Genomic DNA, 113340 nt, shown 5'->3' on the forward strand with positions numbered 1-113340 from the left:
CTCGGCCGCGGTGGGGGCGGCCTCGGTGACCGGCTCCGCGGCCTTGCGGGTGCGGCGGCGCGGCTTGGCCTCCGTGGCCTCGGCCGTGTCCACCGTCGTCTCGGCGGCGGCTGCGGTCTTCCGCGTGCGGCGGGGCTTCGTCACGGCCTCGGTCTCCGCCGCGGTGACTTCCGCCGCGGTGGCGGCCGTCTTGCGGGTGCGGCGCGACTTGGTCGCCGGGGCGGCTTCCTCGGTGGCCTCGGCCGCGGTGGGGGCGGCCTCGGTGACCGGCTCCGCGGCCTTGCGGGTGCGGCGGCGCGGCTTGGCCTCCGTGGCCTCGGCCGTGTCCACCGCGGTCTCCGCCTCGACGGCCGGCTCGGCCGTCTTGCGGGTGCGGCGGCGCGGCTTGGCCTCCACGACCGGAGCGGCCTCGGGCGCCGGCTCCGCCACCGGGGCGTCCACCGCGACGGGCTCGGCCACGGGCGCAGCCGGGGGCGCGTCGGTCACGGCGTCCTCGGACACCGGCTCCGCCGCCGGGCGCTCCGCGGACCTGCGGGTGCGGCGGCGACGCGGCTTCTCCGGGGCGTCCACCACTGCCGGGCCGTCCACCGTGTCCACCGTCTCGACGGCGGCCTCGGTGGCCTCGGCGGTCTCGGGCGCCACAGCGGCCGTCACCTGCTCCGACGGCGCTCCGCCGCGCGTACGGCGACGGCGGCGCAGAGTACGGGACGTCGCCTGCTCCTCCGTGGCCGAGGTCTCGGCGGCCGGAGCCGTCGTGGCGGCGGCGTCCATAGGAGCGCCACCGCGGGTGCGCCGGCGACGGCGCGGCGTACGGGAGGGACGCTCGCGCTCGGCCGACGCGCCGACGCCGGACTCGGCACGGTCACCACGGCCACCACGGTCGCCCCGGCCCCCGCGCCCGCGGGCGCCACGCCCGCCGGTCTCGCCCAGGTCCTCCAGCACCTCCGCCTCCAGACCCGCGCGGGTCCGCTCCGAGCGCGGCAGTATGCCCTTCGTGCCGGCGGGGATGCCGAGGTCGGAGAACAGGTGCGGGGAGCTGGAGTACGTCTCCACCGGGTCGTTGAAGTCCAGCTCCAGCGCCTTGTTGATCAGCTGCCAGCGCGGGATGTCGTCCCAGTCGACGAACGTGATCGCCGTACCCTTGGCGCCCGCGCGGCCCGTACGGCCGACGCGGTGCAGGTACGTCTTCTCGTCCTCGGGGGACTGGTAGTTGATGACGTGGGTCACGCCCTCGACGTCGATACCGCGTGCGGCGACGTCGGTGCAGACGAGGACGTCGACCTTGCCGTTGCGGAAGGCCCGCAGGGCCTGCTCGCGGGCGCCCTGGCCGAGGTCGCCGTGGACCGCGCCGGACGCGAAGCCGCGCCGCTCCAGCTGCTCGGCGATGTCGGCCGCCGTGCGCTTGGTCCGGCAGAAGATCATCGCCAGACCGCGGCCCTCGGCCTGCAGGATGCGGGCGACCATCTCCGGCTTGTCCATGTTGTGCGCGCGGTAGACGAACTGCTTGATGTTCGCGACCGTCACGCCCTCGTCGTCCGGCGCGGTGGCGCGGATGTGCGTGGGCCGGGACATGTAGCGGCGGGCGAGGCCGATGACCGCGCCCGGCATGGTCGCCGAGAACAGCATGGTCTGGCGCTTGGCCGGCAGCATGTTGATGATCTTCTCGACGTCGGGCAGGAAGCCCAGGTCGAGCATCTCGTCGGCCTCGTCGAGGACCAGGCACTTGACGTGCTTGAGGTCGAGCTTCTTCTGGCCCGCGAGGTCCAGCAGCCGGCCCGGGGTGCCGACGACCACGTCGACGCCCTTCTTCAGGGCCTCGACCTGGGGCTCGTAGGCCCGGCCGCCGTAGATCGCCAGCACGCGCACGTTACGGACCTTGCCGGCCGTCAGCAGGTCGTTGGTGACCTGGGTGCACAGCTCGCGCGTGGGGACGACGACGAGCGCCTGCGGGGCGTCGGTGAGGGCCTCGGGGGCGACGCGTCCGGCCTCGACGTCGGCGGGGACGGTGACGCGCTCCAGGAGCGGGAGGCCGAAGCCCAGCGTCTTGCCGGTGCCGGTCTTGGCCTGGCCGATGACGTCCGTGCCGGAGAGGGCGACGGGGAGCGTCATCTCCTGGATGGGGAAGGGGGTGATGATGCCGACGGCCTCCAGGGCCTCGGCGGTCTCGGGAAGGATTCCGAGTTCTCGAAACGTCGTAGTCAGGGTGCTGCCTCTTCTGTGTGCGCGGTGCGAGGCGAGCGCGGGGGTCATGTCTGACCGTGCCGGGGACGTCGGCTGCCGTACGGACGAACCACTCGGGCAAGCCGTATGACACGGGACCTCTGCCGACGCTCTAGCGCTCGTACCGCTGAGGGTGTCCCTCCGGTCGTCGTACGCACTGTGGCGTACGGCCGGGGAGGGCTGTCGGGTCGGAGCCGATCGGGCCACCGACCGGGCATCCTCATGCGTGCGGCCTGTCGGGACACGTCGAGCATCGTCGACGCACTCAGCAAGGCGCATTACCACCATACCCCGGATCCGCGCACATGCGATGGCCGATTTGGTCACGTAGTCGTCGTCACAGTGGTCGGCCGGGGCCTTCGGAGCCCGGTGAGCGGGCTATTGTGCGGCCCATGACTAGCTCTGACAAGGCTGAGAACGCGGCCGCCGAATCCGCCGAGCCGACCGGTGTCGCCGCCCAGGACTGGGCACAGGCCTCCGCCGACCCGCAGTACCGTGCCGCGGTCGTGGACCTGCTCGGCGCGCTCGCGTACGGAGAGCTGGCGGCGTTCGAGAGGCTCGCGGAGGACGCCAAGCTGGCGCCGACCCTCGGGGACAAGGCGGAGCTGGCGAAGATGGCCTCGGCCGAGTTCCACCACTTCGAGCGGCTGCGGAACCGGCTGACGGAGATCGGTGAGGAGCCGACGGCCGCCATGGACCCGTTCGTCGCGGCCCTGGACGGCTTCCACAAGCAGACCGCTCCCTCGGACTGGCTGGAGGGACTGGTGAAGGCCTACGTCGGCGACTCGATCGCGAGCGACTTCTACCGGGAGGTGGCGGCCCGTCTCGACTCCGACACGCGCGAGTTGGTCCTCGCCGTGCTCGACGACACCGGGCACGCCGGGTTCGCGGTGGAGAAGGTGCGCGCGGCCATCGACGCCGACCCGCGCGTGGGCGGCCGGCTGGCGCTGTGGGCGCGCCGGCTGATGGGCGAGGCGCTGTCGCAGTCGCAGCGGGTGGTCGCCGACCGGGACGCGCTGTCCACGATGCTCGTGGGCGGGGTGGCCGACGGGTTCGATCTGGCCGAGGTCGGCAGGATGTTCTCGCGGATCACCGAGGCGCACACGAAGCGGATGGCCGCGCTGGGCCTCGCGGCCTGAGAGCGGGTGCGCTCCGTGGAGGGCGGCAGTGCAGCGTCGCGCGACTGCGGGCGGCGTCGCTACGCCGTCAATGATCGTCGGCGGAGGCGGGCCGACGGGCGGAGCAGGAGGGACAGGGACGCCGCCGAGATGACGGCGGCTCCCAGGAGGCTCAGGAGGGTGCTGCCGGGGTCGAGTGCGCTGTGGGTGACGAAGTCGCCGAACAGGGCCCCCGCGACGCCGGTCGAGTAGACCAGGGGGCGGGCCGGCAGACGGTGGGACAGGCGACGGGCCGCCGCCCACGCGAGAATCAGACCGAGCACGGCGGATCCGAGCACTTCCAGGAGCATGTCGGGGGTCCCTCCCACAGCCGGTCTGGCCCAGCCGGTCTGGCCTTGACGGTCGTAGCCCGTCATACCCGTGACCTGCGGAGCGCAATCCTCCGCTGTGGAGGAGTTGTGCTCCGTCTGTGTGCGGCACAGCAAGCGGAAAGGGCCCGGCGGCCAGTGCCGCCGGGCCCTTTCCATGAGCTCCGTCTACAGGGTGCCGAAGCCCACCTTGCGCACGGTCGGCTCGCCGATCTCCACGTACGCCAGACGGTCGGTCGGCACCAGAACCTTGCGGCCCTTCTCGTCCTGGAGGCTCAGCAGCTGCGACTTGCCGGACAGTGCGTCCGACACCAGGCGCTCGACCTCCTCGACGCTCTGACCGCTCTCCAGAACGATCTCGCGGGGCGCGTACTGCACGCCGATCTTGACCTCCACGGCTATGTCCCTCCGACGGTCAGTGATGTGCGCGATCTTTCCGCGCCGTACCCAGCACACATTAGCCCGGTGAGGGGACGTACACGCTGCGGGCCGGAACGCCGTCAGCGAACAGCCGACGGGAACGAACGACCGCGTCAGTGGTGCTCGGTCCCGTGCAGCGGGAAACCGGCGATGCCACGCCACGCCAGCGAGGTCAGCAGCTGCACCGCCTGATCGCGCGGGACGCTGCGGTCACTGTGCAGCCAGGAACGGGCCACCACCTGGGCAAGCCCGCCGAGGCCGGAGGCCAGCAGCATCGACTCCGCGCGCGAGAGGCCGGTGTCCTCGGCGATGACGTCGCAGATCGCCTCGGCGCACTCGTTGGTGACCTTGTCGACGCGTTCGCGCACCGCCGGCTCGTTCGTCAGGTCCGACTCGAAGACCAGCCGGAACGCACCGCCGTCGTCCTCGACGTACGCGAAGTAGGCGTCCATCGTCGCCCGCACGCGCTGCTTGTTGTCGGACGTCGAGGCCAGCGCGCCGCGCACGGACTGGATCAGCGCGTCGCAGTGCTGGTCCAGCAGGGCGAGGTAGAGGTCGAGCTTGCCGGGGAAGTGCTGGTAGAGCACCGGTTTGCTCACACCGGCCCGCTCGGCGATGTCGTCCATCGCGGCTGCGTGATAGCCCTGCGCGACGAAAACTTCCTGGGCGGCGCCCAGCAGCTGGTTCCGTCGGGCTCGGCGCGGCAGACGGGTGCCACGCGGGCGGGCCGCCTCAGTTTGCTCGATGGCTGTCACGCCGCCTCCCAAAGTCGTCCACATGCGGTGTCGGCCGCGCGGCCATCGTACTTTTCGGTAACCGTGGTGTGCGCGGTGCGAGCGCAGAATTTCACGTACCGGACGGCGACGAAAGCCGCGGAGCGGTCCCGGCGCGGCCGGGGGCGGGCTTCGTGCGACCTGCGGAGGGGCACGTGGGTCAGCGGTAGTCGTCCTCGTCGAGCGTGACCACGCGTGCCTGTTCGACGAGATCGGCCTCGTTCCCGCGGTCCGGATCCACGCCCGTCAAGGGGTCGTCACGGTCCTGTGCGAGGTCCTTGTGCTGCTCGGCAGCGTCCACCTCGGGCGCCTCGACGTCGATCTCCGGGCTCGCGTCGACCTCCAGGTCCTCGATCGCGTCGGGTTCGGTGGGGTCATAGGTCATGGTGGGCTCCCTTCCTACGAACGTCCCTGGAAGCAGCAGGGGCCACACACGGGTGCCCTCTGTAGAGCCTAGGAGACACCTGATCGGGACGCCATGCCATCACCCGTGCTCTTCCAGAGCCGGGTTCACCACCGGCGCACGGTTCACGCACGGTCGCCGCTGTGACGGCGAACACATGAACCTCGACGTGATCACCTCGTAACATTGCCGCATGTCTTCGACCGAGTCGCCGTCCGTGCCGGCCGCCAGCAGTGCGCTTCCCAGGGTGGCGCCCGTCAGGGTCGGTGAGGGCGAGCGGCTGAGGTCCGTGGGCCTGCCCGGAGTCACCCTGTCGATCCGTTCACGCCGCCCCGCGCGCGAGGGTCTGCCGGCCGCGCTGTACGTCCACGGGCTCGGCGGTTCCTCGCAGAACTGGTCGTCGCTGATGGCCGAGCTGGACGGCGTCGTCGACAGCGAGGCGGTCGATCTGCCGGGCTTCGGGGACTCCCCGCCCCCCGACGACGGGAACTACTCCGTCACCGGGCACGCGCGCGCGGTGATCCGCCATCTCGACGCGTCCGGCCGGGGCCCGGTCCACCTGTTCGGCAACTCGCTCGGCGGCGCGGTCGCCACGCGCGTGGCCGCCGTACGGCCCGACCTCGTCCGCACCCTCACGCTGGTCTCGCCGGCCCTGCCCGAGCTGCGCATCCAGCGCAGCGCGGCGCCGACGGCCCTGCTCGGCGTGCCCGGCATCGCCGCCCTGTTCACCCGGTTCACCAAGGAGTGGACGGCCGAGCAGCGCGTACGCGGGGTCATGGGGCTCTGTTACGGCGATCCCGGGCGCGTGTCGCCCGAGGCGTTCCGGCATGCCGTCGAGGAGCTGGAAAGACGACTGCAGCTGCCGTACTTCTGGGATGCGATGGCCCGCTCCGCGCGCGGGATCGTCAACGCCTACACGCTGGGTGGACAGCACGGGCTGTGGCGCCAGGCCGAGCGGGTGCTCGCCCCGACCCTGCTGATCTACGGCGGCCGGGACCAGCTGGTCGGCTTCCGCATGGCCCGCAGGGCCGCCCACGCCTTCCGCGACTCGCGTCTGCTGGCCCTGCCCGAGGCCGGGCACGTGGCGATGATGGAGTACCCGGACGTGGTCGCCGGGGCCTTCCGCGAGCTGATGGCCGAGGCGGAGACCGGGACGAAGACCGGGGGGCCGGTCGTGGGCGCCTGCGGGGAGACCGGTGAGGTCGACCGCGTGACTGCCACGGGCGCGGGGAGCTGAGGCCGGGGTGGGACGCCACAGCCGGCGCGGACCGGCCCCCAAGGACGACCCCGCGGACATAGCCGCCCGGCGGGGAGAACAGCGAGGAGCCCGCTCCCGCGAGCGAAGCCCGGACACGGGGGGCGGACCTGCACCCGAGGGCGCGCCCGCGCGCGGGGTGCCCCGTTCGCCCGACGGCACGCCCGTTCATGGCGCGCCCCGTTTCCCCGAGGGTGCCTCCAGTCGTGGTGGGCATCCCGAGCAGCGGGAAGCGGGGGGCGGCTGGGGGACGTTCCCGGGGGCCGGTGGGAGTGGGGTCGTGCTGCCCCGGCAGCGGCAGGCGGGACGCGGTCCGCAGGCCGGTCCAGGGCCCCGGCAGGAGTACCTCGACGCTTTCGACGCAGGGCGAGAAGGACGAGAGGGGCAACAGGGGCAAGAGGGACGAGAAGGCCGCGAGCGTCGTGAAGGGCATGACGGGGCCGAGGGCATCCGTGTCGTCGCGCCCCGCGCGGGCCGTCGGATCCGGCCGGTCGGCGAACAGTCGGACCTCACGTCCCCGGCACCCGCTCCCGGGGCGTCCCCGGCACCCGCTCCCGCGGCGGTCGGCGGCGACACGCCCCCCGTCGGCCTGCCGGCGCAGCGCGGCGGCGGCAAGGGACGCGCGTTCGCCGGGATCGCTGCGGCGGCCGTCACCACCGTGCTCGCGGTGGTCGTCGCCGGGCAGGTGACCGAGGGGCACGACGGCGGTGCCGCACAGTCCGGGTCCGCCACCGGCCAGGCGAGGGACACGCACGACGGCGGGCCGGCCCCGTCCGCCTCACCGAGCGTGGCGACGCTGACGTACGAGCAGAAGATGGACCGGACGTACCCGCTCGGCGCCACGCTGAAGGGCCCCGGGAAGTTCGACGCCGTCCCCGGCTTCGACAAGGCGCCCGGCAAGGGGCAGAAGTACCGGTACCGCGTCGACATCGAGCAGGGGCTGGGCCTGGACGGCGCGCTGTTCGCCGAGGCCGTGCAGAAGACCCTGAACGACGACCGCAGTTGGTCCCACGGCGGCACCCGTACCTTCGAGCGCATCTCCTCCGGCAAGCCCGATTTCGTCATCACGCTGGCCAGCCCCGGCACGACGGCCACGTGGTGCGCCAAGTCCGGTCTGGACACCACGGAGGACAACGTCTCCTGCGACTCGGCCGCCACCCAGCGCGTGATGATCAATGCGTACCGGTGGGCTCAAGGAAGCAAGACGTACGGTGACAAGATCCATGCGTACCGGCAGATGTTGATCAACCACGAAGTCGGCCACCGGCTCGGGCACGGGCACGTGACCTGCCAGAAGGACGGCGAGCTGGCGCCGGTCATGCAGCAGCAGACCAAGTTCCTGGACCACGACGGGATCCACTGTCTGCCCAACCCCTGGCCATACCCCAGGAGTTGACGGGCGCCACTTGTGTCACATTGACATGAGCCGCAAGTTCGTTCATATTGCTGCGCATGTGGTCTAGTCATGCCGTCTGCAGCAGCGCCGCCATCGAGCTGGCGCTCATCGGCGTGACCGCACTCTGCGTGGCCGACATCCACTGTCGCTGACGCCGCCCCCTGGCGTTCGCGTCGCGACCTTCTTCTCCTCTCCGTCCGTGGCTCCGTCACGGATTTTTCGACGACCCGGCGCCGGGGCAGACGTCTGCTCGCAGACGTCTCACTCCTCGTCCACTTGTCTCACCAGTCGAGACGCCTTCGAGAAACCCTCGAATCCCTCGACAGTCCCCCCGAGAGGTCGTCATTCCGATGCGTCAACCGTCCCTCATAGCGCGCCGCGTGGCAGCGGCATCCGTAGGCCTGGTCGTGGCAGCGGGCGCCGCCGCATGCGGCCCGAAGGACAACGATGCCAAGGGCTCCGGCGGCGACTCCGCGCCCCACAAGGGCGGCACCCTCACCGTGCTGAACTCCCAGCCGCAGACCGACTTCGACCCCGCCCGCCTCTACACCTCCGGCGGCGGCAACGTCCCCTCCCTGGTGTTCCGCACCCTCACCACGCGCAACCGCGAGAACGGCGCGGCCGGCGCCAAGGTCGTCCCCGACCTCGCCACCGACACCGGACGCCCCAACAAGGACGCGACCGTGTGGACGTACACCCTGAAGAAGGGCCTGAAGTACGAGGACGGCACCGCGATCACCTCGGCCGACGTCAAGTACGGCATCGAGCGCTCCTTCGCCCCCGAACTCTCCGGCGGTGCCCCCTACCTGCGGGACTGGCTGGCCGGTGCCGCCGACTACCAGGGGCCGTACAAGGACAAGAAGGGCCTGTCGGCGATTCGGACGCCGGACGCGCGGACCATCGTCTTCCACCTGAACAAGCCCGAGGGCGAGTTCCCGTACCTGGCCACGCAGACGCAGTTCACGCCGGTGCCGAAGAGCAAGGACACCGGCACCAAGTACGAGGAGCACCCGGTCTCGTCCGGTCCCTACAAGGTCGTCAGGAACGAGAACGACGGCGAGCACGTCGTCCTCGAGCGCAACCCGCACTGGTCCGCGGCCACCGACGCCGAGCGCAAGGCCTACCCGGACTCGATCGACGTCCGCTCGGGGCTCGACTCCTCCGTGATCAACCAGCGGCTGTCCGCGTCCCAGGGAGCGGACGCCGCGGCCGTCACCACGGACACCAACCTCGGTCCGGCCGAGCTCGCCAAGGTGAGCGGTGACAAGGACCTGGCCGCCCGCGTGGGCACCGGCCACTTCGGCTACACGAACTACATCGCGTTCAACCCGACCGTGAAGCCGTTCGACAACCCCGGGGTGCGCCAGGCCATCGCCTACGCCGTCGACCGGTCGTCGGTGGTCAACGCGGCCGGTGGCAGCGCGCTCGCGGAGCCCGCCACCACCTTCCTGCCGAACCAGAAGTCCTTCGGTTACACGCCGTACGACTCGTTCCCGGCGGGCGCCTCCGGCGACGCGGCCAAGGCCAAGGAACTCCTCGCCCGGGCCGGCTACAAGAACGGGCTCACCGTCACGCTGACCCACTCCAACGCCAAGGACTTCGAGACCAGCCCGGAGATCGCGACCGCCGTCCAGGACGCGCTCAAGAAGGCAGGCATCACGGTCAAGCTGCAGGGCCTGGAGGACAACGACTACCGGGACAAGATCCACGGCGTGAAGACCGAGCCCGGCTTCTTCCTCGCCCACTGGGGTGCCGACTGGCCCTCCGGCGGTCCCTTCCTCGCCCCGATCTTCGACGGCCGGCAGATCGTCAAGGACGGCGCGAACTTCAACACGGGCCTGCTCGACGACAAGTCGGTCAATGACGAGATTGACGCGATCAACAAGTTGACCGACCTTGACGCCGCCGCCCGGCGCTGGGGTGCACTGGACAAGAAGATCGGCGACAAGGCCCTGGTCGTGCCGCTGTTCCACCCGGTCTACAAGCGCCTGTACGGCTCGGACGTCAGGAACGTCGTCATCAGCGACTGGACCGGCGTGCTGGACATCTCCCAGGTCGCGGTGAAGTGACGCCGTGAGCGAGGCACTCGTCGCCGTCGAGACCGCCGGGGCGGACACCTCCGTCCCGGCGGTCTCGGGGGCCCGTCAGTTCTGGCGGCGGCTGCGGGGGCAGCGCGCCGCCCTGGTCGCCGCGGCCGTCGTCGCGCTGCTCGTCCTGGTCGCGCTCGCCGCGCCGCTCCTCACCGCCCTGGAGGGCCAGGACCCCACCACGTACCACCCGTCGCTGATCGACTCCGCGCGCGGAGGCGTGCCCATCGGCTCCTTCGGCGGCATCAGCGCCGACCACTGGCTCGGCGTCGAACCGCAGACCGGTCGCGACATGTTCGCCCGGCTCGTCCACGGCGCCCAGGTGTCGCTCGGCGTCGCACTCGCGGCCACGCTCGTCCAGGTGATCGTCGGCATCGTCATGGGCGTCGCGGCCGGCCTCGGCAACCGCTGGGTCGACCTGGTCCTGAGCCGGATCACCGACATCTTCGTCTCGATGCCGCTGATGATCATGGCGCTCGCGCTGCTCGCCGTCGTCCCGAACAGCTTCCCCCGCCCCGTGCTCGTCGCGCTCGTCCTCGCCCTGGTCTCCGGCTGGAGCACGACCGCGAAGATGGTGCGCGCCCAGACCCTCACCCTCAAGAACCTCGACTACGTCGCCGCGGCCCGGCTCAGCGGCTGGAACACCTGGCGGATCGCCGTACGCGAACTCCTGCCGGGGCTCGCCGCACCGGTCATCACGTACGCGGCGCTGCTCGTCCCGACGAACATCAGCGCCGAGGCGGCGCTGTCCTTCCTCGGCGTCGGCGTGAAGCCGCCGACGCCCTCCTGGGGACAGATGCTGACCAGTGCCGACGTCTGGTACCAGGCGGCCCCGCAGTACCTGCTGCTGCCCGCCGGCGCCCTGTTCGTGACCGTCTTCGCGATGACCGTCCTCGGCGACGGCGTCCGTGTCGCCCTCGACCCGCGCGCCGCTTCCCGGCTGCGCATCGGCACCGGCCGCAAGCGCGAGGCCCGCGCGGAGCGCCAGGCGGGAACCGAGGGCCGGGCGGGAACGGAGCGCCGGGCCGGGACCGACGCACGGAAGGAGGGCCGGGCGTGAACGGCCTCACCGGCTTCGTCCTGCGCCGCCTCGTCGGCGCCGTGATCACCCTCTTCGCCCTCTCGGTGATCATCTACGTCGTCTTCTACGTCACCCCCGGCAACGTCGCCCAGATCACCTGCGGTCCGCGCTGCTCGCCGGCCCAGGTCCACCAGGTGGCCCAGCAACTGCACCTCGGCGACCCGCTGTACGTGCGCTACTGGCACTTCCTGCAGGGCCTCTTCATGGGCCAGGACTTCTCCACCGGAACGTCCGTCGAGCACTGCGCGGCGCCCTGCCTCGGCCAGTCGTACCAGAGCGACCAGCAGGTCACCGACATCATCCTGGCCAAGCTGCCGGTGAGCCTCTCGCTGGTGCTCGGCGCGATGGTGATCTGGCTGCTGCTCGGCGTCGGCACCGGGGTGCTGTCCGCGTGGCGGCGCGGCCGGTTCAGCGAGCGCGTCCTGACCGCGGTCACCCTGGCGGGCGTCGCCACGCCCGTCTTCGTCATCGGCCTGGTGCTGATGATCGTCGTCTGCGGCGAACTGCAGCTGCTGCCCTTCCCGGAGTACGTGAAGTTCACCGACGACCCCGAACAGTGGGCCTGGAACCTGCTCCTGCCCTGGCTGTCCCTCGCCCTCATCGAGTCGGCGAACTTCGCCCGGCTGACCCGGGCGTCGATGCTGGAGACGCTGGCCGAGGACCACATCCGCACGTTCCGCGCGTACGGCGTCGGCGAGCGCGCGGTGATCGCCCGGCACGCCCTGCGCGGCGCGACGGCATCCGTCATCGCGCTGAACGCCGTCACCTTCGGCTCGGCCGTCGGCGGCGCCGTCCTCACCGAGACCCTCTTCGGGCTGCCCGGCATCGGCCAGGAGCTGGTGCACGCGGTGAAGGTCGTCGATCTGCCGGTGGTCGTCGGCATGGTCCTGGTCACCGGCTTCTTCGTGGTCCTCGCCAACACCGTCGCGGACGTGCTGTACGCGGTGGCCGACCGACGGGTGGTGCTCGTATGAGCCTGGTGGAAGTGACGGACCTGACCGTCGAGTTCGGCGCGCTGCGGGCCGTGGACGGCCTCTCCTTCACCCTCGCGAAGGGCGCCGCCCTGGCCCTCGTCGGCGAGTCCGGATCCGGCAAGTCCACGGTCGCGGGCGCCCTGCTGGGCCTGCACCGGGGCACCGGGGCGCGGGTCGGCGGCGCGGTCCGCGTGGCCGGCACCGATGTCCAGGACGCCTCCGACGAGGAGCTGCGGCGGCTGCGCGGCGCGAAGGCCGCCATGGTCTTCCAGGACCCGCTGTCCTCCCTCGACCCGTACTACGCGATCGGCGACCAGATCGCCGAGGTCCACCGCGTGCACACGCGCGTGTCGCGCCGTGCCGCACGCGCGCGTGCCGTCGAAGTGCTGGAGCGGGTGGGCATCGCGGACGCGGCACGGCGATCACGGTCCCGCCCGCACGAGTTCAGCGGCGGCATGCGCCAGCGCGCGCTCATCGCCATGGCCCTCGCCTGCGAGCCGGACCTGCTCATCGCCGACGAGCCGACCACCGCCCTCGACGTCACCGTCCAGGCCCAGATCCTCGACCTGCTGCACACGCTGCGCGAGGAGACCGGCATGGGCCTGCTGCTCGTCACCCACGACGTGGGCGTGGCCGCGGAGAGCGTGGACGACATCCTCGTCATGCGGCACGGCAGGGCCGTCGAGCGGGGCCCGGTCGGCGCCGTCCTCGCCGCGCCCGCCGAGCCGTACACCCGTCAACTCCTCGACGCCGTCCCGCGCGTGGACGCCCGCCGTACCGGCTCGCGGGCCTCCGACGAGGTCGTGCTGGAGGCCGGCGGAGTGCGCCGCGAGTTCGGGCGCGGCAGGCGGACGTTCGCGGCCGTGGACGACGTCTCGCTGACCGTCCGCCGCGGGGAGACCCTCGGCGTGGTCGGGGAGAGCGGCAGCGGCAAGACCACGCTCGGCCGCATGCTCGTCGGGTTGCTGCAGCCGACCGCGGGCGAGATCCGCTACGAGGGACGCCCCCGCACCGGCGTGAACCCGGCCGTCCAGATGGTCTTCCAGGATCCCGTCTCCTCCCTCAACCCCCGCCGCAGCGTGGGTGAGTCCATCGCCGACCCGCTCCGCGCGCAGGGCGAACGCGACGAGGAGCGCATCCGGGGGCGCGTGACGGAACTGCTGGAGCGCGTGGGGCTCGAAAGGGCGCACTACGACCGCTATCCGCACGAGTTCAGCGGCGGCCAGCGCCAGCGCATCGGCATCGCCCGGGCCCTCGCCGCCGAGCCGCGCGTCATCGTCTGCGACGAGCCCGTCTCCGCGCTGGACGTCACCACACAGGCCCAGGTGGTCGCCCTGCTCGGTGAACTGCAGCGGGAACTCGGCCTCGCGCTGGTCTTCATCGCGCACGACCTCGCCGTCGTCCGCCAGGTCAGCGACCGGGTCGCGGTGATGCGCAAGGGCCGGTTCGTCGAGTACGGGCCGGCCGACGAGGTGTACGACAGCCCGCGCGAGCCGTACACCCGGCAGCTCCTGGCCGCCGTACCGGCGCTCGACCCGGAACTGGCGGCCCGGCGGCGCGCCGCCCGGCGGGAACCGGCCGTGGCGTGACGTTTCGTGCACACACGATGACTGTCTGAACCCATAGCGTGGCGGAACGCGACCCGCACGCGAAAGTTACGACCGTTCACCCCTTTTGGTGGCGCGATGGACAACCGTCCGTCGCGCCACCGCCTTGTGCGCTTACGTTCGTCCCGCTGCGAGCCGTCGGGACCACGGCGGCTCCCCAGACGGGAGATCGGGGGTGCACACGTGCGCATCGGACTGCTGACGGAGGGTGGCTACCCGTACGTGGGCGGTGACGCCGGACTCTGGTGCGACCGGCTCGTGCGCGGGCTCGAGCAGCACGAGTTCGACGTCTACGCGCTCAGCCGCAGTCGGCGCCAGGAGGACGAGGGTTGGGTCCCGCTTCCGCCGCAGGTGGGCCGGGTGCGTACGGCACCGCTGTGGACGGCCGACGACGACGGGGTCGCGTACGGGCGGCGCGCGCGCCGGCGCTTCACCGAGCACTACGGGGAACTGGCCGCCGTGCTCTGCGCCGGGGCCGGACCCGACACCGGGACCGACGCAGAGCCCACGGACGTGGCGGACCGTTTCGGCAACGCGCTGTACGGACTCGCCGAACTCGCCCGCGACGAGGGCGGCCTGGTCGGCGCCCTGCGCTCCGACACCGCCTTACGCACCCTGGAACGCGCCTGCCGCGCCTCCGGCGCGCTGCGCACGGCGCGCGAGGCACGCGTGCCCGATCTGCTCACCGTCACCGCACACCTGGAACGGGCCCTGCGCCCCCTCTCCCTGGACTGGTACGGGGACGACGGCCTCGGCGCCGCCGACCTCTGCCACGCCACCGCCGGCGGCCCCGCCGCCCTTCCCGGACTGCTCGCCCGGCACTTCTGTGACGTACCGCTGCTGGTCACCGAGTACGGCGTGCAGCTCCGCTCGCACTACCTGACGCTGGGCCCCGACGCCGCCGCCCCCGCCGTACGCGCGCTGCTGGCCGCCTTCCACGGCCGGCTCGCCGCCGAGGTGTACCGCTCGGCCGTGATCCTCACCCCCGGCAACGCCCACGCCCGCCGCTGGCAGGAACGGTGCGGCGCCGACCGGGCTCGGATCCGCACGGTGTACCCGGGCATGGCCGCCGGCCGCTTCACCGAGGTCGGCGAGTCGCCCGACCGCTGCGACCCGGACACGCTGGTCTGGGTCGGCCGCGTCGAACCCGCCAAGGACCTCGTCTCCCTGCTCCACGCCTTCGCCGAGGTGCGCAAGGAGGAACCCAAGGCACGGCTGCGGATCGTCGGCGCCCCCGCCGGTCCCGAGGGCGCGGCCTACCTCGGGCACTGCCGGGTGCTCGCCGCGCAGCTCTTCCCGGACGAGGCGGAGGGCGTGCACGCCGTCGGCGACAACCCGGTCTCCTTCGAGGAGATCGGCGACCCGGAGGCCCCGACGCTGCCCGACGTCTACGCCGCCGGGGCGGTCGTCGTCCTCTCCAGCGTGGTGGAGGGCTTTCCCATCAGCCTCATCGAGGCCATGTTCTGCGGCCGGGCCACGGTCTCCACGGACACCGGGGCGGTCGTGGAGGTCATCGGCGGCACGGGCCTCGTCGTACCGCCGCGCAACCCCCGGGCGCTCGCGGAGGCGTGCGTGGCGCTGCTGCACGATCCCGAGCGCCGTGAACGCCTCGGGGCCGCCGCGCGCGCCCGGGCGCTCGAGCTCTTCACCGTGGAACAGAACATCGCGGCATTTCACGCTATTTACCTGGAAATCGTGTCGCACTGCCCGGTGCGGCGCGTGGTCCTCGACGAGACCGGCGAGCCGCTGCCCTTCGCGACCCCCGCCGAATCCCACGTCCCCGGCCGCTGGACGGGCCCCACGGCCCGCGTCATGACCCGCGGCGTCCCCGGCTGGGCCACGACCACACCGGTCCGTGCGACTCCGCTGGCGGCCCTGGAGGGGGCGTGATGGGGGAGTCGAGGCGAGGTGCGGACGCAGATGCCGCCCTGGCCGCGGGGGAGCGGGCCGGTGGCACGGGCGCCTCGGAAGCCGGTGTGAGCCGGCTGGACGGCCCGGTGTCCGACGGCGGCCGGTCCGGGAGCGGGACGAGCGAGCTCGACCGGCCCGGGATGCCCAGCAGTGCCGAGCCGTGGGACACGAGGCCGGCGCAGTGGCCGGCCGGGGAGCAGGACGGGGAGGCCACCTCGCCTGCTGCGGTCCCCGTGGACGGTCCTTGGTTCTCGGTCACGTCGGACCTTGCCGACGACCCGCTCGATGTGCCTACCGGACGGCACGACCCCGAGACGGCGTCCGGGCCCGCACTCCCCGGCGCCCGCCGGGACCCTGGACCGGCCGCTGCAGGCGTCGTGACGGACCCCGCACCGGACCGGAGACGTGCCGCACCCCGGCGGGGAACCGTCGACCCGGTGAAAGCCCTGCTGCACCGGCACCGAGAGCTGTGCGAGCGGGCCGTGGACCCACTGGAGATCGCCGCCGGGCTGGAGGCGCACGGGGTCACCGACCGGACAGCCGCCCGCTTCCGGCACCGTGACGTCTTCTCGCTCGCCGAGGAGCTGTACGCGCGCGTGCCGCACGGCGGTGAACCGTGCCCCGAGCCGGTGGCCCCGCCGGTGCCCGGGATCCGCGCCGACTGGGTGCTGCTCACTCTGCTGCCCGGCGTCCTCGCCGCCGCCACCGCGGCCGGACTCCGCCTGACCCACGGCCAGCCCCGCCTGCTGACGGCCCTCGGTGGCCTCCTCGCCGTAGCCCTCGCCACGCGCGCGGCACTGCGGCGCGGCCCCCTCGCGCGCCCGACCGGCACGCACGCGTGGCACGCGGCGAGCGGCACGCGCGCGTGGACGCTCTGGCTGCTCGGGTACGCCCTCTTCGGCGACGGCCTGCTCCGGGCCGTGCTGGATGCCGGTCCCGACGCCCTGCCGACCGGCACTCCGGACGGCTCCTGGCCCACGGCCACCGCACCCGCCCTTGCCCTCGTCCTGGCCTGCGCCCCCGCGGCCTGGTGCGCCCACCTGCTCACCGCCGGCGCCCGCCGCAGACTCGCCGGCAGCCGGGGCCTCAAGGACTTCACGGCCGCCGCCGGACCGCTGCTGTTCGGCACGTTCACCCTGTTCCTGGGCGCGCTCACCGCACTGCTCCTGCTGTGCGGCACCGTCCTGCACGAACCGGCGGCCTGCCCCCAGGCACTCACCCTGGGCGCCCTGCTCCTGCTCGCGCGGCTGCACGTCGTGCACCACCACCGGCGCGCCCCCGCCCTCACCCTCGGCGCCGCGGCGGCCACGGAGGCGGCGGCCGTCGCCCTGCCCCTGGCCGGCCGGCTGCCCGGCTGCGCCGTCCTCGGCACTCCCGTCGAGACGCTCGTCGATGCCTGGGGCGAGGCGGCCGTCCCCACCCTGGCCTGCGGTGCCGCGGCCCTGGCCCTGCTGCTGCACGCCGGCCGCACGCTCACCCGGGCGTCGGCCCACGCGCCCACGGGAACACCCGAGTGACCCTTCGGGCACCGACCCGACCCACCGCCGTAGGCAACCGCATCACCCCTGTTGAAGGAGAACGCCAGATGACCACCTCCCGACCCGGAGCGCCCGGAGCCGCCGGAGCCGCCGGAGCGGCCGCCGGAGCCTTCGCCCAGGCCGGTTCCACCGGCGCGCACATCCCGGGAGCCGCGCGATGAGGGTCCTGCTGATCGGAGCCAACGGCTACCTCGGCCGCTTCGTCGCCGACCGCCTGCTCGCCGACCCGGCCGTCCAGCTCACCGCGCTCGGCCGCGGCGACGACGCCGACGTCCGCTTCGACCTCGCCAGCGGCAGCCCGGGCGCGCTCACCCGCTTCCTCGACGCGGTCCACCCCGGAGTCGTCATCAACTGCGCGGGCGCCACCCGCGGTGGCGCCCGCGAACTCACCCGGCACAACACCGTCGCCGTCGCCACCGTCTGCGAGGCCCTGCGCCGCAGCGGCTGCGGAGCCCGGCTGGTGCAGATCGGGTGCAGCGCCGAGTACGGCCCGAGCCAGCCCGGCTCCTCCACCGCCGAGGACGCCGTACCGCGCCCCGGCGGCCCGTACGGCGTCAGCAAGCTCGCCGCGACCGAACTGGTCCTCGGCTCCGGCCTGGACGCCGTCGTGCTGCGCGTCTTCTCGCCCGCCGGACCGGGCACGCCGGCCGGCTCCCCGCTCGGCCGGCTCGCCGAGGCCATGCGCCGTGCCATGCAGTCCGGCGACGGCGAGCTCAAGCTCGGCGGACTCGGCGTCCAGCGCGACTTCGTGGACGTACGCGACGTCGCGCGCGCCGTGCACGCCGCCTCGCTCTCCGCCGCGCAGGGCGTCATCAACATCGGCTCCGGCCGCGCCGTCCGCCTCCGCGACGCCGCCGCCGTCCTCGCGCGCGTGGCCGGCTACGGCGGTGCCCTGCACGAACTCGACGCCCCGCCCGGACCGCTGCGCGGCACCATCGGCCACCCCCGCGGCGACTCCGACCACGCGGCACCGGTGGCGTACCCGTACCCGGACGGCTGCGGCAGTTGGCAGCAGGCGGACGTGCGCACCGCGCGCGACCGGCTCGGCTGGCGGCCCCGCATCAATCTCGAGGAGTCCCTCGCCGACATCTGGATGGAGGCGGCATGCCGCATCTGACCAGCGCCACCGCGGGCACCACGAGCACCGGCGTCCGTACCGCGCTCGGGATCCCCGGCTTCGCGCACCCGCTCGTCGCCCCCGCCCAGTGGGCCGAACTCGCCCGCCCCGGCACCCCCCTGGACTGGGTGGTCCTCGACGTGGCCGCGGGACCCGGCACCCGCCCCGACCCGCACTGTCTGGAGGCCGCGGGCCGGCTGCGGGCCGCTGGCGTCCGCGTACTCGGCCACCTCGACCTCACCCACGGCACCCGCGGCTCGGCGGACCTCCTCGTCGACGCGCACCGCCACCTCGACTGGTACCGCGCCGACGGTTTCCTGCTGGACCGCTGCCCCAGCGAACGCACCGCGCTCCCCGAGGTCCGCCGCGCGATCACGGCGCTCCGGACGATCGGTGACACGGCCCACATCGTCCTCGGGCACGGCACCCACCCGCACCCGGGCTACGCCGAGAACGCCGACCAGCTGGTGACCTTCCGCGGCCCCTGGTCCGACTACCGCTTCTCGCAGGCCGCCGAGTGGACCGCCGACTATCCGCCCGACCGCTTCTGCCACTTCGTGCACGGAGTGCCCCAGGGCCATCTGGACGAGGCGCTGCGCATCGCGCGCTGGCAGGGCGCGGCGACGATCTACTTCACGGACCACACCGACGGCGGCGGCCGCCTGGACCCCTGGGAGACGATGCCCGGCTACTGGGACGACATCGTCTCGCGTATCGGACCAGGTGTCTCGGAATGAAGAAGGCCGTGGCAGTGTTACGAGGAGAACAACTGTAGTGATCGACCGACCAACGGAGTCCCCGTGTCGCTGCCACCCCTGGTCGAGCCAGCATCTGAGCTCACCGTAGACGAGGTCCGCCGGTACTCCCGCCACCTGATCATCCCCGACGTGGGCATGGACGGGCAGAAGCGGCTGAAGAACGCCAAGGTGCTCTGTGTGGGCGCCGGCGGCCTGGGCTCGCCGGCGCTGATGTACCTGGCCGCCGCGGGCGTGGGCACCCTCGGCATCGTGGAGTTCGACGAGGTCGACGAGTCGAACCTGCAGCGCCAGATCATCCACAGCCAGTCCGACATCGGCCGCTCGAAGGCCGAGTCCGCCCGTGACACCGTCAAGGGCATCAACCCGTACGTGAACGTGATCCTTCACGAGGAGCGGCTCGAGGCCGACAACGTGATGGACATCTTCAGCCAGTACGACCTGATCATCGACGGTACGGACAACTTCGCGACCCGCTACCTGGTCAACGACGCGTGCGTGCTGCTGAACAAGCCGTACGTGTGGGGCTCGATCTACCGCTTCGACGGCCAGGCGTCCGTCTTCTGGTCCGAGCACGGCCCCTGCTACCGCTGCCTCTACCCGGAGCCGCCGCCCCCCGGCATGGTTCCCTCCTGCGCCGAGGGCGGTGTCCTGGGCGTGCTGTGCGCGTCCATCGGCTCCATCCAGGTCAACGAGGCGATCAAGCTTCTCGCGGGCATCGGCGAGCCGCTGGTCGGCCGCCTGATGATCTACGACGCCCTGGAGATGACGTACCGCCAGGTCAAGGTCCGCAAGGACCCCGACTGCGCGGTCTGCGGCGAGAACCCGACCGTCACCGAGCTCATCGACTACGAGGCCTTCTGCGGCGTCGTCTCCGAGGAGGCCCAGGAGGCCGCCGCCGGTTCGACGATCACTCCGAAGCAGCTCAAGGAGTGGATCGACGACGGTGAGAACATCGAGATCATCGACGTCCGCGAGCCGAACGAGTACGAGATCGTCTCCATCCCGGGCGCCAAGCTGATCCCGAAGAACGAGTTCCTCATGGGCACCGCTCTGGAGTCCCTGCCGCAGGACAAGAAGATCGTCCTGCATTGCAAGACGGGTGTCCGCAGTGCGGAAGTCCTGGCCGTCCTGAAGTCCGCCGGCTTCGCCGACGCGGTCCATGTGGGCGGCGGCGTGATCGGCTGGGTCAACCAGATCGAACCGCAGAAGCCGGTCTACTGACCGCCCCTCGCGCCACCCGGCACGACTGACGAGGCCCACGGCTCTGACCAGCTCAGACGCCGTGGGCCTCGAGCGTTGCCGGAGGCGGGTCCTCAGTCATCCGCGGTCATGACGGCGCCCGTCACGAGCAGACCTTGCCGTCCTTCGGCACCGTGCCGTCGAGCAGGTAGGCGTCGACCGTCGAGTCGACGCAGTCGCTGCCGTTGCCGTACGCGCCGTGCCCCTCGCCCTTCCAGGTGAGTTCCACACCGACGCCCTTGCCCAGCTCGTCGGCCATCCTTCGGGCGCCCTCGTACGGGGTCGCGGGGTCACCGGTGTTGCCGACCAGCAGGATCGGGGCCGCGCCTGCTGCGCCGACCTGCGGGGTGTCGAACTGCCCCGGCACCGGCCAGTCGTGGCACCAGCCGGCCGTGTCCCAGCCCAGGTAGTCCCCGAACACCGGCGAGATCCGCTCGAACTCCGCCAGCCGCTTCTTCGTCTCGGCGAGCGTGGGCCGCGCCTTGTCGTCCAGACACGAGATGACCCGCTGGGAGTGGGACATCGTGCCGTAGTGGCCCGCGGAGTCCCGTTCGTTGTAGTCGTCGGCGAGTGCCAGCAGCTGAGAACCGTCGCCGCTCTCCGCGGAGTTGAGCGCAGAGGTGAGCCGGGGCCAGCTGGACTCGCTGTACAGCGGCAGGACGATCCCGGTGACCGCGAGTGTCTGGGTCAGCTTCCGCCCGGACGAGGTGGGCAGCGGTTTCGTGTCGATCCGCTTCAGCAGGGCCGCGATCCGCCGCGAGCCCCGTGCGGCGTCCTGGCCGGTGGACTTCAGGTAGTCGTCCAGCGCCCGTTGGAAACCGCGGGTCTGGTTCTCGGCGTGGCCCACCGTGTCCGCGGTCGGGTCGACCACCGCGTCGAGGATCACGCGGCCCACCCGCCGGGGGAACAGGTGGGCGTAGACGCCGCCGAGTTCGGTGCCGTAGGAGATGCCGAAGTAGTGCATCCGCGTGTCACCGAGGACCTGGCGCATCAGGTCCATGTCGCGGGCGGTGTCGGTGGTGGAGGCGTGGGCGAGCAGTGGCCCGGCGGCCTTCTGGCAGCCCCTGCCGAAGTCGGCGGCGTCCTGGAGGTACGCCTTCTCCTCGGCCGGCGTGTCCGGGGTGGCGTCCACGTCCTCGGCGGCCTCGATCTGCCGGTCGCTGCGGCAGCGGACGCCCTCGCTCGCACCGACTCCGCGCGGGTCCCAGCTCACCAGGTCGTACCGCTCGTGCAGCCGGGAGACGGTGGTCGCGTAGTACGGCATCATCGACACCCCCGAGCCGCCGGGGCCGCCGAAGTTGAACAGCAGCGAGCCGATGCGGTCGCCGCCGGTGGCGCGGGCGCGGATCAGCGCGAGGCCGATCGTCCTGCCGTCCGGCTCGGACCAGTCCAGCGGCACCTTCAGTGTCGCGCACCGCCAGTCGTCGCTCGGAGCCCCGGAGCCCCCGGTCGCCGTGCAGCGGTGCCAGTCGAGGCGCTGTGCGGTGAGGGAGGCGGGCAGCTCCGGCGTCGACGGCGCAGCCGACGAGGGAACCGTCCTCTTCCCCTTGCCCTCGTTTCCGTCTGTGCCCCGGCCGGACGAGCCGCCGCCGCAGCCGGCCACCAGCAGCGCCGCGGCCACGGCGGCCGTCCAGCGCAGGAACCGCATCATGCGTACCCCCCTCGCAGGCCCGCCGCGTCGGTGCCGCGCCGGGCGTTCCCGCCATGGTAGGCACAGCGCGCCGATCCCGTGGCGGCCTGTGGATAACCGCCTGACCTGCGGATCCGATGAGGGTTCGTCGGGTTCAGGAGCAGACCGTGCCGGCCTTGGGCTCCTTGCCGTCCAGCAGGTAGCCGTTCACCGCGCTCTGCACGCACCGGTTCTTGCTGTCGTACGCGCCGTGCCCCTGGCCCTTGTACGTCAGCTCGACGGCGACGCTCTTGCCGAGCGCGTCCACCATCTTCTTCGCCCCCTCGTACGGGGTGGCCGGGTCGCCGGTGTTGCCGACGACGAGGATGGGGGCCGAGCCCGGTGCGCTGACGTCGGGATGGTCGGCCGCGCCCGGCACGGGCCAGTCGGTGCAGCTGACCATGCCCCAGGCCAGGTAGTCACCGAACAGCGGGGAGGCGGCCCGGAACTCGGGCAGTTTCTGCTGGACGTAGTCCGCGCCGTACCGCGGCTTCTCGTCGGCGCAGTTGATGGCGATGTTGGCCGCGGTGAGGTTGCTGTACTCACCGTTCTCGCTGCGGCCGTTCATCGAGTCGGACAGCATCATGAGGATCTTGCCGTCGCCGTCGTACGCCTGCTCCAGGCCCTCGGTGAGGTACTCCCAGAAGTCCTTGGAGTACAGGGACTGCGCGATGCCGTTGGTCGCGGCGGTCTGGGTGAGCTGGCGCGGGAAGATGCCGGAGATCGGTTTCTTCTCCAGGTCGCTCAGCAGTTTCGCGATGCGGTTCTTGACGTCCTGCGGGGTGTCCCCGAGCGGGCACTGCGTCTTCTTCGACGTGCAGTCCTCGGCGAAGTTGTCCAGCGCGAGCTGGAAGCCCTTGGCCTGGCCGAGCGCGCTCTGCTCGGGGTTCTGCGTGGGGTCGACGACGGCGTCGAGCACGGCCCGGCCGACGTGCTTGGGGAACAGGTGGGCGTAGACGCCGCCGAGTTCGGTGCCGTAGGAGATGCCGAAGTAGTGCAGTTTGGCGTCGCCGAGGACCTGGCGCATCAGGTCCATGTCGCGGGCCGCGTCCGTGGTGCGCACCTGCGGCAGGATCTTCTTGGAGTTCTTCTCGCAGGCGGCGTTGAACTGCTTTGTCCGGTTGAGCAGTTGGGTGCGCTCGGCGCTGTCGTCGGGCGTCGCGTCCTGCTGGAAGTAGTCGTCCAGCTGGGCGTCGCTCTCGCACTCCACCGGCGCGCTGCGACCGACCCCGCGCGGGTCGAAGCTGACCAGGTCGTAGCGGGTGCGCAGCGCGGCGTAGTCCTCGCCGAACGCGGGCAGCGTGGTGACGCCGCTGCCGCCGGGGCCGCCGAAGTTGAACACGAGCGAGCCGATCCGCTTGCTCGCGGGGCCGCTGGCCTTGGCGCGGATCAGGGCGATGTCGATCGTGTCGCCCTTCGGCTTGCCCCAGTCCAGGGGTGCCCGCATGGTGGCGCACTGCCACGGTGTGCCGTTCGGCAGCGGGGACGGGGAGCTGCCGCCGCCCTCGGCCTCGGACGGCGCCGGGCAGTCCTTCCAGTCCAGCTTCTGCGCCGTGAGGTCCCCGTCCTTGGGGCCCTCGTCGCCGCATCCGGCCAGCAGGGCGGAGACCAGCACGGCGGCGGTGGTCAGGGCGGCAGTGCGCAGCCGGATCGGGTTCGCCATGCTCCCATCCTGGAGGCGCACTCGCCGCTGCGCGCGCCGGGCGCGGGCCGTACGAGGTACGACCGCGGGCGCCCACGCGCGCGTGGTCCTACAGGGCTCCCTTGCGGGTGAGGTGGTTGAAGGCCAGCCAGCCCGGCAGCACCGGCAGCCACAGGGTCAGCAGCCGGAACAGCAGCACGGCCGGGGCGGCGACCTCCTTGGGCAGGCCGAAGGCGATCAGGCCGAGCGTCAGGCTCGCCTCCACCGCGCCGACGCCGCCCGGGGTGGGCGCCGCGGAGCCGAGCGCGTTGCCGGCGAGGAAGACGACGGCGACGCTGGCGATGCTCAGCGAGGTCGAGCCGTCCCCGAACGCCCGCACCGAGGCGTCCAGGCACATCACGAAGCAGGCCGTCAGCAGCAGCATGCCGCCGATGCCGGTGACGAGCTTCTGCGGCCGCTGCAGCACGTCGAGCATGCGCGGGACGACACCGGCGAACAGCGACCGCACGCGCGTGACGACGAATTTCCGCATGAACGGCACCGAGGTCACCACGAGCACCAGCACCGCAACGGTCAGCAGGCCGGCGATGACCGTCCGGGACGGCGACAGCGAGGGGGTCTTCTCGGTGCCGGTCAGGTAGCCGAAGGACAGCAGCATCAGGATGTGGCAGCCGAGCCCGAACAGCTGCGACGCTCCGACGCTCGCCACCGCGAGCCCCGCGCGCACGCCGGCGCGCTGCAGGAAGCGCGTGTTGAGGGCGACACCGCCGACCGCGGCGGGCGCCACGATCTTCACGAAGGACCCGGCGACCTGGGCCGCCACCGTCCTCAGGAACGGCACCCGCTCCGGCACGAATCCCAGCAGCGCCATCGCCGCGGCGACATAGCTGAGCGCGGAGAACGCCACCGCGGCGAGCACCCAGCCCCACTGGGCCTGGGAGAACAGTGTGCCGAACTCGATGTGGGTGAGCTGCGTCAGCAGGTAGTACGCGCCGATCGCACCCGCGATGAAGCTGATGAGCGTGCGCGGCCGCACCCGTTCCAGCCGGGCCGGTTCCACGGGGGCCTGCGGTCTGATCAGCAGCACCTCGTGCCGGATCTGGCTGAGCAGATCCTCCTCGCGGGCCTCGTCGAGGGCTTCGTCGATGGCCCGCCGCTCCGCGCGCTGCTCGGCGCGGACCGTCTTCTTGTCAGGCTTCTCGAGGGCGGCCCCGCTGGCCTCCGACTCCTCCTCGAGGCGGGCCTGCTTGGCCTGCCGGGACGCCTCCAGGACCGCTTCGCGTTCGCGCTGGGCGCGCTCCCGGGCCAGCCGGCGCAGCGTCGCGCGCGTGGAGCGCGTCAGCGCGATCGGCTGCAGCATCGGCAGGCAGTCGGCCACCGCGTCGGGGCCGAGCACGCCGACCGCCGACACCACCGCACGCTCGGCGCCCACGCGGAGGGCGAGCGTGGTGACCAGCTGGGCCACGTCCATGCGCAGCAACAGGTCACCGGCCGCGATCTCGCCGCCGCGCAGCTCGGTGAGGATCACCCTGCCGGAACGATCCACCAGGATGGCGTCACCGGCGAGCCTGCGGTGGGCGATGCGGCGCGACTGCAGCGCCTGCACCTGCTGCCAGGTGTGGCGCAGCAGCTCGTCGGTGATCTCGTCGTCGGCCAGCGAGTCCAGGGTGCGCCCGCCGGTGTGCTCGTAGACGAGCATCACGGCGTCGGGGCCCAGCTCGGAGGTGGCGATCAGCTTGGGCGCGTTGGCGCCCGCCGCGATCGCCGCGTACGCCAGCAGCGCCTCCTGCTCCAGCGCCTGGCGCAGTGACTGGAGGCTGGAGCGGGTGGCGAAGCCGCGCAGGGTCAGATTGCGCCACGCACGGTAGAAGAAGCCCTGGGCCTGCTGTTCCCGGTCGACGACCGTGACGTCCAGCGGCGGGCCGTCCTCCAGGGTGACGAAGTAGCGCCGGCCGCGGTCGCCGTTCTCCGTCTCGACGACCTCCTCGCGGGCCGCGCTGACGGGGCGGAAGCCGACGTGCCTGAGGCCCGCCATCAGGGTCTGCCCGGTCGGGCGGACGTTCGGGGAGCCGACCGCGTACAGGGTGCCGTAGGCGATCGTCCAGCCGATCAGCACCGTCAGGATGATCGAGAAGGGCGTCGTGTAACCGGTCACCAGCATCGAGAACGCGTCGAGCAGCAGCACGATCCACAGCACCGCGCGCCATCGGGGTCTGCGCGACATGCCGACGGCTGTCATGTATGCGATCACAGGTGCCAGATAGCCGTGCACCGGGTCGGTCAGCGCGTGGATGTCGCCGGGCGACGGCTGGGTGAGCGCCTCCTGGATCGAGCCGGGGGCGGCCCGGGCGACCCACAGGTCCGTGGCGAGGGTCACTCCGTGGGCGAGGACGGCCGCGAGGACGCCGTCGGCGATCCGCAGCCCGTCCCGTTTGATCAGCCGCTCGATGGCGAAGGCGACCGGGACGAGGAGGATCGCGATGCTGGAGGCCAGGCCCGCGATCTTGATGAGCAGGTCGGGGGCCTGCCCGGTGCCCTTGTTGATGTCCTGTTCGAGGCCTGAGGTGGTGCCGTGGGCGAACGCGGCGATCGCCAGCAGGACGATGATCGCGAGGACGCCCACCAGGAGCCGCATGAGGTCGGAGGGGCGGTGCACGCGCGCGGGGAGCAGCGGTTCGTCGCCCTCCACCTCCTCGGCGTGGGGGTCGTCACCCGGGTGGTGGTCCGAGGGCGTGCTCTCAGGGATGTGCGCCCCCTCGGTGTCGTCGCTGCCGTGCTCACGCGCGCGTGAGCCGTCGTCTGCACGCGGACCGTTGCCTTTCGACTCGGCGCCGTCCTTGTGCGGACCGGTGTCTTCCCGGTGCGCGTCGCTGTCGCTCCGGCCCGCGGGGGCGGCGCCGGGGCGTGCGGTGGCGTCAGGGGTGCCCGCCGCGTCGTCGGGGTGCACGCCCTGCTGCTTCATGGTCTCTTCTTGGTCTCGTATCACCAGTCACCGCCTGCACGATGGTGGCATGCCCCACCGACACACGCGGCCATCAGGGTGCGGATGCGCGGGCGCACAGTCTGCCGGAAGCGCCGCCCGGGTGCGAGAGGAGCGCTCCTCGCAGCGCGCACGCCGCGTTGTCGGCGGGGTGCGGCAGGATGGGGTGAATGAGCGAGCAGAGCCGTGCCGAGAACACCCGTGAGGAGCGCGCGGACGCACTGCCGGAGTACGCCGAGCGGGTCCTCGAGGCCGCCGAGAACATCCCGCCGGGGCGGGTCATGACGTACGGCGATGTCGCCGAGTGGCTCGAGGAGGGCGGACCGCGCCAGGTCGGCCGGGTGATGGCCCTCTACGGAGGCGCGGTCCCGTGGTGGCGCGTCGTCCGCGCGGACGGGGCGCTGCTGCCCGGGCACGAGCTGCGCGCGCTCGACCACTACCGTGCGGAGGGCACGCCGCTGAAGGAGGCGGGCAGGAGCGCCGAGGGCCACCTGCCACGGCTCGACATGCGGCGGGCCCGCTGGGACGGCGGGGCGGACGTGAGGGGGCACACCTGACAGCTTCCGCCATCGGAGGCCACCGGGGGGCACCCGTGGCCCGTACGGGGGACAGGGGGGACTTCCGGGGCATGCCGTACGTTCGTGGGGTGTGGGGCTCGCGTGGCGCGAGCGCCGCGAGGGAAGAAGCGGAAGCCCTGCTTCCATCCGGAGCGGCGGCGTAGCGTCGCCTGCGCGTGTCCCCCTCACCCCGCGGTCACCGCCTCGCACGCGTGACCGCCCGCCCACCAGCACAACCACCAGGACCGGCCGACCACGTGAGCTCCCCTTCCTCCACCAGGCGCCTGCCGCACCCCGTGCGGCGGGGGAGCCGTGGCGCTTACCGACTGGTCCGTACCCCGCCGGCCACCGTGGATCCCCCTCGTCTGGACGCGGCGCAGCGCGTCGTGGTTGACCATGCGACCGGACCCCTGCTCGTCCTCGCCGGCCCCGGCACCGGCAAGACCACCACCCTGATCGAGTCGGTGGCCGCCCGGATCGCCCGGGGCGCCGACCCCGAGCGCATCCTGGTGCTGACGTTCAGCCGCAAGGCCGCCCTCGACCTGCGCGACCGCATGGCCCTGCGCATCGGCGCCGCCCGCGCGCCGCGCGCCACCACGTTCCACTCGTACGGCTACGCCCTGGTCCGCGCCCACCAGGACAGCAGCCTGTTCGCCGAGCCGCTGCGCCTGCTGTCCGGCCCCGAGCAGGACGTCACCGTCCGTGAGCTGCTGGCCGGCCAGCCGGAGCTGCAGCGGCTCGGCCTGGCGCATGTGCGCTGGCCGGACGATCTGCGCGCCTGCCTGACCACACGAGGCTTCGCCGACGAGGTCCGCGCCGTCCTCGCGCGCAGCCGCGAGCTGGGGCTCGGCCCGGACGCCCTGGACGCCTTCGCCCGCCGCATCGGCCGCCCGGACTGGCGGGCCGCCGCCGGGTTCCTCGCCGAATACCTCGACGTCCTCGACCTGCAGGGCGTGATCGACTACGCCGAACTGGTCCACCGCGCGGTCCTGCTCGCCCACCGTCCCGACGTGGCCGCACAGCTCGCCGCCCAGTACGACGCGGTGTACGTCGACGAGTACCAGGACACCGATCCCGCCCAGGTACGACTGCTGCACGCCCTGGCCGGCGGTGGCCGCACCCTGGTCGCGTTCGGTGACCCGGACCAGTCGATCTACACGTTCCGGGGTGCCGACGTGAACGGCATCCTCGACTTCCCGGTGGCCTTCCCGCGCGCGGACGGCCGTCCCGCACCCGTCGAGGTGCTGCGCACCTCCCGCCGCTCCGGCGCCGCCCTGCTGGCCGCGACCCGCCTGATCACCCAGCGCATGCCGCTGCCCCGGCTGCCCGCCGACAAGGTCCGCGCCCACCGCGAGCCGGCCGCGGTCCGGGACGGCGGCCGCGTGGAGGCGTACACCTACCCGACGTCCGGTACGGAACTGGACAACATCGCGGACATCCTGCGCCGCGCGCACCTGGAGGACGGGGTCCCCTGGAGCGACATGGCCGTCCTGGTCCGCGCCGGATCCCGCAGCCTCCCGTCCGTCCGCCGCGCCCTCACCTCGGCCGGTGTCCCGCTGGACATCGACGGCGACGACCTGCCCCTGCGTCACGAGCCGGCCGTCGCACCCCTCCTGACCGCCCTGCGCGCGGTGGCCACGGCCGAGGCACAGGGGCGTGCGGAGGCGCCCGGCGCGATCGACGTCGTCGAGGGAGAAGCGGCCCCGGACGAAACCGTCACCGAAGATGTTGCGGAAACCCCGGAGAAAGCGGGACCGGTCCCCGAGGAAGCGGAACCGGTCCCCGAGGAAGCGGAACCGGTCCCCGAGGAAGCGGAACCGGCCGCGCAGGACACCCCCGCCGAGGACGCCGTCGAGCGCGCCCCCGGCACCTCATGGCTCGACACCGAGACCGCCCTCACCCTTCTGGCCTCCCCCCTGGCCGGCATGGACACCGCAGACCTGCGCCGCCTCGGGCGCGCCCTGCGCGACGAGGAGCGGGCGGCGGGGAACCCGGTGCCGCCCCCGTCCGACGAACTGCTCGCGCGGGCTCTCGCCGAACCCGAGCGCCTCGCCGTGCACGACCCGGCGTACGCCCGCGGCGCACAGCGCCTCGGCGCGCTGCTCCGCACGGCCCGCGAGCGCCTCGCGAGCGGCGGTACTGCCGAGGAGGCGCTGTGGGACCTGTGGGAAGGCACCCCGTGGCCCACGCGCCTGGAGCGGGCCGCCCGGCGCGGCGGCGCGGCCGGCCGCAACGCCGACCGCGACCTGGACGCCGTCTGCGCGCTGTTCGCCACCGCCGCGCGCGCGGAGGAGCGCATCGGGGGCCGTGGCGCCCTGAACTTCCTGGAGGAGATCGAGGCCGAGGACATCGCCGCCGACACGCTCACGCGCCGCGCCGTACGCCCTGACGCCGTACGCCTGATGACCGCGCACCGCTCGAAGGGGATGGAGTGGCGGCTCGTCGTCGTCGCCGGCGTCCAGGAGGGGCTCTGGCCCGACCTGCGCCGCCGCGGCTCGCTGCTGGAGGCCGACCGCATCGGCCGCGACGGACTTGCCGAACCGCTCACCCCGGGCGCGCTGCTCGCCGAGGAGCGCCGGCTGTTCTACGTCGCCGCCACGCGCGCGCGGGAACGCCTCGTCGTCACCGCGGTGAAGGCCCCCGCCGACGACGGCGACCAGCCCTCCCGGTTCCTGACCGAGCTGGGTGTCGAGCCGAAGGACGTCACCGGCCGCCCCCGGCGCCCGCTGGCCGTGGCCGCGCTCGTCGCCGAGCTGCGCGCCACCACGGTCGACCCGCGCGCGTCCGCCGCGCTGCGCCAGGCCGCCGCCCGCCGGCTGGCCCGGCTCGCCGCGCTCGCCGACGAGGACGGCCGCCCGCTGGTGCCCTCCGCGCATCCCTACCGCTGGTGGGGCATGTTCGACCCCACCGAGAGCAAGGTGCCGCTGCGCCATCGGGACCAGCCCGTCGTGCTCTCCGGCAGCGCCCTCGACCAGCTCGCCAACACCTGTGCGCTGCAGTGGTTCCTGGGCCGCGAGGTGAAGGCCGACGCCCCCGCCACCGCGGCACAGGGCTTCGGCAACGTCGTCCACGTCCTCGCCGACGAGGTCGCCTCCGGCCGCACCCCGGCCGACCTGGACGTCCTCATGGAACGCCTGGACTCGGTGTGGAACGCGCTCGCCTTCGACGCGCCCTGGAAGTCGCAGCAGGAGAAGGACAACGCGCGCGTGGCGCTCGAACGCTTCCTGAACTGGCATGTGCTGGACCGCGCCGGGCGCACCCCGGTGGCCAGCGAGCAGGATTTCGACGTCACCCTGGGGGCGGGCGACTACCAGGTCCGCATCCGCGGCCAGATGGACCGCGTGGAGACGGACGGAGAGGGCCGCGCCTACGTCGTGGACTTCAAGACCGGCAAGCAGGCGCCCAGCGCCGCCGAGGTGGCCCGCCACCCGCAGCTCGCCGTCTACCAGCTCGCCGTCCGCGAAGGCGCCGTCGACACCGCCTTCGACGGCGTACGTCCCGAGCCCGGCGGCGCCGAACTGGTGCACCTCAGACAGGGCGCCGCCAAACGCGACGGAGGCGAGACCCTGCCCAAGGCGCAGGCCCAGGAGGCGCTGTCGGGGGAGTGGGTCGGCGAGCTGCTCGCCACCGCCGCCGGGAAGGTCCTCGACGAGCGGTTCACCCCGAGCGCCGGCCAGCACTGCACGCACTGCGCCTTCCGCGCCTCGTGCAGCGCGCGGCCCGAGGGGCGGCACGTGGTCGAGTGAGCCACCGCCGGGAGCGGAGTGACGTACGGCACCACAGGTGTTGACCTGCGCTTCTTCTTCTCCGAGCGGTCGAATCGTCCTCGACTGTCAGTGCCCGCCGCTAGCCTCTTTCGACATGTCCGCCCGTATCACCGACCCCGAGCAGCTCAGAGAGCTCCTCGGCATCCCTTTCACCCCGGAGCAGACGGCCTGCATCACGGCGCCGCCCGCCCCGCAGGTGATCGTGGCCGGAGCCGGATCGGGCAAGACCACCGTGATGGCGGCCCGCGTGGTCTGGCTCGTCGGCACCGGGCAGGTCGCCCCGGAACAGGTCCTCGGCCTGACCTTCACCAACAAGGCCGCGGGCGAGCTCTCCGAACGCGTCCGCAAGGCACTGGTCAAGGCCGGGGTGACCGACCCGGAGGTCATCGACCCCGACAACCCGCCCGGCGAGCCGGTGATCTCCACCTACCACGCCTTCGCCGGCCGCCTGCTCACCGACCACGGCCTTCGCCTCGGCCTGGAGCCCACCTCCCGCCTGCTCGCCGACGCCACCCGCTACCAGCTCGCCGCACGCGTGCTGCGCGAGGCCCCGGGCCCCTACCCGGCGCTGACCCGCTCCTTCGCCGACCTCGTCAGCGACCTGCTCGCCCTCGACTCCGAACTCGCCGAACACCTCGTCGACCCCGAGGAACTGCGCGCCTGGGACGCCGACCTGCTGCACACCCTGCGGGCCGCCAAGCTCACCAACGCCGACCTGCGCAAGGTCCCCGAGACTGCCACCGCCCGCCGCGAACTGGCCGGGCTCGTCCAGCGCTACCGGGCCGCCAAGCGCGAGCGCGACCTGCTCGACTTCGGCGACCAGATCGCCCTGTCCGCCCGCCTCGCCGGCATCCCCGAGGTGGGCCGCCTGCTGCGCGAGGAATTCCGCGTGGTGCTCCTCGACGAGTACCAGGACACCTCCGTGGCCCAGCGCGTCCTGCTCGCGGGCCTGTTCGGCGGCGGCACCGGCCACCCGGTGACCGCCGTGGGCGACCCCTGCCAGGCCATCTACGGCTGGCGCGGCGCCTCGGTCGCCAACCTGGACGACTTCCCCGCGCACTTCGCCCGCCCCGACGGCCGCCCCGCCACCCGGCAGGCCCTCAGCGAGAACCGCCGCAGCGGTGGCCGCCTCCTCGACCTCGCCAACGGCCTCGCCGAGCCGCTGCGCGCCATGCACGCGGGCGTGGAGGCCCTCCGCCCGGCCCCCGGAGCCGAGCGCGACGGCACCGTCCGCTGCGCCCTGCTGCGCACCCACGCCGAGGAGATCGACTGGATCGCCGACTCCGTCGCCCACCTCGTGCGCACCGGCACGGCTCCCGGCGAGATCGCCGTGCTGTGCCGCACCGCCACCGATTTCGCCGAGATCCAGGGCGCCCTCGTGGCCCGCGACCTCCCCGTCGAGGTCGTCGGCCTCTCCGGTCTGCTGCATCTGCCGGAGATCGCCGACCTGGTCGCCGTCTGCGAGGTGCTCCAGGACCCCGGCGCCAACGCCTCCCTGGTGCGCCTGCTGACCGGACCGCGCTGGCGCATCGGCCCCCGCGACCTCGCCCTGCTCGGCCGGCGCGCCCGCCTGCTCGTCGCCCACGCGGGCGGGGACGACACCGACGACCCGGACCGACGGCTCGCCGCGGCCGTCGAGGGGGTCGACCCGGCCGAGGTGATATCGCTGGCCGACGCCCTCGACACCTTCCTCGAAACACCCATGGAGGGCGGCTACGAGGACGGCGCCGACGACGGCCTGCCGTTCTCCCCGGACGCGCGCGTGCGCTTCGCCCGGCTCGCCGCGGAACTGCGCGACCTGCGCCGCTCGCTGGCCGACCCGCTGATGGACGTCCTGCACAGGGTCCTGACGGTCACCGGCCTGGAGGTGGAACTGTCCGCGTCCCCGCACGCCCTGGCCGCCCGCCGCCGCGAGACCCTGTCCAACTTCCTGGACGTCGCCGCCTCCTTCGCGGCGAGCGACGGCGAGGCCACCCTGCTCGCCTTCCTCGGATTCCTGCGCACCGCCGCCCAGTACGAGAAGGGCCTGGACAACGCCCTGCCCGGCGGCGAGAACACCGTCAAGGTGCTCACCGCGCACAAGTCCAAGGGCCTGGAGTGGGACGTCGTGGCCGTCCCCGGGCTGGTCGACGGCACCTTCCCCAGCGCCCAGGGCCGCGAGAAGTGGACCGCCCAGGCCAAGGTGGTGCCGCACGCCCTGCGCGGCGACACCGACACCCTGCCCGACGTCGCCAGCTGGGACGCGCGCGGTATGAAGGCCTTCCACGAGGCCATGAAGGACCACCAGCACACCGAGGAACTCCGCCTCGGCTACGTCACCTTCACCCGTCCCCGTTCCCTGCTGCTCGGCTCCGGCCACTGGTGGGGACCCAGCCAGAAGAAGAAGCGCGGCCCCTCCGACTTCCTCCAGGCCCTGTACGACCACTGCGCGGCCGGACACGGCGAGATCGATGCCTGGGCGGACGAGCCCGCGGAGGACGAGGAGAACCCGGCCCTGCACACGGCCGGCGCCGACCAGGTGTGGCCGCTCCCGCTGGACGCCGCCGCCCTGGCCCGCCGCCGCGCGGCCGCCGAGACCGTCCTGGCCCACCTGGACGCCCTGGCCGCCGGCGACACCGGCCGGCCGCCCGCCGTCCACGATCCCGGCACCCTCGACGACCCCGACTGGCCCGCACCGCCGCCGTACGAGGACGACGGGTACGAGGCGGAACCGTACGAAGCGGGGCCCTACGAAGAGGAGCCGTACGAGGGCGAGCTCGAGGGCACGGACCCGTACAGCGGGGAGCCGCCGTACCGGTCCCGCCCCGAGGACGCCGACGATCCCGACGCATGGGACTCCTGGAGCACCGAGCGGCCGACCGTCCCCCACCAAGCACCCGCGCCCGGCGCACGCGCCCCCCGCGCCCCCGCCGCCCCGGCGCCCGGGAATTCCCTCACCCCCGAGGAGGCCCGCACCATCGCCTCCTGGGACCGTGACCTGGACGCCCTCACCGGAGAGCTGCTGCGGGCGCGCCGGACCGTCACCGACGTCCCCCTGCCCGCCGCGCTCACCGCGACCCAGTTGCTGCTTCTCGCCCAGGACCCGGACGGGCTCGCGCAGGAGCTCGCGCGCCCCATGCCACGCCCGCCGCAACCGGCCGCGCGCCGAGGCACCCGGTTCCACGCCTGGGTCGAAGCCCGTTTCGAGGAACTGACGCTCCCCCTGCTGGAACCGGACGAGCTGCCCGGAAGCGACGCCGAGATCGCCGACGAACAGGACCTGGACGCTCTGAAGGAGGCCTTCGAACGCACCGAGTACGCCCGGCGCACTCCGTACCGCGTCGAGGCGCCCTTCCAGCTCACGCTGGCCGGCCGCGTCGTACGGGGCCGCATCGACGCCGTCTACAGAAACGGCGAGGGCGACGGGGCGACGTACGAGATCGTCGACTGGAAGACCAGCCGCACCCGCACCGCCGACCCCCTGCAGCTCGCCGTGTACCGGCTGGCCTGGGCCGAGCAGCAGGGGGTGCCGCCCGAGTCGGTCACGGCCGCGTTCCTGTACGTGCGCACCGGCGAGGTCGTACGACCGCGGGACCTGCCGGACCGGCCCGCGCTGGAGCGGATCCTCACGGACGACACGGAAGACTCCGAAACGGCACACCAGGCGCTCTGAGTGTGACGAACCGCCCGCCGAGGATGTCGGCACGGGCCGATAGGCTCGTGAGCATGAGCCAGACCCCGGACAGCGCCGTCCGCACGTACATCGAGCAGCACCGCGCCGCCTTCCTCGACGACCTCGCCGCATGGCTGCGCATCCCCTCCGTGTCGGCCCAGCCCGACCACGCGCCCGATGTACGGCGCAGCGCCGACTGGCTCGCCGCCGCCCTCAGGGAGACCGGCTTCCCGACCGCCGAGGTCTGGCAGACGCCGGGCGCCCCGGCCGTCTTCGCCGAGTGGCCCTCCGGCGACCCAGCGGCACCCACCGTCCTGGTCTACGGTCACCACGACGTACAGCCCGCCGCCCGCGAGGACGGCTGGGACAGCGACCCCTTCGAGCCGGTCGTCCGCGGAAACCGCCTCTACGCGCGCGGGGCCGCCGACGACAAGGGGCAGGTGTTCTTCCACACACTCGGCGTCCGCGCCCACCTCGCCGCCACCGGCCGCACCGCCCCCGCGGTCAACCTGAAGCTGCTCGTCGAGGGCGAGGAGGAGTCAGGCTCGCCGCACTTCCGGGCCCTCGTGGAGGACCGTGCGGGACGGCTCGCCGCCGACGCCGTGATCGTCTCCGACACCGGCATGTGGTCCGAGGACACCCCGACCGTGTGCACCGGCATGCGCGGCCTCGCCGAGTGCGAGATCCGGCTCCACGGCCCCGACCAGGACATCCACTCCGGCTCCTTCGGCGGCGCCGTACCGAACCCGGCCACCGCCGCCGCCCGCCTGGTCGCCGCCCTCCACGACGAGCACGCGCGCGTGGCGGTCCCCGGCTTCTACGACGGCATCGTCGAGCTCACCGACCGCGAGCGCGAGCTGTTCGCCGAGCTCCCCTTCGACGAGCAGCGCTGGCTGACCACCGCCAAGTCCTACGCCACCCACGGCGAGGCCGGGCACACCACCCTGGAGCGCATCTGGGCCCGCCCGACCGCCGAGGTCAACGGCATCGGCGGCGGCTACCAGGGCCCCGGCAGCAAGACGATCATCCCGTCGTCCGCCGTGGTGAAACTGTCCTTCCGGCTGGTCGCGGGCCAGGACCCCGACCACATCGAGAAGGCCGTCCGTGCCTGGGCCGACGAGCAGGTGCCCGCCGGGATCCGGCACGAGATCGTCTTCGGCGCCGCCACGCGGCCGTGCCTGACCCCGCTCGACCACCCCGCCCTGCAGTCCGTGGTCCGCGCCATGGGCCGTGCCTTCCAGTCACCGGTCCGCTTCACCCGCGAGGGCGGCTCCGGGCCCGCCGCCGACCTCCAGGAAGTACTCGGCGCTCCCGTGCTCTTCCTGGGGATCTCCGTCCCCTCCGACGGCTGGCACGCCCCCGACGAGAAGGTCGAGCTGGACCTCCTCCTCAAGGGCGTCGAGACCAGCGCCTACCTGTGGGGCGACCTGGCCGAACACTGGCGCCCAGCGCCCTGACCGGGCGGCGTCCTACGGACGGGCACCGCGCGCGGGGCACACTGGAAAGACCGCCCCGCGCGCCCCCTCCGAGACCGCTGCCCTCCCGCCCCACGTCCTGCCGAACCGCCCGTCGAACCGAACCGCTGCCCTGGGGGAGTTGGAAGCACCCGTGACCACTTGGACCGACGACACAGCCGATCGACCCATCTCGCTCACCGCCCCGAGCGGCATCGACCGCGCCGCCCACCACCGGCTCGACGAGGCCTGGCTCGCGGCGGCGTGGAGCCACCCCTCGACCCGCTGCTTCGTGGTCTCCGGCGGCCAGGTGCTCATCGACGAGACGCCCGACGGCCGCACCGAGCTCGTCATGACCCCCTCCTTCGAGGCCCCGCTCACCGAGGCGCACCGCTACTTCCTCGGCATCGACGACGACGGCGTCAGTTACTTCGCGCTCCAGAAGGACGCACTGCCCGGCCGTATCGACCAGTCCGCACGCCCGGCGGGGCTGCGGGAGGCCGGCCTGCTGCTGTCGCCGCGCGACGCCGGGCTCATGGTGCACGCGGTCGGCCTGGAGAACTGGCAGCGCACCCACCGCTTCTGCTCCCGCTGCGGCGAGCGCACGGTGATCGCCGCCGCCGGACACATCCGCCGCTGCCCCGCCTGCGGCGGAGAGCACTACCCGCGCACCGACCCCGCCGTGATCATGGCTGTCACCGACGCGGACGACCGCATCCTGCTCGGCCGCCAGGTCCACTGGCCCGAGGGCCGCTTCTCCACGCTCGCCGGCTTCGTCGAGCCCGGTGAGTCCATCGAGCAGGCGGTGCGCCGAGAGGTGTCCGAGGAGGTCGGCGTCGCCGTCGGCCCGGTGGAGTACGTGGCCAGCCAGCCCTGGCCCTTCCCGTCCAGTCTGATGCTCGGCTTCATGGCCCGTGCCACCTCGACCGACATCGACGTCGACGGGGACGAGATCCACGAGGCCCGCTGGTTCTCCCGCGAGGAGCTGCACGAGGCCTTCGACTCCGGCGAGGTCCTGCCGCCCTACGGCATCTCCATCGCCGCCCGCCTGATCGAGATGTGGTACGGCAAGCCCCTGCCGACGCGCAGCTTCGTCTGAGGCCTCACCCGTGGCCGGTGATCCGTACTGGAATCACAACGTCCACCACCGTGCCGTGCCGGCCGCCGTCCCCGACGGCTGCCGCACGGTTGTGGGTGCCGAGGGCGGCCTTGTCCTGCCGCTGCGGTCTCCCGGGGCACACAAAGCCCCCGACCAGCGTCAGGCCGGTCGGGGGCTGCGTCTCGGGAGGGTCAGACGCCGAGCGCCTGCTTCACCTGGGCAAGGCTCGGGTTCGTCATGACGACCTCGATGCCACCGTTGGAGGGAACTACCTGAACGGTCGGGACGGTCTGGTTTCCGCCGTTCGCCTTCTCCACGAACGCGGCGGAATCGGGGTCCTGCTCGATGTTGATCTCGGTGTAGGCGATGCCCTCCCGGTCCAGCTGGCTCTTCAGCCGCCGGCAGTAGCCGCACCACGTCGTGCTGTACATCGTCACAGTGCCCTGCATGTCTCTCGCGCTCCTCAGGCAGCTCGGAAAAGTTCGTCCGGGGGAAGAACGTAATGCGACCGGTGCGCCATTCCCGCCCGGGGTATCCACAGGCCGCTGTGATGCCTGCCGCATCAGTACGACTGCGGGTGCCCGCCTGTGGACAACCGGCACGGCAGTCCCGGGCGACCTGGCAGCATGGCGGTGTGACACCAGCAACGCACTCCACCCTCTTCCCGCAGAGCACCGACGGCTCCCCCCATGGGACTACGCCGAACGGGGCCGACGCGGTGCTCGAAGGGCTCGACCCCGAGCAGCGCGAGGTCGCCACCTCTCTGCACGGGCCGGTGTGCGTGCTGGCCGGAGCGGGCACCGGCAAGACCCGGGCGATCACCCACCGCATCGCCTACGGGGTGCGTGCCGGCATTCTGCAGCCCTCCAGCGTGCTCGCCGTCACCTTCACCAACCGCGCCGCCGGAGAGATGCGCGGCCGGCTCCGCCAGCTCGGAGCCCACGGCGTCCAGGCCCGCACCTTCCACTCCGCAGCCCTCCGTCAGCTCCAGTACTTCTGGCCGAAAGCGATCGGTGGGGGCATGCCCCGGCTCATCGACCGCAAGATCCAGCTCGTCGCCGACGCGGCCGCCGCCCTGGGCACCAGGCTCGACCGGGGCGAACTGCGTGACGTCACCGCAGAGATCGAATGGTCCAAGGTCACCCAGACCGTCCCCGCCGACTATCCGTACGCGGCCGCGAAGGCCGGCCGCGAGACCCCCCGCGACCCCGCGGAGATCGCCCACCTCTACGCGGCCTACGAAGACCTCAAGCGCGACCGCGCGGTGATCGACTTCGAGGATGTCCTGCTGCTGACCGTCGCCGTCCTCCAGGACCGGCACGACATCGCCGACCAGGTCCGCGCCCAGTACCAGCACTTCGTCGTGGACGAGTACCAGGACGTCAGCCCCCTGCAGCAGCGGCTGCTGGAGCTGTGGCTCGGCGACCGCGACAACCTGTGCGTCGTCGGCGACGCCAGCCAGACCATCTACTCGTTCACGGGCGCAACGCCCGACCACCTCCTCGACTTCCGTGCGCGGCACCCCGGCGCCACCGTCGTGAAACTGGTCCGCGACTACCGCTCCACCCCTCAGGTGGTTCGCCTGGCCAACGGCCTGCTCGCACAGGCCCGCGGTCGCGCCGCCGACCACCGGCTGGAACTGGTCTCCCAGCGCCCCGCCGGCCCCGAGCCCGTCCACACCGAATACACGGACGAACCCGCCGAGGCCGAGGGCGCCGCCCGCCGCATCCGCGAACTGATCGACGCGGGCGTCCCCGCCGCCGAGATCGCCGTCCTGTTCCGTACCAACGCCCAGTCCGAGACGTACGAACAAGCCCTCGCCGACGCGGGCGTCTCCTACCAGCTGCGCGGGGCCGAGCGCTTCTTCGACCGGCCAGAGGTCCGCAAGGCCGGCATCGCCCTGCGCGGCGCGGCCCGCTTCGGCGGCAACGACTCCCTGCTCGACGACGCCGTGGACCTGCCCTCCCAGGTGCGTGCCGTCCTGTCCGGGGAGGGCTGGACCAGCGAGCCCCCCGCCGGCTCCGGCGCCGTCAGAGAGCGCTGGGAATCCCTGGCCGCCCTGGTCAACCTCGCCCACGACCTCGCCGCGGCAAGGCCCGCAGCCACCCTCGCCGACTTCGTGGCGGAACTGGACGAGCGGGCCAACGCCCAGCACGCCCCCACCGTCCAGGGCGTCACCCTCGCCTCGCTGCACGCCGCCAAGGGTCTGGAATGGGACGTCGTCTTCGTCGTCGGCGTCGCCGAGGGCATGCTGCCCATCACCTACGCCCGGACCGACGAGCAGATCGAGGAGGAGCGCCGCCTGCTCTACGTCGGCGTCACCCGCGCGAGGGAACGGCTCCATCTCTCCTGGTCCCTGTCCCGCTCACCCGGCGGGCGTCCCAACCGCAGACCCAGCCGCTTCCTCGACGGACTGCGTCCCGGCACCACTGCCACCGTGGGCCGCAGCGGCGCCGGCGCCGCCGCGGGCATCGAGCGGGGCGCCGTCGGTGGCACCCCCGTTGTTCCCCGCCGCACCCAGCGCACCCCGGCCCGCTGTCGGGTCTGCGGCCGGACGCTCACCGACGCGGGCGAGATGAAGCTGATGCGCTGCGAGGACTGCCCCTCCGACATGGACGAGCGACTGTACGAGCGGCTGCGCGAGTGGCGGGCGGTCCAGGCCGAACGCAGCGGACAGCCGGACTTCTGCGTCTTCACCGACCGGACGTTGATGGCCATCGCCGAGGCGCGGCCCGAGAGCCCGGCCGAACTCTCCCGCATCCCCGGTGTCCTCAGCCGCAAGCTGCGCAGCTACGGCCCCGACGTACTGGCCATCTGCGCAGGCCAGGAACCCGGCGAGGACGGCGAGGACGACTGATGCGAACTCGTCGAAAAAATAGTTTGCGCATGCCCCGGCAATCCCCATAGGTTCTAGGCACGGAAGCAGCGGCCTTCTCCAAGGCCCAGGTTCCGTGATGTACTTGCACATCCGAACGGACTGGTTCACCCCAGTCCTCGAGACGCCGAGAGGAGGCGAGTCCAGTGATCAGCATCAACACCAGCACCATCAGCACGGCCAAACTGACCGATCGCGCGACCGTCTCCACGTGCATGCTCGGCGCCTCGAACCAGGGCACCGGTCTGTCCGGCATTCGTGCCGTCCGCCCGGCGTCCTCCCTGTCTCTCGCGGGTCTTCCCGTCCGAGAGCGCAATGAGCGACCGACCAAGGCACTGGAAGCAGTAGTGGCACAGGCACATGCCTATGCCTTTGCGGCGGCCGGTGCCGGATTCCGGAAGCAGACGACGCAGCACCACCTGATGTGGGCCTTCCGTGGGCCAGAACCCTGGAGTGATCCAGCCTGATCCGATCAGGCCGGCGCCTTCAGGGCCGCGGAACCCCATCCGGGATCCGCGGCCCTTCTGTTTTCCCCGAACGGGGAGACACAGAGCGAAGGGGCCTCGGGACAGGAAAGAACCCGGTACCAAGCCGACACCCGGTCAACCGGCCGGAACGACCAGACGAGGAAGACCAACCGTGCAACTCGAAGCGCACGCCCCGTCCGTACCGCCTTCGCAAACGATCCCCCCGCCCGGCCTCACGGAGGACTCCACCTTGACCCCCCTCACCGCGCTCACCGCGCTCGACGACGCCATCGAGAACCTCGGCGTACCCGTCCCCTGCCGCTCCTACGACCCGGAGGTCTTCTTCGCGGAGTCGCCGGCGGACGTCGAGTACGCCAAGTCCCTCTGCCGCACCTGCCCGCTGATCGAGGCCTGCCTCGCCGGCGCCAAGGAGCGGCGTGAGCCCTGGGGCGTCTGGGGCGGCGAGCTGTTCGTCCAGGGTGTCGTCGTCGCCCGGAAGCGGCCGCGTGGTCGCCCGCGGAAGAACCCGGTCACGGCATGAACACCGCAGGAACGATCGATCGCCCCCTCACGCACGACCCCAAGAAGCAGGCCCCGATGAAGCCGTCCACCAGCGAGCCCGCAGGTTCCGCGACCTCAGACTTCACCACCACCGGCGCGACCGAAGCGCGTCAGAACAGGACCCGAGAGATGCAACTCATGCAAGAAGCCCTGGCTCGTGCGCATATGCACGAACGGCTCGACGACGCCGTGCGTGAACGCCGGGCCGTCCGCCTCGCGGTCGCCCAGCGGATGCAGCGCCGGGCCGAGCGCGCCTCGCTGCGCGCCCGGCGGGCGCTCGCCATGGCCGTCATGCAGTAACGATCACACCGAGAAGCGGTGGCCTCCCGGCCGAGGGCCGAGGGAGGCGAAGCCTTCCCCGCGGGGGCCGGTCCGGACGAACGGACGGGCCCCCGCGGTGCGTTCTGCACGGCGATCCGCCGCCGGCGGAGTTATCGTCACCAGGTGACGAGTCTTCCCGAAGGAAGCGATCAGGGCGGCTCCACCACGGAGCCGCAGCCGCCCCTCGTGTGCGCCCGCTGCGGCATGCTCGCCGCCGGCCCCCAGCCGGTGACCTGGACCTGTTCCGTGGAGAACGGCACCCGCCAGTACTTCTGCGACGCCTGCGCCCGGGAGAACCTCCGGGCGATCGAGGGGCGCCTGGACTCGGCATGGTGGTGAGAAACCCTTCTCCCCTCCGCCACCGGTTCAGGCCTCCGCCGCCGGCTCCTCACCCGGAGCGTCCTCGAGCGGCTTCTCCTCCAGGGCGAAGCCCGGTAGCCACTCATTCAGTTCCTCCCGGAGCCGTACCGTGGCGCCCAGCTGGCACAGCACACCGATCGTGCTCAGCGTCACCCGGTGGATCAGCAAGTAGGCAGGTGGCAGGTTGAGCCGCTTGCCCAGCTGGTAGGCGGGTGAGCGCGGGTCGGCGATGCGGGCGGCCTGGCTGCGCATCCAGCCGCGGGTGAAGGTGAACTCCTCGACTTGGGCCGGCTCGATGATCGGCAGCAGGTAGTCGAGGACCGCCTCGGGGTCCAGCTCTATGGACTCCTTCACGAACCCTTCCGCGCACAGGAGTTCGTAGACCGTCTCGGCGTCGCCGTCCAGCGTCAACCGCAGCGAGATGCCGATCGGGGCCGGCAGACCACCGGGGAGCCGGTCGACCGTGCCGAAGTCCAGGACGCCGAGGCGCCAGTCGTCCTCGCCGTCCGGGCCGCCGGGCAGCAGCCGGAAGTTGCCCGGATGCGGGTCGGCGTGCAACAGGCCGGTGCGGGCCGGGCCCGAGAAGAGGAAGCGGGCCAGGAGCTGACCGGCCCGGTCGCGCTGTTCCTGGGTGCCGTCCGCGATGATCTCGGACAGCGGGATGCCGTCGATCCACTCGGTCACCAGGATCTGCTCGCACTGGTGCACCACCGCCGGGACCACCACGTCCGGGTCGTCCGCGAACTCGTCCGCGTGCGCAGCCTGGGCCTGGGCCTCCAGGCCGTAGTCCAGCTCCTCGGAGACCCGGTCCTTCAGCTCCGCGATCAGCGGCTTGATGTCCATGCCGGGGATCAGCGGTCCCAACAGCCGGGCGAAGCGGCTCAGTTGGCCGAGGTCGGAGATCAGTGCCTCTCCGGCGCCCGGGTACTGCACCTTGACCGCGACCTCACGGCCGTCGTGCCACACCGCCCGGTGCACCTGGCCGATCGAGGCCGCGGCCGCCGGCTTGTCCTCGAACTCCTCGAACAGGTCGTGCCAGTCCGGTCCCAGCCGCTCCTCGAGCACCGCGTGCACCGTGCGGGTCGGCATCGGCGGTGCCGCCTCCTGCAGCTTGGTCAGGGCCGTGCGATAGGGGCCGGCGATCTCCTCGGGCAGCGCGGACTCGAAGACGGACAGGGCCTGCCCGAACTTCATGGCCCCGCCTTTCAGCTCACCGAGCACCTTGAACAGTTGCTCCGCCGTCCGCTGTTGCAGCTCACGGCCGACGATCTCCGCGGACTCGCCCACGATCCGTTTGCCCAGCCCCCAGGTCGCCCGGCCGGCGATGCCGAGCGGGAGCGCAGCGAGCTTGGCGGTCCGGGTGACCGCCTTGCGGGGAAGATCAGACATGCGCCCTCCAAGTCCCAGTCGGCCGCGCCGCGCCCGCTCCGCGTCGTCGCTCCGTCGACGGCCGTTGCACCGCCATTGTCTCGCGTGGCTCCCCATCGGTTGAGGAGTGCTCCCCCTTACCTCTCTCCGCCGCACCGCAGCCGCATGCCGGGTGCGGCCAGACCGGGCGGGCGTGCCAGGTCAGGCCCGGTACGGACACCTCCCAGCGGGCTCCCGTGCTGGACGGCGACTCCCCGTCGAGGAAGGCCAGCGCGTGTGCCGCGGCCAGTCCGGCGACCGCCGTGGCCAGCGTCAGATCGCAGGCCCCGACCCGGCGGGCCCTGCCGGAGCGCCACTGGGTGATCAGCCGGGGCCAGGCCGGGTCCCGGTCCGTGCGGTCCTCGTGCAGACAGCCGGCGCAGCTCGACTCGCCGGGCAGGACGAGCGGGCCGACGACGCCCGTGCCCTCCACGACGCCGGCGTACAGATGCGGTGTGCCGGAGGCCATGAGCGGCTCGGCGGTGAACGGGTCCGGTGCGTGCACGGCCACGTCGTCCCGGGGCGCGAGGATCACCAGGGACAGGCCGGGCTCCGTGGCGCCGGACCCGGGGGAGTGGGCATGGCGTGGGGGCCGGTCCGGTGCCGCGCGGCGGACGGCGGCCCGCGCCGCCGTGTCCCGCCGCTCGCCGAGCGACTCGGCGGGCAGCCCGCCCGGGGCCACGTCCCACGGTTCGACGCGGCCCACGTCCCGTACGTCGACCTCGCCGACGCCCGCGCCGGAGAGCACCGACGCCACCAGGGCGCCGACCCGCCCCGCGCCACGCACCTGCACCCGAAGGGCACGGCGGGCGGCGAGCCGGGCGAGCGCGCCGCCCGGCTCGCGGGTGGTCAGGGACAGGGAGGCGAGGTCGGGGCGCAGCCGCTGCAGGACCTCCTTCTTCTCCCGCAGCGCGTCCGCGGCAGGCCCGCCGCCGCGGGCGTCGTCGACGAGGCCCGCGTGGGCCAGCCGGTCCACGAGTGCGTCGACATGGCCGTCCGGCAGGTTCATGCGGCGGGCCTCCTCGCGCAGCAGGGGCAGGCCCCGGGTGCCGTTGAGCAGCTCCAGGAAGCCGCCGGTGGCCGTGGACATGGGCCCCAGGGCGAGCGCGTGCGCCGGGGTCATCCCGAACTGCACGGTGTTGAGATCGCGCCAGCCGCGCCGCAGCGCGGGCTTCACCGTCGGATGCATGGCAGGCCCCCGTAGCCGAAGATCCCTGGACGCCCGGTCGAGTCCCTGGACGTCCCTGTCCGCCGGTGGAGCCGGTCGTGCTCCGCCGACGCCTGCCAGCATGCCCGGTCGGTGCGCCGGGGGCGGGGAGTTATCCACAGACGAGTGGTGTTTGTCGTACAAATCATGGCGACATAAGGAGCATATCGGACCGATTTGCCGGTCCTACAAATCAAACGCACGGTGGGGCGTCGGTATCGATCGGTCCCGGAGCCGGGACTTTGCCCCTGCGCAGCGGGTAACGTCGGGGCGTGCCCGCCGACCCACTGCACCGCGCCGGAAAGCCACAGCGCAGCACGACGAGCCAGCCGCCCGCAGCCTCGCGGGCGAGCGCGATCGAGGTCCGCAGGAGTTCCCGGCGCCGCCGGACGGTCTCCGCGTACCGCGAGGGTGATCGCACCGTCGTGCTGATCCCCGCCCGGATGTCGAAGGCGGAGGAGCAGCGCTGGGTCACCGTCATGCTCGACAAGCTCGCCGCCCAGGAGAGCCGGCGGAAGCTGGGCGATGCCGAGCTGACCGAGCGTGCGGAGCGGCTGTCGGCCCAGTACTTCGACGGCCGGGCCCGGCCCGCCTCGGTGCGCTGGGTCACCAACCAGAACACCCGCTGGGGTTCGTGCACCCCGGCCGAGGGCAGCATCCGGCTCTCGCACCGGCTCCAGGGCATGCCCGAGTACGTCGTCGACTACGTCCTCTGCCACGAGCTGGCTCATCTCCTGGTACCCGGTCACGGCCCGGACTTCTGGCGGCTGCTGGAGGCCTATCCGCGCACCGAGCGGGCCCGCGGCTACCTCGAGGGGGTCGTAGCCGCCGAACGGCTGCCCCAGGTGCCCGGCGTGCGCGACGAGTGAGTGCCCCGGCCGATGAGCCCGCGGGTGCGGCCGGGCGCGGTTGTGTACCGGGTCTGTACCGACCCGGCCCGACGGGAGGCGATGTCGGCCTTTGCCGTTAGCCTGGCGCGACGCACTTACATTCGGGATGGGGGACGGTCGTAACGCATGGCCAGGGAATTCCAACGCGGCCACAAGGCCAGGATCAGTGACCTCACGGCGGGCACGGATCTGTACGTAGGCGTGCAGATCGCGGCCCCCGGACTGACCTTCGACATCAGCTGCTTCGGTCTGGACGCCGACGAGCGCCTCTCGGACGACCGGTACTTCGTCTTCTTCAACCAGCCGAAGTCGCCGGAGGAGTCCATCCAGCTGCTGGGTGCGCAGGCGGGCGACACGGAGTCGTTCCGGATCACGCTGGACCGCATCCCGTCGCAGATCCGCAAGCTGTCCTTCACGGCGACCCTCGACGGCGCCGGGCAGATGTCGCAGATCGGTCCCGGACACCTGCGCATCGTGGCGGGCGGTGAGGAGGTCGCCCGGTACTCCTTCAGCGGTGCGGAGTTCTCCACCGAGCGCGCCGTGATGGTCGGCGACATCTACTTCAAGGACGGGTGGCGGTTCGCCGCGGTCGGCCAGGGCTTCGACGGCGGTCTCGAGGCGCTGCTGAAGAACTTCGGCGGCGAGGTGCTGGAGGAGGAGGCGCCCGCCGCCCCGCAGCCGCCGCAGACCGGGTCCGCGCCCGGCTTCGCCCCGCCCGCCCAGGCCACGGCCCCGCCCGCGTTCGGCGTCCCCGCCGCCCCCGAGCCCGCCCCGGCGCCGGCCCCCGCACCGCAGCCCGCCGCCCAGGGCTTCGCCCCGCCGTCCGGCGCCACGCCCCCGCAGGGCTTCACACCGCCCGGCCAGACCCCGCCTTCGGCACCGGCGCCGGCCCCGGCGCCGAACGTGCACGCGGCGCCGACGGTCATCGCGCCCCTGGCCCCGCCGGCCGGCGGCACCGTGCCGCCGCCGTCCCCGGCCCCCGCGCCGCCCTACGACCAGCCGCAGTACGGCGGTCGGCCACCCCAGCAGCCGTACGGCCAGCAGCCCCAGCAGCCGCCCTACGGCGGTCAGCCGAGCGCGCCGATGCCCCCGGGGTACGGCCAGCAGCCGCCCTCCTACGGCGGTCAGCCCACCCCGCCCATGCCGCCCGGCTACGGACAGGTGCCGGGCCAGCAGCCCGCCGGCTACGGGGTGCCCCAGGGCGCCCCGCAAGGCGGTGCCGGTGTGACGGCTGCGCTCCAGGCGTTCAAGGAGACGCCCACCGGGCAGCGCTGGACCCAGCAGAACAAGAAGCTCATCCGCGTCGATCTCGGCATCGGCGGCCAGCCCGTGCTCGCCAAGCAGGGCAGCATGGTGCTCTACCAGGGCAAGGTCGACTTCAGCTACAAGGGCGCCGGATTCGCCGGGCGGATCGTCGGCAGCGCCACCGGCCAGGAGATGCAGCTGATGCGCTGCACCGGCCAGGGCCAGGTGTTCCTCGCCGAGAACTCCACCCAGTTGCACCCCGTCGAGCTGCAGGGCGACGCGATCTGCGTGTCCGCGGAGAACGTCCTCGCCTTCGACGAGACCCTGCAGTACGAGGTCCGCCGGATCGAGGGCCACGGCATCCCCGGTGGCGCGCTGTTCACGATGCAGTTCCAGGGCACCGGCACGATCGTCGTCAAGACGCACGGCACGCCCGTGGTGCTGCCGGTCACGCCGACCACCTTCGCCGACTGCAACGCCGTCGTCGCCTGGTCGGCCGCCTCCCAGGTGATCGTCTCCAGCCAGGTCCGGATGCGCCGCAACGCCTACCCGGGCGACACCGGCGAGAGCGTCAACCTCCAGTTCCGGGGCGCTCCCGGCAACTTCATCGTCGTCCAGCCGTACGAGGTCTAGAGGGAGCCCGTCATGAACCAGCCAATCGCGGGCTACGCCCCCGCACCCGTCACCGCCCGCATGGAGAACCATGGCCACCACATGCTGAAGGTGGCCATGCAGACCGGGAACGACCTCCTCGCGCGCGTGGGGTCGATGGTCGCCTACGAAGGCTTCGTCCAGTACGAGCCCAACCCGCCGGCCGTCCGCCAGATCGCCCGCGACTGGATCACCGGTGAGGGCGCGCCCCTGATGAAGTGTTCCGGTGACGGCCTGCTCTACCTCGCCGACTACGGCGCGAACGTCGTCGTGATCAACCTCAACGGCGACGGCATCTCGGTCAACGCCACCAATCTGCTCGCCTTCGACGCCCATCTGACGTGGGGCGTCGAGCGGGTCAAGGGGCTCGCGAAGTTCGCCGGGCAGGGCCTGTGGAACACGAAGATCTCCGGGCAGGGCTGGGTGGCCCTGACCTCCCGGGGCGAGCCGATCGTCGTCGACTGCGGCGGCGGTGAGGACGAGACGTACGTCGACCCGGACGCGCTCGTGGCCTGGTCGCCGAACCTGAAGGTGAAGGGCAAGCGCAGCTTCAAGGCGCAGTCGCTGATCGGCCGGGGCAGCGGCGAGGCCTACCAGATGGCCTTCTCCGGTCAGGGCATCGTCGTCGTCCAGCCCAGTGAGGACAGCACCGACCGCATCCGGATCCGGGGCTGAGGGGGAGCCAGAAAGCCATGCAGAGCCCGCTTTTCGCATACAACGACGTCCAGACGCAGGAGCGCTGGGCGTTGCAGAACGCGCAGCTGCTCCGGGTCACCCTGGAGGGGCACGACGACATCCTCGCCCGCAAGGGCACCATGGTCGCCTACCAGGGCCTGGTCGAGTTCGACGCCGAGTACCGCAGCAACAACCAGGCACGCGCGCGTGCGTACACCGGCGAGGGCCTGGACCTGATGCGCTGTCACGGCCAGGGCACGGTCTACCTCGCCAACCTCGCCCAGCACGTGCACATCATGGACGTCGAGCAGGACGGGCTGACCGTCGACAGCTCCTACGTCCTCGCCATGGACTCCTCGCTGCACTACGAGGTCGTCGCCGTCGACAGCCTCTACGGCATCTCCGGCTCCGGGAAGTACCAGCTGAACATCACCGGACGCGGCAGGGTCGCCCTGATGACCTCGGGCGCCCCGCTGCTGATGCAGGTCACGCCGGACAAGTACGTCAACTGCGACGCGGACGCGATCGTGGCCTGGTCCACCGGGCTGCGGGTGCAGATGCAGGCGCAGACGCACTCCTCCGGGGTGTGGCGCCGGCGCGGCAACACCGGGGAGGGCTGGGAGCTGAGCTTCATGGGCTCCGGGTTCGCGCTGGTGCAGCCCAGCGAGCTGCTGCCGCCGCAGAACGCGGTGATCGGGCAGGGCCTCGCCGCCCAGTTCGGCATGGGGCAGCACGGGGCGCGCGGCCAGAACCAGGGCAACGTCTGGAGCTGAGGTCGAGATGAGGGGTGACCGTGAACGCGGTCACCCCTCACCCGCTCACAGCCGGGCGAGCGTCGCTTCCACCAGCCGTACGACCGATTTGTCGGCTACGTCCGCCACCTCGTCGTAGCCGAACCAGCGCAGGTCCAGCGACTCGTCGCTGATCGCCGCCACGGCCCCGCGCGGGGCGAGGGCGGCGTACTGCACGTCCAGGTGCCAGGCGCAGGGTGTGCGGTGCCGGTCGAGACGGACCGGGGCGCTCTGCAGCAGGCGCAGCGAGGAGATGCCGGACTCCTCCGCGGCCTCGCGGAGCGCGGCACCCGCGAGCGTGCTGTCGCTCGGCTCGCAGTGCCCGCCCATCTGAAGCCACATGCGCAGCTTCTTGTGGAGCGTGAGCAGGACCCGCCCGTGCTCCGGGTCGATCACCAGGGCGCTCGCCGTGATGTGCCCTTCCGCGCAGCTCTTCCACATCCCGCCGGGATGAGCGTCCAGGTGGTCCAGATAGACCTGACGAAGATCTTGCTGGTCCTGGTACTGCTCCAGCACCCGGACCGCGTCGCCGTGAAGAGTCACTCGGAGTCGTCGTCCTTCTCCGGCTTGCCGGCGGAGCCGCCCGCCGCCTCGCCGAGCATCTTGTCGAGTTCGGAGAAGTCCATCTGCTCGCGGTGCACGAAGCCGTCCGGGTCGTCCAGGTCGGTCGCGGTCGGCAGCATGTCCGGGTGGGCCCACAGGCCGTCCCGGCCGTCCACCCCGCGCGCGTCCGTGAGCGAGGCCCACAGCCGGGAGGCGTCCCGCAGCCGGCGCGGGCGCAGCTCCAGGCCGATCAGCGTGGCGAACGTCTGCTCCGCCGGGCCGCCGGTCGCGCGACGCCGGCGCAGCGTCTCGCGCAGGGCGTCGGCGGACGACAGGCGCGGCTTCGCGGCGGCGTGGACCACCGCGTCCACCCAGCCCTCCACGAGCGCCAGAGCGGTCTCCAGACGGGCCAGGGCGGCCTTCTGCTCGGGCGTGTCCTCCGGCTGGAACATGCCCTGCTGGAGCGCGTCCTGCAGCTGCTCGGGATTCTGCGGGTCGAACTGGCCGACCACGTCCTCCAGCTTGGCCGTGTCGACCTTGATGCCGCGCGCGTAGCCGTCGACCGCGCCGAACAGGTGCGAGCGCAGCCACGGCACGTGCGAGAACAGACGCTGGTGGGCCGCCTCGCGCAGCGCCAGGTACAGCCGCACCTCCTCCTGCGGCACGCCGAGGTCCTTGCCGAACACCTCCACGTTGACCGGGAGCAGGGCGGCCTTCCCGGCCGGGCCCAGCGGCAGGCCGATGTCGGTGGAGCCGACGACCTCGCCCGCGAGCACGCCGACGGCCTGCCCGATCTGCGTGCCGAACATGGCGCCGCCCATCGAACGCATCATGCCGATCAGCGGGCCCGCCATGGCCTGCATCTCCTCCGGCAGGACGTCGCCCATCGCCGCGCCGACACGCTCGGCGACCGGGTCGACCAGCTCCTGCCAGGCGGGCAGGGTCGCCTCGACCCACTCCGCGCGGGACCAGGCCACCGCCGAGGCGGAGCCCGACGGCAGGGACGTCGCGTCGTCCAGCCACAGGTCGGCCAGGCGGACGGCCTCCTCGACCGCCTTGCGCTCGGCCGGGCCGACGCTCGCGTCCTTCGTGCCGTCCTGGGTGCCCTGCGCGACCGTCTGGCGAGCGATCTGCTTGGCCATGTCCCAGTTCACCGGGCCGCCCTCGTAGGAGAGCATCTGGCCCAGCTGCTGGAACGCGGCGCCCAGGTCGGTGGGGTTCAGCGAGCCGAACATGGCTGCGAGCGGATTGTCGGCTCCGGGGCCGCCAAAGCCTCCGGCACCGGGCGCCCCGAAGCCGAACGGGTTGGCCGGTCCCTGCCCACCACCGCTCTGCTGGTCCTTCTTCTTGCCCTCGTCGCCGTCCTCCGGCTCCTCCGGCGGAAGGCCGAAACCGAATGGGGTGTCACTCACGGGATTCCTCGGCTGGTAGGGCCACCGGTCTCTCTCCGGCGGCGCGGCTGTGCCCGACAACACCACCCAGCGTAGACACCCGGACCCGATCGGGCCTCGGTGCTTCGCCTACGGAAGGCCTGCGGCAGGATGGATGCACCTGGTACGTACGCGTCACTCGCGCTCGTATGGATGACAACCGCTGGAGACGCCCGGTGAGTTCCCCAGATCCGCAGGTTCGCGCAGCGCGAAACCTCTCAACCCCTCCCGCCGTACGCGGCCCCGTCGTCGCCGTCACCGGTGCCGCCACCGGGGTGGGCGCCCTGCTCACCGAGCGGCTCGCCGCCTCCGAGGCGGTCAAGCAGGTCGTCGCCATCGACGAACGGCGTGGGGAGTGCGCCGACGCCCAGTGGCACATCCTCGACGTCCGCGACCCCGCGATCGCGGACAAGCTGCGGGGCGCCGACGTGGTCGTGCACCTCGCGCTCGATCTCGACCTGGAGACCGATCCCGCCGCGCGGACCGCTTACAACGTCCGGGGGACCCAGACCGTGCTGACCGCCGCCGCGGCGGCCGGCGTGCACCGCGTGGTGCTGTGCACCTCGGCGATGGTCTACGGCGCGCTGCCGGACAACGAACTGCCCCTGTCGGAGGACGCCGAGCTGCGGGCGACCGCCGAGGCGACCGGGGTCGGGGACCTGCTGGAGATCGAGCGGCTGGCCCGGCGGGCCCCGCGGGCGCATCCGGGGCTGAACGTCACCGTGGTACGTCCTGCGGTGCTGGTGGGCGGCACCGACACCGCGCTGACCAGGTATTTCGAGTCGCCTCGGCTGCTGGTCGTGGCCGGGTCGCGGCCCGCGTGGCAGTTCTGTCATGTCGAGGACCTGTGCAGCGCGCTCGAGTACGCCGTGCTGGAGAAGGTCGACGGGGAGCTGGCCGTCGGCTGTGACGGGTGGCTGGAGCAGGAGGAGGTCGAGGAGCTGAGCGGGATCCGGCGCATGGAGCTGCCGTCGGCGGTCGCGCTCGGCGCGGCGGCCCGGCTGCACCGGATCGGGCTCACACCGTCTCCGGCGGGCGACCTGGCCTACACGATGTATCCCTGGGTGGTCAGCGGCAGCCGGCTGCACGACGCCGGGTGGCGGCCGCTGTGGACCAACGAGGAGGTGCTCGCGGAGCTGCTGGAGGAGGTGTCCGGGCGGCACACGGTGGCCGGGCGGCGGCTGGGGCGCAAGGACGCGACGGCGGCGGGGGCCGCGGGTGCGACCGTGGCCCTGCTGGGCGCGGCGGCCGTCGTACGGCGGGCCCGGAAGGCCCGGCGGCGCCTGTAGCCACCTCCCGGGGGACATGGGCCGCACGGCGCCTGTAGAAGCCTCCAAAGCGCCCCGCGCGCGTGACTGGTGAAACTCGCATTCCGTGCCGTCACACGCGTGCGGCACGATAGAGGGCATGGCACACACGCACGAGCACCCCGGCGAGCAGGCGGCCCAGGATCCCATCAAGCTGATCGGTGTCCGGGAGACCGCGCTCTCCGTGGACGAGGTGTTCCGGGCCGTCGGGGACGACGCGGCCGGGGGCGTGGCGCTGTTCGTGGGGACCGTGCGGAACCACGACGGCGGCGCCGACGTGGACGCGCTCGGGTACTCCTGCCACCCCAGCGCCGAGGCGGAGATGCGACGGATCGCCGAGAAGGTGGTCGCCGACTACCCGGTCCGCGCGCTGGCCGCCGTGCACCGGGTCGGGGATCTCGCGGTCGGCGATCTCGCGGTGGTCGTCGGCGTGGCCTGCCCGCACCGGGCCGAGGCCTTCGAGGCCTGCCGCAAGCTCATCGACGACCTCAAGCACGAGGTGCCCATCTGGAAGCACCAGAGGTTCTCCGACGGCACCGAGGACTGGGTCGGCGCGTAACGCCGTCGTGCAGGGGTGGCGGTCGGGCGACGGGAGGGCGGGTGGGTGCCTGCTGACGCGGGCGCCTGATGTCCGTCACTTGGAGCACACCGGACCCCCGGGTTGCGTAACCGGGACCCTCGCGTGAGCGTTGTCAGTGCGGATGGTTAATCTGCTGATCAGTCAGTTGCGGACGCTCATGGCCTTGGGAGGTCGGCATGGGGGCGCTTGTCTGGCTGCTGATTCCGCTTGTGGCTGCGATCGGCGGCGGACTGTGGGGCAGTTGGGCCAATCGGACCCGGAAGATACGCTGTGACGGCCCCGAGCTGGACGGATACGCCCGATTCCGCGCCGCCATGGAGAAGCCGGACTCGGGCGCGCGCGGCGTCTGACGGGGGTGCCCTGACGGTGCGCTGACAGACGCGTCCCGTACTGTCGAGTCATGCCACGCCGCACCGCGACGATGCTCGCCTCCACCCTGATGCTGATCGCGCTCCTGTGCGCGGGAGTGCTCATCCCCGTGCCGTACGCGGAGATGTCTCCCGGCCCGACCGTGAACACGCTGGAGGAGCACGACGGCGAGCCGGTGCTGCAGATCTCCGGGCACAAGACCTACCCGACCGACGGCCACCTGAACATGACCACTGTCCGGGTGACCAGCGCGGACTTCCGGATGAACCTGGTGGAGGCGGTCTACGGCTGGCTGGCGCACGACAGCAAGATCGTCCCGCACGACACGCTGTACCCGGACGGCAAGACCGAGGAGCAGTCCACCCAGGAGAACGCCGAGGAGTTCAGCCAGTCCCAGGAGAGCGCGAAGGTCGCCGCGCTGAAGGAACTGGGCGTCCCGGTGAAGTCCTGGGTGATCGTCTCCACCGTCCTCAAGGACTCCCCGGCCGAGGGCCGGCTGCACGCCGGTGACGTGATCAAGGCCGTGGACGGCGCGGCGGTCAAGCAGCCCTCCGACGTCGCCAAGCTCGTGACCAAGCACAAGCCCGGGCAGAACGTCGTCTTCACCGTCGTCCCGGCCAAGGAGCAGGCCGCCGCGGAGAAGGAGCACCGGACGGCGACCACGACGCAGAACGTCACCCTCACGACGAGGACGTCCGACGACAGCGGGGCGAAGCGGGCCATCGTCGGGATCTCCGCCGGGACCGACCACACCTTCCCGTTCACCATCGACATCAAGCTCGCCGACGTCGGCGGGCCCAGCGCCGGTCTGATGTTCGCCCTCGGCATCTACGACAAGCTCACCCCGGGAAGCCTCACCGGTGGAAAGTTCGTCGCAGGCACCGGCACCATCGACGACAACGGCACGGTCGGGCCGATCGGCGGCATCGAGATGAAGACCGTCGGCGCGCGCGACAAGGGCGCCCAGTACTTCCTGACGCCGGCCGACAACTGCGCCGCCGCCGCCAAGGACACCCCGAGCGGGCTCACGCTGGTCAAGGTCAAGACGATCGCGGACGCGCTCGACGCGCTGAAGGACATCCGCACGGGGGACACCGGCGCGCTGCCCAAGTGCACCAGCAAGGGCTGAGCCGGCCGTGACACGGCCGGGGGCGCTCCTGGCGACCAGGGGCGCCCCCGGCGCCGTACCGCAGGACGTCGGTCCGCCGTGGGCGTGCCGTCAGTCCGCGAAGGTGGCCGACAGCGCCTCCGCCAGCCCGGGGACCAGGTCGGGGCCGGTCAGGACCTCCGTCGGGGAGTCCTTCTCGCGCAGGCGCAGTGCCGCCTCGCGGCTGCCGTCGCGCAGCACCGCGACGGTCATCCGCACCTCCTGGCGCTCGGGGTGCTCGGCCACCCACCGGGCCAGCTTCGCCTCGCTCAGGTTCTGCGGAACCTGTGTCTCGGCGGACGGGGGCAGCATGAGGCGCTCCACGGTGAGCGCGCAGCCGGCCACCGCGTCGGGCCAGGCGATGGTGCCGAGGAACTCGTCGAGCGGCTTGCCGGACGGGATCTCCTCCTGCTCGATCGGGGTGAGACCGACGGTCTCGGACTCGTCCTCGAGGCCCAGCTGGGCCGCGAGCGCGGGTTCCTGAGCCCGCAGCCGTGCGGTGTCGACGAGGGCGAAGAGGCGAGCGGGCTGGTCCCAGCCGAGGCCGGAGACGTACTCGTCGATCTCGAGTACGGCCCGGGTGAGCGGGCTCGCTGCCATGGGAGTGTTGGACATGGTCACAATCCTGCCTCGTTCCCGGCCCGAATCGGGAACCGAGCAAAGCGTGAGTAAGTTGCATAGGTGTTGGCCCGCGATCACGGGGGGCCACGGAGGGCTCACGAACACGAGGGCCTGACGGATCGACAGCGAACTTCGAGGTGCGCACCTTGGCTTTCCAGATGCCGGACCGCGGCGGAGGCCCGACGGGGCCACGGATGAGAGCGGGCCGCCCGTCCCGGCGAGTCCGGGTCCTGCTGATGACGCTGGGCGTCCTTGCCGTCCTCGGCATGGCGTTCACCATGTTCGCGGGCTTCTGGACGGACTGGCTGTGGTACCGGTCGGTGCACTACTCGTCCGTGTTCACGACCACCCTGTCGACCAAGATCGGGCTGTTCTTCGTCTTCGGCCTGCTGATGGCGGTGGCGGTCGGGGTCAACATCTGGCTCGCGCACCGGCTGCGGCCCCCGCTGAGCGCCATGTCCATGGAGCAGCAGAGCCTCGACCGGTACCGGATGGGCATCGCGCCGTACAAGAAGTGGCTGCTGCTCGCCGTCACCGCGCTGGTCGGGCTGATCGCCGGCGCCTCGGCGGCCGGACAGTGGCGGACCTGGCTGATGTGGGTCAACGGCGTCCCCTTCCACCAGAAGGACCCGCAGTTCCACCTCGACGTCTCCTTCTACGCCTTCGACCTGCCCTGGTACCGCTTCCTGCTGGGCTTCGGCTTCGCCGCCGCCATCCTGTGCCTGATCGCCGCCGCCCTCACCCACTACCTGTACGGCGGGCTGCGCGTCACCAGCCCGGGCGCGCGCGCCACCGCCGCCGCGACCGGACACCTGTCGGTGCTGCTCGGCATCTTCGTGGCCCTCAAGGCGGTCGCGTACTGGCTCGACCGGTACGGCCTGGCGGTGAAGTCCAGCGACTTCAAGGCGACCGGCCAGTGGACCGGCCTGCGCTACGTCGACGCCAACGCCTACCTGCCGGCGAAGACCATCCTGTTCTGCATCGCCGTCATCTGCGCGCTGCTGTTCTTCGCCACCCTGTGGCGGCGCACCTGGCAGCTGCCCGTCATCGGTTTCGGCCTGATGGTCCTGTCGGCGATCCTGATCGGCGGCCTGTACCCGGCGATCGTGCAGAAGTTCCAGGTCCAGCCCAACGAGCAGGCCAAGGAAGCCCCGTACGTCCAGAAGAACCTCAAGGCGACCCGCGAGGCGTACGGCATCGACGACACCAAGGTCACCGAGTACTCCGGTCAGTCCACGACGAAGGACAAGACCACGCTGCGCGACGACGCGAACGACGCGGCGAGCATCCGGATCATGGACCCGAACATCGTCTCGCCGACGTTCCAGCAGCTGCAGCAGATGCGGAAGTACTACGGGTTCCCCACCAACCTGGACGTCGACCGGTACCCCACCAAGGACGGCAAGGAGCAGGACACGGTCGTCGGCCTGCGCGAGCTGAACCTGGACGGCGTGCCGAACAACAACTGGATCAACGACCACTTCCGCTACACGCACGGTTACGGCGTGGTCGCCGCCAAGGGCACCGAGGCCGCCGACGGCCAGCCGGTCTTCACCGAGTACAACCTGCCGTCCAAGGGTGACCTCGGCACCTACGAGCAGCGGGTCTACTACGGCGAGAAGACCACCACCTACTCCATCGTCGGCGGTCCCCAGAAGGAGATCGACTACTCCGACGACCGCGGTGAGCAGTCCACCAGCTACCGCGGCAAGAGCGGGGTCAACCTGGACAACCCGCTCAACCGTGCCGCGTACGCGGTCGCGTTCAACGAACCGCAGATCCTGTACTCGGGCGCGATCGGCAAGGGCTCGCGGATCCTGTACAACCGCACGCCCAAGGCGCGCGTCGAGGCGGTCGCCCCCTGGCTGACCATCGACGGAGACGCCTACCCGGCCGTCGTCAAGGGCCGCATCCAGTGGATCGTCGACGCCTACACGACGTCGAACGGCTACCCGTACTCGTCCCGTACGACCCTCGGCGACACGACGGCCGACTCGCTGACCGCCACCAACAACTCGCGCTCGGTGGTGGCCCAGCAGAACCAGGTCAACTACATCCGCAACTCGGTGAAGGCGACCGTCGACGCGTACACCGGTGAGGTCAAGCTCTACCAGTGGGACACCGAGGACCCGGTGCTGAAGACCTGGATGAAGGCCTTCCCCGGCACGGTGCAGCCGAGGAACGCGATCTCCGACGACCTGATGGCCCATCTGCGGTATCCGCAGGACCTGTTCAAGGTCCAGCGCGAGCTGCTCACCCGCTACCACGTGACGGACGCACAGACGTTCCTCACCGGCAGCGAGGTGTGGCAGGTGCCGGACGACCCGACCAATCAGTCGGGCAATGCGGTACCGCCGTACTACCTGAGCATGAAGATGCCCGACCAGAGCAAGCAGGCGTTCTCGTTGTCGACGACGTTCACGCCCAACGGCCGGGACAACCTGAGCGCGTTCATGACGGTCGACGCCGAGGCGGGCACCGGTGACTACGGCAAGGTCAGAATCCTGAAACTGCCGACCAGCACGACGGTCGACGGACCCAAACAGGTGCAGAGCCAGTTCAACTCGGAGCAGGACATCGCCGCGGCGATCAAACTCCTCAAGGGCGGCGACTCCGAGGTCGAGTACGGCAATCTGCTGACCGTGCCGCTGGACGGCGGCCTGCTCTACGTGGAGCCGGTCTACGTACGCGGCGGCGGGCTGAAGTACCCGTTGCTGCGCAAGGTGTTGGTCACCTACGAGGGCAAGACCGCCTTCGAGAACACGCTCGGTGAGGCGCTCGACAAGGTCTTCGGCGCCACGGGTTCGACCACCACGCCCCCGGACACCGGCACCACCAATCCGCCCACGTCCAGTGATCCGACCGTCCAACAGGCCCTGGCCGACGCGCAGAAGGCCTTCGACGCCGGCCAGCAGGCCCTGCAGGGTCCGAACGGGCCGGACTGGACCGCGTACGACAAGGCGCAGAAGGACCTGAAGGCCGCGCTGAAGCGGGCCGCGGACGCGGAGGACAAGGCCGGCCGGTCAGGCCGGTCCGGTCAGCAGGGCGGCGGCAAGAACGGGAGCGGGAAGAAGAGCTGATCAAGTACACCCCGTGTCGTGGTACGGTTGCCGGGCAACGGCGCGGGGTGGAGCAGCTCGGTAGCTCGCTGGGCTCATAACCCAGAGGTCGCAGGTTCAAATCCTGTCCCCGCTACTGCGATCGAAGGCCCGGATCCGAAAGGATCCGGGCCTTCGTGGTGTGCGAACTCATGTACTGAGGGGAGGGACGGCCGCGCCGCCGTGGGGAGTTGGGTGGGGTGTGTTTGACTTGTCGTCCTGTGGGCATGTCGACAAAACGCTGAAGTGACCTCACGGGCTGCGGTATACCGGGTGTACCCAGGTTGCAGGTGGTGCGACGATGGACGTTATGGGGGACAAGGCAACTCTGTTCGGGACAGGGCGATTTGTGGGGTCCTCGGAGGATTCCGGGGAGGAGACGTCCCGTGACGAACGGGACGACATGGGGGATGCCGCCGAGGAACTGCGGCTGCGCCTCGCGTCGGAGACCGGCGACGCCGAGGCCATGAGCGTCCTCGGGGCCATGCTGCTGCGCCGCGGCGACCTCGACGGAGCCGAGCCCCATCTGCGGGCCGCCACCGCGGCCGGTGACCGGGCCGCCGCCAACAACCTGGGTGTCCTTCTGCATCAGCGCGGCTACGCCGAGGAGGCAGCCGGCTGGTGGCGCATCGCCGCCGTCGCCGGGTCCGCCCCCGCCGCGCACGCGCTGGGCCGCCACCACCGCGAGCGCGGGGACGAGCCCGCCGCGGAGTACTGGCTGCGCCAGTCCGCCGAGCAGGGGCACGCCCTCGGTGCCTACGCGCTCGCCGACCTGCTGGAGCACCGCGGGGACGTCGGCGCCGAGCACTGGATGCGGGCCGCCGCGGAGCGGGGCCATCGCGAGGCCGCCTACCGGCTGGCGCGCGCCATCGACCGCACGGCCGGGCACGGGGAGGAGAGCGGCGCCGACAACGCTGTCGCGGAGGCCGAACAGTGGTACCGGCAGGCCGCCGCACGCGGTCACCGGCGGGCCGCGCTGCACCTCGGCGCGATCCTGGAGAGGCGGGGGGAGCTGAAGGAGGCCGGGCGCTGGTACCTGACCTCCGCCAAGGACGGAGAGCCCCGGGCCGCCTGCGCGCTCGGCTTCCTGTTGCGGGACGCGGGCGACACCGAGAGCGCGGCCGTCTGGTGGCTGCGTGCAGCCCAGGACGGCGACGGCAACGCGGCCAACGCGCTCGGCGCGCTGCACGCCGAGCGCGGGGAGACCCAGACGGCCGAGCGCTGGTACAGGGCCGCGCTGGACGCCGGAGACGACAACGGCGCGTACAACCTCGGACTGCTCTGCGCCGAGCAGGGCCGGACCGCGCAGGCCGAGCAGTGGTACCGGCGGGCGGCCTACGCCGGGCACCGGGAGGCGGCGAACGCCCTCGCCATCCTGCTGCTCCAGGGCGGTGACACGACCGGGGCGGAGCCGTGGTTCTCCAAGGCCGCCGAGGCCGGCAGCGTCGACGCGGCGTTCAACCTCGGCATCCTGTACGCCGGGCGGGGCGCGGACGAGATGGCGCTGCGCTGGTACGAGCGGGCCGCTGCCGCCGGACACACCGAGGCCGCCCTGCAGGTCGGGATCGCCCGGCTGCGCGAGCGTGACGAGCCGGAGGCCGAGCGGCACCTGCGGTGTGCGGCGGGCGGCGGCAGCGCGGAGGCCGCCTACCGGCTGGCCACCCTCCTCGACGCGCGCCGCCCTCCGGAGCCCGCGCACGAGCTGGGCGAGGTCGTGCACGAGAAGACCGAGTGCGAGGAGTGGTACGAGCGGGCCGCCACCCAGGGGCACCGGCGGGCGCAGGTGCGGGTCGGCATGCTGGCCGCCGCGCGCGGTGACGTGGTCGAGGCGGCGCGGTGGTACCGGACGGCGGCGGAGGCCGGGTCGCGCAACGGCGCCTTCAACCTGGGGCTGCTGCTCGCCCGGGAGGGGAGCGAGCCGGAGGCGGCGGTGTGGTGGACCCGGGCCGCCGACGCCGGGCATGGGCGGGCGGCGCTCCGGCTGGCCCTCTTCTACGCGCGTCGCGGCGAGCTGGCGGAGGGGCAGAAGTGGGCCGGCCGGGCGGCGGAGCTGGGACCGGCGGAGGTGGCCGAGCGGGCGGGGCGGCTGCGGGACGCGCTGCGGGAGGAACTCACCGCGTGACACCGCGGAAGTGGCCCTGGTCACTCGGCCCCTAACCGATTTGCTTCCGTCGGCTCCTCTCACGTAATGTCGTGTTCACCGACGCGGGGTGGAGCAGCTCGGTAGCTCGCTGGGCTCATAACCCAGAGGTCGCAGGTTCAAATCCTGTCCCCGCTACTGAAGGCCGAGGGCCGGAATCCAGAAACGGATTCCGGCCCTCGGTTTTTGCATGCCCACGCGCGCGAGGCGTGCCCGCGCGAGCGTGCTCAGGCGGGCATGCCTACGCGAAGGGCCCCGGCGATGCCGGGGCCCTCGGAAGCATGCGTGTCAGACGCCGGCGCAGTTCGGGCACAGCCCGCGGTACGTCACCTCGACGTCCGACACCGTGAAGCCGAAGCGCTCGGTGTCGGGGAGGTCGGCGAGCGGATTGCCCGTCGGGTGGACGTCACGGATCGCGCCGCACCGGGCGCAGACCAGGTGATGGTGCGGCCGGTGTGCGTTCGGGTCGTAGCGCTTGGCGCGCTTGTCCGTCGAGACTTCCAGCACCTCGCCGAGCGTGACCAGTTCGCCCAGCGTGTTGTAGACGGTCGCCCGGGAGATCTCGGGCAGCTTCGCGACGGCCCGGGCGTGGACCTCGTCGGCCGTCAGATGGACGTGCTCGCCGTCGAGGACCTCGGCCACGACGCGCCGCTGCGCGGTCATCCGCCATCCGCGTCCACGCAGCCGTTCCAGAAGGTCGCTCATGGCCACCAGCCTAACAGGAAGACGTACCAGGACGGGAATAGGTGTGACTTTGGATCGGAAGTTGACTTGGACATTGTCCAATGTAGGATCGGGAACGGCTTTGGCCGCAGGACAGGACTGGGACAGGACTAGTCAGGAATGACGCAGGAGGCGCGCGTGACGCAGGGACCGCTCACCACGGAGGCCGGTGCTCCGGTCGCCGACAACCAGAACAGCGAGACGGCGGGCGTCGGTGGACCGGTCCTCGTCCAGGACCAGCTGCTGCTGGAGAAGCTGGCCCACTTCAACCGCGAGCGCATCCCGGAGCGCGTGGTGCACGCCCGCGGCGCCGGCGCCTACGGCACTTTCACGGTGACCGCCGACGTCACGCCGTACACGCGTGCCGCCTTCCTCTCCGAGGTCGGCAAGGAGACCGAGGTCTTCCTGCGCTTCTCGACCGTGGCCGGCAACCTCGGCGCGGCGGACGCCGTCCGTGACCCGCGGGGCTTCGCGCTGAAGTTCTACACCGAGGAGGGCAATTACGACCTCGTCGGCAACAACACCCCGGTCTTCTTCATCCGGGACGCGATCAAGTTCCCCGACTTCATCCACACCCAGAAGCGCGACCCGTACACCGGCTCCACCGAGGCCGACAACGTGTGGGACTTCTGGTCCCTGTCGCCGGAGTCCACGCACCAGGTGACCTGGCTGTTCGGCGACCGCGGCATCCCGGCCTCGTACCGGCACATGGACGGCTTCGGGTCGCACACCTTCCAGTGGAGCAATGAGGCCGGCGAGGTCTTCTGGGTCAAGTACCACTTCAAGACCGACCAGGGGATCAAGAACCTCACCGCCGAGGAGGCCGAGATCCTCGCGGGCAAGGACCCCGACTCCCACCAGCGCGACCTGCGCGAGGCGATCGAGCGCGGGGAGTTCCCGAGCTGGACCGTGGGTGTGCAGATCATGCCGGCGGCGGACGCGGCGGAGTACCGCTTCAACCCGTTCGACCTGACCAAGGTGTGGCCGCACGCGGACTACCCGGTCGTCGAGATCGGCAGGCTGGAGCTGAACCGCAACCCGCAGAACGTCTTCGCCGAGGTCGAGCAGTCGATCTTCAGCCCCGCGCACTTCGTGCCGGGCATCGGTCCCTCGCCCGACAAGATGCTCCAGGGGCGGCTGTTCGCGTACGGCGACGCGCACCGCTACCGCGTCGGCATCAACGCCGACCACCTGCCGGTGAACCGCCCGCACGCCACCGAGGCGCGGACCAACGCGCGGGACGGCCACCTGTACGACGGCCGGCACGGCGGTGCGAAGAACTACGAGCCGAACAGCTTCGGCGGTCCGCAGCAGACCGGCCGTCCGCTGTGGCAGCCGTTCGACGGCTTCGGCGGAGGCACCGGCAACCACCCGACGCCGGTGCACGCCGAGGACGACGACTTCGTGCAGGCGGGCAACCTCTACCGGCTGATGTCGGAGGAGGAGAAGGAGCGCCTGGTCGCCAACCTGGCGGGGGCGATCTCCGGGGTCTCCCGCGAGGACATCGTCGAGCGCGCGATCGGCAACTTCCGCAACGCCGACGCCGACTTCGGCAAGCGGCTGGAGGCGGCGGTGCAGACGCTGCGCGGCTGAGCCGGCCGCCGTCGCGGCTGGGCGGGCCGGACCCACGGTGCTCCGGGTCCGGCCCGTTCGTATGCTCAGGGCACGGGGGCGGGCTCGCGGGCCGGGGCCCAGCAGCGGATGACGTCACGGACCGAGACGATCCCGGCGACCTCGCCGCGGTCGAGGACGACCAGGTGCCGGAAGCCGCCGTGGGCCATCGCCCGGGCGGCCTCCTGGAGGGTCCAGGTGGGGGCGGCGAAGACGACGTCGGTGGTGGTGTGGGCGTGGGTGCGTTCGGTGTCGGGGTTCTGGCCGAGGCCGACGGAGTTGAGTACGTCGCGTTCGGTGAGGATGCCGATGCCGCCGGCGTCCGGGTCGAGGACCACGGCGGCGCCGACGCGGCGGGCGGACATCAGGGCGGCTGCCTGGCGGAGAGTGTGGGCGGGGCCGACGGTGAGGATCACCGTGCTCATGGCGTCTCGGACGAGCATGGGTGGGGCCACCTCCTAGGAACCACTGCGGTCGTGCAGGGATTCACAAGTTCACAAGTGGGGGTAGCCTCAGACTGCCAGGTAAAGGGCCGGTCAACAAGGGGGCGCGCGACGTCAGTTGAGGGCGTACCGGGAGTACTCCCGTTCCTCACTGGCGCTGGTTGAGATACCCCAGCAACTCCTCGTGCAGCAGGCCGTTGGACGCGGCGGCGTTGCCGCTGTGCGGGCCCGGGCGGCCGTCGAGTCCGGTGAAGGTGCCGCCCGCCTCGGTGACGATGATCGCGTTGGCCGCCATGTCCCAGAGCGACAGCTCCGGCTCGGCGCAGATGTCGACGGATCCCTCGGCGACCATCATGTAGGGCCAGAAATCGCCGTACGCGCGCGTGCGCCACACCTGGCGGGTGAGGTCCAGGAAACCGCCGAGGCGGTCCTGCTCCTCCCAGCCGCTGAGCGAGGAGTACGCGAAGGAGGCGTCCGCGAGCGTGCCGACGCGGGACACGCGGATACGGCCGGCGGAGGTGAGACTGCGGCCGCTGAAGGCGCCGTGTCCCTTCGCCGCCCACCAGCGGCGACCGAGGGCAGGGGCGGAGACGAGGCCGACGACGGGCTGGTGACCGCCCTCGCCCGCCTCCATGAGCGAGATGAGGGTGGCCCACACCGGGACGCCGCGTACGTAGTTCTTGGTGCCGTCGATCGGGTCGATCACCCAGCGCCGGGGGCCGCTGCCCTCGACGCCGTACTCCTCGCCGAGGACCGCGTCTCTCGGGCGGGCGCGCTGGAGCTGGCCGCGGATGAGCTCTTCCGCCGCCTTGTCCGCTTCGCTCACCGGGGTCATGTCCGGCTTCGTCTCGACCTTCAGGTCGAGCGCCTTGAAGCGCTCCATGGTGGCCGCGTCGGCCGCGTCGGCGAGGACGTGGGCGAGGCGCAGGTCGTCGAGGTAGTCCGGCATACAGGGAACCGTATCTGTCGGGGACGGCACGGGGCCACAGGGGGCGGTGCGTGTCAGCGCCCGGAAGAGGCGAGAGCGCACCCGCACCCTTGACAGTGCATACGACCCCGTCAAACCTGGGCGCAGGGTCGCTCCGCCCCAGGGAGGCGAGGATGCCTGCTGCCCGGGAATCGTTGCTGGACGCCGCGTACACGGCGCTCGCGCGCCGGCCGTGGTCCGCTGTGCGGATGGTCGATGTGGCCGCGGCGGCCGGGGTGTCCAGGCAGACGCTGTACAACGAGTTCGGCAGCAAGGAGGGGCTGGCCAGAGCGTTGGTGCGGCGGGAGGCCGACGGCTATCTCGCCGGCGTCGAGCGGGCGCTGGCCGGCTCCGGCGAGCCCGGGGCGCGGCTCACCGCCGTCGCCGAGTGGACGAGCTCCGCCGCGCGGGACAACGCGCTGGTACGGGCCCTGCTCACCGGCTGCTGGACCGAGCGGCTGCCCGCTCCGCCGCTCGCCGGCGTGGCGTCGTCCTCCGCGGTGCCCGCGCAGCGCCGTGCGGACGGGCCGCTGCCGGCACCCCGCGACTTCGTGCGGATCGTGCGGGACCGTGCGGTCAGCGCCCTTGCGGGGCCCGCCGCGGCAGCCGCCGACACCGCCGGGCTGAGCGGGCCCTGCGAGCTGGTCGTGCGCCTCGCGCTGTCCTGCGTGGCGGCACCGCCGGGTGAGGGCGGGGTGGCGGAGCTCGTCCGGGCGGTCGTCCCGCGCCAAACGGTCTGATGAGCCGTCAACTCTGCACGGAACGGGAACGGGAACGGGAACGGGAGCGCGAGCCGGCTCAGTACGCGCCACCTCGGTGGTACGAGGCCCTGTGCGGCTGCGGCCGGTCACCGCGCTCGTGCGCGGCGTCGGACCGGTCGGCCGGTGCCGAGCGCCCCGCCAGGTCGCGCAGCCGCTGCAGTCCGGCCAGCACCTCGCTCCGACGGCCGGACTCCTTCAGCCACTTGGGCAGGCGCGGCACCATCGCCTGCGTCGACCCGGTCCCGCCCTCGCGCAACGTCGCCCCCACGTAGTCGGTCAGCTCGGCGACGTGCTCCTCGTCGTAGGCCCACAGGACGTGGCCCGCACAACGCGTCTGAAGCCAGAGCGGCCGCCGGAAGAACGGGTCCTCGGTGCCGCCGAAGTCCACTCCGATCAGCGCGCCGCCCCGCAGCTCCGCCTGCCACTCGGCGGTCGCGCCACACCCGCCGCACGTGAGCCGGCGGGGCCGGAACATCAGCTCCCCGAAGTGCTTGAGCGGGGGCAGACCGGGCCGCTGCACCACCTCCGCCCGGCCGCCGCAGCGGGGACAGACCACGAGGATGCGGCCCGCGTACCGGGCCGGTCCCTGTCCACGGTCCCGGTGCCGGGCCGGGCCGGTGCTTGTTTCGTCCTCCACGCCCGGCGCCTTCAGTGCGTCGACCCCGACAGCTGCAGCCCGATCACCCCGACGATGACCAGACTGATCGACACGATCTTCAGGGTGGACACCAGGTCGCCGAGGAAGACCATGCCGTAGATCGCGGTGCCCGCCGCGCCGATGCCGGTCCACACCGCGTAGGCGGGGCCGACGTCCAGTTTCTTGAGGGAGAGGGTCAGCAGGCCGAAGCTGCCGAGCGCGAACGACGCGAAGGCGATCGTCGGCCACAGGCGGGTGAACCCGTGGGAGAGCTTCAGGCACACGGCGAAACCGGTCTCCAGCATCCCGGCCACTATGACCAGCAGCCACGCCATGTGCGTCCTCCCGTGGGTCCGGATCTCCGGCTCGGTGCGATTATGCACTTACCGGCCGGACACCCCGGCAAACAACGCGGCGGTCAGTCGCCCTCCCTGCGCTCCCGCGTGGCCAGCAGCCGCCGCAGCGAGTAGAGCCGCGCCGGGTCGGCGTGACCCTCCTCGACCCAGGCGTCCAGCGCGCAGTCCGGCTCGTCGTGGCTGCACGCGCGCGGGCAGCCCTCCGTGCCGGCCTCCAGGTCCGGGAAGGCGTGGATCACGCGGGACGGGTCGATGTGCGCGAGGCCGAAGGAGCGCACGCCAGGGGTGTCGACCACCCAGCCCTCCGCCTGCGTGAGCGGCAGCGCGAGAGCCGACGTGGTGGTGTGCCGGCCGCGGCCCGTCACCGCGTTCACATGGCCCGTCGTACGTCGTCGCTCCTCCGGCACCAGCGCGTTGACCAGGGTGGTCTTGCCGACGCCCGAGTGGCCGACGAACGCGGTGATCTTGCCGTCGAGGTGCTCGCGCACCCGGTCCGCCGCGTCCCCGTTCTCCAGCTCCTCACGGCTGGTGACGACGAACGGGATGTCGAGGTCGCCGTACAGCTCCCGCAGCTTGTCCGGCGGGGCCAGGTCCGACTTGGTCATGACCAGCAGGGGTTCCAGGCCGCCGTCGTAGGCCGCCACCAGGCAGCGGTCGATCAGGCGCGGGCGCGGCTCGGGGTCGGCCAGGGCCGTGACGATCGCCAGCTGGTCGGCGTTGGCGACGACCACCCGCTCGAAGGGATCGTCGTCGTCGGCCGTGCGGCGCAGCACCGACGACCGCTCCTCGATGCGGACGATCCGCGCGAGGGTGTCCTTCTTGCCGGTCAGGTCGCCGACCAGGGCCACCCGGTCGCCCACCACGGCGGCCTTGCGGCCCAGTTCGCGGGCCTTCATCGCGGTCACCGCGGTGCCGTCGACCAGACAGGTCAGCCGGCCCCGGTCGACGGTGAGGACCATGCCCTCGGCCGCGTCCTCGTGCTTGGGCCGGATGTTGGTCCGCGGCCGGTTGCCCTTGCGGTTGGGACGGCTGCGGATGTCGTCCTCGTCGGTGTGCTTGCCATAACGGCGCATGACGTACGTCCCTACTGCCCGAGCATCCCGGTCCACAGCTCGGGGAAGTCCGGCAGGGTCTTCGCCGTCGTCGCCACGTTCTCGATCCGTACGCCCTCGACCGCCAGGCCGATGATCGCACCGGCGGTCGCCATGCGGTGGTCCTCGTAGGTGTGGAAGACGCCACCGTGCAGGGGGCGCGGGCGGATGTGCAGACCGTCGGCGGTCTCGGTGACATCACCGCCGAGTTCGTTGATCTCCTTGGTGAGCGCGGCCAGCCGGTCCGTCTCGTGCAGCCGCAGATGGGCCACGCCCCGCAGCGTGGAGGGGGAGTCGGCGAGCGCGGCGACCGCGGCGATGCCCGGGGTCAGCTCACCGACGTCACCGAGGTCCACGTCGATGCCGTGGACGGCACCCGAACCGGTGAACACCAGGCCGTACTCGGTGAGTTCGCAGGAACCGCCCATCTCGGTGAAGATCTCCCGCAGTCGGTCACCCGGCTGAGTGGTGCGCTCGGGCCAGTCCGGGATCAGCACCTTGCCGCCGGTGACCAGGGCCGCCGCCAGGAACGGCTGGGCGTTGGACAGGTCCGGCTCGATCGTCAGGTCCCGGCCGAGCAGCGCGCCCGGCGTCACCCGCCACACGTTCGGCTCGCCGCCCGACTCCGGGGTGTCCACCTGGGCGCCGACCGCGCGCAGCATGTCCACCGTCATCCGGATGTGCGGCACGGAGGGCAGGGTCGCGCCGGTGTGCCGGACCTCGACGCCCTGGTTGAAGCGCGGGCCGGACAGCAGCAGCGCGCTCACGAACTGGGAGGACGAGGAGGCGTCGATCGACACCGGGCCGCCGTCCAGGGCCCCGCCGCCGTGCACGGTCAGGGGCAGCGCGCCGCGGCCGTCGTCGTCGATCCGGGCGCCCAGCAGCCGCAGCGCGTCGATCACACCGTGCAGGGGGCGCTCGTACGACCGCGGGTCCCCGTCGAACCGGATGGGACCGTCGGCCAGCGCGGCCACCGGCGGGAGGAACCGCATCACGGTGCCGGCGTTGCCGACGTCGACCGTGGCCGGGCCGTGCAGACCGGTCGGCAGCACCCGCCAGGCCTCGCCGGTCCCGTCGGGACCGACCCCTTCCTCGATCTCCACACCCATGGCCCTGAGGGCACCGGCCATCAGCAGGGTGTCGCGCGAGCGCAGCGGGCGGCGCAGCCAGCCGGGCTCGGAGGCGAGGGCGGCCAGCACCAACGCGCGGTTGGTGACCGACTTGGACCCGGGCACGTGGACCGTCGCGTCGACGGCTCCGCTCGCGTGCGGGGCGGGCCAGAGGGCGGTGTGTGCGGGGTTAACGGTCATGCGCCCACTTTAGTGGCTGGGGACGACCGGAGATCTTGATCAAAAGCGGCGAAACCCGAACGAAATCGCGAGGGTGGGCATGCCACGCCTCCATGCGCCCCGGACCCGCGGGGGACGCCCGTCCCGCCCCCTCACACCTCCAGCAGCCAGCGTCCCCCGCCGATCAGCGAGCACAGCGACACCGCGTGGAACAGGAACAGCCATAGGGCCGCCGGTACGTGCGTCAGCCGGGACAGCTGGTCCGCGTCCGAGTCGCCCGCTCCGCCCCGGCCCCGTTTGGCCTGCAGCTCGAACGGCGGCCGTACCCCGCCGAACAGCAGGAACCACACCACCGCGTACGCGAACGCCGCCTGCACCTGCGGGCCCGCCAGCCAGGACACCAGCAGGAAGGCGCCGCCCGCGAGGACGACGGTCAGCACGCCGTACGCGTTGCGGATCATCACGAGCATCACCACCAGCAGGGCCGTGGCCACCCACAGCAGGAGGGTGATGCGGCCGGCGGCCAGCAGGGCGGCACCGCCGAGACCCAGCAACGAGGGCGCCGTGTACCCCGCGGCGGCCGTCAGGATCATGCCCAGGCCGTACGGCTTGCCCCGGCTCACGGTCAGCCCGCTGGTGTCGGAGTGCAGGCGGATACCGGTGAGCTGCCGGCCGGTGAGCAGGGCGATCAGTCCGTGACCGCCCTCGTGCGCGATGGTGATCGCGTTGCGGGATATCCGCCACACCGTGTGCGGGACCACCACGGCGAGCGCCGCGGCCAGGGTGGCCAGCACCACCCACAGGTCGGGATCGGGCTGGGTGCCGGTGAGCCGGTCCCAGAGGTCGGGCAGCGCGAGGGCGGCGAGGCTGTCCATGTGTCCGAGTGGCTCCCTCTGGTGGTACGGAGTCTGGCAGTGTGGCACGTATGTGCGGACGGTATGCATCGAGTCGTAGGCCCGAGGATCTCGCAGGAATCTTTGAGATCGACAAGTGGGAGCCCGAGGAGACCCTGGAGCCGGACTACAACGTGGCGCCGACCAAGGAGGTCTACGCCGTCCTCGACCGTCCCCTGAAAGACGCGGACTCCCCGCGTCCGGTTCGCCAGCTGCGCAGGCTGAGGTGGGGCCTGGTCCCGTCCTGGTCCAAGACCCCCGAGGGCGGCGCCCGGATGATCAACGCGCGTGCCGAGACCGTGCACGAGAAGCCCGCCTACCGGCGTGCCTTCGCCGCCCGCCGGTGCATCGTCCCCGCCGACGGCTACTACGAGTGGGTCACCGGCACGCAGGAGCGGGAGCTGGAGGTCGAGGGCAGGAAGAAGCGTCCGCGCAAACAGCCGTACTTCGTACTGCCCGCCGACGGTTCGGTGTTCGCGATGGCCGGGCTGTACGAGTTCTGGCGCGACCGGACCCTGCCCGACGACCACCCGGGCGCCTGGTGGGTGACCTGCTCGGTGATCACCACGGAGGCCGAGACGACCCCGCTGGCCGTGGCCCCCGCAGACGGCCCGCACTCCCTCGTCGACATCCACCCCCGGATGCCCCTCATGCTCACCCCGGACCGCTGGGACGCCTGGCTCGACCCCGCGCGCACCGACCCGGACCAGCTGCGCGACCTGCTCGCCCCGCCCCCGACCGGCCTGATGCGCGCCTACCCGGTCTCCACGGCGGTCAGCAACGTCCGCAACAACGGCCCGGAGCTGCTGAAGGAACTGGAGGCGCCGGAAGAGGGCACACTCTTCTAGCGTGACGACCGTGACGACCGAGATCATCAGCACGTACGCGGGAGACGCCCGCATCACCTGGCACCCGGGGCGGAAGGCGCGGCTCGTCCTCGCCGCCGGCCATGGCGCGGGCGGCGGGATCGAGGCCCGGGACCTCCAGGCGCTCGCCCGGACGCTGCCCGCGCACGGCGTGACCGTCGCGCTGGTCGAGCAGCCCTGGCGGGTGGCCGGGAAGAAGGTCGCGCCCGCGCCGAGGACGCTGGACACGGGATGGCGCGGGGTCTGGCCCGCGCTGGCCGGGCCGGGCCTGCCGGTGATCTCCGCCGGCCGCAGCGCGGGCGCCCGGGTCGCCTGCCGTACCGCGGCCGAGCTGGGCGCGCACGCCGTGCTCGCGCTGAGCTTCCCGCTGCACCCGCCGGGCAGGCCGGAGAAGTCCCGCGCGGAGGAGCTGCTGGGCGCCGGGGTGCGCACGCTGGTCGTCCAGGGCGGCAACGACCCCTTCGGAAGGCCGGAGGAGTTCCCCGAGGGCTCCTACCGGCTCGTCGAGGTGCCGTACGGCGATCACGGCTTCGCCGTCCCCAAGCGCGCGGAGATCACCCAGGAGCGGGCGCTGGAGATCGTCACCGAGGGCGTCGTGGAGTGGGCCGCGTCACTCGCGTGAGGCGGGAATGCGGGGCGGCGGACCGCTGTTGAGGCGGACAGAAGTGCTGAGGCCTCGGCACCGACGTCGTGGGGAAGGAAGTCCGCCGCATGGGTCCGACCATCTGCCCGAGCCGCAGCAGCCGCCTCGACCTGGACTGGTCGGTGCTGCACGCGGCCAAGGCCGCTCCTATTCGAGGGGCGGCAGGCACGGGTCGTGTTCTATCCTCCGAAACGAGTGGGATCGGTCTCGGTCCTGCCCGCGATCTTGAGGAGGTGGGTCCGGTCACCGGTACCGACGCAGGGACCGACAACGGCCAGGCGGAGCTGCCCGAGGGCCAGGGCGTCAGCGCGGGCGCGAGCGACGAGTCCGGCGCGGAGCGCACCGCGCGCTTCGAGCGGGACGCACTCGAGTTCCTCGACCAGATGTACTCGGCCGCGCTGCGCATGACGCGCAACCCGGCCGACGCCGAGGACCTGGTGCAGGAGACGTATGCCAAGGCGTACGCGTCCTTCCACCAGTTCCGTGAGGGCACCAACCTGAAGGCGTGGCTGTACCGGATCCTCACCAACACCTTCATCAACTCCTACCGCAAGAAGCAGCGGGAGCCGCAGCGCTCCGCCGCGGAGGAGATCGAGGACTGGCAGCTCGCCCGCGCCGAGTCGCACATGTCGACGGGTCTGCGCTCCGCCGAGTCGCAGGCGCTCGACCACCTGCCCGACTCGGACGTGAAGGAAGCGCTGCAGGCGATCCCCGAGGAGTTCCGCATCGCCGTCTACCTGGCGGATGTCGAGGGCTTTGCCTACAAGGAGATCGCGGACATCATGGGGACACCCATCGGTACGGTGATGTCCCGGCTGCACCGGGGCCGCCGTCAACTGCGCGGCATGCTGGAGGACTACGCGCGTGAGCGCGGGCTGGTCCCGGCGGGCGCCGGAGAGTCGAACGAAGCGAAAGGTTCGGGCTCATGAGCTGCGGAGACCCGCACGAGACGGACTGCAGTGAGGTCCTCGACCATCTGTACGAGTTCCTCGACAGTGAGATGCCGGACGTCGATCGCGACAAGTTCCAGCACCACTTCGAGGAATGCTCGCCGTGCCTGGAGAAGTACGGCCTGGAGCAGGCCGTGAAGAAGCTGGTCAAGCGGTGCTGCGGCCATGACGACGTCCCCGCCGACCTGCGCGCCAAGGTCATGGGGCGGATCGACCTGATCCGCTCCGGCCAGACCGTGCCGGAGCACGACGTGACGGCGACCGCCCAGGAGGGCTGAGCACCGTCGGCCCCGGCCGTCACCCGAACGTGCTAATCCTCAGGTCATAACCCACGTAAGCCCCGTAGTCCGCCCTAGGCTCCGAGCCTGCAACCGGCACGGTCGGGGAGGGGCGCGCGATGGAGGCGTTACCGGCGAGGGCACGCGGCTGGGTGGCTGGTGCCGGCCTGCTCACCGTGAGCTGTCTGCTGCGGCTGCCGGCGATCCGCACCCCCTGGTGGGCGATCCTCCTGCTCGCCACGGTCTACGCCGGCTGCGAGCACGTGGTGCGCCGCCGCTTCGGCGGCACCTTCTACCCCGTCCTGCTCGCCGGTGCTTTCCTGCTCCCCCCGTCGGCCGCCGCTCTCGTCCCGCTGCCCGCCGCGCTGCTCACCCCCGTCGAGCGAAGGCCCGCGGCGCCACGGCGCGTGTGGCGGGCCGCGCGGCCCGCGCTCGCCGTGTGGGGCGCCGCCGAGGTGCACTGGACGCTCGGCGGCCGGGCCGCCGTCGTCGGCTCCGACTTCCCCTACGCCCTGCTGCCCGCCGGGGCGGCCGTGCTCGCCTTCTGCCTGGTGCTCACCGTCCTCGACGGTGGCATCCTCGCCCTCGCCGAGCACGTCCCCCTGCGCCGGGCCTGGCGCGGACTGCTGTCCCGCTCGCTCGCGCCGGTCGCGGTGCACGGACTCGCCGGGCTGATGATGGCCGTGCTGTGGCGCAGCCGGTACGGCCCCGTGGCCGCGCTGCTCGTCCTGCTGCCGATGTGCGTCTCGTGCTGGATCTTCGCCCAGTACCACCGGGAACGCGCCGCCCACCAGGCCACCATCCGCGCCCTCGTGCAGGCCGTCGACATCAAGGACGGCTACACCCGCGGCCACAGCGAACGCGTCGGCCAGGCCTCCGTGCTGATCGCCCGCGAACTCGGCATGGACGACGACCGCGTCGAGGTGCTCCGCTTCGCCGGCATCCTGCACGACGTCGGCAAGCTCGGCGTCCCCACCCGGCTGCTGCGCAAGGACGGTCCGCTCACCCCCGAGGAACGGCGGATCATCGAGCTGCATCCCGAGTACGGTCACGAGATGGTCCGCGGGATCTCCTTCCTCGACGAGGCCCGCGCCGCGATCCTGCACCACCACGAACGGCTCGACGGCAGCGGCTACCCGTACGGCCTGGTCGGCACCCAGATCCCCGAGTCCGCCCGGGTCGTCGCCGTCGCCGACGCCTTCGACGCGATGACCTCCACCCGCTCCTACAGCAGGGCCCGGCCGGTCGAGGCGGCCGTCACCGAGCTGGAGCGCTGCGCCGGGGCCCAGTTCGACCCCCGTATGGTCACCGCGCTCGCCCGCGCCCTCGACCGGTACGGCTGGCACCCCACGGTCACCGCCGACGAGCCGGCGTGCGGCAGCGCGCCCCGGGCACCGGTCCCCAGCCGCTCCGGAGCCCCCCGATGAGCGCGCTGCGCCTCATCCACGGCTCCGCCGCCCTCACCGCCGCCGTCTGTCTCGGGGACATCCTGTGGACGGGCATGGCGGACCGGGGCGTCGCGCTCGCCTTCGGGGTGCTCATAACCGTCGGCGAGCTGACCCGGTGGACCGGCGCCCGGGCACGGCAGGCCGCACCCCTCGGCACCGCCGGTTCCCTGTCGTACGCCCTGCTCGGAGCGGACGCGGGGCAGCCGAGCGGACACGGCGCCACCCAGGTCGTCACGGTCGTCCTCGCCGCCTCCCTGCTCGGCGGCGTCCCGCACATCTGGTGCGGCAAGAGCCCCACCCTCGACCATCTGGCGCGCCGCGTCCTCACCGTCGGCTTCGCCGCCGTCTGCTTCCAACCCCTCTACAGCAGGGGCGTGTTCACCTCCTGGAACGGACCGGCCTACGCCCTCCTCCTCATCACCCTGCTCGGCCTCACCGCCCTCTGCGACGCCGTCCTCGCCGCCGCCCTCGCCCACTTCCGCACCCGCTGGCCGTTCGGCCCGCGCCTGCGCGAGGAGCTGCGCGGACTGCTCGGCATCGGCTCCGCCGTCTGCGCGACCGGCGCGGTGATGGCGCTCGGGGTCGCCGTCGCCGGGCTGTGGGCCCTGCCCGTGTTCTGCCTGCCGCTGCTGCTCACCCAGCTCTCCCTGCGCCGGTACGCGGCCGTCCGGGCCACCTACCGGCAGACCATCGCCTCCCTCGCCCGCGCCACCGAGGTCGCCGGCTACACCCCCGCCGGGCACGCCCGCCGGGTCGCCGCGCTGAGCGTGGCCGTGGGCCGCGACCTGGGCCTGTCCGGGCCCGAGCTGAGCGTGCTGGAGTACGCGGCCCTCATGCACGACATCGGCCAGCTCAGCCTGGTCGACCCGGTGCCGGCCGGCGCGACCGCCGGGCTGCCGGAGGCGGAACAGCGGCGTATCGCCCTGCTCGGCGGGGCCGTGGTCCGGCAGACAGGGGTGGACGCGGCGGTCGCCGTCGTCGTGGAGCGGCAGGCCGACCCCTACCCGGAGCAGCCCGTCGCCGCCCGCATCGTGAGGGTCGTGAACGCCTACGAGGAGAGGACCCGGGACGGCGGGCCCGACGGGCCCCTGCGGGCGCTGGAGGAGCTGCGCCTGGGCGCGGCCGGCGACTACGCTCCCGAGGTCGTGGAGTCGCTCGCCCGGGTGCTGGCCCAGCCCCGGGAGGGGCGGGAGACCGCGCCGGTGGAGGGGACGGGAGACGGACGGCACTGTCTGACCCCGCCCCCGGCTGGGTAACCCATGGGTAATGAGCGCCTTTCCCGCCGTACGTGGTTGGATGCGAGGGAGAGGGTGTCCGGGGGCAGAGCCAGCCCACTGAGCGGAACTGGAACTGGCAGGCGGGAATCGTGAGGATCTTCGGCAAGGGACGGCACCGGCCCTCCGCCTCCTGGCGGCAGGCCACGGACCGCGCGTTCACGCTCATCGGCGACGGCCGGTACGAGGACGCGGGCGAACTGTTGACACGCGCCGCCGACCTCGAGCCCTGGATGTCGGAATCCTGGTTCAACCTCGCCCTGCTGCACAAGTTCCGGCACGACTGGGAGCAGGCCCGCGCGGCCGGGCTCCGGGCGGTCGCCCTGCTGGACCGTGAGACCGGGGCGCCCGACTGGTGGAACGTCGGCATCGCCGCCACCGCCCTGCAGGACTGGCCGCTGGCCCGCCGCGCCTGGCAGGCCTACGGGCTGAAGGTGCCCGGTGGCGCCGCCGTCTCCGGGGAGCCGCTCGGCATGGAGCTGGGCAGCGCAGCCGTACGGCTGTCCCCGGAGGGGGAGGCCGAGGTCGTGTGGGGCCGCCGGCTGGACCCGGCGCGCATCGAGGTGCTGTCCATCCCGCTGCCGTCGTCCGGGCGGCGCTGGGGCGAGGTCGTGCTGCACGACGGCGTCCCGCACGGCGAGCGCACCACGTCCGCCGGGCACGCCTACCCGGTCTTCGACGAGATCGAGCTGTGGGCGCCGTCCCCCGTCCCCACCTGGGTGGTGCTGCTGGAGGCGGCCACGGAGGCGGACCGGGACGCGTTGGAGCAGCTGGCCGCCGACGCGGGGTTCGCGGCGGAGGACTGGTCGTCCTCGGTGCGGCTGCTGTGCCGGATGTGCTCCGAGTCGCGCATGCCGTCCGACGAGGGCGAGGGCGTGCATCTGGACCCGCACGACCACAGCGAGCCGGGGCATCCCGGGCCGCTCGGGCACCGTACCGACGGGCAGCTGTGGGTGCCGGAGCGGGAGTGCGGGGTGGCCGCGCCGGCCTCGCTGGTGCGTGGCCTGCTCGACGGCTGGGTCGCGGACAGTCCCGACTCCCGGGACTGGCGGGATCTGGAAGAGGTTTGCTGAGCAGACGGTGACCTGCCGCCTTTAGGCTGTACTCGCAGAATTTTCCAGGCTTGCAGGAAGGCGTACGTCGGTCATGGCCCAGCAGGACACCGATCAGCAGCACGCGGGCGTGCTCCCCGTCGACGACGAGGGGTACGTCGTCGACACGGAGGACTGCGAGGAGCGGGAGACCGCCTGGCGCGAGCGTGGCACCTCGCGACCGATCACGGTCGTCGGCAACCCGGTGCTGCACAAGGAGTGCAAGGACGTCACCGAGTTCGGCGAGGAGCTCCAGCAGCTGGTCGCCGACATGTTCGCCAGCCAGCGCACCGCGGAGGGCGTGGGTCTGGCCGCCAACCAGATCGGCGTGGACCTGAAGGTCTTCGTCTACGACTGCCCGGACGACGAGGGCGTGCGGCACACCGGCGTGGTGTGCAACCCGAAGCTGGTGGAGCTGCCCGCCGACAGGCGCCGGCTCGACGACAGCAACGAGGGCTGCCTGTCGGTGCCGACGGCGTACGCCCCGCTCGCGCGCCCCGACTACGCCGAGGTGACCGGCCAGGACGAGAAGGGCAACCCGATCAAGGTGCGCGGCACCGGCTACTTCGCACGGTGTTTGCAGCACGAGACCGACCACCTCTACGGCTACCTGTACATCGACCGGCTGTCGAAGCGGGACCGCAAGGACGCGCTGCGGCAGATGGCCGAGAACGAGCCACGCTACCCCGTGGTCGCCAACGACTAGCAGCCTCAGGGCTCTTGAGGCGCCCGCCCGGGATCGTCCCCGGCCCGGGCGCCTTCGTCGTGTTCGGGATCGTTCGTCCGTGCGTCGTGCAACCGATCCCCTCCGCGGTGCTTGTGATCCTTAATCAGTCACACGAGGGGGGATTCTCGGCACCTCGGGTAGTGAGTGAAGCAAATCCGTTCCCATTGCGGTCAGTTGTGGTGCTGAATGGATGTGCGGGATACGCAACGGCGCACGCCCGGCACAACGCAGGGGTGTGCGCTCCTGGCGGCTGAGAGGGGTTTGTTCTGTGCAAGCTTTCCCACACAGCACCACGGCGACGCCGAAGGCGGTCGCAGTACCACCCTCACTGGCACTGCCGGTGATCGAGTCCGCCTTTCCCCGGCAACTGCATCCGTATTGGCCGCGGCTCCAGGAGAACACACGGCGCTGGCTGCTCGAAAAGCGGCTGATGCCCGCGGACAAGGTCCAGGAATATGCCGATGGACTGTGCTACACCGACCTCATGGCGGGCTACTACATGGGCGCGCCGGACGAGGTCCTGCAGGCCGTGGCCGACTACAGCGCGTGGTTCTTCGTCTGGGACGACCGCCACGACCGCGACATCGTCCACGGCCGGCCCGGCGACTGGCGCCGCCTCAGGCACCGCCTGCACGCGGCGCTCGATGCTCCGAGGCATCATCTGCACCACCCGGACCCGCTGGTCGCGAGTTTCGCCGACAGCGTGCTGCGGCTGTACGGCTTCCTGCCGGGCACCTGGAACCAGCGGTTCGCCCGGCACTTCCACGCGGTGATCGAGGCCTACGACCGCGAGTTCCGCAACCGCACCGAAGGATATGTGCCCGGCGTCGAAGAATACCTCGCCCTGCGCCGCCGGACCTTCGCGCACTGGATATGGACGGACCTGCTCGAGCCGAGCGCCGGCTGTGAACTGCCGGACGCGGTGCGGAAAAAACCCGTCTATCGGCGGGCCGCACTGCTGAGTCAGGAATTCGCCGCCTGGTACAACGATCTGTGCTCGCTGCCGAAGGAAATCGCGGGCGACGAGGTACACAATCTCGGAATCAGTCTCATCACCCATGAGGGGCTGACACTCGAGGAAGCGGTCGACGAAGTCAGGCGGCGGGTCGAGGAATGCATCACCGAATTCCTCGAGGCCGAGCGCGACGCGCTCCGATTCGCCGACGACCTCGACGACGGTACGGTCCGCGGCAAGGAATTGAGCGCCGCCGTCCGGGCCTGCGTCGGCAATATGCGCAACTGGTTCAGCTCCGTCTACTGGTTCCACCACGAGTCCGGCAGGTACATGGTCGACAGCTGGGACGACCGGTCCACGCCCCCGTACGTCAACAACGAAGCGGCAGGTGAGAAATGACCGTCGAGTCCGTGAAACCCCTGACCCCCGAGGTGACGGAGCTCCGGGAGCCGCCCCTGGCCGGCGGCGCCGTACCGGGCCTCGGGCACGGCCTGAAACTGGTCCGTGACCCGCTCGCCTTCATGGCGCGGCTGCGCGACCACGGCGACGTCGTACGCCTCAGGCTCGGCCCCAAGACGGTGTACGCCGTCACCACGCCGGAGCTCACCGGCGCGCTAGCCCTCAGCCCGGACTTCAAGATCGACGGCCCGCTCTGGGAGTCCCTGGAAGGGCTGCTCGGCAAGGAGGGCGTGGCCACCGCCAACGGTCCCCGGCACCGCCGTCAGCGGCGCACCATCCAGCCCGCGTTCCGGCTGGACGCGATACCGAACTACGGCCCGGTGATGGAGGAGGAGGCGCACGCGCTGACCGAGCGCTGGCAGCCCGGACAGACCATCGACTGCACCTCCGAGTCCTTCCGGGTCGCCGTCCGCATCGCCGCCCGCTGCCTGTTGCGCGGCGACTACATGGACGAGCGCGCCGAGCGGCTCAGCGTCGACCTCGCCACCGTCTTCCGCGGTATGTACCGGCGGATGGTGATCCCGCTCGGGCCGCTGTACCGGCTGCCGTTCCCGGCCAACCGGGAATTCAACCGGGCACTGGCCGATTTGCATCTCCTGGTCGACGAGATCATCGCCGAGCGGCGGGCATCTGGTCAAAAGCCGGACGATTTGCTTACGGCATTGCTGGAGGCGAAGGACGACAATGGTGAGCCCATCGGCGAACAGGAGATCCACGACCAGGTCGTCGCGATACTCACCCCCGGCAGCGAAACTGTCGCGTCCACGATCATGTGGCTCCTCCAGGTCCTGGCGGAACACCCGGAACACGCGGAGAAGGTACGGACCGAGGTCGAATCCGTGACGGGTGGTGAACCTGTCGGATTCGCGCACGTTCGCTCACTCACGCACACCAACAATGTCGTCGTCGAGGCCATGCGACTGAGGCCCGCCGTATGGATTTTGACGCGGCGGGCGGTGACCGACACCGCGCTCGGCGGCTATCGCATTCCGGCGGGGGCGGACATCGTCTACAGCCCCTATGCGATCCAGCGCGACGCCCGCTCCTACGACCACCACCTCGACTTCGACCCCTACCGCTGGCTGCCGGAGCGGGCCAAGGAGGTGCCGAAGCACGCGATGAGCCCGTTCAGCACGGGTAACCGGAAGTGCCCCAGCGACCACTTCTCGATGACCCAGCTGTCCCTGATCACCGCGGCGATCTCGGCGAGGTACCGCTTCGAGCAGGTACCCAGCTCGAACGACACCACCCGCGTGGGCATCACCCTGCGCCCGCACGACCTGCGGCTGAGGCCGATGCCCTGGTAGGACGACCCTGGTGGGACTCCTGATACCGGCGCGCGCTCAGGCGGCCTTCGGGCCCCGGAACGCGCGCCGGTAGGCGTTCGGGGTCGTCCCGAGCGCCCGGACGAACTGGTGCCGCAGCGCCGCCGCCGTCCCGAAGCCGGTGCGCCAGGCGATCGCGTCCATCGTCTCGTCCGTCCCCTCCAGCAACTCCTGGGCGCGCAGCACCCGTTGGCGCAGGAGCCACCGGTAGGGAGTGGTGCCGGTCTCCTGCTGGAAGCGGCGGGCGAAGGTGCGCGGCGCCATGCGGGCGCGGGCGGCGAGCTGTTCGACGGTCACCTCCTGGTCGAGGTGCGCCTCCATCCACGCCAGTACCTCGCCGACGGTGTCGCACGGGGCCTTCGGCAGCGGCCGCTCGATGTACTGGGCCTGCCCGCCGTCCCGGTGCGGCGGCACCACCATCCGCCGGGCGATCTTGTTGGCCACCTCCGGCCCCTGCTCCTTGCGCACGAGATGCAGACAGGCGTCGATGCCGGCGGCGGTGCCGGCGGAGGTGATCACCGGGTCCTCGTCCACGTACAGCACGTCCGGCTCCACGTCGAGCCGCGGGTGCCGGCGGGCCAGCTCCTCCGCGTGGTGCCAGTGCACGGCGCAGCGCCGGCCGTCCAGCAGTCCGGCCGCGGCGAGCACGAACACGCCCGAGCAGACGCTGAGCACCCGGGCGCCGCGGTCCACACCGCGGCGCAGGGCGTCGAGCAGCTCGGGCGGGAACGCGCGCGCGTCGTAGCGGTACCCGGCCGGCACGGCGATCAGGTCGGCCGACTCCAGACGCTCCAGGCCGTGCTCGACCTGCAGGGTGAACCCCGCGTTGGCGCGCAGTACCGGTCCCTCGGCCGAGGCGACCGCGAAGTCGTACACCGGCAGGCCCTCGTCGCTGCGGTCGGTGCCGAAGACCTCGCAGACGACGGCCAGCTCGAAGGGGTTCACGCCGTCCAGGAGCACGGCGACCACGTTCTGCAGCATGCTGCCAGTGTGCCTCGACAGTGGCAGTAATTTGAAGGTGTACGGCAGTCCTGCCACTCACGGTAAGCAGCGTCCGGCGCGACAGTGGTGTCTATGACTACCGCACAGACAGAAGGACTGCTCGGAATGATCGCCGTGATCGGGATCCTGGGTCTCCTGGTCCTCCCCGCGGTGATCGGCGTCGTCCACGACAGGATCATCGACCGCCAGATCAGGAGGGCCCAGCGGGAACGGGCGTCCCGGGGTCCGGACCGGTCCCGCAGCCGTCGGGGCACCACCCACTACGCCCGGTGACGGCCGGGCGCAGTGGGTGGTGCCGGGGAATCAGAAGTCCTCGTCCAGGTCGACGGTGCCCTCCACCGCGACCTGGTACGCCGACGGGCGGCGTTCGAAGAAGTTCGTCAGTTCCTGTACGCCCTGCAGCTCCATGAAGGAGAAGGGGTTCTCGGAGCCGTAGACCGGGGCGAAGCCGAGGCGGGTGAGGCGCTGGTCGGCGACGCACTCCAGGTACTGCCGCATCGACTCGGTGTTCATGCCCGGCAGCCCGTCGCCGCACAGGTCGCGCGCGAACTGCAGCTCGGCCTCGACGGCCTCCTCCAGCATGTCGGTGACCTGCTGCCGGAGCTCGTCGTCGAACAGCTCCGGCTCCTCCTTGCGGACGGTGTCGACCACGTCGAAGGCGAACGACATGTGCATCGTCTCGTCGCGGAACACCCAGTTGGTGCCCGTGGCGAGACCGTGCAGCAGACCCCGGCTGCGGAACCAGTAGACGTACGCGAAGGCGCCGTAGAAGAACAGGCCCTCGATGCACGCGGCGAAGCAGATCAGGTTGAGCAGGAAGCGACGACGGTCGGCCTTCGTCTCCAGGCGGTCCAACCGCTCGACCGAGTCCATCCACTTGAAGCAGAACTGTGCCTTCTCGCGGATGGAGGGGATGTTCTCGACGGCCGCGAAGGCCGCCGCCCGGTCGTCCGGGTCGGGGAGGTAGGTGTCCAGCAGCGTCAGGTAGAACTGGACGTGCACGGCCTCCTCGAACAGCTGGCGCGACAGGTAGAGGCGCGCCTCCGGGGAGTTGATGTGCTTGTACAGCGTCAGCACCAGGTTGTTCGCCACGATCGAGTCACCCGTGGCGAAGAAGGCCACCAGACGGCCGATGAGGTGCTGCTCCTCGGGCGTCAGCTTCGCGAGGTCGGCGACGTCCGAGTGGAGGTCGACCTCCTCCACGGTCCAGGTGTTCTTGATCGCGTCCCGGTAGCGCTCGTAGAAGTCCGGGTAGCGCATCGGGCGGAGGGTGAGTTCGAAGCCCGGGTCGAGCAGGTTCTGGTTTCGGGCGGTCATCACTGGCAGGCCTCGCAGGACTCGGGGTTCTCAAGAGAGCAGGCGACCGCTTCGGGATCCGGGGTGGCCTGCACGGGGACGGTGGCCCGGGCGGCGCGGGCGATGCGCGTCGCCGGACGGGAACGCAGGTAGTACGTCGTCTTCAGTCCGGACTTCCAGGCGTACGCGTACATCGAGGAGAGCTTGCCGATCGTCGGCGTCTCCAGGAACAGGTTCAGGGACTGGGCCTGGTCCAGGAACGGGGTACGGGCGGCGGCCATGTCGATCAGACCGCGCTGCGGGATCTCCCACGCCGTGCGGTACAGCTTCCGCACGTCCTCGGGGATCCACGCGAAGTCCTGCACCGAACCGCTCGAGTCGCGCAGCGCCTCACGGGTGCGCGCGTCCCACACCCCCAGGTTCTTCAGGTCCTGCACCAGGTAGGAGTTGACCTGGAGGAACTCACCGGACAGCGTCTCGCGCTTGAACAGGTTCGACACCTGCGGCTCGATGCACTCGTACACGCCCGCGATGGAGGCGATCGTCGCGGTCGGGGCGATGGCGAGGAGCAGCGAGTTGCGCAGGCCGACGGACGCGATCCGGCTCCGCAGCGCCGTCCACCGCTCCGGCCAGGCCAGCTCGGCGTCGTAGTGGTCGGGGTGCAGCACGCCCCGGGCCGTGCGGGTCTTCTCCCAGGCCGGCAGCGGGCCGTTGCGCTCGGCCAGGTCGGCGGACGCCTCGTACGCCGCGAGCATGATCCGCTCGGCGATCCGCGTGGACAGGGCCCTGGCCTCCGGCGAGTCGAAGGGCAGGCGCAGCTTGAAGAAGACGTCCTGCAGGCCCATCGCACCGAGGCCGACGGGCCGCCACTTGGCGTTCGACCGTCCCGCCTGCTCGGTCGGGTAGAAGTTGATGTCCACGACCCGGTCGAGGAAGGTGACGGCGGTGCGGACCGTCTCGTCCAGCCGCTGCCAGTCGATGTCACCGGTCGCCGTGTCGACGAAGGCGCCCAGGTTGACGGAGCCCAGGTTGCAGACCGCCGTCTCACCGTCGTCGGTGACCTCCAGGATCTCCGTGCAGAGATTGGAGGAGTGGACGACATGGCCGGGGGTCGCCGTCTGGTTCGCCGTCCGGTTGGCGGCGTCCTTGAAGGTCATCCAGCCGTTGCCGGTCTGCGCGAGGGTGCGCATCATCCGGCCGTACAGCTCACGGGCAGGAAGCGTCTTCTTCGCGAGCCCGTTGCGCTCCGCCTCCCGGTAGGCGGCGTCGAACTCCTCGCCCCACAGGTCCACCAGCTCCGGCACGTCCGCCGGGGAGAACAGCGACCACGGCCCGTCGGCGTCGACCCGGCGCATGAACTCGTCCGGGATCCAGTGCGCGAGGTTCAGGTTGTGCGTACGGCGGGCGTCCTCACCGGTGTTGTCGCGCAGCTCCAGGAACTCCTCGATGTCGGAGTGCCAGGTCTCCAGGTACACCGCGGCCGCGCCCTTGCGCCGGCCGCCCTGGTTCACGGCGGCCACCGAGGCGTCCAGGGTCTTCAGGAACGGCACGATGCCGTTGGAGTGCCCGTTGGTGCCGCGGATCAGCGAACCGCGGCTGCGGATCCGGGAGTACGACAGTCCGATGCCGCCGGCGTGCTTCGACAGCCGGGCCACCTGGTGGTAGCGGTCGTAGATGGAGTCCAGCTCGTCCAGCGGGGAGTCGAGGAGGTAGCAGGACGACATCTGCGGGTGCCGCGTGCCGGAGTTGAACAGCGTGGGGGAGGAGGGCAGGTAGTCGAGCCGGCTCATGAGCCCGTAGAGCGCGGCCACTTCGTCGACCGCCCTGGCCGTGTCGTCCTCGGCGAGACCGCTCGCCACCCGCAGCATGAAGTGCTGTGGCGTCTCGATGACCTTGCGGGTGATCGGGTGCCGCAGCAGGTAACGGCTGTGCAGCGTGCGCAGGCCGAAGTAGCCGAAGCGGTCGTCGGCGGCCCGGTCGATCAGGCCGTCGAGCCGCTCGGCGTGCAGCCGCACGAACGCGGCGGTGCGGTCGGCGATCAGGCCCTCCCGGTGCCCCACGGCGACGGACCCGGTGAAGGACGTGACGCCCTGCGAGGCGGCCTCGTCCCGGATGGTGAGGGTGAGCAGCCGGGCGGCCAGCCGCGAGTAGGCGGGGTCCTCGGAGATGAGGCCGGCGGCGGCCTCCGTGGCCAGCTCGCGCAACTCCGCCTCGTCGGCCCGGGCGGACCGGCCGCGCAGCGCGGCGGCGGCGACCCGGCCGGGGTCGGCGTCGGGCAGGTCGGCGGTCAGCTCGGTCAGGGTCCGCAGCAGCGCGGCACCGGGACCGTCGGACTCCAGGCCGGTGGCTGAAGCCGGGTCTGCTGGCGCGATGGTCACGTGGGGCTCTCCCTCGCTCGGCACGGGGCCTTGCGGAGGGCAGCGGGCAGCCACGAGCGCACACGGCGCCGCGTCCACCGGCCCACTCCACGAGGCCCGGACGTATCGGAGCACCCGGACCGGACGGCCGGGTGCGCTGTGGGCAGGTCCTCGGACTGGACAGGCGTGCGGATACACGCAAGTACACCGTTGCGGGACAGTTCCGGATTCGCACCGGATTCCCCTGCGGCGACAGCGAGCATGAGCATACATCTAGTGCCGGGCTGTCGTGTCACCCCCAGATGTTGTGTCGCGACGGTCTCAGAGCGTCAACTTGTAGGTGAGGAGGGTGATGTCGTCCAGGTGCGGCAGGGGATTCCAGTCCCGCTCGGGAGTGCGAACGAAACCGAGGCGTGCGTAGATGCGGTGGGCGGTGTGCATGGTCCGCTGGGTCGACAGCACGACGGCCCGGCAGCCGTCGACGGCCCGTGCGCGGTCCAGGCACGCCCGTACGAGGGCCTCGCCGGCACCCCGGCCGCGGGCGGCACGGTCGACGGCGAGCATGCGGATCTCGGCCTCTTGGGGGCCGGCCACGTCGGCCATGGGGCCGCCGGACGGCACGAAGGTGACCCCGCCGAGCAGGGTGCCGTCGTGGACGGCCACGAGGACGTCCGCGGCGGCCGCCCGCTCGGCTACGGCCCTCAGTTCATCGAGGTAAGCGTCGCTCTCCCCGAAGTCGAGGAGGCCGTCCTGGAGGTAGGCCTGGGCGGTGATCTCGCCGAGGGTGCCGTAGTCGCCGGGGGCGGCCCGCCGGATGACGATGTCCATGGCACCGAGTCTGCCGCAGGGGTACGGCGACGGGCCGCCGGATTTCGCTCCGACGGCCCGTGACGCGACGGTTGTCTAGTGACCGGCGCCCGCGGTCGCGGGCGGAAGCTCCACCTCGACCCCCGGGTCTCCGGCGTCCGCCGTGTAGTCGCCCGGCCTGGTCTCGTCGACGCCCTCGGGAGCCTTGACGGCCTTCAGGACGAAGGTGAGGACCACGGTCACGACGACGTTCAGCACGAACGCCGTGAGGCCGATGTAGCCGATCTCGCCGATGCCCGGGATGTCCTTCGCCGAGCCGCCGAAGTGCTTCTGCGTCGGCGAGGCGACGCCGTACGCGGCGACCGTGCCGTACACCATGCCGACCGCCCAGCCGGCGAGCAGCGCCCAGCGGTGGAACCAGCGGGTGAACAGGCCGCCGACCAGGGCCGGGAAGGTCTGCAGGATCCAGATGCCGCCCAACAGCTGGAAGTTGATCGCGACCGTCTTGTCCATGGTGAGGACGAAGACCAGGGCGCCGACCTTCACCAGCAGCGACACGACCTTGGAGACCTGAGCCTCCTGCTTGGGCGTGGCGTCCGGCCTGATGAAGTCCTTGTAGATGTTGCGGGTGAACAGGTTCGCCGCCGCGATGGACATGATCGCCGCCGGGACCAGCGCGCCGATGCCGATGGCGGCGAAGGCCACGCCCGCGAACCAGTCCGGGAACATGTCCTCGAACAGCTGCGGGATCGCCAGCTGTCCGTTGGTGACCTTCACGCCCGCCGCGATCGCCATGAAGCCCAGCAGGGCCAGCAGGCCGAGCATCAGGGAGTACAGCGGCAGGATCGTGGTGTTGCGGCGGATCACCTCACGACTCTTGGAGGACAGGGTCGCGGTGATCGAGTGCGGGTACATGAACAGGGCCAGCGCCGAGCCCAACGCCAGTGTGGCGTACGTCCACTGGCCCGCCTCCGGTGGCGCGAGCGCGCCGCGCGGCTTGCCGGTGGCCGGGTTGACCTGGCTGAACGCCTGCCCCGCCTTGGCGAAGACGTCGTCGAAGCCGCCCAGCTTGATCGGGATGTAGATGATCGCCACCGCGATGACGATGTAGATCAGCGCGTCCTTCACGAACGCGATCAGCGCGGGGGCCCGCAGGCCGGAGGAGTACGTGTAGGCCGCCAGCACGCCGAAGGCGATCAGCAGCGGGAGGTCCTTCACGAACCAGTTGGTGTTCTCGCCGCCGCCGACGCCCATCACGTCCAGCACCGCCTGGATGCCGACGAGTTGGAGGGCGATGTACGGCATCGTCGCGAGGATGCCGGTGAGGGCCACCGCCAGCGACAGCCCCTTCGAGCCGAACCGCCCGCGCACGAAGTCGGAGGTCGTCACGTATCCGTGGCGGTGCGAGACCGACCACAGCCGGGGCAGGAACGTGAAGATCAGCGGGTACACCAGGATCGTGTAGGGCACCGCGAAGAAGCCGGACGCGCCCGCCGCGTAGATCGCCGCCGGCACGGCGACGAAGGTGTACGCCGTGTACAGGTCGCCGCCGAGCAGGAACCACGTGATCCAGGTGCCGAACGACCGTCCGCCCAGGCCCCATTCGTCAAGGGAGTGCTCGTTCTCGGCCCTGCGCCAGCGTGCGGCGAGGAAGCCCATGACCGTGACGGCCAGGAAGAAGAAGATGAAGACGCCGAGCGCGACGCCGTTGACGCCGTCCTTCACTTCACCTCACCGCCTTTCCGGGAGGCGCGGGCGCGCTGGTCGTGCTGCCACAGCTTGTACGCGGTCATGGTGAGCGCGGTGGAGATCAGTACCCAGAGCATCTGGTACCAGTAGAAGAACGGGATCCCGATGAACGCGGGGTCCGTCTTCGCGTACGAGCCCACCCACAGCATCGCCACGAAGGGCGCGACGAGACACAGACCGATGATCACGCGGACCGGTGTCACCACCGGTGGTCTCACTTCTGGTGCTTCGGACATGCCACGGCTCCGTCCCCTCAGCGATCACCTGTGTAATGCGCAGGCAATCTAGGTGACGGTGTCGCGAAAGCGGAAGACCTCGTCCGTATATCGGTATATCGATTCAGCGAACGTCCGGGCCGCCTACTCCACCGGGCGCTTGAGCCTCGCCACGAACTTGTACCGATCGCCCCGGTACACGGACCGCACCCACTCCACCGGCTTGCCCTCGTGGTCGAGCGAGTGCCGGGAGAGCATCAGCATCGGCAGGCCGACGTCGGTGCCGAGCAGGCCCGCCTCGCGCGGGGTGGCGAGGGAGGTCTCGATGGTCTCCTCGGCCTCGGCGAGGTGGACGTCGTAGACCTCGGCGAGCGCGGTGTAGAGGGACGTGTACTTCACCAGTGATCTGCGCAGGGCCGGGAAGCGCTTGGCGGAGAGATGGGTCGTCTCGATCGCCATCGGCTCGCCGTTGGCCATGCGCAGCCGCTCGATGCGCAGCACCCGGCCGCCGGCGGTGATGTCGAGCAGCCCGGCGAGCCGGTCGTCGGCGGTGATGTAGCCGATGTCCAGCAGCTGCGAGGTCGGCTCCAGGCCCTGGGCGCGCATGTCCTCGGTGTAGGAGGTGAGCTGCAGCGCCTGGGAGACCTTGGGCTTGGCGACGAACGTGCCCTTGCCCTGGATCCGCTCCAGCCGGCCCTCCACCACCAGCTCCTGCAGGGCCTGGCGGACGGTCGTGCGGGAGGTGTCGAATTCGGCTGCCAGGGTGCGCTCGGGCGGGACCGGCGTGCCGGGCGCCTGTGTCTCCGTCATGTCGAGCAGGTGCTTCTTCAAGCGGTAGTACTTCGGCACGCGCGCGGTACGGACGGTCGTGCCGGCCTCGTTCTCCGCACTGCTGACGTCGGTGCTCATGCTCTGCCTTCCCGGCTCCGGATGCCGAAAGCGACCGACTGGTATCGGCCACGGCTCACATCGTGGCACGGCTTCGTGTGTCGGAGTCCACCCGCACGCTCCGTGATCTCCCCTATATACCGTTGTCCCCGGTGTTGGTCTAGTCCACAGCCCTCCCCGGCGCGGCTAGATGCCCTGCCACGCGGGCTTGTGGGCATAGGTGTGCCGGAAGTAGTCGGCGAGCTTCAGCTTGGACGCCGCCGCCTCGTCGACGACGACCGTGGCGTGCGGGTGGAGCTGGAGCGCGGAGGCCGGGCAGACCGCCGCGACCGGTCCCTCGACGGTCGCGGCGACCGCGTCCGCCTTGCCCTCGCCGGTCGCCAGCAGCACCAGGTGCCGCGCCTCCAGGATGGTGCCGATGCCCTGGGTGATGACGTGGTGCGGGACCTGCTCGATGTCGCCGTCGAAGAAGCGGGCGTTGTCGACGCGGGTCTGCTCGGTCAGGGTCTTGATCCGGGTGCGCGAGGCGAGCGAGGAGCACGGCTCGTTGAACCCGATGTGCCCGTCGGTCCCGATCCCCAGCAGCTGGAGGTCCACCCCGCCGGCCTCGGCGAGCGCACGGTCGTACGCCTCGCACGCCGTCTGGATGTCCTCGGCCGTGCCGTCCGGGCCGAGGAACGCGTCCATGCCGATGCCGAGCGGCTCCAGCACCTCCCGGCGCAGCACCGACCGGTAGGACTCGGGGTGGTCGGCGGGCAGTCCCACGTACTCGTCGAGCTGCGCTATCCGGGCTCGCGAGGCGTCCACGGCACCGGAGCGCACCTTGGCGGTCAGCGCCTGGTAGATGGGCAGCGGGGTGGAACCGGTGGCCACACCGAGCAGGGCCTCGGGCTTGCGTCGCAGCAGCTGGGCCATGGCCTCGGCGATCAGCTCGCCGCCCGCCGCGGCATCCGGAACGATGACAACTTCCACGCTGGGCCTGCCGTTCTGAAGGGGGCTCTGGGCGTCTATGTGGTTTAGACCAATCTAACAGAATCGGCTTCGCGGGCGCAGGGTCGGGAGAGGGGCCGCTCCTCAGTCGAGGGAGCCTCCCGTCGCGTCCAGCCAGTGTCCGGTGACCCAGCGGCCGTCGTCCGAAACCAGGAAGGCCACCACGTCCGCGATGTCCGCCGGCGTCCCCACGCGCCCCAGCGCCGAATAGGCGGCCGCGCCACGCCATGCCTCGTCGCTCGCGCGCAGCCATGCGGCGTTGACGTCGGTGTCCACGATGCCGGGCGCCACGGAGTTCACCGTGATTCCGCGGGGGCCGAGCACCTTGGACAGGTCCCGGGTGAAGACGTCCAGCGCCGCCTTGGTCATCGAGTAGGCCATGAGCTGGGGCATCGCGGCGGTCCGGGCCAGCCCCGACGATATGTTCACCACCCGCCCGCCGTCCCGCAGCCGTCGCACCCCGAGCCGGGTGAGGACGAAGGGTGCCTTCACGTTCACCGCGAAGAGCCGGTCGTACTCCTCCTCCTCGATCTCCGCGAAGGGCGGGGCGGTGCCGATGCCGGCGTTGTGCACGAGGATGTCGAGCCCGTCCGCGTGCCGGTCGAACTCCTCCCACAGCCGCTCCGCGTCGCCCGGCACTCCGAGCTCCACCCCGATCGCGAACGCCGAGCCGCCGGCCGCCCCGATCGCCGCGACCGTCTCCTTCGCCGCGGCCTCGTCCCTGCCGTAATGCACCGCCACCCGCGCCCCGTCGCGTCCCAGTCGCTCCGCGATCCCGCGCCCGATGCCCCGGCTCGCCCCCGTGACGAGCGCCGTCCTCCCTGTGAGCACGCCCATGACTGCCACCCCTTCGCATTGTCTAGCGGTCGCTACAGAAAAACCGTAACCCGACCCGGCGACATTTTCCTAGGGGGCGCTATAAAATTCACTCCATGGTGCAAGCGCAGGACACGACAGCGCAGGCCGGGACGGCCAGGACACGCGGCCGGCCGCGCTCCTTCGACCGGGCCACCGCCCTGGAGAAGGCGCTCATGGCCTTCTGGGAGCGTGGCTACGAGGCCACCTCGGTCTCCGACCTCACCCGGATCATGGGCATCGGGGCCCCCAGCCTGTACGCGGCCTTCGGGGACAAGCGGACCCTGTTCGAAGAGGTCGTCCGGGTCTACGGCGCCACGCACGGCGCCTTCACCGACCGCGCCCTCGCCGAGGAACCCACCGCCCGCGCGGCCGTCCGGCGGACGCTGCGCGAGGCCGCCGCCGAGTACACCGACCCCGCCCACCCCTACGGCTGCCTGGTGGTGCACGCCGCCACCAACTGCACCAGCCCCGAGGTGGAGGAGCTGCTGCGCGACCAGCGCAACGCCAACATCACCGCCCTCGCCGCGCGCATCCGGGCGGACGTCGCGGCCGGCCTGCTCCCCGCCGGCACCGACGCCGCCGCCCTCGCCCGGCACACCGGCGCGATGATCCAGGGCATGTCCCAGCAGGCCCGCGACGGAGCGAGCCGGGAGGAACTGGAGGCGGTCGCGGAAATTGCCATGTCCATCTGGCCCCACGACTGACCCGGGCGGGCTAGGCTTCGTGGCATCGGGTGCCACTGCTTCGTCGGCGCACGTCCGCGCCAGGGACAAGGCCCGTCAAACCGGGGCCGCGGCCTCGCGGTAAGCACCATGGACATGCCTACGTGGTCTAGTCCACAATCGAAGAGAACGAGAACTGCAGACACAAGCCTCCGCCTTCCCCGCACAGGAGGGCGGACCGAGGAACCGGTGCTCTCTGCCCTGACTGCCCCGGCTCCTCGACCTTCGGCCGACCGGGACCGCACACCCCACGGCCGATGATGCTCCGGGCTGCGGTGCCGGGAGGGTTGAGGGTCCCTTCCAGGCGCCGCGGCCCGCGGGTGTTTTCCGGCCATCCGCGGGCCGCGGGTACCCTCGCACACGTGCCCTCCATGAACGAACTGGTCCGCCAGCACACCGCTCTCGACGACTCCGACCTCGAGTGGCTCCACCTGCTGGTCTCGGAGTGGCAGCTGCTCTCCGACCTCTCCTTCGCCGACCTGGTTCTGTGGGTCCCCACCCGGGACGGCACCCGGTACGTCTCGGTCGCCCAGATGCGGCCCAACACCGGCCCCACCTCTTACCAGGACGACATGGTCGGCCACCTGGTCCCGCGCGGCCGGCGGCCCATGCTGGACGCGGCGCTCGACGAGGGCCGGATCGTGCGCGAGGGCGACCCGGAGTGGCGCGAAGAGGTCCCCGTACGGGTCGAGTCCATTCCCGTGCGGCGCGAGGGCCGCGTCCTCGGCGTGATCGCCCGCAACACCAACCTGCTCACCGTGCGCACCCCGAGCCGCCTGGAGCTGACCTATCTCCAGAGCGCCTCCGACCTCGCGCAGATGATCGCAGCAGGATCGTTCCCCTTTCCCGACCAGCAGGTCGACATGGATGCCTCGCCGCGCGCCGGCGACGGTCTGATCCGGGTGGATGCGGACGGCATCGTGCAGTACGCCTCCCCGAACGCCCTGTCCGCCTACCATCGCCTCGGCCTCGCCGCCGACCTGGTCGGCCAGCACCTCGGGCAGACCACCGCCGAACTCGCCCCCACCCGGGGCCCGGTGGACGAGGCGCTCGCCAAGGTGGCCAGCGGCTGGGCGCCGCGCGAGTTCGAGATCGAGGCCAACGACGGGGTCATCCAGTTCCGGACCATCCCGCTCAAGCCCAAGGGCACCCGCATCGGTTCCCTGGTGCTGTGCCGGGACGTGACCGAACTGCGGCGCCGCGAGCGCGAGTTGATCACCAAGGACGCCACCATCCGGGAGATCCACCACCGGGTGAAGAACAACCTCCAGACGGTCGCCGCCCTGCTCCGCCTCCAGGCCCGCCGCATCGACTCCGAGCGCGGCCGCGAGGCCTTGGAGGAGGCCGTGCGCCGGGTCGGCTCGATCGCCATCGTGCACGAGACGCTTTCGCAGAACCTGGACGAGCGGGTGGAGTTCGACGACATCGCCGACCGGGTGCTGGCGATGGTCGCCGAGATCTCGCCGGGCAAGGTGACCGGTCGGCGCACCGGACGGTTCGGCATACTCGACGCCGAGGTCGCCACCCCGCTGTCGATGGTCCTCACCGAAGTACTGCAGAACGCCCTCGAGCACGGCTTCCGGCAGGGCGACACCGGCACGGTCGAGGTCTCCGCGGTCCGTGGCGGCACCACGAAGGAGGCCCGCCTCCTGGTCACCGTCCAGGACGACGGCATGGGCCTGCCCGAGGGCTTCGACCCGCACCGCTCGGGCAACCTGGGCCTGCAGATCGTACGGACGCTGGTGGAGGGCGAGTTGGGCGGTTCGTTCGACATGGTGCCGGCGCCGGAGCGGGGGACCCGCGTGATCCTGGACATTCCGGTGCGCGCGCAGAAGTGAGCCGCTCCCGCGACTCCCGTCGACGCGAAGAGACCCCGGCACAGCAAAAAGCCTCGGACCGCCATCGGTCCGAGGCTCGTGCTCGTTGCTGCTCTGCTTAAATCGCTAAGCGCATCGGGGGATACTGCGCGCTGCGGCTCGGGGGCGGGAGATGCGTACGCGGTGTACGCGCCGCCAAGCTCAGGCTGTCAGCAGGGGTGGGTATGTCAGGCGGAGGCCTGACGGGCCCGGTTGCGGGCGGCACGGCGCTTCATCGCGCGACGCTCGTCCTCGCTGAGACCACCCCAGACGCCGGAGTCCTGACCGGACTCGAGCGCCCACTGCAGACACTGCTCGATCACCGGGCAGCGACGGCAGACGGCCTTGGCTTCCTCGATCTGCAGCAGCGCAGGACCGGTGTTGCCGATGGGGAAGAAGAGCTCGGGGTCTTCCTCGCGGCAAACGGCGTTGTGACGCCAGTCCATGGCTGCTACCTCTCCTTGGTATTACGTGCAAGTTGCTTGTGAATGTGAACGCTTTCACGAATCCCTCAACAAGTGAAGGGCCGACCGCCGAGTCTTCCCCGGCGTGGTCCTTGGTTGAAGAGGGGTTCCGGTGATCAGTGGAGGCCGGTGTTGCGGGCCGTCCCGATCGCCACGTAGAGACTCGCAAACCTCAGCGGCGGATACAACCCCTTCCGGAAAGTTTTTTTTGATTCCTCGGTGTCGACTGGGTCACAGCCGTACTTCCATGGGGTGGATCCTGGCCTAAACGTTCGAGTGAAAGGACTTTCGCCCGTTCCGCTCACACAATCACACGCAGTGCGCGGCGTACGCCTGTGAACGTCACGCTTGTACGCAGTCCCAGGTGGTCACCGTCCATCTGAAGGGGCAGAGGGACCTTCGAATGCAAGGTGAACTGGTCCAGGTCGTGCAGGGAGACGGCGTGCTTGCCATGGGGTCCGCGCTCGGGGGACGAAGTGAGCAACTGGGTGCCATACCGGGCAACCGAGGCCGTGGACAGACGGCTGAGACCGAGCACGTCGATCCCTGTATCGAACGAGGCCTTAGGCGACGTGTACATGGGGCGATTGCCGAGATACGTCCAAGGGGACGTGTTCGAGACTATGGCCACCACAAGATCGTCGATCGGGTCCTCGCCGGGCCGCTCCAGCGTGATCGCGCCGTGCCGGCGGTTCGGCTCGCCGAGGAACTGCCGGACCACCTGGCGCACGTACAGCGCGTGCGTCGACTTCTTGCCGCGCTCGCGCTGCTGCTCGACCCGGCCGACCACCCCCGCGTCGAAGCCGAGCCCCGCGTTGAAGGTGAACCAGCGGTCCGGGACCGCCTCGTCCTCGGTGCCGGGCGTGCCCGAGGTCAGCCCGAGGCCGACGATCCGCTCGCTGCCCTCGCGCAGTGCGTCCAGCAGGGCACCGGTGGCCTCGACGGGATCGTTCGGCAGGCCCAGGGCGCGGGCGAAGACGTTGGTGGAGCCGCCGGGGACGACGGCGAGGCCGGGCAGCCGCTCCGGCGCGGGGCCGGCGTGCAACAGGCCGTTGACGACCTCGTTGACCGTGCCGTCGCCGCCGAGGGCCACCACCAGGTCGATGTCGTCGCTGTCCGCCGCCTGCCGGCCGAGGTCGCGCGCGTGGCCGCGGTACTCGGTGGTGACCGCCTCCAGCTTCATCTCGCTCGCCAGCGCGTGGATCAGCACGTCACGCCTGCGTGCGCTTGTGGTGGTTGCCGCCGGATTGACCACGAGAAGTGCACGCATGGATGGCAGCGTACCTACTGGGGGGTACCCGGCCCATAGCGAGGTAGGGAACAGGTAAGAGGAAGGGGCGTGAACATGAACACGTGGTGCGGGCGGTGTGCGGCGCCTTTCCCGCGCCCCTTCGGGACGGCCGCACCCACCCCGCTACCCTTCTGGGGTGAGCAGTGAGCAGAACCCCGCCCAGGAACCCCGCCCCCGCCGGCTGACGTACGCCGCCGTGCTGGCCGCGCTGGAAGGGGCCGCGCTGCTGGCCGGCGGCCTGTGGGTGCTCGTCCGCGGGATCACCGGTGCCCCGGACGACCGGCAGCAGGCGGTGACGCTCGGGATCACCCTGGCCGTGCTCGCGCTGCTGCCCCTGCTCGCCGCGCGTGGACTGCTGCTGCGGCGCGGCTGGAGCCGCGGCCCCGCGGTGATCACGCAGATCATGGCGCTTCCGGTGGCCTACAACCTGCTCAAGGCCGACAGCGTCGCCATCCCGGCCGGCATCGCGCTCGCGGTGGTCGCCGTGACCGCGCTGGTGCTCCTCGTCAACGCGGAGACGACCCGGGCCCTCGGCATCAAGGGACCGGGCCGGAGCGAATAGGCTCACTCCTCCACGAGCAGCTTCTCCCGCAGCTGGGCCAGGGTGCGGGCCAGCAGCCGGGAGACGTGCATCTGCGAGATGCCGACCTCCTGCGCGATCTGCGACTGGGTCATGTTCCCGAAGAAGCGCAGCAGCAGGATCCGCTTCTCCCGCGGCGGGAGGTCCTCCAGCAGCGGCTTGAGGGACTCGCGGTACTCCACGCCCTCCAGCGCCTCGTCCTCCGCGCCGAGGGTGTCGGCCACCGCCGGGGACTCGTCGTCGGTGTCGGGGACGTCCAGGGACAGCGTGGAGTAGGCGTTCGCCGACTCCAGGCCCTCCAGGACCTCCTCCTCGGAGATGGCGAGCTTCTCCGCCAGCTCGTGCACCGTCGGGGAGCGGCCGTGCAGCTGGGACAGCTCGGCCGTCGCCGTGGTCAGTGCCAGTCGCAGCTCCTGCAGCCGGCGCGGCACGCGCACCGCCCAGCCCTTGTCGCGGAAGTGCCGCTTGATCTCGCCGACCACGGTGGGGGTGGCGTATGTGGAGAACTCCACACCGCGCTCCGGATCGAACCGGTCGACGGACTTGATGAGTCCGATCGTCGCGACCTGGGTGAGGTCGTCCAGCGGCTCGCCGCGGTTGCGGAATCGGCGGGCCAGGTGCTCCACGAGCGGGAGATGCATACGGACCAGCTGGTTGCGCAGCTCGGCGTACTCCGCGCTGCCCGCGTTCAGCTTGCGCAGCTCGACGAACATCGCCCGCGCGCCGCTGCGGTCCTGAGGGTCGTGCGGTACGGCCTGCACGGCCTCCGTGCCCGGCGCCTCGTCCTCCGCATATCGCTCGTGCTCGCTCATCGTCCCGCCCGTAGCCCTTCCCCGAGCCCTCGCCCCCGTACGGACGGCGGAGGAGGTCCCGCCCTGTCCCTCCGGCGGCGCGGCCTGTGCGGCATCGTCACCACCGGCCGGCGCGGAGTGGTCCTCCGGGTGTGGCCTGGCCTGTTCGGGGATGCCGTCGATGCCGTCCGCCATGCGCCGGGAACCGCCCAGAGGGCTCTCCCCGGGGGTCTCGGCCGTGCTCGCCCAGGGGGCACTCCCGTCCCCGGCGGGCAGCTCCCGTGTGCCGCGCTCTTCGTCCCGCACCGGACCGTCCCCGTTCCTCACGCCGGGCCGGGGCCCGCGCCGCGCTGTTTGTAGAGGCTGATCGACACCGTCTTGTCCTCGTCGACGGCGGACGAGACCTTGCCTGCGAGGGCCGACAGCACGGTCCACGCGAAGGTGTCCCGCGAGGGCGCGTGACCGTCCGTGGTCGGTGCCGAGACCGTGACCTCCAGCGAGTCGTCGACGAGCCGGAAGACACAGCTGAGCACGGAGCCGGGAACGGCCTGCTGGAGCAGGATCGCGCAGGCCTCGTCCACGGCGATGCGCAGGTCCTCGATCTCGTCCAGGGTGAAGTCCAAGCGGGCCGCCAGACCGGCCGTGGCCGTCCGCAGCACCGACAGGTAGGCACCCGCAGCCGGCAGCCGGACTTCCACGAAGTCCTGATTCGCCGTGGGCTCGCCTGCGATCTGGGACACCCTCACCTCCATGGTGGTACAAGCTTTACGGGGCCGAGGGTCGCCCCCCGGGCTAACGCGTACGTGGTTCCGCGGTGACGCTATCGCGCTCCGAACGTTTCTGTCCCCGGGACCCCGACCCCCTGGCGTCACTCACAGTAAAGCTGCGGATACGCTCCGTGTCTAGGGGGTTCGCGCGCCCAAATGGGAAGAGCGCGCGCCGGGTTGACGTACCCAGACGTCAGACGCTCGAACCGTCGTGCGGCCGCTCCGCATGCAGTGTCACACGAGAACCTGCCCGAGCGGGAACACGATCAGACGAGCACGTGGTCCACGAAGCACCACCGCCAGTCCTCGCCGGGCTCGAAGGTCCGCATCACCGGGTGCCCGGTCTGCGCATGATGCTCCGTGGCGTGCCTGCCCGGCGAGGAGTCGCAGCAGCCGACGTGCCCACAGGTGAGACACAGCCGCAGCTGCACCGGGTGGGTGCCGTCGCGCCGGCACTCGGGGCAGGTCTTGTCGAGCGGCTCCGGCTCCGGCTGCGGCAGCGCGTCGGCGTGCGTGCACTGTTTCATGATTGCCAGATTACGACGGGTGTGCGGGTGGCCGCGCGGAAAACAAGGGTGGGCGAGAACCATGGACGTGATGCCGCTGTTGTTGCTGGTGGCGGGCAGCGCGGCGGTCGCCGCGGCGGCCCGGCGCACCCCCGCGCCGGCGCCCCTGCTGCTGGTCGCCGTCGGCCTGGCGGTGTCCTACCTCCCCGGGGTGCCGTCGTACACCCTGGATCCGGAGGTCGTACTGCCGCTGCTGCTGCCCCCGCTGCTGTACACCTCCGCGTCCGACAGTTCCTATCTCGATCTCCGGGCGCAGCTGCGGCCGGTGGCGCTGCTGTCGGTGGGGTACGTGCTCTTCGCGACCGTCGTCGTCGGCTGGGCCGCCTATCTGCTGATCCCCGGGCTGCCGCTGCCCGCCGCGCTGGTGCTGGGCGCGGTGGTGGCACCGCCGGACGCGGTGGCGGCGACCGCGGTCGCGCGCCGGGTCGGCCTGCCCTCCCGGATCACCACGATCCTGCAGGGCGAGTCCCTGCTGAACGACGCCACCGCGATCACCGCCTACAAAGTGGCGCTCGGCGCGGCCGTCGGTGCGGGCGCCACCTGGGCGGGCGGGATCAGCGAGTTCCTGCTCGCCGCGGTCGGCGGCGTGGGCATCGGCCTCGTCCTCATGGCCCCGTTGCACTGGCTGCGCACGCACCTGACCGAGCCGCTGCTGCAGAACACCCTCTCGCTGCTGATCCCGTTCGTCGCCTACGGGGTCGCCGAGCAGGCACACGCCTCCGGGGTCCTCGCGGTCGTGGTCGTGGCCCTCTATCTCGGGCACCGCGCGTGGGAGGTCGACTTCGCCACCCGCCTGCAGGAGGAGGCGGTGTGGAAGATGGTCGCCTTCATCCTGGAGTCCGCGGTGTTCGCCCTGATCGGCCTGCAGCTGCCGGTCGTCCTCAAGCGGCTCGGCGAGTACGAGGGCTCCACCGCGGCCTGGTACGCGGTGGCCGTCTTCCTCGTCGTCGTCGCGACCCGGTTCGTCTGGGTGTATCCGGCGGCCTTCGTGCCCCGGCTGCTGTCCAGCCGCATCAGGGAGCGCGAGGAGAACCCGACGTGGCGGGGCGCCATGGTCACCGCGTGGGCCGGCATGCGCGGGGTGGTCTCCCTGGCCATCGCCTTCGCCATCCCGGCGACCATGAGCGCCGGCCCGCGCAACCTGATCCTCTTCCTGACCTTCACCACGGTCATCGGCACCCTGGTGGTGCAGGGCGTGACACTGCCCCCGCTGATCCGTCTGCTGCGCTTCCCGAGCCGCGACCGGCAGGCCGAGACGCTCGCCGAGGCCAACGCCCAGGCGCAGGCCTCCCGGGCCGCCGAGAGCCGCCTGGACGACCTCCTCTCCGACGAGCGCAACGCCCTGCCGCCGCCGCTCGCCGACCGGCTGCGCCAGGTCCTGGAGCGCCGCCGCAACGCCGTGTGGGAACGCCTCGGCCAGACCAACCCGGTCACCGGCGAGTCCGTGGACGACACCTACCGCCGGCTGTCCCGGGAGATGATCAGCGCCGAACGCGAGGTGTTCGTCAGACTCCGCGACCTGCGCTACATCGACGACGAGATGCTGCGCGCCCTGCTGCGGCGCCTGGACCTGGAGGAGGCGGCGGCCTACCGGGAGACGGCGTAGTCGCCGGTCAGGGCCGACCGGTCCGGTCCGGTCCCTCGAGCCGGGCACATCAGCCAGGGTGGGCGCCGGGCACGGCCGGCCGTCACCCGGTGAAAGGCGCGCCTGTGATCACGGCGGCCACGGCCGTTCCCCGTGCGAAGGCGTCCTCCGCCGCCAGGGTGGCGAGGGCGTACAGCATCTTGGCGACATAGAGACGTTCGACGGGCAGCCCATGACGGTCCTCGAAATCCTGTGCGAACGCCTTGAGTTCCGGTGTCGTACGGGCGTAACCGCCGCAGTGGAAGCGGTCGTCGAGGGACCAGGTGCCGGCGCGGGCACCGAAGGCACGTTCCTGCAGGGCCTGTACGTCGGCCTCCAGGAAGCCGCCCCTGAGCACCGGTACGCCGAGCGCGCGCTGCCCGGGCCCCAGTCCGGCCGCCAGCCCCGCGAGGGTGCCGCCGGTGCCGCAGGCGACCGCCGCCACGTCCACGAGGCCGCGCAGCTCCCCGCCGAGGGCCCGGCAGCCGTGGACCGCCTCGGCGTTGCTGCCGCCCTCGGGGACGACATACGCCTCCTCGGCGCCGGCCGCGCGCAGGATCGCGGCCAGGGTGTCCGGCTCGGCCTTGCGGCGGTACGCCGATCTGTCGACGAAGTGCAGGCGCATGCCGTCGGCCGCGCACCGGGCCAGGGACGGGTTGAGCGGGCGGTCGGCCAGCTCCTCGCCGCGGACCACGCCGGTGGTCGGCAGCCCGAGCAGGCGGCCCGCGGCAGCGGTGGCCCGCAGGTGGTTGGACCAGGCCCCGCCGAACGTGACCAGCGGCCGGCCCGCCGCCGCCTCGATGTTCGGCACCAGCTTGCGCCACTTGTTGCCGATCAGCTCCGGGTGGATCAGATCGTCCCGCTTGAGCAGCAGACGGAGCCCGCGCCGGGCGAAACGGTCGTCCCGCACCTCCTGGAGGGGGGAGGGGAGGCGCGGGAGGAGCTGCTCGGGGCTGGTCACGCCGTCATTGTCGCGCTGCGCCCGGACCGGGTGGAGGCGGGGCCCGGGCGGAGAGGGGGGCCTGCGGAGGAAGGAACGGGCGGAGGCGGGTGGCAGCGCCTCGAAGGCGGACCGCACGACCAGCCCCCACGCACCCGTACCCGGGGGCCGGTCCGCGGCCCCGGCCGCGCTACCCCTTCAGCCGCTCCGCGACCCGCTCCCGCAGCCGGTCCATGCCGAACCCCCTCGGATCCACCTTCCCCGGCTGCCACTCCAGGTGGCCGATGACCGACCTCCCGGACCAGCCGTGCGCCCGGCACACACCGGCGGCGGCCCGTACGATCGCGTCCAACTGGGCCGCCGGCCAGGGGTCCTCGCCGTCGCCCAGGTTCTCGCACTCGAAGCCGTAGAAGTGCCGGTTGCCGTCGGTGTTCGCCTCGTTGTCGGACGGCAGCCCCTGCTCCGCGATCACCGCACGCAGCACCTCGTCGTCCCCGAGCCCCGCGTGGTTGGCGCGGCCGTAGCCGACCAGGTGAACCGAGCCGTCCTTGGTGATCACACCGTGGCACAGCGGGCCGGGCAGCGCCGTGTGACCGTCCCGGCAGAGCTGCACCGTGTGCGCGCTGCCGGAGGTCACCGTGTGATGGATCATCACGCCGTGGACGGGCCCCCACGGGCCCTTGTGATTGCGGTTGTGGTTCCGCCAGTCGCCGACCTCGACGACCGCGAGACCCTCCGCCCGCAGCGCGTCCAGAAATCCGCTCGCGGACATGGGTGGGGCCATGCCGCCTCCTTCGTGTCGTGCCCGTCGGCCGCCGAGAGCGACCGTTTCGTCCTGCTCGCTTTTACCGAAAACGGACGTCCCGGACCATCTCGTTCGCACGCCGTGCGAGCCGATCCGGACAGATCGCGCAGGTCGCAGGCCTGCGGGCACAGGGGCGAGATCCCTCTTCGTGCCCAGTAATCCGATGATCCATTCCCGCTCTTTCGGGTAATGGCGTGACCACGTTGCGTGATGGAAGCCTCGTGGGTGAGACCGGTGCCGGTGCGATACGGCATCGGGCAACATGGGAGGACGTTTCTCTATGTCGGTAGGCGACGAGGTCCGCACGGAACAGGGCAAGCCGCAGCAGTCCCTCGGCACGGCGGCCGCGCGGAATCTGGCCACGACCACCAAGTCCGTTCCGCAGATGCAGGAGATCAGCTCCCGCTGGCTGCTGCGTACGCTTCCCTGGGTGGACGTCCAGGGCGGCACGTACCGGGTCAACAGGCGGCTGACCTACGCCGTCGGCGACGGCCGCATCACCTTCGTGAAGACCGGGAACCAGGTCGAGGTCATCCCGGCCGAGCTCGGCGAGTTGCCGGCCCTGCGCTCGTACGAGGACGACGAGGTGCTGACGGAGCTGGCCCGCCGCTGCCGCCAGCACGACTTCGCGCCCGGCGAGGTGATCGCCGACTTCGGCAACCAGGCCAACCAGGTGTACCTGCTCGCCCACGGCCGGGTCGAGAAGGTCGGTACCGGCCCCTACGGCGACGACGCCGTCCTCGGAGTCCTCGCCGACGGCGCCTACTTCGGTGACCAGGCCCTGCTGGACCCGGACGCCATCTGGGAATACACCGTCCGCGCGGGCACCGCGACCACGGTCCTCATCCTCAGCCGCAACGACTTCGAGCAGGTCGCGGAGCGCTCCGACTCGCTGCGTGCCCACCTCGAGCAGGTGCGCTCGATCCCCGAGCAGCGGACCAACAAGTACGGCGAGAAGGAGGTCGCGCTGGCGGCCGGTCACTCCGGCGAGCCCGACATCCCGCACACCTTCGTCGACTACGAGTCCCGGCCGCGCGAGTACGAACTCAGCATCGCCCAGACCGTGCTGCGCATCCACACGCGCGTGGCCGACCTGTACAACCAGCCGATGAACCAGACCGAGCAGCAGCTCCGGCTCACCGTCGAGGCGTTGAAGGAGCGCCAGGAGCACGAGCTGGTCAACAATCGCGAGTTCGGCCTGCTCCACAACTGCGAGTACGACCAGCGGCTCCAACCGCACGACGGCGTGCCCAGCCCCGACGACATGGACGAGCTGCTCAGCCGCCGCCGCGGCACCAAGCTGTTCCTCGCCCACCCGCGCGCGATCGCCGCGTTCGGACGCGAGCTGAACAAGCGCGGACTGGTCCCGGAGACCGTCGAGATCGCGGGCAACCGCATCCCCACCTGGCGCGGGGTGCCGATCTACCCGTGCAACAAGATCCCGGTCAGCGACGCCCGTACGACCTCGATCATCGCGATGCGTACCGGCGAGTCGGAGCAGGGCGTCATCGGTCTCAGGCAGTCCGGTGTCCCCGACGAGATCGAGCCGAGCCTGTCCGTCCGGTTCATGGGCATCAACGAACAGGCCGTCATCAAGTACCTCGTGACGGCCTACTACTCGGCGGCCGTCCTGGTGCCCGACGCGCTGGGGGTGCTGGAGAACGTCGAGATCGGCCGGTGGAGGTGACGTTTCCGCACGTCGCCGCCGTGTCCCCGCCCGCCGGCAGGGGTAAACCCTCGGAACACGCGTCCGTCCGGGCCGGTGCCGCCGGCGTCCGCGGACACGGCGAGGGGGGAGACATGGCCGAGTTCATGGCGCAGACCGGACAGCGTGCCCCATGCGTACCGCGGCCCGGCACGGTGGGGGAGCGGCGGGAGCGGGGCGGTGACGCGGCCGCGGGCCCGCTCGACGGGCAGGAGGCGGCGGCGCTGCTGGGACGCACCCGCGCCCTGGTCGACCCGGAGCTGCGCGCGGCCGTCGAATCGCTGCCCGGCTCCATGCGCCGGATCGCGCTCTACCACTTCGGCTGGCAGCACGCGGACGGCAGCCCGGCGGGCGGCGCCGCCGGCAAGGCGATAAGGCCCGCGCTCGTCCTCGCCGCGGCCGACGCGCTCGGCGGCCCGGCGGCCCGGGCGGCGGCCGTCCGGGCCGCGGCGGCGGTCGAACTGGTCCACAACTTCACGCTGTTGCACGACGACGTGATGGACCGGGACACCTCCCGCCGGCACCGTCCGACGGCCTGGACCGTGTTCGGCGACGCCGACGCGATCCTCGGCGGGGACGCCCTCCAGGCGCTCGCCCTGCGGCTGCTGGCCGAGGACCCGCACCCGGCCTCCGTCCCGGCCGCGGTACGGCTCGCGGACTGTGTCGTGGAGCTGTGCGCCGGCCAGCACACCGACACCGACCTCGAGGACCGCGCCCCTGACGAGGTCACCCTCGACGAGGTGCTCGCCATGGCCGAGGCGAAGACCGGCGCCCTGCTGGGCTGTGCCTGCGCGCTCGGCGCGCTGTACGCGGGCGCCGGTGCGGAGGAGGTGGACGCGCTGGACGGCTTCGGCCGTCAGGCCGGGCTCGCCTTCCAGCTGATCGACGACGTCATCGGGATATGGGGCGACCCGCGGCACACCGGCAAGCCGGCCGGCGCGGACCTCGCGGCCCGCAAGAAGTCCCTGCCGGTGGTGGCGGCGCTCGGCTCCGGCACCCCGGCGGCGGCCGAACTCGCCGCGCTGTACGGGAAGCCGTACGTCGCCGGGGACGCCGAGGGCATCGCGCGCACGGCGCTGGCCGTGGAGCGGGCGGGCGGCCGGGACTGGGCGCAGGCAGAGGCGGCCGACCGGATGGCCCGCGCCGTACAGGAGCTGAGCCGCGCGGTCCCCGACCCGGAGACGGCGGGGGGTCTGCTGGCCCTCGCCGAGTTCGTGACCCGGCGCAGCAGCTGAGCGCTGCCGCCCGCCGGACAGGCCCCGGAGCCCCGACCCCGTGCGGTTCCTGACCCCGCGCGGCCATCGGGGCTCCGGCCAGGCGGGCCCCGCACATCCCCACAATGTGCGGGGCCCGCCCTCACACGCGCTCCACGGCGCCGGCGTCCACCGACACCGCTCCACACCGCTGACGCACGCGGGTATTTCGGCAACCGGCCGGATCGCCGGGCCGATAGCGTGGGCCCATGCCGAAACTGCCCCGCATCTTCCACATCACCGAGCGCTCCCTGTGGGAGGCGGCCCGCGGGCGTGGCGCCTACGAGGTGTCGACCCGGGGCCGCACCCTCCAGGAGGAGGGCTTCATCCACTTCTCCACCCGGGAGCAGCTCCCGCGCATCGCCGCGTTCCTGTACGGCGACTACGACGGCCCGGACGAACTGGTGGTGCTGGTCGTCGACCCGGCCCTGGTGGGCGTGCCGGTGAAGTACGAGTCGGCGGAACCGGGCGGCGAGGAGTTCCCGCACGTGTACGGGCCGGTGCCGGCCGAGGCCGTGGTCGACGTGGAGCCCTGGGGGTGATGCGGGCGGGGGGCGCGCGTCGGTGGTGGCGGTGGGCGGTGACGGTGTGGGCGGTGGCCGTCGCCGTCGGGGGCGGACTCACCCTGTGGCTGCGGGCCGAGACCCGGCCGGCCGGGCCGTACGTCTGGGAGAACGGGAACGGCTCCGCACCCCCGGCGGACGGGAGGCCGCTGAGTGACGAGGGCACGGACGGGGACCGGCAGGGCTGTCCGCCGGAGCCTCGGACCGGGGCGGCCTCGGCGTCTCCCACCGGTTCGGCCCCGGAGCCCCGCGCCACCCTGCTCGTGTGCGCCTACGCGCGACCGGACCGCTGACCGCCGGCCGGCAGGCCACCCGTCTCCGGATCCCGCCCGATGAGGCAGTGCGTGCCGCCGGCCGGGTCACGCATCACCGCCCAGTGGGCGCCCTGCCGGAGGAGGACTCCCCCCTGCCGCTCGTGCCGGGGCACGGACCGCGGCGATGTCCGCGCAGCCCGGATCCAGGCGGGCGGCGACGGGACGCTCGTCGTCGAGCCGCTGGAGCAGGATCCGGACGGGCAGGCCCGCCGATGGCGCGAGCGTGACGAAGTCCGGCCGGGAGCCGGTGCGTTCCTGCCGGCCGGTGAGCCGGGCCCGGAAGGCCGACTCGGTGGCGTACACGGACGGCGGGATGTCGAGACACACCCGGTCCAGCCCACTGCCCGCCACGACGGCGGCCGCACCGACTCCCCGTGCCGCGGCACGGCGCAGAACAACTGCCCGGCCGGTGAGCGCCGCACGGCCCACGCGCCGTGGTCCGCCACGACGTCGGCGCCGAGGCCACGGGGCCGTGCCGACCAGCTCCCGGACGTCCTCGGCGCAGAGGTCGAGGTGGCACCGCCGTCCCCGTCGGCGACGCCCTGGAGCTTCCCGCAGGCGTCCGTGCCCTCGGGCAGCAGGGTCGCGAACTCGCCCGGCTCGCCGCGCGGTTCGGAGAGCCGGGCGCCGGTGACGGCCGTCCGGAAGGCGCGTGCCCCGGGCAGGCGGGGGGTGGGGCGGTCGACGAGGCGTAGGTCCAGCGGATGATCACGAAGGGGAGTGCAGGTGCCGGTCCGCCGGCCCGCGGGAGTGGTTCATCCCGCCGGCCGCTGCAGGAAGCGGAGCTGGTTGCCCGCCGGGTCCCGGAAGGCGCAGTCGCGCACCCCGTACGGCTGGTCCGTCGGCTCCTGCAGCACATCGGCTCCGGACTCCCGCACCCGCTCGTACAGCGCGTCGCAGTCCTCGGTGGTGAAGATCACCCCGCGCAGCATGCCCTTGGCGAGCAGCTCGGCGAGCGCCTGCCGGTCGGCGGGGGAGGCGTCCGGGTTGGCGCCCGGCGGCTCCAGCACGATCTCGACGTCCGGCTGGAGCGGCGAGCCCAGGGTCACCCAGCGCATGTTCTCGAAGCCGACGTCGTTACGGACCTCCAGGCCGAGCACGTCACAGTAGAAGGCGAGGGCCTTGTCGTGGTCGTCCACGGCGATGAAGCACTGCTTGAGTTTCACGTCCATGACGTCACGCTAGGCCTCTTCGGGCCGCCATGCGCGGGAGTCGGGACGCGGGGGACCCGGTGCGGGCTCAGTAGGGCCGTCGGCGCGGGCGGGTGAAGGTACGGGCCACGCAGGACGGGATCACCGCGCTCTCCTGGTGGTCGCGGGCCCGGTAGGCGCTCGGTGTCTCGCCGACCAGCTCGGTGAACCGGGAGCTGAAGGAGCCCAGCGAGGTACAGCCGACGGCGAGGCACACGTCGGTCACGCTGAGGTCGCCCCGGCGCAGCAGCGCCTTGGCCCGCTCGATCCGCCGGGTCATCAGGTAGCTGTACGGCGTCTCCCCGAAGGCCTTGCGGAAGCTGCGCTGGAAGTGACCGGGGGACATCAGGGCGTCGCGGGCCAGTGCGGCCATGTCGAGCGGCTCGGCGTACTCGCGGTCCATACGGTCGCGCACCCGGCGCAGTCGTCTGAGGTCCTCCAGGGTCATGCCCTTCAGCTTGGCACAGACGGCTGTCCGCGAGGACCGGCCGAGGTTGAACGCCCCGTCGTAAGGTCGCCCGCTGAACGATCGCGCGGACAGAACGAGTTCGCACAGAACCTCACACCAGACTTCCCCGATTTCGACGGAGCGTTTGCTTCCAGTTGTCCTGGTATTGGCCTGCCCTTGCTTGCCTTGAGGGATGGACCACATCACGTTCCTCGTGGCGGTCGTCATCGTCACGGCACTGGCGTTCGACTTCACGAACGGCTTCCACGACACCGCGAACGCGATGGCCACCTCCATCGCCACCGGCGCGCTGAAGCCGAGAACCGCCGTCCTGGTCAGCGGCGTCCTCAATATCGCCGGCGCGTTCCTCTCCACCGAGGTGGCCAGGACGATCTCCGGCGGCATCGTGGACGAGACCCTCGTCAGCCCCGGAATGATCTTCGCCGGGCTGGTCGGGGCGATCCTGTGGAACCTGGTGACCTGGCTGGCGGGGCTTCCCTCCAGCTCCTCCCACGCCCTGTTCGGCGGTCTGATCGGTGCGGTCCGGGTCGGTGCGGGCGCGGGCGGCGTGCACTTCGACAAGGTGGTCGAGAAGGTGCTGATCCCGGCCGTGGCCTCCCCGGTGGTGGCCGGTGCGGCCGCCCTGGCCGCCACCTACCTCGCCTACAAGCTCTCCGCCCGGGCCCGTCAGGAGTCGGTGACGAAGGGATTCCGCCTCGGCCAGATCGCCTCCGCCTCCCTGGTCTCCCTCGCGCACGGCACGAACGACGCGCAGAAGACCATGGGCGTGATCACGCTGACCCTGATCACGGCGGGTGCGCTCGGCCCTGACGCGGGCCCGCCGGTCTGGGTCGTCGGCACGGCCGGTCTCGCCATCGGCCTGGGCACCTACCTGGGCGGCTGGCGGATCATCCGCACCATGGGCAAGGGGCTGGCGGAGATCCGGTCACCGCAGGGGTTCGCCGCCGAGACGGCCTCCACGACCGTGATCCTCACCTCCGCCCACCTGGGCTTCGCCCTGTCCACCACCCAGGTCGCCTCCGGCAGCATCCTCGGCGCGGGCCTCGGCCGGCGGCTCGCGGAGGTCCGCTGGGGCGTGGCCGGCCGGATGGTCCTGGCCTGGCTGATCACCCTGCCCGCCGCCGCCCTGGCCGGCGGCCTCGCCGCGAGCGTGGTCAAGCACGGCGGGAACGTCGGCACGGTCGTCATCGCCCTGGTGGCCCTGGCCCTCGCCGCGGCCGTCTTCGCCGCGGCCCGCCGCAACCCGGTGGGTGCCGACAACGTCAACGACCATCACGAGGTCACCCTCCGCACCCCGGCCCCGACCCACGTCGGTACGGCCGCCTGAACTCCGGGAGCCCTTCATGCACGTGGACTGGTCCGCCCTCGGCCGGGTTGCCGCCGTCAGCCTCGGTGTCACCGTCGCCGTGGTCGTCGTCTTCACCCTCGGCGTCCTGGGCCTCGCCCGTCCGGGCCCCACCCGCTCGGACACGTCCGCCCTGGGCCGGACCCAGGCGGCGCTGTGCTTCCTGGCCTGCGCGGCGGTGGTGGCGTACGGGATCTTCCTGATCGTGCCGCAGTTCCACTGACAGGCCGCCGGTACAGGCAAGGGGCCCGACCGGAGAACCGGTCGGGCCCCTTTCAGGGGAGGAGAGGGCCTCAGGCCTTCTTGGTCTCCCAGAAGATCTTGTCGATCTGGGCGATGTAGTCCAGCGCCTTCTGGCCCGTCGCCGGGTCGGTGGACGCCTTGGCGGCCGAGAGGGCCTTCAGGGTGTCGTTGACCAGCTGGTGCAGCTCCGGGTACTTCTCGAAGTGCGGGGGCTTGAAGTAGTCGCTCCAGAGGACGGAGACGTGGTGCTTCGCGAGCTCCGCGCGCTGCTCCTTGATGACAGTGGCGCGCGCCTGGAAGTGGGGGTCGTCGTTGGCGGCCATCTTCTCCTGGACGGCCTTCACCGACTCCGCCTCGATGCGGGCCTGGGCCGGGTCGTACACGCCGCAGGGCAGGTCGCAGTGGGCGCTGACCTTGACCTTGGGGGCAAACAGGCGGGAAAGCATGGAGCATTCCTTCCTCGTGATCGTCTTCTCAGGTGCGACATTACTCCCTGAGGGACCGGTTTTCGTGAGTGCCCCCTAGGGCTTAGGACAAAAGTCCAGGGTGAGACTGAGACTGGTGGAGGAACGGACCGGGGAGGTGCCGGGGATGCCGGAGCTGTCGCAGGAGACCGAGCGGGGGAGGGCCGCTGCGCCGTTCGGGCTGGCCGAGGTGACGGGGCCGTCCATGGTGCCCACCCTCCGGCACGGGGACCAGCTGGTGGTGCGCTACGGGGGCGTGGTCCGGGCCGGTGACGTCGTGGTCCTGCGTCATCCGTTCCAGCAGGACCTGCTGGTCGTCAAGCGGGCGGTGGAGCGGCGTGACGGCGGCTGGTGGGTGCTCGGGGACAACCCCTACGCGGGCGGGGACAGCACCGACTACGGGGTCGTACCGGAGGAGTTGATCCTGGGCCGGGCCTGGTTCCGGTACCGGCCGTTGCGGGCCGGTCAGCGCTCGCCGCTGGCGCTGGTGCGCTGGGCGTTCTCGGCCGCCAGGCCGCTGCTGCCGGACCGGTCGGCCTCCAGGCGCTTGCGGGCCCGGTAGGCGGCCACGTTGGCGCGGGTGGCGCAGCGGTCGGAGCAGTAGCGCCGGGAGCGGTTGGTGGAGGTGTCCAGGTAGGCGTTGCGGCAGGGGGTCGCCTCGCAGACGCCGAGGCGGTCCACGCCGTACTCGGTCAGGTGGAAGGCGAGACCCATCGCCGCGATCGCCGCGTACCCGGCGGTGGCGTTGGACGGGTGATCGGCCAGGTGCATGTGCCACAGCGGGCGGCCGTCCTCGTCCCGGAAGTCGTGCCCGGAGATCTGCGGGCTCACCGGGAACTCCAGCAGCAGCGAGTTCAGCAGGTCCACGGCGAGCGTCTCGTCGCCCTGGTCGGCGGCCTCGAAGACCGAGCGCAGCCTTGACCGTACCGACCGGAAGCGGGTGACGTCGGCGTCGGTGGCACGGCGGGCCGCCGACGCGTTGCCGCCGAAGAGGTCGCGGACGGCCTCGACCGAGGTCAGGGAGTCCTTGCCCCGGGCCGGCTCCTCGCTGTTGACGAGACGGACGGCGTAATCCGAGTAATAGGCCAGTTCCACTTGTTGTCCTTACGAGGGCGCTTTATGGTCGAGTCTGCGGTCGGGGTAACAGCCGGTCGTGCATCCAGGGTATTACGCGCTCCGGAGGGAGAGAGGGTTCCATGGCCACGAGCACCGGAACCGACTGGGCGGCCTGGCAGCGGAGCTGGGACCGCCAACAGGAGTGGTACATGCCGGACCGCGAGGATCGCTTCAGAATCATGCTCGACCTGGTCGAGGCGCTCGTCGGTACCGCTCCACGCGTGCTCGACCTCGCGTGCGGCACCGGCAGCATCACCGCCCGGCTGCTCACCCGGTTCCCCGAGGCCACCAGCACCGGCGTCGACCTCGACCCGGCCCTGCTCGCCATCGCACGCGGCACCTTCGAGGGCGACGGCCGGGTCTCGTTCGTCGCCGCCGACCTCAAGGACCCCGAGTGGCCGGCGAGACTGCCGTACGACTCCTACGACGCCGTCCTGACCGCCACGGCCCTGCACTGGCTGCACAGCGAACCCCTCGCGGCCCTCTACGGTCAGGTCGCGGGGCTGGTCCGCGACGGCGGTGTCTTCATGAACGCGGATCACATGATCGACGAGACCACGCCGCGGATCAACGCGGCGGAGCGGAGTCAGCGGCACGTGCGCATGGATCAGGCCAAGAAGGAGGGCGCCCTGGACTGGGCCGAGTGGTGGCAGCTGGCGGCGCAGGACCCGGTCCTCGCCGAGCCCACCGCGCGCCGCTTCGAGATCTACGGCGAGCATGCCGACGGGGACACGCCGCCGCCGGCCTGGCACGCGCGCACTCTGCTGGCGCAGGGCTTCGACGAGGCCAGGCCGGTGTGGTGCTCGCCGTCGGACACGCTGCTCCTCGCCCTGAAGTAGGCCGCCGTACGACGAAAGGGGCGGTACGAGTACTCGTACCGCCCCTGTTCCGTCACCGCCCGCCGACCCGGCGGGGCGTCACAGCACCTTGGACGCGGAGCGTCACAGCACCTTGGACAGGAACGACTGCGTCCGCTCGTGCTGGGGGTTCGTCAGGACCTCCCGCGGATGGCCCGACTCGACCACCACGCCCTCGTCCATGAAGACCAGGCTGTCGCCCACCTCGCGGGCGAAGCCCATCTCGTGGGTGACGACGACCATGGTCATGCCCGACTCGGCGAGGTCCCGCATGACGTCCAGGACGTCACCGACCAGCTCCGGGTCCAGTGCCGAGGTCGGCTCGTCGAACAGCATCAGCTTCGGGTCCATCGCGAGCGCCCGGGCGATCGCCACGCGCTGCTGCTGGCCGCCGGAGAGCTGCGAGGGATAGTGCCCGGCCCGGTCGGCCAGGCCCACGCGCTCCAGCAGCTGCATCGCCCGCTCCCGGGCCTGAGTCCTGGGCACGCCCTTCACCTGGACCGGCGCCTCCATGACGTTCTCGACGGCCGTCATGTGCGGGAACAGGTTGAAGCGCTGGAAGACCATGCCGATGTCCCGGCGCTTCAGGGCGACCTCGCGGTCGCGCAGCTCGTACAGCTTGTCGCCCTGCTGGCGGTAACCGACCAGCTCGCCGTCGACGTACAGCCGGCCCGCGTTGATCTTCTCCAGGTGGTTGATGCACCGCAGGAAGGTCGACTTGCCGGAACCGGAGGGGCCGATGAGGCAGAAGACCTCGCCCGGCTTCACCTCCAGGTCGATGCCCTTGAGCACTTCGACCTGGCCGAAGGACTTGTGCACGCCCTCGGCCTTCACCATGGCGTTCATCGCACGCTCCTGTTGCCGCCGAGGTTGAGCAGATTGGCCCTGACCTTCTGCCACGGGGTGGGCGGCAGGCTGCGGGACGAGCCGCGGGCGAAGCGGCGTTCCAGGTAGTACTGGAAGACGCTGAACACACTGGTCATCACCAGGTACCAGATGGAGGCGACGAACAGCATCTCCATCACGGCGTACGACGTGGAGCCGATCGTCGAGGTGGCGCGCAGCAGCTCGGGGTACGTGACCGCGTAGACCAGCGACGACGTCTTCAGCATGTTGATGAACTCGTTGCCGGTCGGCGGCACGATCACCCGCATGGCCTGGGGGATGACGATCCGGCGCAGCGTCTTGGCGTGGCTCATGCCGAGCGCGTGCGCGGCCTCGGTCTGGCCGTCGTCGACGGCCAGCAGTCCGGCACGGCAGATCTCGGCCATGTACGCGGCCTCGTTGAGGCCCAGGCCCAGCAGGGCGCACATGAACGGCGTCATCACGTCCGTCATCTCGTCCTTGTAGATCGGACCGAGGTTCAGGACGGGGAAGATGAGCGCCAGGTTGAACCAGAGCAGCAGCTGGACGTAGACCGGCGTGCCGCGGAAGAACCAGATGTAGACCCAGGCCACCCAGCTCGTCACCGGGTTCTTCGACAGCCGCATCACGGCCAGCACGATGCCGAGGACCACGCCCAGGATCATCGCGAGCACGCTGATCAGCAAGGTCCGGCCGGCGCCCGCGAGCACCGTGGAGTCGAACAGCTTGTCGCCGACCGCGTGCCACTGGATCTTGTCGGCCGTGGCGAAGGCGTTGATCAGCAGCGCGACCAGGGCCAGGACCACGACCGCGCTGACGTAGCGGCCCCAGTGGCGGACCGGAATCGCCTTGATCGTCTCCGGGGGCGCCGGGTGGCCGCCGGGCTCCTTGGAGACGGTGGCCGACGGCGTCGCGTCGGCCGGCGTCTTGTCGAGATTGTCAGTCACCGTGACTGCCTTTCAGCGTTCTCGGCAGTCACTTGCCGCCGTTGACGGCGGCCTTGTCGATGGCGCCGCTCTGAGCGCCCCACTTCTCGAGGATCTTCTTGTACGTGCCGTCCTCGATGATCGCGCCGACGGCGGCCTGCAGGGCGCTGGTGAGCTGCTTGTTGTCCTTGTTCACGGCGATGCCGAAGGGGCCGGCGTCGACCTGCTCGCCGACGACCTCGAAGGCCTTGCCCCCGTCGGCCTTGCGGGCCAGGTCGACCGCGACCGGGTAGTCGTTGACGCCGGCCACCGCGCCGCCCGACTTCACGCGGGTCTGGGCCTCGGTGTCGTTGTCGAACGACTCGATCGTGATCTTCTTCTTGCCGCCGTCCGTACAGGCCTTGGACTGCTTCTGCAGCAGCTGCTCGTACGTGGTGCCGTGCTGCACGGCCGCGGTCCGGCCGCAGAGGTCCGCGATCGAGCCGATCTTCTTCGGGTTGCCCTTCTGCACGTACACCGCGGTGCCGGCCGTGAAGTAGTCGACGAAGTCGACACCCGGTCCGAGCTTCTTGCCCTTGTCGTCCAGGCCCTGCTGGCGCGCCTTGGTGTCCGTTATGGAGGAGATCGCCACGTCGTAGCGACCGGAGTTCAGCGAGGTGATCAGGCCGTCGAAGGAGCCGGAGGTGAACTTGAACGTCACGCCCAGCTTCTTGCCCAGCGCTGCGGCGATGTCGGGGTCCACGCCGACGATGTCGCCGCCCTCCTGGTACTCCATCGGCGCGTATTCGGCGTTGGTGCCGACCTGGATGACGCCCTTGTCCTGGATCGCCTTCGGCAGCTTCGAGAACAGGGGAGCAGTGGCGGCCTTGCCGGACGCGGAGGAGTCGCCCTTGCCGCTGTTGGTCTGGTCACCGCAGCCGGTGAGCAGCAGGGCGCCTGCGACCGCTATCGCACCGGCCGCGGCCAGACGGGAGCGCGCGGCGGTCGTACGACGGGTGGAGCTTGCGGTCATCGTGGTTCCTCCGGCGGATGGGAAGAGGGCCGATGGGTCGACTCAGACACACACCTTCGGGTGTCGCGACCTCGTGGGTTTACCGCATCTTGCCATTCGGACTACGCCGTTCAGGTGGGTCGCTGTGTCAAAATCGGATAACGGGTGACCCCCGAACCCCGTCAGCGCGGTGCATCTGCGGCAGTTGGCCCCGCACCATCTGCGGGAATCCCCTCCTGGAGCCGGAAAATCTTCGCCCCGTCTCAGGATGTGGTCGAACGGAGCCGTGGCCTTTCCCACCACGCAAGACCCTTGCCGACGCACGTTGCCGTCCTGTCAGACGCATGTCATGCGCCCGTGGCATTCCGGTCCCGTGATGTGACCTTGCACCTATTGGACTCGTCGCGGGCACCGTCCGTCCGGTAAGAAGGTTCTTTACACCCCTCATCCGGGGCTCAGGGCGCGTGTGCGGCGCGCCCGTCGCGTATGACCCGTACGTATCCGCAATCGGGCCGTGCGCGGTGCCCGCCCACCCCTCACCAGGAGTGGTCGACCCTCAAACCATGCATACCTAAGGGGTAAAACAAAGTGGCAGCGGAGATCGTCAATCCTCGCAGCGACAGCAATACGGACCAGGACGGCGGGGCGGAGCCCCTCGATTCCTTCGATCCGGCGTTCGCGCTGCACCGCGGCGGCAAGATGGCCGTGCAGGCCACCGTGCCGGTCCGCGACAAGGACGACCTTTCCCTCGCGTACACGCCCGGCGTCGCGCGCGTGTGCACCGCGATCGCGGAGCAGCCGGAGCTGGTCAACGACTACACGTGGAAGTCCTCGGTGGTCGCCGTCGTGACCGACGGTACGGCCGTGCTCGGACTCGGGGACATCGGTCCCCAGGCCTCCCTCCCCGTGATGGAGGGCAAAGCGATCCTGTTCAAGCAGTTCGGCGGGGTCGACGCGGTTCCGATCGCGCTCGACTGCACCGGCGTGGACGAGATCGTCGAGACCGTCGTCCGGCTGGCCCCGTCCTTCGGCGGAGTGAACCTGGAGGACATCTCGGCGCCCCGGTGCTTCGAGATCGAGCGCCGGCTGCAGGAGGCCCTCGACATTCCGGTCTTCCACGACGACCAGCACGGCACGGCCGTCGTGACGCTCGCGGCGCTCCGGAACGCGGCCCGCCTCAGCGGGCGTGAGATCGGGCAGCTGCGGGCCGTCATCTCGGGCGCCGGCGCGGCCGGTGTCGCCATCGCCAAGATGCTGATCGAGGCCGGCATCGGGGACGTGGCCGTGGCGGACCGCAAGGGCGTCGTCTCGGCCGGGCGGGAGGACCTGACGCCGGTCAAGCGCGAGCTGGCCGGGTTCACCAACAAGGCCGGCATCACCGGCTCGCTGGAGGACGCCCTCGCGGGCGCCGACGTCTTCATCGGCGTCTCCGGCGGTACGGTGTCGGAGGAGGCCGTGGCCTCCATGGCCGAGGGCGCCTTCGTGTTCGCCATGGCCAACCCGAACCCCGAGGTGCACCCGGACGTCGCCCACAAGTACGCGGCGGTCGTCGCGACCGGGCGGTCGGACTTCCCGAACCAGATCAACAACGTGCTGGCCTTCCCGGGCATCTTCGCGGGCGCGCTGCAGGTGCGGGCGACCCGGATCACCGAGGGCATGAAGATCGCCGCCGCCGAGGCGCTGGCCGCGGTGGTCGGTGACGACCTCGCCGCCGACTACGTGATTCCTTCGCCGTTCGACGAGCGGGTCGCTCCCGCCGTCACGGCCGCGGTGGCCGCGGCTGCTCGCGCCGAGGGTGTCGCGCGTCGCTGACGTCGCGCGGAAGGGGCCCCGTCCGTCCGGGCGGGGCCCTTTTCCTTTGCCGCTCCTTTCGCCTGCCGGGCTGCGCTGGACGGGTGCCCCTGCGCAAGAGGGC

At 71.7% G+C, this 113340-nt stretch carries 104 protein-coding genes, 2 tRNA genes and 1 riboswitch; of the genes, 60 read left to right on the forward strand and 46 right to left on the reverse strand.

Annotated elements, in window-relative coordinates:
* The coding region (locus ACIHEJ_RS23570; RefSeq protein ID WP_400138447.1) for a DEAD/DEAH box helicase at positions 1-2250 on the reverse strand (2250 nt) is incomplete at its 3' end.
* Between the two features lie 353 nt (positions 2251-2603).
* Here ACIHEJ_RS23570 and ACIHEJ_RS23575 point away from each other — a divergent pair.
* Positions 2604-3359 (forward strand): ferritin-like fold-containing protein, encoded by a 756-nt coding sequence (locus ACIHEJ_RS23575; RefSeq protein WP_400138448.1) that lies wholly within the window; start codon positions 2604-2606, stop codon positions 3357-3359.
* A gap of 59 nt (positions 3360-3418) precedes the next feature.
* On the opposite strand, the gene ACIHEJ_RS23580 is transcribed toward ACIHEJ_RS23575, so the two are convergent.
* The 4 genes from ACIHEJ_RS23580 to ACIHEJ_RS23595 form a co-directional block, all read right to left on the reverse strand.
* Positions 3419-3688, reverse strand: coding sequence for a hypothetical protein (locus tag ACIHEJ_RS23580; RefSeq protein WP_400138449.1), 270 nt, complete (start codon positions 3686-3688; stop codon positions 3419-3421).
* A gap of 186 nt (positions 3689-3874) precedes the next feature.
* Positions 3875-4102, reverse strand: a complete 228-nt coding sequence (locus ACIHEJ_RS23585) for a DUF3107 domain-containing protein (RefSeq protein ID WP_366016869.1) — start codon at positions 4100-4102, stop codon at positions 3875-3877.
* Between the two features lie 137 nt (positions 4103-4239).
* Entirely contained in the window at positions 4240-4881 is a 642-nt protein-coding gene (locus ACIHEJ_RS23590; protein WP_400138450.1) for a TetR/AcrR family transcriptional regulator, read from the reverse strand.
* Between the two features lie 178 nt (positions 4882-5059).
* Positions 5060-5284 carry a hypothetical protein gene (locus tag ACIHEJ_RS23595; RefSeq protein WP_400138451.1) on the reverse strand — a complete coding sequence of 75 codons (225 nt, stop codon included), beginning with the start codon at positions 5282-5284 and terminating at the stop codon, positions 5060-5062.
* A gap of 211 nt (positions 5285-5495) precedes the next feature.
* On the opposite strand from ACIHEJ_RS23595, the gene ACIHEJ_RS23600 reads away from it, so the two are divergent.
* From ACIHEJ_RS23600 to moeZ, 12 genes are all read left to right on the forward strand, one after another.
* On the forward strand, positions 5496-6539 hold the full coding sequence (locus ACIHEJ_RS23600) for an alpha/beta fold hydrolase (protein WP_400138452.1): 1044 nt from the start codon (positions 5496-5498) through the stop codon (positions 6537-6539).
* Positions 6540-6546: 7 nt separating this feature from the next.
* Complete coding sequence (locus ACIHEJ_RS23605) at positions 6547-7953, forward strand: DUF3152 domain-containing protein (RefSeq protein ID WP_400138453.1); 1407 nt, start codon at positions 6547-6549, stop codon at positions 7951-7953.
* Between the two features lie 56 nt (positions 7954-8009).
* Positions 8010-8105 (forward strand): Ms4533A family Cys-rich leader peptide, encoded by a 96-nt coding sequence (locus tag ACIHEJ_RS23610; protein WP_309550493.1) that lies wholly within the window; start codon positions 8010-8012, stop codon positions 8103-8105.
* A gap of 198 nt (positions 8106-8303) precedes the next feature.
* The gene (locus ACIHEJ_RS23615) at positions 8304-10022 is read left to right on the forward strand and encodes an ABC transporter substrate-binding protein (protein WP_400138454.1); all 1719 of its coding nucleotides are present in this window, start codon (positions 8304-8306) and stop codon (positions 10020-10022) included.
* 4 nt (positions 10023-10026) lie between these two features.
* Complete coding sequence (locus ACIHEJ_RS23620) at positions 10027-11100, forward strand: ABC transporter permease (RefSeq protein ID WP_400138455.1); 1074 nt, start codon at positions 10027-10029, stop codon at positions 11098-11100.
* Positions 11097-12095 (forward strand): ABC transporter permease, encoded by a 999-nt coding sequence (locus tag ACIHEJ_RS23625; RefSeq protein WP_400138456.1) that lies wholly within the window; start codon positions 11097-11099, stop codon positions 12093-12095. Before ACIHEJ_RS23620 ends, ACIHEJ_RS23625 begins: the two co-directional genes overlap by 4 nt.
* The gene (locus tag ACIHEJ_RS23630) at positions 12092-13684 is read left to right on the forward strand and encodes a dipeptide ABC transporter ATP-binding protein (protein WP_400138457.1); all 1593 of its coding nucleotides are present in this window, start codon (positions 12092-12094) and stop codon (positions 13682-13684) included. The genes ACIHEJ_RS23625 and ACIHEJ_RS23630 overlap by 4 nt, the downstream gene beginning before the upstream one ends.
* Before the next feature lie 240 nt (positions 13685-13924).
* The gene (locus tag ACIHEJ_RS23635; RefSeq protein ID WP_400138870.1) at positions 13925-15592 is read left to right on the forward strand and encodes a glycosyltransferase; all 1668 of its coding nucleotides are present in this window, start codon (positions 13925-13927) and stop codon (positions 15590-15592) included.
* 161 nt (positions 15593-15753) lie between these two features.
* Complete coding sequence (locus tag ACIHEJ_RS23640; RefSeq protein WP_400138871.1) at positions 15754-17130, forward strand: hypothetical protein; 1377 nt, start codon at positions 15754-15756, stop codon at positions 17128-17130.
* Positions 17131-17308: 178 nt separating this feature from the next.
* Positions 17309-18268 carry an NAD-dependent epimerase/dehydratase family protein gene (locus ACIHEJ_RS23645; RefSeq protein WP_400138458.1) on the forward strand — a complete coding sequence of 320 codons (960 nt, stop codon included), beginning with the start codon at positions 17309-17311 and terminating at the stop codon, positions 18266-18268.
* The gene (locus ACIHEJ_RS23650) at positions 18256-19005 is read left to right on the forward strand and encodes a spherulation-specific family 4 protein (RefSeq protein ID WP_400138459.1); all 750 of its coding nucleotides are present in this window, start codon (positions 18256-18258) and stop codon (positions 19003-19005) included. Before ACIHEJ_RS23645 ends, ACIHEJ_RS23650 begins: the two co-directional genes overlap by 13 nt.
* A gap of 63 nt (positions 19006-19068) precedes the next feature.
* Entirely contained in the window at positions 19069-20247 is a 1179-nt protein-coding gene (gene moeZ, locus ACIHEJ_RS23655; RefSeq protein WP_400138460.1) for an adenylyltransferase/sulfurtransferase MoeZ, read from the forward strand.
* Between the two features lie 121 nt (positions 20248-20368).
* On the opposite strand, the gene ACIHEJ_RS23660 is transcribed toward moeZ, so the two are convergent.
* The 3 genes from ACIHEJ_RS23660 to ACIHEJ_RS23670 form a co-directional block, all read right to left on the reverse strand.
* Positions 20369-21916, reverse strand: a complete 1548-nt coding sequence (locus ACIHEJ_RS23660; protein WP_400138461.1) for an alpha/beta hydrolase — start codon at positions 21914-21916, stop codon at positions 20369-20371.
* Positions 21917-22049: 133 nt separating this feature from the next.
* Complete coding sequence (locus ACIHEJ_RS23665; RefSeq protein WP_400138462.1) at positions 22050-23597, reverse strand: alpha/beta hydrolase; 1548 nt, start codon at positions 23595-23597, stop codon at positions 22050-22052.
* Between the two features lie 88 nt (positions 23598-23685).
* A complete protein-coding gene (locus ACIHEJ_RS23670) occupies positions 23686-26538 on the reverse strand; it encodes a lysylphosphatidylglycerol synthase domain-containing protein (protein ID WP_400138463.1) in 2853 nt (950 codons plus the stop codon).
* 188 nt (positions 26539-26726) lie between these two features.
* On the opposite strand from ACIHEJ_RS23670, the gene ACIHEJ_RS23675 reads away from it, so the two are divergent.
* From ACIHEJ_RS23675 to nudC, 5 genes are all read left to right on the forward strand, one after another.
* Positions 26727-27113: an MGMT family protein gene (locus ACIHEJ_RS23675; protein WP_400138464.1), complete on the forward strand. Its 387-nt coding sequence runs from the start codon at positions 26727-26729 to the stop codon at positions 27111-27113.
* A 257-nt stretch (positions 27114-27370) separates the two neighbouring features.
* The gene (locus ACIHEJ_RS23680; RefSeq protein ID WP_400138465.1) at positions 27371-30859 is read left to right on the forward strand and encodes an ATP-dependent helicase; all 3489 of its coding nucleotides are present in this window, start codon (positions 27371-27373) and stop codon (positions 30857-30859) included.
* 115 nt (positions 30860-30974) lie between these two features.
* Positions 30975-34532, forward strand: coding sequence for a UvrD-helicase domain-containing protein (locus tag ACIHEJ_RS23685; RefSeq protein ID WP_400138466.1), 3558 nt, complete (start codon positions 30975-30977; stop codon positions 34530-34532).
* Positions 34533-34585: 53 nt separating this feature from the next.
* Complete coding sequence (locus ACIHEJ_RS23690; protein ID WP_400138467.1) at positions 34586-35989, forward strand: dipeptidase; 1404 nt, start codon at positions 34586-34588, stop codon at positions 35987-35989.
* 151 nt (positions 35990-36140) lie between these two features.
* On the forward strand, positions 36141-37085 hold the full coding sequence (gene nudC, locus ACIHEJ_RS23695) for an NAD(+) diphosphatase (protein WP_400138468.1): 945 nt from the start codon (positions 36141-36143) through the stop codon (positions 37083-37085).
* A gap of 191 nt (positions 37086-37276) precedes the next feature.
* Here the strand turns inward: nudC and ACIHEJ_RS23700 are convergent, their stop codons facing one another.
* Positions 37277-37534: a mycoredoxin gene (locus tag ACIHEJ_RS23700; RefSeq protein WP_400138469.1), complete on the reverse strand. Its 258-nt coding sequence runs from the start codon at positions 37532-37534 to the stop codon at positions 37277-37279.
* Positions 37535-37587: 53 nt separating this feature from the next.
* Here ACIHEJ_RS23700 and ACIHEJ_RS23705 point away from each other — a divergent pair, with 53 nt between their 5' ends.
* From ACIHEJ_RS23705 to ACIHEJ_RS23725, 5 genes are all read left to right on the forward strand, one after another.
* Positions 37588-39942, forward strand: a complete 2355-nt coding sequence (locus ACIHEJ_RS23705) for an ATP-dependent DNA helicase UvrD2 (protein ID WP_400138470.1) — start codon at positions 37588-37590, stop codon at positions 39940-39942.
* 164 nt (positions 39943-40106) lie between these two features.
* Entirely contained in the window at positions 40107-40427 is a 321-nt protein-coding gene (locus tag ACIHEJ_RS23710; protein ID WP_400138471.1) for a hypothetical protein, read from the forward strand.
* 172 nt (positions 40428-40599) lie between these two features.
* The gene (locus ACIHEJ_RS23715) at positions 40600-40968 is read left to right on the forward strand and encodes a WhiB family transcriptional regulator (protein ID WP_023546912.1); all 369 of its coding nucleotides are present in this window, start codon (positions 40600-40602) and stop codon (positions 40966-40968) included.
* Positions 40965-41288, forward strand: coding sequence for a hypothetical protein (locus ACIHEJ_RS23720; protein WP_400138472.1), 324 nt, complete (start codon positions 40965-40967; stop codon positions 41286-41288). The genes ACIHEJ_RS23715 and ACIHEJ_RS23720 overlap by 4 nt, the downstream gene beginning before the upstream one ends.
* Before the next feature lie 144 nt (positions 41289-41432).
* Complete coding sequence (locus ACIHEJ_RS23725) at positions 41433-41648, forward strand: hypothetical protein (RefSeq protein WP_400138473.1); 216 nt, start codon at positions 41433-41435, stop codon at positions 41646-41648.
* A 27-nt stretch (positions 41649-41675) separates the two neighbouring features.
* Here ACIHEJ_RS23725 and ACIHEJ_RS23730 read toward each other — a convergent pair whose 3' ends face one another.
* Entirely contained in the window at positions 41676-43058 is a 1383-nt protein-coding gene (locus ACIHEJ_RS23730; RefSeq protein ID WP_400138474.1) for an ABC1 kinase family protein, read from the reverse strand.
* On the reverse strand, positions 43051-44265 hold the full coding sequence (locus ACIHEJ_RS23735) for a TOMM precursor leader peptide-binding protein (protein ID WP_400138475.1): 1215 nt from the start codon (positions 44263-44265) through the stop codon (positions 43051-43053). Before ACIHEJ_RS23735 ends, ACIHEJ_RS23730 begins: the two co-directional genes overlap by 8 nt.
* Positions 44266-44555: 290 nt before the next feature.
* On the opposite strand from ACIHEJ_RS23735, the gene ACIHEJ_RS23740 reads away from it, so the two are divergent.
* From ACIHEJ_RS23740 to ACIHEJ_RS23755, 4 genes are all read left to right on the forward strand, one after another.
* A complete protein-coding gene (locus ACIHEJ_RS23740) occupies positions 44556-45152 on the forward strand; it encodes a M48 family metallopeptidase (protein WP_400138476.1) in 597 nt (198 codons plus the stop codon).
* Positions 45153-45299: 147 nt separating this feature from the next.
* Positions 45300-47051, forward strand: coding sequence for a TerD family protein (locus ACIHEJ_RS23745; protein WP_400138477.1), 1752 nt, complete (start codon positions 45300-45302; stop codon positions 47049-47051).
* A gap of 12 nt (positions 47052-47063) precedes the next feature.
* Entirely contained in the window at positions 47064-47744 is a 681-nt protein-coding gene (locus ACIHEJ_RS23750; RefSeq protein ID WP_400138479.1) for an AIM24 family protein, read from the forward strand.
* A 17-nt stretch (positions 47745-47761) separates the two neighbouring features.
* Positions 47762-48517: an AIM24 family protein gene (locus tag ACIHEJ_RS23755; RefSeq protein WP_400138481.1), complete on the forward strand. Its 756-nt coding sequence runs from the start codon at positions 47762-47764 to the stop codon at positions 48515-48517.
* Between the two features lie 45 nt (positions 48518-48562).
* On the opposite strand, the gene ACIHEJ_RS23760 is transcribed toward ACIHEJ_RS23755, so the two are convergent.
* Entirely contained in the window at positions 48563-49078 is a 516-nt protein-coding gene (locus tag ACIHEJ_RS23760) for an NUDIX hydrolase (RefSeq protein ID WP_400138483.1), read from the reverse strand.
* On the reverse strand, positions 49075-50490 hold the full coding sequence (locus ACIHEJ_RS23765; protein WP_400138484.1) for a zinc-dependent metalloprotease: 1416 nt from the start codon (positions 50488-50490) through the stop codon (positions 49075-49077). The genes ACIHEJ_RS23760 and ACIHEJ_RS23765 overlap by 4 nt, the downstream gene beginning before the upstream one ends.
* Positions 50491-50684: 194 nt before the next feature.
* On the opposite strand from ACIHEJ_RS23765, the gene ACIHEJ_RS23770 reads away from it, so the two are divergent.
* The 3 genes from ACIHEJ_RS23770 to ACIHEJ_RS23780 all read left to right on the forward strand — a co-directional run bounded on the left by ACIHEJ_RS23770 (position 50685) and on the right by ACIHEJ_RS23780 (position 53893).
* The gene (locus ACIHEJ_RS23770; RefSeq protein ID WP_400138486.1) at positions 50685-51797 is read left to right on the forward strand and encodes an SDR family oxidoreductase; all 1113 of its coding nucleotides are present in this window, start codon (positions 50685-50687) and stop codon (positions 51795-51797) included.
* Positions 51798-51915: 118 nt separating this feature from the next.
* A complete protein-coding gene (locus ACIHEJ_RS23775; protein WP_400138488.1) occupies positions 51916-52374 on the forward strand; it encodes a molybdenum cofactor biosynthesis protein MoaE in 459 nt (152 codons plus the stop codon).
* Between the two features lie 421 nt (positions 52375-52795).
* A complete protein-coding gene (locus ACIHEJ_RS23780) occupies positions 52796-53893 on the forward strand; it encodes a PDZ domain-containing protein (protein ID WP_400138490.1) in 1098 nt (365 codons plus the stop codon).
* Between the two features lie 90 nt (positions 53894-53983).
* Here the strand turns inward: ACIHEJ_RS23780 and ACIHEJ_RS23785 are convergent, their stop codons facing one another.
* Positions 53984-54526 carry a PPA1309 family protein gene (locus tag ACIHEJ_RS23785; RefSeq protein WP_400138492.1) on the reverse strand — a complete coding sequence of 181 codons (543 nt, stop codon included), beginning with the start codon at positions 54524-54526 and terminating at the stop codon, positions 53984-53986.
* Between the two features lie 164 nt (positions 54527-54690).
* Here ACIHEJ_RS23785 and ACIHEJ_RS23790 point away from each other — a divergent pair, with 164 nt between their 5' ends.
* The 4 genes from ACIHEJ_RS23790 to ACIHEJ_RS23805 all read left to right on the forward strand — a co-directional run bounded on the left by ACIHEJ_RS23790 (position 54691) and on the right by ACIHEJ_RS23805 (position 59908).
* Positions 54691-57612, forward strand: coding sequence for a UPF0182 family protein (locus ACIHEJ_RS23790; protein ID WP_400138872.1), 2922 nt, complete (start codon positions 54691-54693; stop codon positions 57610-57612).
* Between the two features lie 41 nt (positions 57613-57653).
* Positions 57654-57727, forward strand: a tRNA-Met gene (locus tag ACIHEJ_RS23795).
* Positions 57728-57931: 204 nt separating this feature from the next.
* On the forward strand, positions 57932-59752 hold the full coding sequence (locus tag ACIHEJ_RS23800; protein ID WP_400138494.1) for a sel1 repeat family protein: 1821 nt from the start codon (positions 57932-57934) through the stop codon (positions 59750-59752).
* A gap of 82 nt (positions 59753-59834) precedes the next feature.
* Positions 59835-59908 (forward strand) — tRNA-Met (locus ACIHEJ_RS23805).
* Positions 59909-60058: 150 nt separating this feature from the next.
* On the opposite strand, the gene ACIHEJ_RS23810 is transcribed toward ACIHEJ_RS23805, so the two are convergent.
* Positions 60059-60475: a Fur family transcriptional regulator gene (locus tag ACIHEJ_RS23810; protein ID WP_400138496.1), complete on the reverse strand. Its 417-nt coding sequence runs from the start codon at positions 60473-60475 to the stop codon at positions 60059-60061.
* 156 nt (positions 60476-60631) lie between these two features.
* Between ACIHEJ_RS23810 and ACIHEJ_RS23815 the strand changes: the two genes are divergently transcribed.
* Positions 60632-62086 carry a catalase gene (locus ACIHEJ_RS23815; RefSeq protein ID WP_400138498.1) on the forward strand — a complete coding sequence of 485 codons (1455 nt, stop codon included), beginning with the start codon at positions 60632-60634 and terminating at the stop codon, positions 62084-62086.
* 65 nt (positions 62087-62151) lie between these two features.
* Here ACIHEJ_RS23815 and ACIHEJ_RS23820 read toward each other — a convergent pair whose 3' ends face one another.
* Positions 62152-62547: a cyclic nucleotide-binding/CBS domain-containing protein gene (locus ACIHEJ_RS23820; RefSeq protein WP_400138499.1), complete on the reverse strand. Its 396-nt coding sequence runs from the start codon at positions 62545-62547 to the stop codon at positions 62152-62154.
* Positions 62548-62695: 148 nt separating this feature from the next.
* Entirely contained in the window at positions 62696-63496 is an 801-nt protein-coding gene (hisN, locus tag ACIHEJ_RS23825; protein WP_400138500.1) for a histidinol-phosphatase, read from the reverse strand.
* 152 nt (positions 63497-63648) lie between these two features.
* Here hisN and ACIHEJ_RS23830 point away from each other — a divergent pair, with 152 nt between their 5' ends.
* Positions 63649-64254 carry a TetR/AcrR family transcriptional regulator gene (locus ACIHEJ_RS23830; RefSeq protein ID WP_400138502.1) on the forward strand — a complete coding sequence of 202 codons (606 nt, stop codon included), beginning with the start codon at positions 63649-63651 and terminating at the stop codon, positions 64252-64254.
* Between the two features lie 58 nt (positions 64255-64312).
* Here the strand turns inward: ACIHEJ_RS23830 and ACIHEJ_RS23835 are convergent, their stop codons facing one another.
* The 5 genes from ACIHEJ_RS23835 to ACIHEJ_RS23855 form a co-directional block, all read right to left on the reverse strand.
* Complete coding sequence (locus ACIHEJ_RS23835; RefSeq protein ID WP_400138503.1) at positions 64313-64912, reverse strand: hypothetical protein; 600 nt, start codon at positions 64910-64912, stop codon at positions 64313-64315.
* A gap of 11 nt (positions 64913-64923) precedes the next feature.
* Positions 64924-65247 (reverse strand): DMT family transporter, encoded by a 324-nt coding sequence (locus ACIHEJ_RS23840; protein ID WP_400138505.1) that lies wholly within the window; start codon positions 65245-65247, stop codon positions 64924-64926.
* An 83-nt stretch (positions 65248-65330) separates the two neighbouring features.
* A complete protein-coding gene (gene rsgA / locus ACIHEJ_RS23845; RefSeq protein WP_400138507.1) occupies positions 65331-66341 on the reverse strand; it encodes a ribosome small subunit-dependent GTPase A in 1011 nt (336 codons plus the stop codon).
* A gap of 11 nt (positions 66342-66352) precedes the next feature.
* On the reverse strand, positions 66353-67669 hold the full coding sequence (gene aroA / locus ACIHEJ_RS23850; protein WP_400138509.1) for a 3-phosphoshikimate 1-carboxyvinyltransferase: 1317 nt from the start codon (positions 67667-67669) through the stop codon (positions 66353-66355).
* A gap of 131 nt (positions 67670-67800) precedes the next feature.
* Positions 67801-68523 carry a M50 family metallopeptidase gene (locus ACIHEJ_RS23855; protein ID WP_400138511.1) on the reverse strand — a complete coding sequence of 241 codons (723 nt, stop codon included), beginning with the start codon at positions 68521-68523 and terminating at the stop codon, positions 67801-67803.
* A 50-nt stretch (positions 68524-68573) separates the two neighbouring features.
* On the opposite strand from ACIHEJ_RS23855, the gene ACIHEJ_RS23860 reads away from it, so the two are divergent.
* The 10 genes from ACIHEJ_RS23860 (at position 68574) to ACIHEJ_RS23905 (ending at position 78539) form a co-directional block, all read left to right on the forward strand.
* Positions 68574-69389: an SOS response-associated peptidase gene (locus tag ACIHEJ_RS23860; RefSeq protein WP_400138513.1), complete on the forward strand. Its 816-nt coding sequence runs from the start codon at positions 68574-68576 to the stop codon at positions 69387-69389.
* 10 nt (positions 69390-69399) lie between these two features.
* Entirely contained in the window at positions 69400-70029 is a 630-nt protein-coding gene (locus tag ACIHEJ_RS23865; RefSeq protein ID WP_400138873.1) for an alpha/beta family hydrolase, read from the forward strand.
* Positions 70030-70283: 254 nt separating this feature from the next.
* Complete coding sequence (locus ACIHEJ_RS23870; protein WP_400138515.1) at positions 70284-70979, forward strand: sigma-70 family RNA polymerase sigma factor; 696 nt, start codon at positions 70284-70286, stop codon at positions 70977-70979.
* Positions 70976-71278 (forward strand): mycothiol system anti-sigma-R factor, encoded by a 303-nt coding sequence (rsrA, locus tag ACIHEJ_RS23875; protein ID WP_366013807.1) that lies wholly within the window; start codon positions 70976-70978, stop codon positions 71276-71278. Before ACIHEJ_RS23870 ends, rsrA begins: the two co-directional genes overlap by 4 nt.
* Before the next feature lie 119 nt (positions 71279-71397).
* The gene (locus tag ACIHEJ_RS23880) at positions 71398-72705 is read left to right on the forward strand and encodes an HD-GYP domain-containing protein (RefSeq protein WP_400138517.1); all 1308 of its coding nucleotides are present in this window, start codon (positions 71398-71400) and stop codon (positions 72703-72705) included.
* On the forward strand, positions 72702-73982 hold the full coding sequence (locus tag ACIHEJ_RS23885) for an HD-GYP domain-containing protein (RefSeq protein ID WP_400138519.1): 1281 nt from the start codon (positions 72702-72704) through the stop codon (positions 73980-73982). Before ACIHEJ_RS23880 ends, ACIHEJ_RS23885 begins: the two co-directional genes overlap by 4 nt.
* Before the next feature lie 110 nt (positions 73983-74092).
* Positions 74093-75073: a tetratricopeptide repeat protein gene (locus ACIHEJ_RS23890; RefSeq protein WP_400138521.1), complete on the forward strand. Its 981-nt coding sequence runs from the start codon at positions 74093-74095 to the stop codon at positions 75071-75073.
* Positions 75074-75146: 73 nt separating this feature from the next.
* Complete coding sequence (def, locus tag ACIHEJ_RS23895) at positions 75147-75797, forward strand: peptide deformylase (RefSeq protein ID WP_400138523.1); 651 nt, start codon at positions 75147-75149, stop codon at positions 75795-75797.
* A gap of 289 nt (positions 75798-76086) precedes the next feature.
* Entirely contained in the window at positions 76087-77172 is a 1086-nt protein-coding gene (gene cyc1, locus ACIHEJ_RS23900; protein WP_400138525.1) for an epi-isozizaene synthase, read from the forward strand.
* On the forward strand, positions 77169-78539 hold the full coding sequence (locus ACIHEJ_RS23905; RefSeq protein WP_400138527.1) for a cytochrome P450: 1371 nt from the start codon (positions 77169-77171) through the stop codon (positions 78537-78539). The genes cyc1 and ACIHEJ_RS23905 overlap by 4 nt, the downstream gene beginning before the upstream one ends.
* 36 nt (positions 78540-78575) lie before the next feature.
* Here the strand turns inward: ACIHEJ_RS23905 and ACIHEJ_RS23910 are convergent, their stop codons facing one another.
* Positions 78576-79538 (reverse strand): helix-turn-helix domain-containing protein, encoded by a 963-nt coding sequence (locus tag ACIHEJ_RS23910; protein ID WP_400138528.1) that lies wholly within the window; start codon positions 79536-79538, stop codon positions 78576-78578.
* Between the two features lie 93 nt (positions 79539-79631).
* Between ACIHEJ_RS23910 and ACIHEJ_RS23915 the strand changes: the two genes are divergently transcribed.
* The gene (locus ACIHEJ_RS23915) at positions 79632-79832 is read left to right on the forward strand and encodes a hypothetical protein (protein ID WP_400138530.1); all 201 of its coding nucleotides are present in this window, start codon (positions 79632-79634) and stop codon (positions 79830-79832) included.
* Positions 79833-79862: 30 nt separating this feature from the next.
* Here ACIHEJ_RS23915 and ACIHEJ_RS23920 read toward each other — a convergent pair whose 3' ends face one another.
* The 8 genes from ACIHEJ_RS23920 to ACIHEJ_RS23955 all read right to left on the reverse strand — a co-directional run bounded on the left by ACIHEJ_RS23920 (position 79863) and on the right by ACIHEJ_RS23955 (position 88698).
* Complete coding sequence (locus ACIHEJ_RS23920; RefSeq protein ID WP_400138532.1) at positions 79863-80876, reverse strand: ribonucleotide-diphosphate reductase subunit beta; 1014 nt, start codon at positions 80874-80876, stop codon at positions 79863-79865.
* Entirely contained in the window at positions 80876-83233 is a 2358-nt protein-coding gene (locus tag ACIHEJ_RS23925; protein ID WP_400138534.1) for a ribonucleoside-diphosphate reductase subunit alpha, read from the reverse strand. The genes ACIHEJ_RS23920 and ACIHEJ_RS23925 overlap by 1 nt, the downstream gene beginning before the upstream one ends.
* Positions 83234-83378: 145 nt before the next feature.
* Positions 83379-83456: riboswitch (cobalamin riboswitch) on the reverse strand.
* A gap of 77 nt (positions 83457-83533) precedes the next feature.
* Complete coding sequence (locus ACIHEJ_RS23930; RefSeq protein WP_400138536.1) at positions 83534-84040, reverse strand: GNAT family N-acetyltransferase; 507 nt, start codon at positions 84038-84040, stop codon at positions 83534-83536.
* Between the two features lie 75 nt (positions 84041-84115).
* A complete protein-coding gene (gene mctP, locus ACIHEJ_RS23935) occupies positions 84116-85744 on the reverse strand; it encodes a monocarboxylate uptake permease MctP (RefSeq protein ID WP_400138538.1) in 1629 nt (542 codons plus the stop codon).
* Positions 85741-86004 carry a DUF3311 domain-containing protein gene (locus ACIHEJ_RS23940; protein ID WP_400138540.1) on the reverse strand — a complete coding sequence of 88 codons (264 nt, stop codon included), beginning with the start codon at positions 86002-86004 and terminating at the stop codon, positions 85741-85743. Before ACIHEJ_RS23940 ends, mctP begins: the two co-directional genes overlap by 4 nt.
* 123 nt (positions 86005-86127) lie before the next feature.
* On the reverse strand, positions 86128-86892 hold the full coding sequence (locus ACIHEJ_RS23945; RefSeq protein WP_400138542.1) for a GntR family transcriptional regulator: 765 nt from the start codon (positions 86890-86892) through the stop codon (positions 86128-86130).
* 165 nt (positions 86893-87057) lie between these two features.
* Complete coding sequence (gene nagB, locus ACIHEJ_RS23950) at positions 87058-87843, reverse strand: glucosamine-6-phosphate deaminase (RefSeq protein ID WP_400138544.1); 786 nt, start codon at positions 87841-87843, stop codon at positions 87058-87060.
* 102 nt (positions 87844-87945) lie between these two features.
* Entirely contained in the window at positions 87946-88698 is a 753-nt protein-coding gene (locus ACIHEJ_RS23955) for an SDR family oxidoreductase (protein WP_400138546.1), read from the reverse strand.
* A 95-nt stretch (positions 88699-88793) separates the two neighbouring features.
* On the opposite strand from ACIHEJ_RS23955, the gene ACIHEJ_RS23960 reads away from it, so the two are divergent.
* A complete protein-coding gene (locus tag ACIHEJ_RS23960; RefSeq protein ID WP_400138548.1) occupies positions 88794-89423 on the forward strand; it encodes a TetR/AcrR family transcriptional regulator in 630 nt (209 codons plus the stop codon).
* A 380-nt stretch (positions 89424-89803) separates the two neighbouring features.
* Positions 89804-91279 carry a sensor histidine kinase gene (locus ACIHEJ_RS23965; RefSeq protein WP_400138550.1) on the forward strand — a complete coding sequence of 492 codons (1476 nt, stop codon included), beginning with the start codon at positions 89804-89806 and terminating at the stop codon, positions 91277-91279.
* A gap of 206 nt (positions 91280-91485) precedes the next feature.
* On the opposite strand, the gene ACIHEJ_RS23970 is transcribed toward ACIHEJ_RS23965, so the two are convergent.
* Positions 91486-91743, reverse strand: coding sequence for a WhiB family transcriptional regulator (locus ACIHEJ_RS23970; protein ID WP_003992873.1), 258 nt, complete (start codon positions 91741-91743; stop codon positions 91486-91488).
* 319 nt (positions 91744-92062) lie between these two features.
* Positions 92063-93031 carry a diacylglycerol/lipid kinase family protein gene (locus tag ACIHEJ_RS23975; protein WP_400138552.1) on the reverse strand — a complete coding sequence of 323 codons (969 nt, stop codon included), beginning with the start codon at positions 93029-93031 and terminating at the stop codon, positions 92063-92065.
* A 157-nt stretch (positions 93032-93188) separates the two neighbouring features.
* Here ACIHEJ_RS23975 and ACIHEJ_RS23980 point away from each other — a divergent pair, with 157 nt between their 5' ends.
* Positions 93189-93614 (forward strand): hypothetical protein, encoded by a 426-nt coding sequence (locus ACIHEJ_RS23980; RefSeq protein WP_400138554.1) that lies wholly within the window; start codon positions 93189-93191, stop codon positions 93612-93614.
* Between the two features lie 2 nt (positions 93615-93616).
* Here the strand turns inward: ACIHEJ_RS23980 and ACIHEJ_RS23985 are convergent, their stop codons facing one another.
* The 3 genes from ACIHEJ_RS23985 to ACIHEJ_RS23995 all read right to left on the reverse strand — a co-directional run bounded on the left by ACIHEJ_RS23985 (position 93617) and on the right by ACIHEJ_RS23995 (position 95717).
* Positions 93617-94729: an RNA polymerase sigma factor SigF gene (locus ACIHEJ_RS23985; protein WP_400138556.1), complete on the reverse strand. Its 1113-nt coding sequence runs from the start codon at positions 94727-94729 to the stop codon at positions 93617-93619.
* Positions 94730-94746: 17 nt separating this feature from the next.
* Positions 94747-95163 carry an anti-sigma regulatory factor gene (locus ACIHEJ_RS23990; RefSeq protein ID WP_030741206.1) on the reverse strand — a complete coding sequence of 139 codons (417 nt, stop codon included), beginning with the start codon at positions 95161-95163 and terminating at the stop codon, positions 94747-94749.
* Between the two features lie 293 nt (positions 95164-95456).
* Entirely contained in the window at positions 95457-95717 is a 261-nt protein-coding gene (locus tag ACIHEJ_RS23995; protein WP_400138558.1) for a UBP-type zinc finger domain-containing protein, read from the reverse strand.
* A 61-nt stretch (positions 95718-95778) separates the two neighbouring features.
* Here ACIHEJ_RS23995 and ACIHEJ_RS24000 point away from each other — a divergent pair, with 61 nt between their 5' ends.
* Positions 95779-97362: a Na+/H+ antiporter gene (locus ACIHEJ_RS24000; protein WP_400138560.1), complete on the forward strand. Its 1584-nt coding sequence runs from the start codon at positions 95779-95781 to the stop codon at positions 97360-97362.
* A gap of 82 nt (positions 97363-97444) precedes the next feature.
* Here ACIHEJ_RS24000 and ACIHEJ_RS24005 read toward each other — a convergent pair whose 3' ends face one another.
* On the reverse strand, positions 97445-98341 hold the full coding sequence (locus tag ACIHEJ_RS24005) for a 1-aminocyclopropane-1-carboxylate deaminase/D-cysteine desulfhydrase (RefSeq protein WP_400138561.1): 897 nt from the start codon (positions 98339-98341) through the stop codon (positions 97445-97447).
* A gap of 169 nt (positions 98342-98510) precedes the next feature.
* The gene (locus tag ACIHEJ_RS24010) at positions 98511-99104 is read right to left on the reverse strand and encodes an N-acetylmuramoyl-L-alanine amidase (protein ID WP_400138563.1); all 594 of its coding nucleotides are present in this window, start codon (positions 99102-99104) and stop codon (positions 98511-98513) included.
* 301 nt (positions 99105-99405) lie between these two features.
* Between ACIHEJ_RS24010 and ACIHEJ_RS24015 the strand changes: the two genes are divergently transcribed.
* From ACIHEJ_RS24015 to ACIHEJ_RS24030, 4 genes are all read left to right on the forward strand, one after another.
* Complete coding sequence (locus ACIHEJ_RS24015) at positions 99406-100812, forward strand: family 2B encapsulin nanocompartment shell protein (RefSeq protein ID WP_400138565.1); 1407 nt, start codon at positions 99406-99408, stop codon at positions 100810-100812.
* A 113-nt stretch (positions 100813-100925) separates the two neighbouring features.
* The gene (locus ACIHEJ_RS24020) at positions 100926-102065 is read left to right on the forward strand and encodes a family 2 encapsulin nanocompartment cargo protein polyprenyl transferase (RefSeq protein WP_400138567.1); all 1140 of its coding nucleotides are present in this window, start codon (positions 100926-100928) and stop codon (positions 102063-102065) included.
* Between the two features lie 227 nt (positions 102066-102292).
* Complete coding sequence (locus tag ACIHEJ_RS24025; protein WP_400138569.1) at positions 102293-102625, forward strand: DUF952 domain-containing protein; 333 nt, start codon at positions 102293-102295, stop codon at positions 102623-102625.
* 53 nt (positions 102626-102678) lie between these two features.
* Entirely contained in the window at positions 102679-102939 is a 261-nt protein-coding gene (locus ACIHEJ_RS24030) for a hypothetical protein (RefSeq protein ID WP_400138570.1), read from the forward strand.
* Between the two features lie 66 nt (positions 102940-103005).
* Here the strand turns inward: ACIHEJ_RS24030 and ACIHEJ_RS24035 are convergent, their stop codons facing one another.
* From ACIHEJ_RS24035 to ACIHEJ_RS24045, 3 genes are all read right to left on the reverse strand, one after another.
* On the reverse strand, positions 103006-103389 hold the full coding sequence (locus tag ACIHEJ_RS24035) for a hypothetical protein (RefSeq protein WP_400138572.1): 384 nt from the start codon (positions 103387-103389) through the stop codon (positions 103006-103008).
* A 326-nt stretch (positions 103390-103715) separates the two neighbouring features.
* The gene (locus ACIHEJ_RS24040; protein ID WP_400138574.1) at positions 103716-104132 is read right to left on the reverse strand and encodes a VOC family protein; all 417 of its coding nucleotides are present in this window, start codon (positions 104130-104132) and stop codon (positions 103716-103718) included.
* A 67-nt stretch (positions 104133-104199) separates the two neighbouring features.
* Complete coding sequence (locus ACIHEJ_RS24045) at positions 104200-104598, reverse strand: helix-turn-helix transcriptional regulator (protein ID WP_366013838.1); 399 nt, start codon at positions 104596-104598, stop codon at positions 104200-104202.
* A 193-nt stretch (positions 104599-104791) separates the two neighbouring features.
* Between ACIHEJ_RS24045 and ACIHEJ_RS24050 the strand changes: the two genes are divergently transcribed.
* Together ACIHEJ_RS24050 and ACIHEJ_RS24055 are read left to right on the forward strand one after the other, a co-directional pair.
* The gene (locus tag ACIHEJ_RS24050) at positions 104792-105946 is read left to right on the forward strand and encodes an anion permease (RefSeq protein ID WP_400138576.1); all 1155 of its coding nucleotides are present in this window, start codon (positions 104792-104794) and stop codon (positions 105944-105946) included.
* 16 nt (positions 105947-105962) lie between these two features.
* Positions 105963-106187, forward strand: a complete 225-nt coding sequence (locus ACIHEJ_RS24055; protein WP_400138578.1) for a hypothetical protein — start codon at positions 105963-105965, stop codon at positions 106185-106187.
* A 70-nt stretch (positions 106188-106257) separates the two neighbouring features.
* On the opposite strand, the gene sodN is transcribed toward ACIHEJ_RS24055, so the two are convergent.
* Positions 106258-106653, reverse strand: coding sequence for a superoxide dismutase, Ni (gene sodN / locus ACIHEJ_RS24060; RefSeq protein WP_020136639.1), 396 nt, complete (start codon positions 106651-106653; stop codon positions 106258-106260).
* A gap of 145 nt (positions 106654-106798) precedes the next feature.
* On the opposite strand from sodN, the gene sodX reads away from it, so the two are divergent.
* A complete protein-coding gene (gene sodX, locus ACIHEJ_RS24065) occupies positions 106799-107233 on the forward strand; it encodes a nickel-type superoxide dismutase maturation protease (RefSeq protein WP_400138874.1) in 435 nt (144 codons plus the stop codon).
* Here the strand turns inward: sodX and ACIHEJ_RS24070 are convergent.
* On the reverse strand, positions 107137-107766 hold the full coding sequence (locus ACIHEJ_RS24070) for a CGNR zinc finger domain-containing protein (RefSeq protein ID WP_400138580.1): 630 nt from the start codon (positions 107764-107766) through the stop codon (positions 107137-107139). The two genes, sodX and ACIHEJ_RS24070, sit on opposite strands and share 97 nt — an antisense overlap.
* Positions 107767-107867: 101 nt before the next feature.
* Between ACIHEJ_RS24070 and ACIHEJ_RS24075 the strand changes: the two genes are divergently transcribed.
* On the forward strand, positions 107868-108626 hold the full coding sequence (locus ACIHEJ_RS24075) for a class I SAM-dependent methyltransferase (protein WP_400138582.1): 759 nt from the start codon (positions 107868-107870) through the stop codon (positions 108624-108626).
* Between the two features lie 102 nt (positions 108627-108728).
* Here the strand turns inward: ACIHEJ_RS24075 and ACIHEJ_RS24080 are convergent, their stop codons facing one another.
* The 3 genes from ACIHEJ_RS24080 to ACIHEJ_RS24090 are packed head-to-tail and all read right to left on the reverse strand — an operon-like array spanning position 108729 to position 111446.
* On the reverse strand, positions 108729-109490 hold the full coding sequence (locus ACIHEJ_RS24080) for an amino acid ABC transporter ATP-binding protein (RefSeq protein ID WP_400138584.1): 762 nt from the start codon (positions 109488-109490) through the stop codon (positions 108729-108731).
* On the reverse strand, positions 109487-110455 hold the full coding sequence (locus ACIHEJ_RS24085) for an amino acid ABC transporter permease (RefSeq protein ID WP_400138586.1): 969 nt from the start codon (positions 110453-110455) through the stop codon (positions 109487-109489). Before ACIHEJ_RS24085 ends, ACIHEJ_RS24080 begins: the two co-directional genes overlap by 4 nt.
* Positions 110456-110483: 28 nt before the next feature.
* A complete protein-coding gene (locus ACIHEJ_RS24090; protein ID WP_400138588.1) occupies positions 110484-111446 on the reverse strand; it encodes an ABC transporter substrate-binding protein in 963 nt (320 codons plus the stop codon).
* A 567-nt stretch (positions 111447-112013) separates the two neighbouring features.
* On the opposite strand from ACIHEJ_RS24090, the gene ACIHEJ_RS24095 reads away from it, so the two are divergent.
* Entirely contained in the window at positions 112014-113237 is a 1224-nt protein-coding gene (locus tag ACIHEJ_RS24095; RefSeq protein WP_400138590.1) for an NADP-dependent malic enzyme, read from the forward strand.
* The last annotated feature ends 103 nt before the right edge of the window (positions 113238-113340 follow it).

This window comes from Streptomyces sp. NPDC052301, assembly GCF_044593395.1.
In the GTDB taxonomy this organism is placed as follows: Bacteria; Actinomycetota; Actinomycetes; order Streptomycetales; family Streptomycetaceae; genus Streptomyces.

What these genes read in the sequence shown, in the direction of transcription:
- ACIHEJ_RS23820 (WP_400138499.1), bottom strand. Translation starts at nt 62,547, where the DNA reads ATGCTCGTCCGAGACGCCATGAGCACGGTGATCCTCACCGTCGGCCCC.
- ACIHEJ_RS23955 (WP_400138546.1), bottom strand. Translation starts at nt 88,698, where the DNA reads ATGGGCGTGCTCACAGGGAGGACGGCGCTCGTCACGGGGGCGAGCCGG.
- ACIHEJ_RS23600 (WP_400138452.1), top strand. Translation starts at nt 5,496, where the DNA reads ATGTCTTCGACCGAGTCGCCGTCCGTGCCGGCCGCCAGCAGTGCGCTT.
- ACIHEJ_RS23750 (WP_400138479.1), top strand. Translation starts at nt 47,064, where the DNA reads ATGAACCAGCCAATCGCGGGCTACGCCCCCGCACCCGTCACCGCCCGC.
- ACIHEJ_RS23650 (WP_400138459.1), top strand. Translation starts at nt 18,256, where the DNA reads ATGCCGCATCTGACCAGCGCCACCGCGGGCACCACGAGCACCGGCGTC.
- ACIHEJ_RS24050 (WP_400138576.1), top strand. Translation starts at nt 104,792, where the DNA reads ATGGACCACATCACGTTCCTCGTGGCGGTCGTCATCGTCACGGCACTG.
- def (WP_400138523.1), top strand. Translation starts at nt 75,147, where the DNA reads ATGGCCCAGCAGGACACCGATCAGCAGCACGCGGGCGTGCTCCCCGTC.
- ACIHEJ_RS23800 (WP_400138494.1), top strand. Translation starts at nt 57,932, where the DNA reads ATGGACGTTATGGGGGACAAGGCAACTCTGTTCGGGACAGGGCGATTT.
- ACIHEJ_RS23705 (WP_400138470.1), top strand. Translation starts at nt 37,588, where the DNA reads ATGCGACCGGTGCGCCATTCCCGCCCGGGGTATCCACAGGCCGCTGTG.
- ACIHEJ_RS23580 (WP_400138449.1), bottom strand. Translation starts at nt 3,688, where the DNA reads ATGCTCCTGGAAGTGCTCGGATCCGCCGTGCTCGGTCTGATTCTCGCG.
- ACIHEJ_RS23885 (WP_400138519.1), top strand. Translation starts at nt 72,702, where the DNA reads ATGAGCGCGCTGCGCCTCATCCACGGCTCCGCCGCCCTCACCGCCGCC.
- ACIHEJ_RS23860 (WP_400138513.1), top strand. Translation starts at nt 68,574, where the DNA reads ATGTGCGGACGGTATGCATCGAGTCGTAGGCCCGAGGATCTCGCAGGA.
- ACIHEJ_RS23670 (WP_400138463.1), bottom strand. Translation starts at nt 26,538, where the DNA reads ATGAAGCAGCAGGGCGTGCACCCCGACGACGCGGCGGGCACCCCTGAC.
- ACIHEJ_RS23675 (WP_400138464.1), top strand. Translation starts at nt 26,727, where the DNA reads ATGAGCGAGCAGAGCCGTGCCGAGAACACCCGTGAGGAGCGCGCGGAC.
- ACIHEJ_RS24000 (WP_400138560.1), top strand. Translation starts at nt 95,779, where the DNA reads ATGGACGTGATGCCGCTGTTGTTGCTGGTGGCGGGCAGCGCGGCGGTC.
- ACIHEJ_RS23940 (WP_400138540.1), bottom strand. Translation starts at nt 86,004, where the DNA reads ATGTCCGAAGCACCAGAAGTGAGACCACCGGTGGTGACACCGGTCCGC.
- sodN (WP_020136639.1), bottom strand. Translation starts at nt 106,653, where the DNA reads ATGCTTTCCCGCCTGTTTGCCCCCAAGGTCAAGGTCAGCGCCCACTGC.
- ACIHEJ_RS23930 (WP_400138536.1), bottom strand. Translation starts at nt 84,040, where the DNA reads ATGGACATCGTCATCCGGCGGGCCGCCCCCGGCGACTACGGCACCCTC.
- hisN (WP_400138500.1), bottom strand. Translation starts at nt 63,496, where the DNA reads ATGCCGGACTACCTCGACGACCTGCGCCTCGCCCACGTCCTCGCCGAC.
- ACIHEJ_RS23880 (WP_400138517.1), top strand. Translation starts at nt 71,398, where the DNA reads ATGGAGGCGTTACCGGCGAGGGCACGCGGCTGGGTGGCTGGTGCCGGC.
- ACIHEJ_RS23595 (WP_400138451.1), bottom strand. Translation starts at nt 5,284, where the DNA reads ATGACCTATGACCCCACCGAACCCGACGCGATCGAGGACCTGGAGGTC.
- ACIHEJ_RS24055 (WP_400138578.1), top strand. Translation starts at nt 105,963, where the DNA reads ATGCACGTGGACTGGTCCGCCCTCGGCCGGGTTGCCGCCGTCAGCCTC.
- ACIHEJ_RS24025 (WP_400138569.1), top strand. Translation starts at nt 102,293, where the DNA reads ATGCCGAAACTGCCCCGCATCTTCCACATCACCGAGCGCTCCCTGTGG.
- ACIHEJ_RS23730 (WP_400138474.1), bottom strand. Translation starts at nt 43,058, where the DNA reads ATGTCTGATCTTCCCCGCAAGGCGGTCACCCGGACCGCCAAGCTCGCT.
- ACIHEJ_RS23700 (WP_400138469.1), bottom strand. Translation starts at nt 37,534, where the DNA reads ATGCAGGGCACTGTGACGATGTACAGCACGACGTGGTGCGGCTACTGC.
- ACIHEJ_RS24080 (WP_400138584.1), bottom strand. Translation starts at nt 109,490, where the DNA reads ATGAACGCCATGGTGAAGGCCGAGGGCGTGCACAAGTCCTTCGGCCAG.
- ACIHEJ_RS23615 (WP_400138454.1), top strand. Translation starts at nt 8,304, where the DNA reads ATGCGTCAACCGTCCCTCATAGCGCGCCGCGTGGCAGCGGCATCCGTA.
- ACIHEJ_RS23970 (WP_003992873.1), bottom strand. Translation starts at nt 91,743, where the DNA reads ATGGACTGGCGTCACAACGCCGTTTGCCGCGAGGAAGACCCCGAGCTC.
- ACIHEJ_RS23685 (WP_400138466.1), top strand. Translation starts at nt 30,975, where the DNA reads ATGTCCGCCCGTATCACCGACCCCGAGCAGCTCAGAGAGCTCCTCGGC.
- ACIHEJ_RS23945 (WP_400138542.1), bottom strand. Translation starts at nt 86,892, where the DNA reads ATGAGCACCGACGTCAGCAGTGCGGAGAACGAGGCCGGCACGACCGTC.
- ACIHEJ_RS23640 (WP_400138871.1), top strand. Translation starts at nt 15,754, where the DNA reads ATGCCCAGCAGTGCCGAGCCGTGGGACACGAGGCCGGCGCAGTGGCCG.
- ACIHEJ_RS23755 (WP_400138481.1), top strand. Translation starts at nt 47,762, where the DNA reads ATGCAGAGCCCGCTTTTCGCATACAACGACGTCCAGACGCAGGAGCGC.
- ACIHEJ_RS23910 (WP_400138528.1), bottom strand. Translation starts at nt 79,538, where the DNA reads ATGCTGCAGAACGTGGTCGCCGTGCTCCTGGACGGCGTGAACCCCTTC.
- ACIHEJ_RS23665 (WP_400138462.1), bottom strand. Translation starts at nt 23,597, where the DNA reads ATGGCGAACCCGATCCGGCTGCGCACTGCCGCCCTGACCACCGCCGCC.
- ACIHEJ_RS24045 (WP_366013838.1), bottom strand. Translation starts at nt 104,598, where the DNA reads ATGACCCTGGAGGACCTCAGACGACTGCGCCGGGTGCGCGACCGTATG.
- ACIHEJ_RS23790 (WP_400138872.1), top strand. Translation starts at nt 54,691, where the DNA reads ATGCCGGACCGCGGCGGAGGCCCGACGGGGCCACGGATGAGAGCGGGC.
- ACIHEJ_RS23720 (WP_400138472.1), top strand. Translation starts at nt 40,965, where the DNA reads ATGAACACCGCAGGAACGATCGATCGCCCCCTCACGCACGACCCCAAG.
- ACIHEJ_RS24040 (WP_400138574.1), bottom strand. Translation starts at nt 104,132, where the DNA reads ATGGACGTGAAACTCAAGCAGTGCTTCATCGCCGTGGACGACCACGAC.
- ACIHEJ_RS23785 (WP_400138492.1), bottom strand. Translation starts at nt 54,526, where the DNA reads ATGTCCAACACTCCCATGGCAGCGAGCCCGCTCACCCGGGCCGTACTC.
- ACIHEJ_RS24015 (WP_400138565.1), top strand. Translation starts at nt 99,406, where the DNA reads ATGTCGGTAGGCGACGAGGTCCGCACGGAACAGGGCAAGCCGCAGCAG.
- ACIHEJ_RS23780 (WP_400138490.1), top strand. Translation starts at nt 52,796, where the DNA reads ATGCCACGCCGCACCGCGACGATGCTCGCCTCCACCCTGATGCTGATC.
- ACIHEJ_RS23660 (WP_400138461.1), bottom strand. Translation starts at nt 21,916, where the DNA reads ATGATGCGGTTCCTGCGCTGGACGGCCGCCGTGGCCGCGGCGCTGCTG.
- ACIHEJ_RS23920 (WP_400138532.1), bottom strand. Translation starts at nt 80,876, where the DNA reads ATGACCGCCCGAAACCAGAACCTGCTCGACCCGGGCTTCGAACTCACC.
- ACIHEJ_RS24090 (WP_400138588.1), bottom strand. Translation starts at nt 111,446, where the DNA reads ATGACCGCAAGCTCCACCCGTCGTACGACCGCCGCGCGCTCCCGTCTG.
- ACIHEJ_RS23905 (WP_400138527.1), top strand. Translation starts at nt 77,169, where the DNA reads ATGACCGTCGAGTCCGTGAAACCCCTGACCCCCGAGGTGACGGAGCTC.
- ACIHEJ_RS23975 (WP_400138552.1), bottom strand. Translation starts at nt 93,031, where the DNA reads ATGCGTGCACTTCTCGTGGTCAATCCGGCGGCAACCACCACAAGCGCA.
- ACIHEJ_RS23810 (WP_400138496.1), bottom strand. Translation starts at nt 60,475, where the DNA reads ATGAGCGACCTTCTGGAACGGCTGCGTGGACGCGGATGGCGGATGACC.
- aroA (WP_400138509.1), bottom strand. Translation starts at nt 67,669, where the DNA reads ATGACCGTTAACCCCGCACACACCGCCCTCTGGCCCGCCCCGCACGCG.
- ACIHEJ_RS24075 (WP_400138582.1), top strand. Translation starts at nt 107,868, where the DNA reads ATGGCCACGAGCACCGGAACCGACTGGGCGGCCTGGCAGCGGAGCTGG.
- rsrA (WP_366013807.1), top strand. Translation starts at nt 70,976, where the DNA reads ATGAGCTGCGGAGACCCGCACGAGACGGACTGCAGTGAGGTCCTCGAC.
- ACIHEJ_RS24010 (WP_400138563.1), bottom strand. Translation starts at nt 99,104, where the DNA reads ATGGCCCCACCCATGTCCGCGAGCGGATTTCTGGACGCGCTGCGGGCG.
- ACIHEJ_RS23960 (WP_400138548.1), top strand. Translation starts at nt 88,794, where the DNA reads ATGGTGCAAGCGCAGGACACGACAGCGCAGGCCGGGACGGCCAGGACA.
- ACIHEJ_RS23645 (WP_400138458.1), top strand. Translation starts at nt 17,309, where the DNA reads ATGAGGGTCCTGCTGATCGGAGCCAACGGCTACCTCGGCCGCTTCGTC.
- rsgA (WP_400138507.1), bottom strand. Translation starts at nt 66,341, where the DNA reads ATGCGCCGTTATGGCAAGCACACCGACGAGGACGACATCCGCAGCCGT.
- sodX (WP_400138874.1), top strand. Translation starts at nt 106,799, where the DNA reads ATGCCGGAGCTGTCGCAGGAGACCGAGCGGGGGAGGGCCGCTGCGCCG.
- ACIHEJ_RS23915 (WP_400138530.1), top strand. Translation starts at nt 79,632, where the DNA reads ATGACTACCGCACAGACAGAAGGACTGCTCGGAATGATCGCCGTGATC.
- ACIHEJ_RS23630 (WP_400138457.1), top strand. Translation starts at nt 12,092, where the DNA reads ATGAGCCTGGTGGAAGTGACGGACCTGACCGTCGAGTTCGGCGCGCTG.
- ACIHEJ_RS23690 (WP_400138467.1), top strand. Translation starts at nt 34,586, where the DNA reads ATGAGCCAGACCCCGGACAGCGCCGTCCGCACGTACATCGAGCAGCAC.
- ACIHEJ_RS23775 (WP_400138488.1), top strand. Translation starts at nt 51,916, where the DNA reads ATGGCACACACGCACGAGCACCCCGGCGAGCAGGCGGCCCAGGATCCC.
- ACIHEJ_RS23745 (WP_400138477.1), top strand. Translation starts at nt 45,300, where the DNA reads ATGGCCAGGGAATTCCAACGCGGCCACAAGGCCAGGATCAGTGACCTC.
- ACIHEJ_RS23855 (WP_400138511.1), bottom strand. Translation starts at nt 68,523, where the DNA reads ATGGACAGCCTCGCCGCCCTCGCGCTGCCCGACCTCTGGGACCGGCTC.
- ACIHEJ_RS23840 (WP_400138505.1), bottom strand. Translation starts at nt 65,247, where the DNA reads ATGGCGTGGCTGCTGGTCATAGTGGCCGGGATGCTGGAGACCGGTTTC.
- ACIHEJ_RS23735 (WP_400138475.1), bottom strand. Translation starts at nt 44,265, where the DNA reads ATGCATCCGACGGTGAAGCCCGCGCTGCGGCGCGGCTGGCGCGATCTC.
- ACIHEJ_RS24020 (WP_400138567.1), top strand. Translation starts at nt 100,926, where the DNA reads ATGGCCGAGTTCATGGCGCAGACCGGACAGCGTGCCCCATGCGTACCG.
- ACIHEJ_RS23830 (WP_400138502.1), top strand. Translation starts at nt 63,649, where the DNA reads ATGCCTGCTGCCCGGGAATCGTTGCTGGACGCCGCGTACACGGCGCTC.
- ACIHEJ_RS23610 (WP_309550493.1), top strand. Translation starts at nt 8,010, where the DNA reads ATGTGGTCTAGTCATGCCGTCTGCAGCAGCGCCGCCATCGAGCTGGCG.
- ACIHEJ_RS23995 (WP_400138558.1), bottom strand. Translation starts at nt 95,717, where the DNA reads ATGAAACAGTGCACGCACGCCGACGCGCTGCCGCAGCCGGAGCCGGAG.